This window comes from Mycobacterium sp. OTB74 (genome assembly GCF_029892685.1).
Classification (GTDB): domain Bacteria; phylum Actinomycetota; class Actinomycetes; order Mycobacteriales; family Mycobacteriaceae; genus Mycobacterium.
Map to the genome: position 1 here is coordinate 1 of NZ_JARXVD010000004.1, position 113,919 is coordinate 113,919.

Here is a 113,919-nt window from a genome sequence, read left to right on the forward strand (position 1 = left end):
CGTCGTCGGTCAACACAATCGGAACTGCCGCAGGACCACGAGTCGCCATGGCCCACCATAACAAACGAGACCGAATTAACGACTCAGGACACTAGTGTCAACCCACCGTATTTGAGCTCGCGGTTTTCGTCCGGTGCTGAATGGTGGGTCGGCTATGAACGTCAGTCCTGGATCATCAACTCCCGATGCGGACGGGGATGCCACGGATCGGCCGGGTGATTCGCAGGTGTTGTCCAGGTTTCATTCGCCTAATTTACATCTGATACGTCCAAGATCTGGGCCGTGACGCTGTCGGGGAGCTTGATACGGGCTGATCTTCCCGGTTATGCGAAAAATAACCCGCTATATAGCGGGCCTTGGCTCGTCAGCGGATGGCTGCCGGTCACTATTCAGATCGTGGCGGCGATTGTGCTGTTTGCGGGCATCGGTCGCCGATCAGTCGGCTGGTTCACGGTCTGGTTGCCCAGCGCGGCTGCCATTGGCGCAGCAGGGGGATGGGGGGTTTATTGGTACGTCACATCCCAGGGGATGGCAGACAATCCGCCGCCACTGATGCTGTGGGTTTGGACCGGGCTGGCGGCGGCCGCGCTTGTCGTGGCGATAGGCGGCTGGGCCAGTACCGGTTGGGGACGACGGGCGATCACGGTGCTGGCGGTCCCAATGTGTCTGCTCGCGGCCGCTGTGGTACTCAATCAATGGATCGACTACTACGACACGGTGAAGCTTGCATGGGCGGCGCTAACCGCCGGCCCCTTGCCTGACGAAACCGATATGGCCACTGTGCAGGCATTGAAAGGCAAGGGCGTCACCCAAACTGGACGGGTTGTGCCCATTGACATTTCCTCGGATATTTCCGGCTTTCATCACCGAACCGAGTATGTGTATCTGCCGCCGGTGTGGTTTTCCGCTCCGTCACCGCCCGGGCTTCCGGTGGTGGTGATGATCTCGGGGGCGTGGTCGACACCCGCCGACTGGGTGCGTCTGGGTAACGTCGCCGTCAAGATGGACAGCTTCGCGGCTGCCCACGGCGGGGCCGCACCGATCCTGCTCTTCCCCGACACGGGCGGAAGGTTCAACAACGACACCGAATGCGTCAACGGGCCGCGGGGGAATGTCGCTGATCACATAACGAAAGAGCTGGTGCCTTACGTCGTTTCGCAGTTCGGCGCGAGTTCGCATCCGGATAACTGGGGAGTGGTCGGGTGGTCGATGGGCGGGACCTGCGCTGTGAATCTCACGGTCACGCACCCGGAACTCTTCCATACGTTCGTTGACATCGCGGGTGACCTCACCCCGAATGCAGGCACGAAAGAGCAGACGGTGCAACGTCTCTACGGCGGTAACGAACAGCAATGGGCGACGTTCGACACTCTGACCTCGATGCACACGCATGCCCCGTATCACGACGCCGCCGGATGGTTCGACGTCTCGTCTACGGCAAAAATCAGGCCGGGGCAGAGTCAGCTGACGGGTCCGTTGGCGGCCAAGCAGTTGTGCACGGTTGGTACGTCAGTGGGGATCACGTGCGCTGTGGTGACACGAACCGGCAATCACGACTGGGCGTATGCACAGACCGCGTTTGCCCAGGCGTTCCCGTGGATTGCTGGGCAACTAGGCACGCCCGGTATTCCCCGAACGTCGTTGCCCGGCCAATCGCTGCCTGCGAATGCGTCACCACCGCATAACTAACGTATCTCGGTTCGTGGGGCTACATTCGATCCGTCGTATCTTTGTCTTTGCTCATGCGGTCGTTCACGGGGATCGAGGCCAAAATTTCGTGATGGTTGCAGTTGAGCAAAGGTACAGCAGCTTACCCGCGGCGCGAGGACCGATGTCGCCCGTTTGGCCTTAGTGTTGCCAGCTATGGCCGGACTGAGCATTTGGGTGAAGCGCTGGCGCACAGCGCTTCACGCAACCATGTCGGCATTAGTGGTTGCTACGCCTGCACTCGCAATTACCCCGGTGACTCATGCGGCTGCGGCTGCGGCAACGTTGTCGGTGTCGCATGCGTGGCAGACGGGTTTCATCGCCCACTTCACCATCGTCAATTCGAGCGCAGTGCCGATGACCGATTGGCGGCTTGATTTCGACTTGCCTGCGGGGGAATCCGTCTCGCACACGTGGAATAGCACCCTTACCCAATCCGGCACGCACTACGTTCTCACCCCCGCGAATTGGAATCGCACCATCGCGCCTGGTGGTTCAGCCACAGGTGGTCTGCGAGGCGTACTGTCCGGTTCTGGTTCCTACTTACCACCGTCAAACTGTGTGCTGAACGGTCAATATCTTTGCACCTAGCGGCGACTGCGTAGTGAAGCAGGACTGCTCCGAGTTCAGCCAAACACCAGCGGTATAGCGACTGGACCGCAAACCGGGTCTATGACACACGAATCTGCCTATGGCACAACGTGATACGGCGTGCCGCTCAACGTGTGCGGGCGGCGATAGCCTCAGCGCGGCGAGTCCATCGCAGGGTCGGGCTCTGGAACGGCTTGGGTGGCAGCCAAACACGAGGGGCATCACCGGTCGCACGTGCGAGCAAGAGTGGTCATGGCTGTCCCTCGTAGTACCAGGATCAATAGGGCGTGCCAGCTGGGTTCCAAGCTGGAATTCATATTGGCGGCAAAGCGCTTCAGTACTGCGAATCCGTTGGGCAACAGCGCACAGCGGCCTGACCCTCCGACGGAGAGGACTTGATATGCGCGCCATCCAAATTGAACGATTCGGTGACCCACAGGTGCTTCATGTCGTCGACATCGAGGAGCCGCCGCCGCCGGGCCCACATGAGGTGCTGGTGAGCGTTGAGTTCTCGCCGTTGAACAAACACGATCTACTGGTTGTCGGCGGCATGCTGGGACAACCCGCTCTGCCTCACATACCCGGCGCAGAGGGCGTCGCCCGCGTGCTGGCTACTGGTGCCGAGGTCGACGGGCTTGAGGTCGGCGACCTGGTCGTGCTTCCGCTGTATTCCGGTGCGTGGCGTGAGCGGCTCGTCGTGCCCGCCGACAGCCTGTTCGCACTCCCCGCCGGCGACATCGAGCAGTACTCGATGCTGGGCAGCAACCCCCCGACAGCAGGGTTGATGCTCAGTGAATACGCCTCCCTGCAGCCCGGTGACTGGGTGGTTCAGAACGCGGCGAACTCCGGCGTCGGGCGGTCACTGATCGCGCTAGCCAAACTTCGTGGGCTGAAGACCATCAACCTGGCCCGCGACGAAACCACGTTCGCCGAGCTCACCGCAGCTGGGGGCGACGTGGTCCATGCCGATGACCCCAATGCGGTGGGCGACATTCGAGGAATGATCGGCGACGCGCGAGTGACGCTGGCAGTGGACAGCGTCGGTGGTCCAGCGGCGGCGAGGCTGGTCGAATTGCTTTCCGACCGTGGACAGTTGGTCAGCTATTCCTGGGCCAGTGGCGAGCCTATGTGGATCGACACCGCGGCACTGGTCGGCAGACACCTCACGGTCCACGGATTCTTTGTCGGCGACTTCGACTACCGCGACAAGGTGGTGCCTGTCATTCGTGAGGCGGCACCGCTGGTGGCCGACGGCTCCCTCGTTGTCCCGGTGGCCGGCGTGTACCCCCTCGAAGATATCCAGGAAGCGGTGTCGCATCAGCTCCGTGGCGGCAAGATCCTGCTGAAAGTGGCGGGGCGATGAAGGCAGCCGAAGCGATCACTCAGGGTTGATGCGTTCGTGGGCCGGGACTTCGGCGAGTGCACAATGAAAATGGCTGCTTGCGGGCGCCGCGGTCGGTGTGCGGGCGAGCAGGTCATTGGAGATCGACACGAATGCGAGCAATCCTCCGGCGATGGCGAGACCGGCCGAGATCAGCATCGCGGTGTGAAAGCCGGCGGTTAGCGCCGAGGGGGATTGGAAGGCGTCGCCCGTCAGCCCCGCAATCGGCGGCAATAGTGCGACGGCCAAGAGGCCGCCGGTACGCGCCACTGCGTTGTTGACAGCCGAGGCCACGCCGGCGTGGCGTTCGTCCGCGGCTGCCAAGGTGGCTGCGGTGACGGGCGCGACCGTTGCAGCCAACCCGAGGCCGAAGACGACCACGGCGGGGAACACGGTGGTGGCGTAGTCCGCGCCCGGTCCGATTCGCGTCATCAGAACCATGCCGGCCGCCACGAGCAGCGGTCCAACCGTCAGCGGCAGGCGGGGGCCGATGCGCTGCGCGAGCGCGCCCGACGCAGACGAGAGTGCCAGCATGATGGCCGTTACCGGCAGAGAAGCTGCGCCGGCGGCGACGGGGGAGTAGCCCAGGGCGTTTTGCAGGACGACCGCCAGCAGGAAAAACACCCCGCCGAGTGCTGTGTAGACGACAAAGGTCACCACGTTGGCGCTGGTGAACTGCCGCGAGGAGAAAATATCGAGTGGCAACATCGGGTGCGCGGTGCGCTTTTCGATGAGCACAAATGCGACGATCGCAATCCCGCCCAGCACCGCGGCTGCCAAGACCACCGCTGAGTTCCAACCTCGGTTTGGCCCTTCCACGATGGCGTAGGTCGCACCAGCGAGACCCACCGTGGCTGACGTTGCTCCGGCGTAGTCGAGTCGGCCGGAGGCCGACAGGTCGCGGCTCTCGGGCACGTGGCGCACTGCGAGCCAGGCGACCAGGCAGCCGAGCGGCACGTTGATGAGGAAAATCGCGCGCCAACTGACCGCTTGCACAAGGTATCCGCCGAACAGCGGTCCGATTGCTGCGGCGACTCCGCCGAGCGCCGACCATGCGCCGATCGCCTTTCCTCGGTCGGTGGGCATGAAGGTGGCCTGGATGATGGCGAGGCTGCCCGGTGTCAACAGCGCCCCGCCGATACCTTGCAAAGCCCGTGCGGCGACTAGTATTTCGACGCTGGGGGCCGCCGCACACATGGCCGACGCCACCGAGAACCAGACGACGCCGACGACGAATACGCGCCTGTGGCCCACCCGGTCGCCCAGACTGCCCGACAGCAGTATCAACGCCGCGAGCGTCACCGAATAGGCACTGACAACCAGTTGCAGCCCACCCGCCTGAGTATTCAGATCTCGACCGATTGTCGGCAGCGCTACGTTGACCACCGTCGCATCGAGTTGTGCTATCCCGGAGCCCAGTACCGTTGCGGCGAGGACCCAGCGCCCGGCGGCGCTGCCGAAGCGAACGCCGGAGGGTGCGGACTCCCCGCCGCTCATGTACGACGCAACGATTGATTCGCGAACATTTGTGCTCCCCATCGAATCGCTGCCGTGCTTTGAATGACCGCCCAGAGGCGTTCCAAGCCTAGTGCGCGACGTTACGCGCTTTCGCCGAAGCCACATCGTTTCCGGGCTTCCGGGCAAAGGGATTGCGCTATTGCGACGTTCGCCGATTTGTTCATCACGTGGGAGCGCACGGGACACGACTCGTGCTTACTCGTCGATCAGCCCAGGACGCATATCCTGGTTCATAGGACCACAAGTCCTGCCCAGATGGCCGTCGCAATGACACCCAAAGCGACGGCCAGCCATGAACGACGCCGCTCTGTGCGACGCCCGGACATCCGGGAGGCAGCGATGTTCGAAGAAGCGCAGCTCTATGCGCCCGTGACGCGCTCGGCAGATGGTGTCACCGTTCACCTGGCTGCCGATCACCCGGGCGCGGTGGACCCGGAATACCGAGCCCGCCGCAACGCGATAGCTGCGCTCGCCATGGATTGGCAACCCGGCACACCACCACCCATCGCGACCTACACCGACGCCGAGCAAGAGGTTTGGCGCATCGCTTGCGCCGAGCTTCACAAATTGCACCAGCGCCTGGCCTGCGCCACGTACCTGGAGGGCCGGGAGCGACTCCAACTTCGCGAGGACCAGATTCCACAACTCGTCGAGGTCAACGAGATGCTCAGACCGCTCACCGGCTTTCAGTACGTTCCGGCGGCCGGACTGGTACCGCTGCGCGAGTTCTACGGACTTCTGGCATACGGAATCTTCCACTCCACGCAGTACATCCGGCACCACTCCGTGCCGCTCTACACGCCAGAGCCCGATCTGATCCACGAGGTGGTCGGCCACGGCAATTGTCTGGCGCACGATCGTTTCGCGACTCTGTACCGGTTGGCCGGACAGGCTGCTCGGCGGGTGAAAACGACTGAGGCGCTTGAATTCGTGTCGAAGGTGTTCTGGTTCTCCTTGGAATTCGGTGTGGTCCGTGAGCATGGGGAAGTGCGCACCTACGGTGCAGGCCTGCTTTCGTCGTACGGCGAGATCCAACAGATTGAACATGCCGACCTGCGGCCGCTGGACATTGCGAGAATGGGTGTTCAAACCTACGACATCACGCACTACCAGCCAGTACTATTCTGCGCCAAGGGATTTGACGAGATCGAAGACGTTATTGGCACGTTCTTCGCCGACGTTGACGACGACATGGTGGAGCGCCTGACGCATGACGCTTCGGCACGAGCGTAAGGAAGCCCGTAATCGCTACTAGCCAGATGACGGGTAGGTGATCGCTGGTTGTACGACGGCAACGCACTGGCCGAATCCGATGGTCGCTGCACCCGGGTGATGGGCCTTGGCAGTCAGGATGACTTCGTCACCGTCTTCGAGAAACGTACGGGTTTCGCCGTTGGGCAGTGTGATTGGGACCTTGCCGCCATGGCTGAGCTCCATCAGGCTGGCTTCGGAGCCCGCGGTGGGGCCGGAGATGGTGCCGGTGCCGAGCAAGTCGCCGGGTTGGAGGTCGCATCCGTTGCTGGTGTGGTGCGTGATCATTTGCGCCACACTCCAGTACAAGTGGCGGCTGGACGAGCACGAGATCAGGTGCGGCGTCTCGCCGTCGTTGCGCATCTGCGCCGTGCTGATAAGCACGTGCAGTTCAACGTCGAGTCCACCGTGGGCGCGGTGCAGGGGACTGTCGAGGTACGGCAGGGGATCGGGGTCTTCCTCGGGCCGATCAACCGGAATCCGAAACGGCGCCAAAGCTTCTGGAGTGATCACCCAGGGGGAGATCGTGGTGCCGAAGCTCTTGGCCAGGAAGGGACCCAGAGGCTGGTATTCCCAGGCTTGCACGTCGCGGGCAGACCAGTCGTTGAGCAGGCAGTAACCGGCGATGTGGGATTCGGCCTGATCGAGACTCAACGGCTCGCCGAGACGATTCTCCGGGCCGATCCACACGCCGAGCTCCAGCTCGAAATCCATTCGCCGGGTTGGTGCCAGTACAGGTGCCAGCGCATCGCCGGCCTTCAGTTGGCCGTGCGGGCGGGTGACCGGGGTACCGCTGACACGCACGCTGGAGGCACGTCCGTGATAGCCGATCGGAATCCATTTGTAGTTGGGCAGCAGGGGGTCGTTCGGCCGGAACAGTGCGCCGATATTGCGGGCATGGTGGATGCCGACATAGAAGTCGGTGTAGTCACCGATCCGGGCGGGCAGCAGAACGTCGACCTCCGACAGTTGGGTGAGAAGGCCGGCAACGGTCTGATGGTGCTGTGCCCCCTCGACGAGCAGCGAATGCAGTGTCCTGCGAAGAGCGACTCGCGGACCAGATCCCAAGGAGAACAACGAATTAAGCGTTCCGTGCGCGGCCGCTTCGGCCGCCGCTTGCGCGTCGCCGGTGAGTAACCCGGATGCGGCGAGCCCTCGCAGGTCCAGGACCGCGTCACCGATACGGACGACGCCGTGCGGTTCGCCGGCGACACCGGCTACCACACCAAACGGCAGATTTTGCAAGGGAAAGTCGCCGGCATCGGCAGAGGTAACCCAACTGCGTAGGCGGGGATCATGCGTGAAATCCAGGGCAGCCGTTGGCAAGGTCACGGCTTGTCCGGGTGGAAGCGCTTGGTCAGACCGCTCCAGCAGTCTGCGTAGTCCTGCTGCCGCTGTGGAAGATTCGCAGCGTAGGCGCTGACTTTTTGCGGGAACCGGGTTTCGAACATGAAGGCCAGGGTGTTTTCCTGTTTCACCGGTTTCAGTTCTTCGGCGCTTGCCGCTTGGAATGCGTTGGCGTCGGGGCCGTGTGGGGTCATGGAGTTGTGCAGGCTGAAGCCGCCGGGAACGAAGCCATCTGGTTTGGCGTCGTAGACACCGTGCACAAGTCCCATGAATTCGCTCATGACGTTCATGTGGTACCACGGTGGCCTGAAGGTGTCTTCGGCGACCATCCACCGTTCGGGGAAGCACACAAAGTCGACGTTGGCGGTTCCCGGTGTCTCGCTGGGCGAGGTGAGCACGGTGAAGATGGACGGGTCGGCATGATCGAAGAGCACTGGGCCCACGGGGGAGAAGCGCCGCATGTCGTACTTGTACGGTGCGTAATTTCCGTGCCAGGCAACAACATCCAGGGGTGAATGGCCCAGTTCGGCCTGCCACAGCGTACCACCCCACTTCACGTACATCGTGGACGGGACTTCGCGATCTTCGTAATTCGCGACCGGGGTAAGGAAGTCACGCGAATTGGCCAGGCAGTTGGCGCCGATCGGGCCGCGCTCGGGGAGAGCGAAAGAGCCGCCGTAGTTTTCGCACAGGTAGCCACGGGCCGGACCGTCGGGTACTTCGACGCGCAGTTTCACTCCACGCGGGATGACGACAATCTCGCTGGGTTCGGCGTCGATGATCCCGAACTCGGTCCAGAACCGAACGTTGCCCTGCTCCAGCACAAACAGCATCTCGGCGTCGCCGTTGTAGAAGTAGGCGTCCACCATCGACGACGTGATGCAATAGATGCTGCAGGCAAATCCGGTGCGGGTCGCGACGTCGCCTCCGGTTGTGATGGTGCGCACGCCGGTGATGAATGTGGTTTCTTCAACTGTGGGATTCGGCATCGGCAAGGGGTTCCAACGCATTTGGGCGATCGGGACTGGCGGTGCGTCGTCGGGGGCAGAGCGCCAGTACGCGACCTCGTCGGCGTGGACGGGTGTGAAGCGGCCCCAATGAGCCACGCTCGGCCGAATCCGGTACAGCCACGACCGTTTATTGCTGGCGCGAGGAGCGGTGAACGGCGAACCGCTGAGCTGCTCGGCGTAGAGGCCGTAGGCGCACTGTTGCGGGGAGTTGCGACCCACGGGCAATCCGCCGGGCAGCGCCTCGCTTTCGAAGCCGTTGCCAAAGCCGGACTGGTAATCGGTCATCACAGGTTCCCGCGCTTTTCCTGCTCGCGCTCGATCGACTCGAACAGGGCCTTGAAGTTCCCCTTACCGAAACCCAGCGAGCCATGACGCTCGATGAGCTCGAAGAAAACCGTCGGCCGATCACCCAACGGCTTGGTGAAGATCTGCAGCAGATAGCCGTCCTCGTCACGGTCGACCAGGATGCCGCGCTGTTGCAGTTCCTCCACAGGTACGCGCACCTCGCCGATACGGGCACGCAGCTCCGGGTCCTCGTAGTAGGCATCGGGGGTGTCGAGGAATTGCACGCCCGCCCTGCGTAATTCGTCGACGCTACTCAGGATGTCGTTGGTTGCCAGCGCCAGATGCTGAACGCCGGGCCCGCGGTAGAACTCCAGGTACTCATCGATCTGAGACTTGCGTTTGGCGACCGCCGGTTCGTTGAGCGGAAACTTCACCCGGTGGTTGCCGTTGGCGACAACCTTCGACATCAGCGCTGAGTAGTCGGTGGCAATGTCATCGCCGATGAACTCGGCCAGGTTCACAAACCCCATGACGCGGTTGTAGAAACCGACCCACTCGTCCATCTTGCCGAGCTCGACATTTCCGACGACGTGATCCAAAGCCTGGAACAGACGCGGGGGAGCACCATCACGTTTGACGTGGCCGCTCGTCGCCGGCTCGTAGCCTGGCAGGTAGGGACCACCGTACCGGGTACCCGCGACCTCCCGCTGCACCAACGTATGCCGCGTTTGCCCGTAGGTCGCGATGGCCGCTACCCGCACGGTGCCGTGCTCATCAGACACGTTGTGCGGTGCTTCAAGGACCGTGGCGCCGGCTCGCTTGGCCTGCGCGATGCACTTGTCGACGTCGGGCACCTCCAACGAGATGTCGAGAACGCCGTCACCGTGGTTGGCGTGGTGAGTCACCAGCGGGCTGTCGGGGCTCACCGCGCCCTTGAGGACGAACCGTACGGAGCCCGAGCGCAGCACGAACGCCTTGTGGTCGCGATTGCCGTTCTCCGGTCCGCAGTATGCGATTAGTTCCATGCCCCAAGTGGATTGGAAGTAACTGGCCGCCTCGGTGGCATTGCCGACCACGAAAACAATGGAATCCCAGCCGGTTACGGGGAAGGGGTCGCTACTCGGGTCGTAATCCACCAGGCCCACCAGCTGCTTGAGCTGGTTGACATCGAGCCGGGCCTGCATCTCCTGGTCGGTCAGGGCGCTCGGATTCGTCATGTAGACATTCTTCTCCGTTTCGCGTTATGCCGACATCACGATTACGCGGCGACTTCGTCATGAGCGAGCACACCGCGATTCACGCCGATCTGACATTCGCAGTAACCGCTTCACGCTTTGGCTGGCTGCGGAGCGCCGCGCGAGAGCAGATTCGCTGCCTGGCACACCATCTCGGCCAAGCGTGGGTGGCTGTCGACTGGCATGCGTTCGGTCGGCCCGCTGATCGCCACCACGCCGATCGGGCGACCGTCGACTTCGAACACCGGCGCAGCGATTGTCATGGACGGAGCGTTCACTTCGCTGCTCGCGGCATAACCGCGGGCACGGCACGCATCGAGGAGCGCCAGGAACTCGGCGTCAGGCTGCCCGCCGAGTAGTTCGGTCTGCCGTTCAATGCTCAAGAAGGGCAACAGTATTCGGCCGGTGGCGCTTTCGCGCGCGGGGACAGTCGTACCGATGCGCGGCGCCATCCGCAGTGCCTGCCGACTCTCTGCCACCTGCGACACCACCAGTTGTCGGCCGTCTGACTCGTTGAAGATCGCGGTCTCTCCGGTCTGTACTGCGAGTTGCTCGAGCGTCAGCTGGATGGTGTGGCGCAGATCCGATTTGGCGCGCGAACTGTGGGCGATGTTCAAAATGCGCGTGGTGGTTTCCCATCGCGTCATCTGCTCCACGCGCGCCTGGATCCAGCCCTGCTCCGAGAGCGTCACCAGCGCGCGCTGCACGGCGCTCTTATCGATATCCAGCATCCGAGACAGTTCCGCGACGCCGACAGGCTCGTTGGCGGCCACCGCTTCGAACACCGTCAGCACCCGCGCAGCCGTGGAACTGCTCTTGACGGCCATCCGCTCACCTCGCTAATGTTGAATAGTGATCTACTATATCAAATAGTGACACATAGTCAACCGATCGACTATCGGTCGGGAAGGAAACGGGCCATGTCATCCATCCACGTCAAACCGCTGCGCGACGACCTGTCGTTCGGTGCGCGGGTTACCGGTGTCACCCTTGCCACGCTTGAGCAGCGGGAAGTTCGTGACCGCCTCCGGCGGGTCTTTCAGGAACGCGGGATGATCCTGTTCGAAGGGGTCGAACCAGACGGCCAGCTGCAGGTGGAGATCAGCAAGGTGTTCGGACCACTGAAGGACCACCCGGTCCCGACCGTGCCGCGGGTGGGGGGAGTGCTGCATCCGGGCGTCATCGAAATCGGTCAGCCGCCGCGCGAGGGCAACATTGTGGAGATCGACGGCAAGGAAGTAACTTCTTGGCTGCCTTGGCATTTCGACCATTGCTACAACAACGAGTTGAATCTGGCGGGCGTGCTGCGCTGCGTGACCGGTGTCAGCGAGGGCGGCGAGACCGGATTCGCCGACGGTATCGGCCTCTACAAAATGCTCTCGCCGGAGTTACTGCGCCAGATCGAGGACCGCAACATCGTGTACAGCCTGAACCTGCGATTCGCTGAGATGCGCTTCGGCCTGGCCGATGGATTCCGTGAGATCCAGCCGCACGCGGGCCTGCAGCGGACAATCGATTACGGCAAGAAGCTACCGCGGGCTGTTCATCCCGCAGTGTGGACCCGCGATACCGGCGAGAAGGTCTTGCACATTTCGCCATGGATGGCCGAGGGGATCGAGGGCGACGAGACGCCCGAGGGTGACGAGTTGCTCGAAGCGGTGTGCAAGGAGATGCTCGCCCACATCACGCCGTACTTCCACAAATGGCGTCCCACAGACATGGTGATCTGGGACAACCTGAGGATGCTGCACGCCGTCAGTGGGCACGACCCGGACGAGCCGCGCATCATGCACCGCACCACGATTCGGGGCGACTACGGCCTGGGCTATTTCGAGGGGAATGTACAAGGCGAGAAGATCCTCGAGATGACGGTCTGAGCACAGCAACCACCGAGCGTCATGTCGGAATGCTGTTCAGGGTGTTGTGCGCCAAGCTCTGCTGCCAACTTCGTAAGGCGTCGTACGTTTGATCGGAGCTACAAAGACCGCGATCACGCGCGCCACTCATGTGGTTCGGTTATAGTCCCGGCCGGGGAGGGGGTCAGCCGCGACTTCACCTTCACCGCAGAAGACGCGAGAGGAAACCTCATGAGGACGATCGCATACCGCCACCCGGCAGTCGTCGGCCTGGCCGCCGTCGCGCTGATCATTGTGGGCTGCAGCAATGACAAGAGCGTTGACGCGTCGGCGCCGCCTCAGGTCGGTTTGATCGCCACGTCCACGCCTGTTACTCCGGCGTCGCCCGCCGACATGAAGCTCGTCGGGGACAGAGACGTCGAGGTGACGCTGACCGGCCCGATCGCTGCCAAGTACGCGTCGGCAACCCAGACTCAGAAGGACGCGCTCGGTAGGCCACTGACGGGTGACCACAACGCCGGAACCCGGGATAGCGGTGTCGTGTTCCAGCAGTTCCAGGGCGGCGTGATCGTCGCCAAGAACGGCGATGCGGGCACGTCGGCGTATATCACGTCGGGCAAGATCCGGGAGGCGTGGAATGTCCAACGCGACCCGGACGGTGTGCCTGCGGTCACCGGCAATAACGGTTCGGCAGGTCCGCTGGGCGTCCCCACCAGCGACGAGAACACGGTCGGCGATCAGCTCGTGTCGACCTTCGAGCACGGCAAGATCGCGTACAACGCGCAGACCGACCAGGTCGAGGTGACGGTCAATGGCAAGGTCGTGCCGTCCGGGCTGTAGACGGCGATGACCCGATTCGTGCCGAGGATGTGCGGCATTGCCTTCCGATGTTCGGAATTTCTGAGGGTCAGCGCCGAAGACAATTGTCGTAGCAGACTTGGTAATTGCCACGGTGATGCGCGCAGATTGCCCGGCATTCACCGATCGGGTTTGCACTCGCCACGGACGCGAAGGCGAGCCACGCGGCAATGAACAGCAGTACAACGCGCGTTGTGCGGATCATCTTCAAACCTCGTGAAGTCGGCCGGATTACGGTGTGGATGCTACGCAAGGCCGCTGAAGAAGCTGTAAACATTGGCTGGAAATCTCCCGACCTACCTGTGCGAATCGCGCGGACACCGACGCCAGAGGGGTGGTGTGGGCATCCGAAATCGATTGGCCCCCATAAGGTTTACGGGTAAGCGCGCCGTTGTCGATTCCGTCGTATTCGTCCTTCCCAACGCGATGGAAGATCTGCGAGGGGCAATTGTCAATACCTGTGGATCAGATCTTTTGAAGCAGCCTCCTGGGCGGTCGTGTCATCGGGGCGCTCGATTTGGTTGTCGTTCTCGAATTGGGCGCCGGCGCGATGAGCGCGACAAGGTGTGGCGCGTTAACGGTGCGCCAGCGGGCCTCGGCAACCTCGATCAGGTTGAATGCCATGTCGATTCCCGCACTTGTAAGCCGGCCTGACGCTACCTAGTCGGCGGCGGGCCCGGAGAGGGTTCGCGTACGTACTACTAGAAGCCGTAACGGACCACTACCGTGCCGACCATCCGCGACACGGTCGCGCTCGGTGCAGCGAGTCGGGCGGTCATCCGGATGAACAGCGGCAGCTCTGCGACCTCGGGGGCACGGGTGAGCAAGATCTCTTCGATGAGCTTGAGGCCACCCACGCAGCGTTCGGGTTCGCGAGGATCGTTGAAGCCGGGATTGACGACGCCGTCGGCAATGACGCGCAGACTGCGGGTGTGCTTGAGTGCCCAGATGGCGTAGGTGGTGTAGAGGTTGAATGCCAGCTCCCCGCTGGGAAAGTGGCCGCTGAGTCGGTTCAGCAAGGATATGAAGCCTTCCTCGGTGAGAAACGCGTTGAGGCCGTCGGCGACAATCACGGCCGGCCGGTCGGTGGGGATTTCGTCGAGCCAGTTCTGATCGGTGAGATCCGCGCCGATGCTGTGGGCGTTGGCGACACGTGGCAGCAGTTGTCGCCGTAGCGTGTCGACCACGGGGAAGTCGACGTCGTACCATCCGACCGTGGGAGGGGGGTCGACGCGGAACATTCTGCTGTCTAGGCCGGCGCCTAGATCCAGCACGATCGCATCCGGGTGCCGAACGACGAACCGGTGCACCACCGCGTCAAGTCTCTTGGCCCGCACGGCGATGTCGAAGACCTTGGACTTGGCGTCGAGGAGCTTTGTGTTCAGTGACGGGAACCTAGCGAGGTCGTAGCCGACGGTACTAAGGACCTCGTCGGCCATGGTGTCGCCGAGGAATGGGCGCGCCAGACGGCTGTCCAGCGCCCTGCCACCGAGTGTGAGAAATAGGCTCTCCTGCGCTGGCGTGAGCGCCGGGAGTGTGATGCTCATCGTGTTATTCCTCTTTCTGTTGTGGCTGATGCGCAGGACCTGGGTGTCATGGGTCGTCTGCGGGAGCGCGTTGTCGTATTCCTTCCTAGGGCTCACCGGTGTCGCTGTTGTCGCTTTGGTCGCAGGCGAGTCGAAATCTGCCAAACCGGGGGACCTTTCGGTGTCGACCGACTTATCCCAGGATCGCCCGCGCTGCGCGCTCTGCGATCAGCAGGACTGGCGCGTTGGTGTTTCCGGACGCGGCGATCAGGGTTTGCGCCGAGCCGATTGGCGAGCAGGCAGCCCGCACTGCCTGCTCCCACGATGATGAAGTCGAATTCAGCGACTGGACTCATTCCCGCATCGGTCCTCCAGGCGTCGGATGCGTGTCTTAGTGTGCGCGATGACCGCCCGGTTCGTGCACATTCCCGCACGTGCTGTCGCGGTTCACCGTGTCGTCGGCGGCTGTTTGGTCAACTGCTTACCGGGCCTGTCCGATGGTGCGGATCAGGTGCTGGCGACCAGAGCGGATCTTGGTCCGCTCACCGGACCACACGCTTGCGAGAAACTGGCCGATCGATGTGGACTAGGACGTCTCGCGCCAAGAATTATCAAATTGCAGGACCAACGGTGCAGGCTCAGAACGGAGAACCGAAAGGCTTTCGCGGGCAATGACGCAACCTACGCACGCATCCGCATATAAGTGGCCACGAAAGAATGTTGCGGAAGTTCATCTTGCTAAGGAGCAACCTTGCCCCACGAGGGTCACTTCAATCGCGATCGCGACGTAGCTCAAACGTTTTAACTGACGTCTTTTCAGGAAGTGGTTTCATGCCCGATAAAGCTGCAGGCGAGACTGCTGCCCCGCAGGTTTCACCCGATAATCCCTGCCCGTTCCTGCGCGCGCTGGTCGCCAACAACTATGTCGGCGGCCATACCGTGCCGCTACCCGAACTGAGCGAGACGATCGACCGCGCAACCGGCAAGACCGGACTGCCGGCGTTCGTTACGCGCGTGCAGATCTTCATGGTTGCATCGATCGCGAACGGGCTCGGTCCGTTCAGTCAGCTGCGCAGCCTGACGGAGGGGGCCATCCTCGACCATTTGCGCAACGGCCCGCTCGACAAGCACGGCGCCGGCTCGCGCATCCTCGACCAGGATGGCGTGGTGCATGAGGACGAGATCGACCGTCTGGCGACCTTCGGCAAGGACTGTGCGAGCCCCGACGGTGGCACCGAGCGCGGGCTGACCGAGTCCGAGGTCAAGACCTTCATGGCCGCTAACTTTCAGCGCGCGGAGGATGACCACGCCTGGTTCTACCGGATCCGGCGCTGGTATTACCCACGGCTGATGCGCGGCGAGTGGCCGGTGCTGCTCGAGGTCATGGGCAAGGGCGAAGGCGAGGACCGCTATCTCAGCGTCACCGAGGTCAAGACGCTGTTCGTCGAGCGGCGGTTTCCGGACCGGATCGTTGCGCTCCTGAAGCGCTGAGCGGTCGGCGCTACGCGGCGGCGCGCTTCGGCAAAATGCGCCGTCCGCGACTGGTTCAGTCAAGACCGCCAGGTCGACGTGTCGCGCGCATGGCCAGGCAAGTAGCCGTAGTCGTCGACGCCGCGAGAGTGTCCCGCAGGGGCTGCGGGTGGAAAGGCTTGGGCGCCAGGCGAAAACGAAGGGAGCAGCGGTGGGCGTTACAGGCAGGGAAGGTGATTCAGCTGATGAACACGGCGGGTTTTGACTGGTAAACCGCCGTATTCGATTCCGCCGTATTCCTGCCCATGCGATCGCTGTGGAAACGTGGGCACTGGGCGAAGTCGATGCGCTGGAATCGCTTGTTTGGCCGGGTCTGAACTAGGGAGCGACGCGTCGCTGGAGGGCCTCTCCGGCGGGCAGCCCGTTGATGAAGTTCCCCAGGACAGCTCGGCACGCCTCAAGATCGGTCGAGTCGACCGTCGTCTCGATTGCCGTGTGCAGTTGGTCTTCGATCTCGCGAACCCTGGGGAGCAGGGCTCGAGCGGCGGGGGTGAGTTTGATCCAGCGGGCGCGATCATCATCGGGTGATGGCTCGGTGGTTAGCAGACCGGCCGACACCATCCGGTTGACCAGGCGGCTGGGATGCTCGCCCTCGCACACCAATAGCAGTCCCAGCTCCCGGATGGTCAATGGTTCGCGTTCGTCGAGCACGCTGATCGTTTCGGCCCATGCCGGCGTGAGCCCGAGCGGCTTGAGCGCCGCGGCGAACATTCGATTGCCCTCCCGCTGAGCGGCCAGGACTAGGTACCGCAGATGTTCGCCAGCTCTCACCGGCGTAGCTTATCGACCGCCGTCGCCGCTACGCGCCAACGGCGTGGCCTTGATTGCGTCCTCGATGAACTCGGCGATGGTGCGCCCATACAGGTCGGGGTGGGTGAAACGGAACATGTGGCCCGTGTTCGGCAGGACCACCTCACGGGATCCGGGAATGCCGGCGAGCATGTCTTTGGCGGCGTCTTCACCCACGAGCTTGTCGTCTTGCGGTGTGACGAGCAGAGTCGGGACGTTGACCCGGTCCAGCCGGTCACGGATGTCGAAGTTGACGACGGAGGTGACCCGCGCGGTGTAGCTGCGCCGGGGGGTGTTCTCGATGAACAGCCGCCGATAGTCGTTCTGGGCGAGAGGGATTTCGCCGGAGGCATCGAACTTCGAGGCCAGCTGGAAGGCGTGGAACCGCAGCGTGCCCTGACGGTAGAGCGGGCCGCCTGCAAAATGTGAAGCCCGGGAGGCGATTCCCTTCCAACGGGGCAGCGGATTAGCCGCAAAGCCGCCGGACAACACCAACGCAACCAGGCCCGCGGGCCGGCGGGTGGCAAGCGTCAGGGCGATCACTGCGCCGAAGGAATCTCCCACCAGCACATAGGAGTCAAGGTCGGCGACCTGCGCGGCGACGAAGTCGGCGTAGGCCTCAACATCGTTGAGCCCTTCGGGCAACCGCATGGTCAGGACCTTGTGCCCGGCGAACGGCTTGAGTTGGCGACCGTCCCACGGTGCTCCTGAGAAGCAGGGAATGGTCACAATGGTGGGTTCGGTGGTGGTCATAGTCGTTTCCTTGCCTGTCGGTCGGACACTTTTGTAGATGTATGCTACAACATATATGTTGTGGCATACATCGTCAACGGGTGTTGCGCGTATACCGCCGGAACGCCCGGGCTATGGCGCTACCGGGTTGTATTGGGCGTTCCCTGGTGGCCGAGTTGGTCATGGCTCATCGATTCATTCGATGCGTTATTCGTGCCGTATGGCCGGCGTGAGGCACCGTCGAAATACTTTGGCGCGCAACTGGTTATGCTTGACGCGGTGCGGCTACCCGCGTTGCTGTTGTGAATCGGCTTGCGCTGCAATGCCATTCGAAATGCTACGTACTGGCAGCAGGTGTTTCCGACTACCCGGGGTGCTCGGGCCCATTCACGGACGGTGGGTGGTGCGTAGAACCATCGCTGTTCGTCGCCCGGCCCTGCTGGTGCGTCCGCGACAGTTTCGGGCGCGATAGCGGTGCCGCCCGGGATGTCCTGAGCTGAGCGTCTCTGTCGCGTTCGGCACGCACAACAACGTGGTCTTTTGGCAAACTGGCAGCCAGTCGTCGATGACGCGTGCACAAGGTGCCGCTCGTCGATCCTGTACGGCGGTTTTGCCAGATTCCGGATGTTCCAATACAGTGCACGGCTAATTACTACTACCCAGTAGTGCCAGGCTAAGTGATACGCATCACATCGCGGCAAATCGGGTGGTGGTTGCGCCGAAGTGAAGTGTCGGCGTCGGGTTAAGTCTGGCGTCGCCGAAGCTGTGACGCACCTAGCAAATTTTTTGCTGGCGCGCAGCTGGTCCGGTCGGTGTTTGGTCGACGCATAGCGGCCAGTGCGCAGTCCAACCCTGTTTGTGGGCGCCGAGAGGCGGGGTTGGACGGGATCCGTGTGCGACCGACGGATCCACAAGTTCAAATCCATAGAAGAGAGCACCACCATGCCGAAAGTCGATCGACTGATCGAGACGTTCGGAAAACAGAAACAAGTAAAGAAGATCATCACCACCTTTCTCGTTGTTACCGGCCTGGGTGGTGTCACTGTGATTTCTCCACCGATGCACCGGCATGCAGCGGTCGCAGTCGAGCAACGGCCGGGTGACCCGGTAACCAACGCGGCCGCAGGTGGGCAACGATCGGTGGACAACGCTGTAACCAACGCGGCGGCCGTAGTCACCGTCCGCCCACCAGTGACTGTGACCAAGGACTCCAGCCCGCAGGACATCGTCAAAGCCATCGTGAGCCAGGGTCAGGCCGCCAGGCTGAGCGAAGATCAGATCAAGACCGTCATCGCCACTGCGAAAATCGAGTCCACATTCCGCCCGACCGTCTCCGGTGGTGTGCAAGCCTATGGGAGCTCGGGGGCCGCGGCTGATGAGGTCATCGGCCTGTTTCAGGAGAAAGCTAGTTTCGGCACGGTCGCTGACCGTCAGGACCCGAACAAGTCGATCGCCCGGTTCATCGCCCGGTTCAGTGAGGCGTTCAAGAAGTACGGCATCGGCAGCGACAGTGTGCTGGCGGCCACGCTGGCGCAGAACCCGCAACTGTTCAGGTACCGCGGCGGCGGGGTCGGAACTGACTACTACAACACAGTCAAGGCAGCAATGAGCGCGGCCGCGGACTTGTACAGCCAGGCCGCCAGCGCCACACTGCCGTCACCCGCCTAACCGCTGGACTTTAGGGCCGGCTCACTCGGAGCCAGGATCACTCGAGTTTTCGACCGCAGCCGACACTCAAATGCGCTTAGTGAGCGGCGGAAGGCGGGGTCTTCGATGCGGGATATGTGGTCGTCGGCACCGCGGCACGCGCGGTATCTACATATCTTGCAGATAACCCATTAACTACTGGTAACCCGCCGTAGTCGTCCTCAAGGAGGCGCGGACGAGCGGTCGCGCGACGCGGGGGAGCGGCTTCTGTGCCGCCGCCGGCCGCGTAAGCACATCGATGTCTCGGTGTTAAGCGCCTTATCCCAGGATCGCCCGCGCTGCGCGCTCCGCGATGAGCATGACCGGCGCGTTGGTGTTGCCGGAAGTAATCGTGGGCATAGCCGAAGCATCAACCACTCGAAGGCCGGCGACGCGATACACGCGGCAGTCGGTATCGAGCACTGTGGCGGCTGACCGCGGAACACCTTGTGTGTCAAAGGCTCCCATCGCGCACGTGCCCACCGGGTGGAAGATAGTTGTGCCCAGTTCACGTGCCGCCTGCTGCAGGTCTTCGTCGCTCACCAGGTGCGGACCGGGAAGCAACTCTTCCGGGCCGTAGCGGGCCAGGGACGGCGCCGCCATGATCTGCCGGGTCATCCGGAGGCCGGTCACGGCGGTCTGTCGATCAGCGTCAGTCGACAGGTAATTGCAGGAAATCTTCGGGTTGGTCAGTGGATCTGAATCGGCCATGCGCACGTGGCCACGCGAGCTGGGCCGCAAATTGCAGACCGAGGGAGTGACCGCTCCGAAGGGGTGCAGGGGATCGCCGAACTTCGGCAACGACAAGGGCTGCACATGCCATTCCAAATCGGGACTGCCTACCGCGGGGTCGCTCTTGGCGAAAGCCCCCATGGTGGAAGGCGGCATGGTCATGGGCCCCGATCGCATCAGCAGGTACTGAAGTCCCATGCCCGCACGGGTGATCCAATTCCGGTACAGCGTATTGACCGTCGGGGCGCCCTCGATGCGGTAGACCGTTCGAAGCTGCAAGTGGTCCTGGAGGTTTTCACCCACTCCTGGCAGATCGACGGCCACCGGCACTTGATGCTGGGTGAGGAGCCCGGCTGGTCCCAGACCCGAGACCTGCATGAGATGCGGCGAACCAATCGAGCCGGCGCTCAGGATCAACTCTCGGCGGGCACGGACGTCGACGGTTTGGCCGTCTTTGAGCAGCCGCAGGCCCGTGGCGCGTTGCTGCGCCGTGGTCCAGGCACCGCGACGCTGATCCTCGCGGATCTGATCGTCCATCAGAATTCGTAAGGCCTGCGTCTGTGTGTAGACGGTGAGATTGGGTCGGTGGGCGACGGGATGCAAGAAAGCATCAGCCATCGACCAGCGACGGCCACGCCGTTGGTTGACGTGGAAGTACGCACTGCCGGCGTTGTCGCCTCGATTGAACTCATCGATCGGGGCAATGCCCACCTCGGCAGCGGCGGCCTGCCAGGCGTCCAAGATCTTCCAGCGCACGCGTGGTCGCTCGACGCGGATCTCACCTCCGGCACCGTGCCAGTCGTCGGCTCCGCCGAAGTAGTCTTCCAGCTCTTTGTAGATCGCCAGGGTCTCGCCTGGGCTGTCCAAGCCACCCCAAAGCCAGCGGCCGTCACCGGTGGCTTGCGCCCATTGGTCGTAGTCGCTGACCTGACCGCGCATGTGGATCATGGCGTTGATCGATGAGCAGCCGCCGATCACGCGGCCGCGAGCGTAGTGAATGCTGCGGCCAGCCAGGCCTGGGTCGGCCTCGGTTGTGAAGCACCAGTCGGTGCGGGGGTTGGCAATGGTGTACAGATACCCCACCGGCACCTTGATCCAGAACCAGTTGTCCTCGCCGCCAGCCTCAATCAAGAGCACACGGTAGTCAGGGTTTGCGCTGAGCCGATTGGCGAGCAGACAGCCCGCACTGCCTGCTCCCACGATGATGAAGTCGAATTCAGCGACAGGGCTCATTCCGCATCGGTCCTCCAGGCGTCGGATGCGTGTCTTAGTGTGCGCGATGACCGCCCGGTTCGTTGCACATTCCCGCACGTGCTATCGCGGTTCACCGTGTCGTCTGTGGCCATTCGGTCAACTGCTCACCGGCCTGTCCGATGGCGCTGAACCGACGATCGCACGTGCACGATAACTTGGTCGGGGGAGACTAAACCCTCGTGGTGTGTAGTGGTCGCGAACTGGACGCGAGGATGCCCGTATCGCGTCGTGAAAGTCGTTGGGGCACATGACGCTCATCCGGCGAAACGCAGCGTGCAGCCCGGCGATCGGTTGGTTTCTTTCTCAATTGCGGACCGACTTACCTGCCCGTGCCCACCAGACTAATATTCTTCGCAACTCCGTGAGTAGCGGGGCCATTGAGTTACCTGACACAACCCCAGCAGCGAAGGTTGCTGCACCGCAGCCTATTTGAGTCCGAGGAGGTCCACATGCCCACCGAATTGGTACTTCTTGGCACCGCGGGAGCGCCAATGCCCGTCGCTGGCCGCGCGGGTATCTCCTCAGCGCTCGTCGTCGACGAGCGAATCTTCGTCCTCGACTGCGGTCGCGGGTCACCATCGGCCTTCGTCGATGCCGGACTTGATTTCACCCGCTTGGAAGCGGTGCTCATCACCCACCTGCACGCCGACCACATTGGTGATTTGGCTGGGATGTTGCTATACCCATGGGGTATTCGCAAGGGCGACAACGGTCCGCTCCCGCCGATTCGCGTCTTCGGGCCGTCGCGACCCACCATGCTGCCAACAGGCGACGCTGCCTTCCATCGTGAGACGACCATCCACCCCGACCTACCGGTGCCCGGAACAATTGATCTGGTCGAGTACATCCTCGCCGGATACGCGTACCACCTGAACGTGATGCCGCTCGACGCCCGCATGCCGGACGCAGGCTCCCTTGTCGAAGCGATCGATCTCGTGGTCCCGCCGCCGAGCGCGGGCATCACCCAGGTACCTACTGTCGTCTTCGAGGACGCTGCCGTTCGTATCACGACTGTGGCTGTCACGCATGGCCATGCGGTTCCCGCGCTGGCTTATCGTTTCGATACCGCAGCAGGGTCCGTCGTATTCTCCGGCGATACCACGGTCAACGACGATCTGATTGCCCTTGCGCGCGGCGCCGATATTCTGGTGCATCAGGTCGTCGACCTCAACTACCTTGAGCAGCAAGGCTTTACCGGCGAGGCTCTTGAACGGATGGCCGGGCTGCACACTGATGTCAATGAGGTCGGCGGCGTCGCCGAACGCGCAGGAGTCAAGGAACTCATTCTCAACCACTACTTACCAGCCGAACCGGACGCAATCACCGACGCGCAATGGGCACAACGCGCAGGGGAGGGCTTCCATGGAGTAACCACCGCCGGTCGTGACGGGATGCGCAGACAGCTCACTGCGGCCACCCACTAGCTCTCACGAGGGACCTGTTGCAGCGCAGCAGAATAGAGAATACGGAGACCCTTACTGGTAACCCTCCATAGTCGGTTTCTGCCGTATTCGCCACACGCCGCACTATAAGTCCGTCGTCGAGGAGCAGCGGGTCCTAGCCGGCCTGAGTGGTTCTAGCCCGGTTCGCGTTGGCAAGGCGTCAAGAGACGCGAAAGACAGGGTAGTTCTCGACAATCGGCTCGAAGTCGCTCAACGGCGCGTCGGGACCGATCGGAAAGAACGGGCGGGCACCGGGCGCGAGTTCAAGGTATCTACGCAGGATCGCTGCACGAGTATTGGTGAAGTCCTCGATCAAAGACACGGGCTCTCGTCTCTTACGGTGCACCAACACTGCCTCACGGTCGGCACGCAGGTTGCGCACCCAGTTGGACTGCTGGCCGAGCATGGCCACCAGGTATCGCTCGCCGCCGTAGTCCGCCACCACCACGGGGAAGGAGACGATTCGGCCGGACTTCCGGCCTCGAACTTCGAGTGTGGCCGCGTAGCTGGGTCCGACACCGGCCGCTATGGCGGTGGCGCCCAACCGGTTTGCGATGCGGGCTGACCATCCGGGACGGCCACCGCGATACTGCCACCTCTGAAACGCGCCAACCGCGGAACGCAGCATGCGATCAGCGTAGCGAAGTCCGATGCCGCACAGTAGGTCTGAGGAGGAAAGAACCCAACTCCCGTTCTCTCTGATGAACACGGCGGCTTTACTGGTAACCCTCCGTATCCGATTCCGCCATGTTCCTCCACCGGCGAAGCCCAAAAAGGATCTGGGCGCAGCACGGGCGAGAACCGAGAGGTCCTATTTGTATGATGAATTTCGGTTCACGAGGCCGACGAGCAAAAGTCTGCCGGGGTCGACCAAGGAGCCCTTTTACCTACGTCGGGCGCGGTGCCCGCCGTGTCGCCGGCATCAGCATGAGCCCAGCTCCCAGCCACGAGAAGGCTGGCAGCCAGGGCAAGACCAGCACCAGACTGGGGACCTTGTCGAAGCCTCCCGCGACCAGTGCAATGCGCGCCATCGCTGCTACTGCCATGAGGGAGAACATGGCCCCGACTGCCTTCCCCTCAGCACCACCGTGGCCGATCGCGAGGGCAGCCGCAACTGCGCTCATCGTCACGCAGCCCCAGGCGCCGCCCGATATGAGTTGCGCGACGCCGAGCGAGACGACGTCGGGTGCCTTTGCCGCCGCCAACGCCGAAACGGCGGCGACCAGTGTTCCCAGCACCATGACTGGGATGCCGCCGAAATGCCTTGTGAGGAAAGACGCCGGCAGCATCAGCAGGCAGTAGCCGATCCAGAACAACGAAAGCAGGTGTGGAAGGTCAGTCGGCGGTGCGAATTTGAGGAAGAGTGGCTGCGCATTAATGAAGGAATGCGCCTGGAACCCGATCGCCAGCAGCAGAATCGCCACGAGGAACAAGGGGAAGGTGGCGGACCGGATTTCCCCACCGGCAGGTCTGGCAGTCGCGAAGGAGCGGGCAAGTGTCTTTTCCGCCCAGATGATCGAGAACGTAACCACGACAACTGATACGGCGGAGGCGGCAAACGTGATGCGCGGGTCGCAGGCCGTGATCCGCCCGGCGAGAAATGGCGCCAGCACGCTGGCGATACCGATGCCGAGCAAGAACAGCGATCCTATCCAGGGCTGCTGATCGAGCGGCGTGTAACGCCCGATCAGTTTCAGTGGCGGCGCGCGCAAGGCCGAGGAGGTAATCGACCAAATGATGATCAGAGTGACAAATGCTGGAGCGCCAAACGCCGTCGAGAACGGCAGGAGCAGGAACGCCAGGGTTGACACCGCCGTCACGGCCGCGACAATCTTGCCGGACCGACCCAGGATTTTGGCGACGTGGTCAGCGGCGAGGCCGGCCGCCAAGTCGCACAGCGCGAAGATCACTTGGTCGAGTACCAAAATCCATGGGACCACGCCGCGGCCGATCCCTGCTTGGGCAGCGAGTTGGGGCAAATACAGCACATAGATGACCCAGCTCAGTGTGAAGAAAAGTTGGATCAAGCCGAAAGAAAGCCCGACTCTGGTCGAAACCGCCCCCGGCATCGGGTATTTCTCCTCACGACTCTCTCCAGGCGAGGGCGCCACCGCAAAATCATATCGTGGGATCCCGGCATGGTTGAGGCTGTCTGATTTTTGCTGTTGGCAAAGCCAGGCGGCCTCCGTCGGCGCCGAGATGCGGGTCGGGTGCCGTCGACCAGCGATGGGTTCGCGGACTCCGGACAGAACCCTGTGGACGACGCTTACGATTCCGTGCAGGTCCTGTAGCTCGGTCTGTTGTTCGAACTGTTCGCGGCGCAGCACACTGACAACACGAGGATGGCGGACCGAAAGGTATCTGCCACAACGGAACTCGAAGCATTGAGCGGGGACCGGGAGCTGCTCGGGCGATGCTTCATCTAATCAAGGTGCAATATTGTTAACTGACATAATGTCACTTATCGGCGTTAGTCTGAACTCGGTAGACAGGCTCAGGCTGCGGGCGTAACGTTCCCGTCTTCGCGCTACGGCGGAGTCATTGTTTGGAGCGCCGATGCCCAACCATCATCCATCGCGCTCTTGGCGCGGGTGTGCCATGTGCAAGCCGCACAAGCGTCGTGGCGCTGGCCGGGCCGCCAAGGATCCGTTTGCAGCTCGCCGTCGTCTCGGACGTGTGCGCCGGTATTCGCGCCACTCTTTTGACCGCGATGACCTCTCTTGATGGTCCGCCGCTTCCTTGCAATACGTCACAGTGACGTATTGGCTGCAGCTAGCCCTGACGTCTGAATGTGGTTGCAACGAACGCCATTCCGCACTCAGCAGCCGACTGTGCGATTGGGTCCCCGATAGCACTCGTAGCTGAAGTCGACCAGTGGGTCCACCCCTTCTTTTGGCGCGCTCCCCCAATAACGCATCGCTCCTTCATTATTCGTCACTGTGACGAATAATGAAGGAGCGAGTGTGGGTTAGCTGCTCGCCAGCGCCCGTCTGTCTTTTCTGGACGAAACCGCTCGTGCACCTTCAGATGATTGGCTGGCCGGTGTGGTAGTCATGTCGCCACTCCCGATCCAAATTTAGGTACGCGGGCGTAGGTGGCGCCGTACGCGCGTGTTGCGGCCCGTCGCGGGTTTGATGCAAATGCGGATCAAGCAGTGGCCCGCTAAGCCCTGCCGCCTTTGGCCATGGTTTGCAGCATGGGTTCAAAAAGGGAAAGCACGAAGCTCGCTTTACCGCTCATCGGAATGAACTGGTATTTTTCGTGAACGCCGGTCAGCGGAACTGAATCGGGGCCAGTGTGAGAGGTCACAATGGCCTCAGTCGCAAACGTTTCGTTATCGCCGACTGCGGTCAGTGTGATGGCCGGAATCAGGACGCTGAAGGACGTCGAACCTGTGTCGATCGTCAGTTGCGTGGTTACGCTGACCAATGTGCCAATCTCCGTATTCAGGGTGCGGATCTGCGAACCCGCGAAGTGCCTGATGGGGTGTCCTGGTGGCTGGGTGAGATTGAGTGTTGGCCGGCCGATAAAGCCGGAAGTCTCATAATCCACCTTCGTCTTTCCGTCGCTGCTTTGCAGGACGAACCGATTCGGTTGAATGTTTGACATAATGTTTCCCTCCTGGTTTGGTTCAGTCGCCACGTTCGCAGCCATTGCACGCCGATCGCCATAGTTCTCACAACCGTGCGGTCCGTTGAGCGGACCGCCGCCGGCAAACATGGCTTTGCCCAACAGGTTTGATCAAGGAGGTTGAAGCGATGAAGTTCCGGCGCATTCTGTCCGGTGACACCCTGCAGTATCAGGTGCTCAACGAGACGGGCGATTGGCAAGCCACCGATGTCGCGCCCTTGCCGTCGCCGTTCACGCCGGAGTTTGAGGTCGGACTCGCCCAAGCTCACGTCGCGGCAGGTGGTGGCTGTCTTCCGTTTCAGCCGCTGTCGTTCCGTGACTTCATGGCGTCGCGGCAGCACGTCATCGATGCTTCGCGCGGGCTCTGACCCGGTTTCACCCGCGTGAGGCCGCGGTGACTCGTGCAGTCGAGTCCTTGACCCACAAGCCGTTTCCGAAGTTCGCACCGCACGTGCTGTTCGATCGTCAGCCGATCTACTACATGTCCAATCACCTCACGTTCGTGCCCAGCGGCACACCGGTTGAAGCCCCGGCGTACAGCAAAGCCCTCGACTACGAACTCGAGCTCGGCTTCGTCCTGCGCACCGGTCTGCGCGACGCCACTCCCGAACAGGCCACCGACGCCATCGGTGCGTTCGTGGTACTGAACGACTTCAGTGCCCGCGACGTCCAGCGCGCTGAGATGGCGACCGGCCTGGGTCCGCAGAAGTCCAAGCACTTCGCCAGCTCCATGTCGCAGGTTGCGGTGACCGCCGCCGACATACTTCCTCAACTGGAGAAAGTGTCCGGGTCAGTCAGAATCAACGGTCGTGTGGTCAGCCAGGTCGATACCAGCGACCAGCGCTGGACCGTCGGCGAGATGCTCGCGCATGCCTCCAAGTCCGAAACCTTGTTGCCTGGTGAGCTTTTCGCCACCGGGACGCTGGCCGGCGGCAGCGGCATGGAAACCGGCAACTGGCTGCGCGACGGTGACGTACTGACCTTGGAGCTGCAAGGGATCGGAACCATCGAGCACACCATCACCCAGCGCGACTGAACGCCTCGCGGGTTACTGCGCCTTCGCGCGTAGCCATTGTTGTTGTAGCCGAACGAAATAGGCATCCACAACTGCTCCGTGACCCGGGACCAGAAGCGCGTCCAGCCCGGCCGCGGCGAGCAACACGTCCAACGTTGCCGGCCATGCCGGGACGTCCGAGTCCGCATCGATCGCCGGATCGCCGGATTCCTCGACGAGGTCCCCGCAGAAGACCACAGTGCGTCGACCGGGAACCACCACGATGAGGTCATGGTTGGTGTGTCCGGGTCCGGGGTGAATGACCGTCACCGTACGGCGGCCAAGATGCACTGTCGTGCCCCGGGTCTCGTGGATTGACGGCCGCAGAGCGAGGATCGTCCGGTCTACCTCCTCTCGGTCGGCGCCATACCCGATCGCTTCGGTACGGAGGCCGGCTTTCCCGGTTGCGAAGGTTTCAGCCACCTCCGGCGCGCAATGAATCTGCGCGCTAGTGAAGTGGGCACTGCCGAGTACATGGTCGAAATGATGGTGAGTCAACACGATGTGTCGGACTGGCTGACCGGTTAGGGCGTGAACGTCCTCGTCGATGGCGCGAGCCTCGGCCAACGTCGTCCCAGCGTCCACCAGGAGTCCACCCGTATCCCCTGCCACCAGGCCGACCGTCACATCGAGAAATGGCAACCGGACCCGCCACACACCCAGTGCCAGCGGCTCCCAGTCAAAGTTCACTCAACTAAGATCGCACAGCGATACGACTGGGTGTTGGCGCAGCGCATTTATGCCCCAAGAACGGTCTCCTGCGCGGTGGGCAGCTGCGATCGTGAGCGATCCAGGAATATTCGGTGCGCCACGATCGTCGGGTCGTCCAAAGCGCGGCGCGGCGTGAAAGTGGTTTGTCCTAAACCGGCCGCCAGAAGCTGCGGCGTAATGGCCGCGACGGTCGCGGTTGCCGTCGCAGGGTTGAGCACGAGCCGCTGGAACTCGGTCAGGTTCGACAGGGGCAGAAAGATATTGCCGTTGCTGAGAACGAGATTGGACACTTCGAACGGCGTCTGCCCGGTGCTGCACCGGTACGCAAAGGACAATGCGACGCTGTCGCCGCGGTCGTGTGCAACGACATCGCCCTTGTGGGCGCCGAGGATCTCCACGAGGTAGTAACCGAGCAACTCGCTGTCGCGGTGCAAGGGGTCTGGCCGTGCAGTCGGCAATCGCCCACTCCCCCTAAACCCCGTGCCGCTCGTAATTTGCAACCGTGACGAATTATCTTGTAGCGCAACCGGATACGGCGCTGGCCGTTGTTGGATCCGTAACCCCCGAGCCCGGGGTGTTGCCACGCCCGCGCTGGCCGCGGCCGGAAGCCGACCTCTAGCGGCTCAGTCGACGCACCGGCGCGTGCGGCGATGCTTTTTCGGTCGACCAGAGATAACCGCATCCCGAGCACTGCAGGTGAACCAGTGCCCCCTTGTTGCTCAGCAGGTACTGCCAGTGCGTATCGCAGTTTCGCCTGTCCCCGCAATCATCACATTTGGCGCCGTGATCGCAGCACGGGCAGGGCAGCCATGCGCGGCGGCTGCGGTCGGCGGTCGGATCAATCGGTAACATCAGCTGTCCGTGAGGGCAGGACGCCGGCGCGCACCAGCTCGTCGTAGAGCCGCTGCTGCTCCGCGTCGAGATTCGAGTACAGCAAGTCGTAGGCCGCCTCTTCCTCGGCGAGCACGGCGACAGGGTCCCAATCGTCACCTATCGCTTCGAGCACGGCGCTGCGTCGCCGCGCCTCGTCGAGGGTCAGGTCATAGGCAAAGTCAAAGTTGGCCATCGTACTCCCAGCCATTAGCTACAAAACAAGCGGCTAGGATGACCTAATTGATGGTGATCAGGCTATGACGCACGTCACATTTGCTGATTGAATTTCGTCACATTGGGTCTGCTGCACGCATAGGTGAGGGTCTTGCTGCGCGGTTTCGGCAGCGTGATCAGCGAGTGCGCGGCGGGGTCACCGCCGCGATGCTCGCGCGCGTGGGGATCGAACCATTCTGCTGGATTGCGAGGACGCGGTCATTTCGCATCGCAGCTTGGTGCGGTTGCGCATCCATGAAGTTGGAGGTCCCTGACCTCGGGTTGCGGATCGATGAGCACTAGGGCTGAGAGCGCAGCTACGCGCCGGCGAGGACCTCTTTTGCGGTGGGCAGCTGCGATCGTGACCGATCCAGGAATATCGGCGCGCCAGGTTTCGACGGACAGTGCGCCTGGAGCCTCAGGCGAACTGTTAGACAGCGCGGCCCTGAGAACTTGGACGAACTCTCGCGGCTGGTCGTTCTGCAGGTAGTGGTCGGCTCGCGGCATCAGCCAGAATTCGTTGTCGCCCGGTTTGGTCGACAGGTAGTTGTTCCACACGTGCGACGCGACCCGCAGTGGCGAGACCTCATCGTAAAGGCCCCACACCACAATGGTTTTGACGGTCATGGCCGCGAGCGCCTCTAGCCATTCCTGCTCATGCTCGGCGCGTTCCACCAGATACTGGATGGTGTCGTGGATGACCGCCAAGCCATCGTTCTGTGCGAATGTGTCTGCTAGTGCCACGATCGTCGGGTCGTCCAAAGCGCGGCGCGGCGTGAAAGTGGTTTGTCCTAAACCGGCCGCCAGAAGCTGCGGCGTAATGGCCGCGACGGTCGCGGTTGCCGTCGCAGGGTTGAGCACGAGCCGCTGGAACTCGGTCAGGTTCGACAGGGGCAGAAAGATATTGCCGTTGCTGAGAACGAGATTGGACACTTCGAACGGCGTCTGCCCGGTGCTGCACCGGTACGCAAAGGACAATGCGACGCTGTCGCCGCGGTCGTGTGCAACGACATCGCCCTTGTGGGCGCCGAGGATCTCCACGAGGTAGTAACCGAGCAACTCGCTGTCGCGGTGCAAGGTATAGCCCGCTCCCTTGGGCTTGTCCGAGAAGCCAAAGCCGGGTAGGTCCAGGACGCACACCCGGTGGGTGTCGCTGAGCTCCCCCGCCACGTCCTGCCAGTCGATGCTGCTGGTGGGAAACCCGTGGACCATCAGCAGGAGCGGAGCCTCAGGATCACCGAACTCGGCGTGGAAGATGTTCATCGTGGTGGCATGGGGCTCCGAGGGGGACCACTCGAAATAGCTGCCCGACGCTAACCAGTCCCGAGCGCGTTGTTTCATGATGAGACCTCCTTTGGTGTCAGCCACATCGGTCGCACTTCGCTGGTGGCGACTACGGGACTGTTCATTAATGGAACGTGCATCAGCATCTGCGATACCGCACTTGTCCTGGTCGGGAACGACGTTCCTGAAGTTATACCTGAGCTGAATCGTCAGCCACTGCAGTCGCGGTTGATCGGGAAACCGCACTGACATCACGCGGGCTCACGACGCGGAAACCGTCGGCTGTCGCTTTGGCCGGATAAGAACTTCCTGGGCGGTGCTGGCCACATGGCCCCCGCCGGCATCAACGATGGTTCCCTGCACCAGCGCTCGGTGACCGCCGATGGCGACGGTCCGCTGGGTGTAGAGATGCCACTGGTCGAACTGCACAGGGCGATGCAGCCAGACGCTGTGATCGAGGGTCACGGTGGTGTGCTCGAAGTAGTCGAGGCGTTGTGGGTGGGCGCGAAAGACCATGTCCAGCAATAGGTAATCGCTCGCGTAGGCCATTAGGACAGCGTGCGTTCCCGGCCCGCTGTCAACGGTGCGTGGTAGGCGCATCCAATGGGCACGCGGCCCCGGAGCTTGTGTCCCGCCCAAGAAGGCGGGTGCCTCGGCAATGCGCATTTCCAGTGGCGGCGGGGTGTGGATCCAGGTGTTCGCCGAGCGGGTCAGCTTTGCCGGGGCCCGCTGCGCCCAGTGCTGAAGCAGTGGCATGGACTCCGGCGCGATGGTCGGGGCCGTTGCGCTGTTCAAGGCGGTGGATTCGGGATTGCTGTCGAAGGACACGGTCGCCGTCAGGAGCGTGCGCCCTTCCTGCGCAACGGTGACCTGCCGAATGGACATCGACCGTCCGTCCCGGGTTCGGTCGACAGTGATGTCCAGCGGAGTGCTGGAGGCGCCCGGGTGCAGGAACGACGCGTGGATCGAATGCGGGGTGAGCTCGGTGACGGTGGCCACCGCAGCCGACATTGCCTGACCAACGAGCTGACCGCCGAAGAGTCGGCCGAACCTGCCGGCTTCATTGCTCGCGCGGTACCGGTCGACGCCGATCGGCTCCAGTTCCAATGCCTGCTGCAGCTGGTCGAGTGCGCCGAGCGTGGCGATTTCCAGCGGGATTCCCGAGTCCCGAAACGAACCGGTGAAATCACAATGGGCGGTGGCCTCAGGAATCGACATCGTTACAGCATCCTCCTTCGCCCCTATTGTGAAGTTGCTATCGCGAAGCGTCCTCGCCGGCCCGGCGGCCGTCATCCCGACGGCGCCGGTCAACCGATCCGACCGAGCTGGTTCGCCTGCTCGGTTCGGACCGGGTGATCTTCGGATCGGACTATCCTCACCTGGACGGCCTGGCCGAACCGCTGCCCTGGATGGACAGCGTGAGCGGTCTGGCCGACGACGAACTGCGGCTGGCGATGGGCGGAAAAAAAATGTTGAATCTGTTGGATATCGTCTCGTGAGCACCGACGTCGATCTGCCCGTCATCCCGGCACCGCGGGCCGTGCAGTGTCCGCTGCATCCCCCGCCAGAATTCGCCAGGTGGCGCGACGAGCCAGGCCTGCGGAAGGTCCTGTATCACGGCGTGCCCACCTGGCTGGTGAGCCGCTATCACGACATCAGGGCCGCGCTCGTGGATCCGAGGCTGTCGGCCGAGACGTTTCCCGACGCTCTGAAGCCGGAAAGTACCGACGACACGACCCCGATCATGTTCGCGCGATCTGACGATCCGGAGCACAACCGGATCCGACGGATGATGACCAGCGACTTCACCTTCCGACGCTGCGAAGCGATGCGTCCGCATATCCAGGCCATCGTCGATCGGTTCATCGGCGACATGATCGCCAAGGGGTCGCCGGCAGACCTGGTGCACGACTTCGGCTTACCCGTCCCGTCGTTGGTGATCGCGCTGCTGTTGGGTGTCCCCGAACAGGACCTCGGGCCGTTCCAGCAGTACACGTCCGCGGGTCTGGTGGCGCATGCGACCGACGAGCAGAAGGCACAAGCCTTCGGCTCGATGTACGCCTACATCGAACAGTTGGTGGATATCAAGGCGCGCGAGCCCGGCGATGACCTGATCAGTCGTCTGGTGGTCGAACAGATGAACACCGGCCAGATCAACCGTGCCACGGTGGTGTTGTCGGGCATCACCATGCTCGTCGCCGGCCACGAGACCACCGCCAACATGATTTCGCTGGGAACGGTTGCGCTGCTGGAGAATCCGGCAGTATTCGCGCGGCTCGGAGAAACCGAGGACGCTGCGGAGATCGCTCAGATCGTCGAAGAGATGATGCGATACCTGTCCATCGTGCACTGCCAGGTCGATCGTGTCGCCACCGAAGACCTCGAGTTGGGCGGGCAGCAGATCCGCGCCGGGGACCATCTCCTGATGAACATCCCCGCCGGTAACTGGGATGCCGGATTCACCGAGAACCCCGAGGTTTTCGACGTCAACCGCAACACCCGCGGGCACGTGGGATTCGGCTACGGCGCGCACAACTGCATCGGGGCGAATTTAGCGCGCGTCGAAATGCAGGTCGCCTTCGCCACGCTCGCGCGACGGCTGCCCAGCTTGAGGCTGGCGGGGCCGACGGACAAACTGAAATTCAAAGGCACATCGGACATTTACGGCATGGAAGAACTGCCGGTCGCCTGGTGAGGACGCTCGGAGGCGAGATGGCAGATGAGATGAGACTCGACGCCCAGGTCGCAGCGGTCAGTCGATGACCGCTGCGACGGCTTCGATCTCGACCAACTGGTGGTCGTAGCCCAGCACTGTCACTCCCATCAGGTGCTCGGTGCGTCATGCTCGCCGAATGCCGCTCGGACGGTCTTCCACACCGCGACCAGATCAGTCCGCGCGGATGACGCGACCAGAATTCGTGTGCTGATCACATCGGTGAGCGTCGCGCCCGCAGCCGCCAGCGCCCGAGTCATCGTCTGCACGCACGCGGCCGCCTGCCCGGCGTAGTCGCCAACCGCGACCGTGGACCCGTCCTTGTCCAAGGGACACGCCCCTGCCAGGAAGATGAGCCTGGCATCCGTCGGCGCCGTCGCCGCGTACGCATACTCGACAACAGAGCAGAGATCAGAGGCACGGATCAACTGCACTGAACTCGGCATGACCCCAGCTTTGCAGAGCTACGTCGCTGGTTGCTTCTGAGCAGTTCTCTTTGTGCGAGAACTTCTGGTCCGCACCGGTGAATGACCCCGATCGTTGGCCGCGCCGGCTGGGGCGTGGCCACTGGGAGGCGGGGGCGGATTCTGTGGAGCGTCTGATCCTGGAAGGTCGTCCTGCCCCAAATAGGCAAGGTGCAAAGACCGCAGGAATTCCTTGTCCTCATAGATCGGCATCAAGTCGGTGGTGCCGTCGAAAACCGTTGTCAGCCATGCTGAGTCGTCAGACGCACCGGAGAGCTTCCATGCGGCGGCCCAGATTGCGCCAAGGGTCACGGCTCCTGCCGCAATGACCGCGATAGTCTGGTCTCCGCACTTCTCCCAGAGCGCGTCGAGAACCGCGGGGGCCTTGGTGGCGCTCTTGCCCCCTCCTGGGCGGGCATCGTTGTAAGTCTGGCAAATCGTCTCGGGCGGCAGCGTCTGCTGGGCGAAGATCATCAAATCCATGGTCGCCTTGGCGGCGTCGCGCGGACTCTCAATCGCGCGAGGCGTGAAGTTCAGGTTCGTAATTGCGTCGCCGATCCCGTTCGCGATGTCGTCGGCGTGGGCGTCGACCATGTTGTCCTCGTACGTCGAGTGCACACCGGTCGACGCTCCGTTCAACCCGTCGGAGTGTTGAGAGGAGTGCAAAGGCTGGCAGGCGTCGCCGACGTAGTGCGCCAGGCAGCCGGCCGCCGTGAGAAAGCTGGCGCCGTCTCCCCTCTTCGCGAACTCGACAATCTGGGCGAAGATCTGCCAGACGCGGAATGGTAGCGCCCCTTGGTTATTGGACCTCAATGTCGACTCGCTGGGAACCGGTGCGTCCTGGTAGAAGTTCAGCCAGTTGCTGTGATTCAGTGTGTTCTCGTCGGCTTCATAGTTGGCGATCAGTGTTTGGCCGTCGCCTCCGGGCAGATCGATATCGGCGTAGTGGTTCCAGTTCTCCATCGCCCGTGTCACTTCCGGCTTGACCCGGTTGATATTCGTCTTCCACACCACGTCCGGCACATCGCTGAGCGGGACGAACTCCTTGGCCTGCAGATGAGTCGCCAATTCGAGTTGCTGGTCGCTGCTGAAGCTGAGGTTGTTGATATTTGAAGTGAAGAACTTTTCCAATGCCTGGTTTCCGACCAGGAAGCAAGCCTGTTGGCCAATTTTGAAGTGCCCCACGGGTCCCCAGTACTGAAGGCGTTCAGCTGTCGGTCCGGAGAGCAGGTCGAGATTAAGTTCCCGCAGGATCACTGCCATTGATGTCGCCAGCGAGAACTGCATGAATTGGCCGGCGGCCGGGCCGCTGCTTATCCGCTGGCCGCCCCACTCCAGGCCGAACGGCGAACGCGTGCCTTGCTTCAAGACTCCGTCCAGGCACCATAGTGACCCGGAATCGCCCGGTTGCGTGACCAGCGGGCCTGCATCATCCGATCGCGCCCCGATCACGAAATCGGCGACGTAATCGCGCCCGCCAATCGACTTATACCGATAGAAAAGGGCTTTGATCTCTCCCCGCATCTCTCCGCTGGCAGCGCCATGTCCGGCTACCGGCTGCCCGATCCAGGCGAGCGAGGCCGTACTCGCGCTGAAATCCGCCACGTCCCCGATCGACTGCGTGAGCGCTTCCTCGTCCCAAATATTGGCATCTTCCAGCCGGAAGATGGCGGCATCGATGTTCACGACAGCATCCCTGCCGGGCAGGCTTGGATACATATCCGAAAAAGTACGCTCCGTCAGGTTGGGCGCTCCCAGAGTGCTCCCGACCGTTACGGGCACACCACGGAGCAAAGCTCTCACGGGCCGGCCCACGGTGCCGGCCAGATGCGTGTTGGTCATCGCATAGAAGTCACTGCCATCCGAAACCATGCAGGCAATCGTGCCCATACGGCGCATTCCCTGAGCATCGACATAGATGGGCGAACCGACGCCGAGCGAGTCGGCCGCAAGGTGACTCGGGTCGAGCGGGCGGGTCGGGAGATGCGCGGATTCCGCGAGGACGACGCACACCGGAACGATGCGCCCATCAGGCATATAGACGAACGGGGGCACCACATTCTCGGGATGTTCGACCAGATCGTCGAGGGTCTGCCACTGCTTGACAAACACCAGAATGCACGGCCACGACCATCTCTTTACCTTGGAATTCAGCAGAGTGCGCGGTTCAGATTTGGGATTGCGATCGCCGACCTGACCAGCGTCCGCTTCGCGCGCGTCAGGGTCGCTGTCCCGCACGAGGTAGAGACCAATCGCGGTGGAGAATACGTTCGGTTTGTGTGCGAGGTGCACGTGGAACTGGTCACGGGCATCCAGCAGATCGCGGATTCCCAGCGAGTGAAAGTCGTTGGCGCCCAGTTGTTTGTGGTTTTGCGACTGCATGGTGTCACGCATCGGACTCCCCCTGAAGTTGACGGCCATGATGCTGGCGTCGATGCTGACACCTCGTAACGCTCTGGGCAATCGGCCGGTCCGCCCAGTGAACCGAGGACCGAGGTTTACCAATAATCTCGTCGCCGCTCGAGCGCAGCCGGCACAAATCGGGTAGCCGACTACTCGTGGCACCGCGCCGCCCCGGCCGTTTAATCGTTTGGGACAGACACCGGATCAACAACCGCAATGAATAGGGGTCAGCCATGACGATGAACATGGACATGCCTGGAATGTCCAATATGCATATGAGTCACGACAATGGGGCTGCAGAGCAGCCACCGTCCCACCACATGGTGGTTTTCGGCACGGACGCGATCTACATGTCCCACCTGCCGATGTTTTCGGCACCCGAGCACTCGTACCAGGTCATCCTCGAGGTCGAGTTGACCGGCGCGAATGACGATCCGACGCAGACGTTTCGCCAGGACTGGCACAGCCATCCCGGTGTGCGGTTCTACACCTTCGAACCGGAGCCCTTCGTATTGTCGGATCTTCTTCCCACCGAAGATGAGCCTGCCAAGCTCACGACTTTCACCGGCGATCTGTGGCGAAATCACCTCGAGCAGCCCTCGACCCATCCGGTCAAAATCGCGTCGGGAGTCACAGTCAGCGTGAAGGAAGTCATCCATGGCCGTCGGTTTGACACCGCCGCTGCAGCGCTACCGCAACTTGAGTACATTCTGTTCGGTCGTGGCGATGACACCTACCTTGCCCATTTACTCACCCGCCCACCTGATTTCGATCAGCTGATACATGTCACGGTCACGCCGCGCATCGCAGACGGCGACCTGGGCCGCGGTGACATCGTCACCATCGCTGATCGCCAGAACACCGAAGCGCAGCGCCTCCAGTCGTCGGATCAAGCGCCCATCGCCGGAACGGTAACCGTTCAAAGTACATCGGTCTCAGTACAGATCGCGGTCGGGTCAAAGGTCTACTTCAATGACGACGCCGACATGCAGGCGGTCGACGCCGACGTGCAGGCGTGAAATAGTCTGATCCAATGTTCGGCGTTTGCGGGCAAAGATATTGGCGATCGCCGAGCGACCCGCCGATGCTACCCGTGGAATACTTTGTGGTTTGCACTATGTCTTAATGACTTTCGTGGTAGCAGCTGTCCGTTCTCGCTCTAGTAGGCCAGTTTCGCATGAACGTGGGAAGAACTGTGGCGGCTTGGTGGGCGCCCACTTAATGCAAGTGTCGAAGTAGTTGGGGCAGCCGTGCAATGATCACCGGGTGCATCTGGGGTTGCATGCGCTGGGAATCGCGGCCGGCTCCGACCGACGGGTCATCGAGGCCGTCTCAAAGGCTGCCGAACACCACGGGTTCGCGACGCTGTGGGCCGGCGAGCACGTCGCCATGGTGGACCAGTCGGCATCCCGCTACCCGTACGCCGACGACGGTCAGATCGCTGTCCCGTCTGATGCGGACTGGCTCGACCCATGGATCGGGCTGAGCTTTGCCGCCGCGGCGACCACAACGATCGGTGTCGCCACCGGCGTGCTGCTGTTGCCCGAACACAACCCGGTAATCGTGGCCAAACAGGCCGCATCGTTGGACAAGCTGAGCGGCGGCCGGTTCACGCTGGGCATCGGAACTGGTTGGTCCCGAGAAGAATTCGAGGCGCTCGGCGTTCCGTTCGAGCGCCGGGCCGCACGCACGGCCGAATATGTCGACGCGATGCGCACAATCTGGCATGACGACGTCGCCTCCTTTGACGGCGAGTTCGTCAACTTCACATCGATCCGAGTCAACCCCAAACCGGTGCGGGACCGCCACATCCCAATCGTGCTGGGCGGCAACAGCGACGCCGCGCTGCGCCGGGTCGCGGCATGGGGCGACGGCTGGTATGGGTTCAACCTGTCCGATACCGATGAGGTGGCCCGGTGCACAGCACTGATCCGCGGCATGTGCCGGGATGCCGGCCGAGACCCGGATCGCCTGCGGTTGGCGGTCGCGCTGCGTGACCCGCGACCCCGCGACGTGCGACCACTGGCCGAGCTGGGTGTCGACGAGCTCGTACTCGTCGCGAGCCCGCCGCCGGATCCGGCCGATGCCCCCGGTTTTATCGCCGATCTCGCGGCAGAGTGGATGCCGGTGTTGGATTAAAGCCCACCATTCGCACCTGGGCCCGGCAACCCGAGTAATCACTAAAAAAGTAACTCCACAGGCGCACTCTGTTCATCAGCAAAATCTCGCATGAGATTGATACCCCGTGCTGCGTCGCCAATACGGCGAGTGTCCGGTGCAGCGGTCCTTACGGAGGAATACTGCGGGATCGAGTATGGAAGATTGCCAGGAGACTACTTCCACCAATTCGCCGATAGGCGCGCAAAATGTCGCTTAATATATCGATGCAGAATACCGCGAGTCGTCAGTGTCATGGAATCCGAATACCCGTAGCAAATGGAGAATCATGAACCGGTTAATGAGTTTGGCAGCTGAGATGGCAGTTGCGGCCGCAATGGTTGGACTGGCCGCGCCCGCATACGCCGGTGGTCCGCCGGGCGGTGGCGATGGCGGTAGTGGCGCCCCCGCGCCCGCCCCCGCCGCTGCAGCTGCGCCAGGCCAATGTGCCGACGCTGACCTTGCGGTCGCCGCTGGGCCGTTGGAGTCGGCTGACACAATGCGTCGAGTGGTCGTGTCCTTCACGAACACCTCGTCACACCCGTGCGAGCTCGTCGGATACCCCGATGCAAACCTGGTGACTGCCGCAGGTGGTGTGCTGGTTCATGTCGAGCCTCGGCCTGCCTTGGCAGCGCACGTACTCCACCTCGCCCCAGGTGACGTTGCCAACGCAGACGTACAGGCCTACGCGGTCGAGACGGGTACCGGGAACCCTTGCCCGCGCGAAGGCACACTAGTCGTCACTCCCCCTAAAGGCTCCGTATCGCACGAGTTGCCCGTCGCGCTGCCCATTTGCAGTGCGACCATCAGCTCAGTGGATTGAGATCTCCTTCCCTACAGGTGTGGGCGCCCGATCCCGTTTGGTGAAGACGGGGTCGGATGGCGTATGCCGTCCCGCGGACGCGCGAGATCGAAATCGATTGAGCTATAGAAGTGTTTAGGCCTGAATGCGTCACGTGACGTTAGGGCGTGAGCGCGGGTAGATGGCCTCGGGGTGCGAATTGCGATCTCTTGCAAGAGTTTTGGGTATCTGATGGTATGGCGACGAGCTTCAGAACGATGCCCCGTCGAGATTCCGACCTGACAACCACGTTTCGCTCATCCGCCTACATTTCGTGGGACCGCTTATCCCCCGCACACATCAGCGCGGCTCGTGACGTCCTCAGATCCACGTAGTGGCAACATCTGAGCGACGAGCGATTGTCGCCACGGCGTGAACGTGTAGCCCCATCACTGTTTGCAATGAGCTGACGGGGACAAGGACGATCCACTGTCGATCAAATAAATTGATTGATTTACTGCCGGATGTGTTGTTCACTGAGGTCTGTGACTCCAGCCACTCCACATATTGTCGCTTGGATAGGTGACCGCGCCGGGTCCGCAGGCGCCGCGAAGGATCCCCTCCTTGTTCGCGGGGGCCGTGACGTGCAGTCCGGCGGATTTTCACGAATGCGCCTGCAGTTCAAGGTGTTTTCCGATGTCTGAAAGCTCGATCAACGCTGCGGCCGGAGAGATGGCGGATATGCCGGAGTTCCCGATGGCGCGTGCGGAGGGGCGACCGTTCGCACCGCCGCCGGAGTCAATGCGAATCAATGAGACCGCGCAGATGGGTCGGGTCCGGATCTGGGATGGCAGTACGCCGTGGTTGATCACCGGGTATGACGCGATTCGTAGCCTGTTCGCTGACGGCCGGGCCAGCGTCGATGATCGCAAGCCCGGTTACCCGCACTGGAACGAGGGCATGAAGTCGACAGTGCATAAGCGTCCACGTTCGGTGTTCACCTCCGATGCCGAGGAGCACACCTTCTACCGCAGGATGTTGTCCAAGCCGTTCACCTTCCGGCGGGTTGAGGCGCTGCGGACCGCGGTGCAGAAGATCACCGACGACCACATCGCTGCGATTCTGGCCGGCCCGAAACCAGCTGATCTGGTTGCCGAGCTGGCATTGCCGATTCCGTCGTTGGTGATCAGCCATCTGCTCGGTGTGCCCTACGAAGACGCTGAGTTTTTCCAGGAGCAGTCCGCCCGGGGCATGAGCCGCTACGCCACGGCGGAAGATGCGGCGAAAGGCGCTGGCGCGCTGGCGAAGTACCTCATCGGCTTGCTTCAGAAGAAGATGGACGAACCCGCTGAAGACCTGGTCTCCGATCTCGCCGAACGAGTGAAGGATGAGGAGATCTCGCTGCGTGAGGCGGCTCAGCTGGCCACCGGAGTATTGATCGCCGGTCACGAGACCACCGCTGGTCAAATCGCACTCAGCATTGCGGCGCTGCTCGAGAACCCGGAACAGCTAGCCGCACTGCGCCACGCGGAAGATCCGAAGGTGATCGCGATTGCTGTGGAGGAATTGCTGCGTTACTGCAGCATCATTCAGACCGGACAACGGCGTATCGCGACAGTGGACATCGAAGTGGGTGGCGAAACCATCCGGGCCGGCGAAGGCATCATCCTTGACGTCGCGCCGGCCAACTGGGATCCCCGTCAGTTCCCCCGGCCCGACCAGCTCAAGCTGGATCGCGAGGACGGTCCAAACGTGGCATTTGGTTACGGGCGCCATTCGTGCGTCGGCCAGCAGCTCGCTCGGATGGAGCTCCAAATCGTTTTGCCCACCCTGTTCCGAAGCATTCCTACCTTGCAGTTGGCAATACCCAGCGATCAGGTCGCATTCAAACATGACGCCTTGTCCTACGGACTACACGAATTGCCGGTTACATGGTGAACCGCCCAAGTCTGACGCTCACGATTCCAGACCTGTCGGGCACAAATGTCGTTGTGACCGGAGCTAACAGTGGTTTGGGGTTTGGTGCAGCCAAGCAACTGGCATCCGCCGGGGCCGACGTCGTGCTGGCGGTCCGCAACCCCAGTAAAGGAGAAGCCGCAGCCGCAGAGATACGCCGAGAGGTTCCGGGCGCGAACCTCAGTGTCGAGGTGATCGACCTGGCCTCACTTGCCAGTGTCGAGGCTTTCACCGACAGGTTGATCGACGAAGGCCGGCCGATCGACGTGCTGATCAACAACGCGGGCGTGATGACGCCGCCGCATCGCCAGCTGACCAGCGACGGCTTCGAATTGCAGTTCGGCGCAAACCATCTGGGGCACTTCGCATTGACTGGTCGGCTACTGCCGCTGCTCCGTAGTGGCCGCGTGGTTACCGTTAGCAGTCTGGCCGCCGGGCAACGCCACATTCGGTTCGATGATGTCAACGCCGAACACGAATACAAGCCGATGTACTCCTACGGAATCGCCAAGCTCAGTCAGCTGATGTTTGCGTTCGAACTCGATCGGCGGAGTCGCGACGGCCAATGGGGTGTCAGGTCCAACGCCGCGCACCCCGGGCTCAGCAAAACAAATCTGCTCAGTGGTTCATCCTATGGTCTGGAGAAACCCACGCTGATGAACCGGTTCACTCAGTCGACTTGGCGGCTATTACCCTTTATGTGGCTTGAGGTGGACGAGGGAATCAAACCGACTCTCTACGCTGCGGTCTCGCCGGACGCGGCGGGCGCGACCTACTACGGCCCCCGCGGACTTTACGAAACCGCTGGCGGTGGCGTCACATTCGCCAAACTGCCCCGCTTTGCCCTCGATGTTGAGGAATGCGGCCAACTTTGGCGGCTGTCTGAAACCCTGACCGGCGTCACCTATCCCGCTGTCGAGCCCGCATGATCGCTCCCGATTCGATGCCGAAAGACCGCGCCTCAGAGGTGTTCTGCGAACTGCAAGCAAGTGCGTTCAACAATCGCGCCAACCGAGTCGACGTCGATTTACTGTCTGCCTCTGTCCGGAGCCGATGATGGGCAACGAGTTCGACGGTCGAACTGCTGTTGTGACCGGAGGAGCCTGCGGTATCGGGCTCGCGACTGTCCGCATGCTCCACAAGATGGGTGCCTCGGTCGTCATCGCCGACACTAATGCCGATCAGGGTGAGGCACTCGCGAATTCACTCGGTGGTCGGGTGGCGTTCTCGAAGGTCGACGTGTCAGAACCCAAGCAGGTAGCCGGACTGATCGACCTCGCCGTCGAGACATTCGGCGGTGTCGATGTCATGGTCAACAACGCCGCGGTGTCTAGCCCGCTATGCCGGTTGCTCGACGACGATTTCACAGACTTCGACCGCATCATGCGCGTCAACGTTCTCGGCGTGATGGCGGGTACGAAATGCGCGGCGCGCCATATGGCTGACCGAGGCGTCGCCGGGGCGATTATCAATCTGACGTCGATCGGCGGCATCCAGGCCGGCAGCGGTGTGATGGTGTACCGGGCTTCGAAAGCAGCGGTCATCCAGTTCACAAAGTCAGCTGCCATTGAACTCGCCTGCCACGAGATCCGCGTCAATGCGATAGCACCCGGCAATATTCCGACGTCACTGGTGGCTTCCTCTGCTCGAATGAACTCTGAGGAAGAACTGGAAGCCTACGAGCGAGCGATACGTGACCAGATGCGTGCCAGTCGGCCATTGAAGCGAGAAGGAACCCCTGACGACGTCGCGGAGGCGGTGGTCTACCTGGCCAGCGACCGAGCGCGCTATGTGACCGGCGTGGTTCTACCTGTGGACGGGGGCACCGTCGCCGGGAACCTAACGCGCAAGTCGTCTCACTATGAACAACCCTGGAATGAAAGAGGATTCAGGCGCCCATGACTGGTCGTGTTGAAGGAAAAGTCGCGTTCATCACCGGTGCTGCTCGCGGACAGGGCCGTAGCCACGCGGTGCGGTTGGCCCAGGAGGGCGCCGATATCATCGCCATTGACATCTGCAAGGCGATCGAAAATGTGCCCTACCCGGCGTCGACACCTGCTGATCTCGCCGAGACGGCCGAGCTGGTGCAGGTCTGCGGCCGGCGTATCGTCACTGCTGAGGTTGATGTCCGCGACTACGACTCGCTGAAGAACGCTGTGGACGACGGGGTCGCCGAGCTGGGGCGCCTGGACATCATTGTCGCGAATGCGGGTATCGGAAATGGCGGCGACCGGCTGGACAAGATCTCTGGCGACATTTGGCAGGAGATGATTGACATCAACCTGACCGGCGTCTGGCACACCACGAAAGCCGCTACCCCCCATCTGATTTCCGGCGGGCGGGGTGGTTCGATCGTGTTGACCAGTTCGGTCGGTGGGTATAAGGCCTATCCGCACACGGGCCATTACATCGCCGCCAAGCACGGTGTGATCGGGCTGATGCGCACTCTGGCCCTGGAGCTCGGTGAGTACATGATCCGGGTCAACTCAGTCATGCCGACACAGGTCAATACGCCGATGGTGATGAACGAGCAAACCTTCCGGTTGTTCGCCCCGCACAAAGAGCATCCAGGTCCGGAGGATTTCGCACCGATCTCGCAGATGATGCACACTCTCCCGATACCGTGGGTGGAACCGGTCGATGTCAGCAACGCTGTTTTGTACCTCGCCTCAGACGAATCTCGTTATGTCACAGGCGTATCGCTGCCCGTCGACGCGGGCAGCTTGCTCAAATAACCACCCTCAAGACTGGAGCGAAAGCACGATGAATCATGACTACGAAGAGATGAAGAAGGAAGCCGAGCCCTTCATCAAGTTCGAGAAGGATATCGAGAACCGAATCGCGTACATTACCTTCGACCGCCCCCAAGAGTTGAACTCCACCACGATGGGCATGCGGCAGAATTTCGCCGACATGATCCACAAGTGCAATGTCGACGACGACGTCAAGGTCGTGGTGATCCGTGGCGAGGGAAACGACTTTGGCTCCGGTGGCGACCTTCCCGAGCAGCGCGAAATGCTGGAGAACCCGGGAGTTCCTCTGCTGCATGAACTGTCGATCAACGACGACAGCGTGAAGTACCCGCCCGGTGATTCTTACCGCTACCTCTACACGCTGACCGATCACTACGCCAAGGCCCGCGCCGGCAACCGCCCACTGCAGGAGTGCAAGAAGGTCACCATTGTCGAGGCCAAGGGCTACTGCTACGGCTGGCATTTCTACCAAGCGGGCGACGCCGACTTGGTGATCTCCAGCGACGACGCGCTCTTCGGTCACCCGGCGTTCCGCTACGTGGGCTGGGGACCGCGGCTGTGGTGGTGGGCCGAGACCATGGGCCTGCGCAAGTTCTCCGAAATGCTTTTCACCGGAAGGCCGTTCACCGCAGAAGAGATGTACGACTGCGGGTTCATCAACAGTGTTGTGCCACGAGAAGACTTGGAGGCCGAGACCCTCAAGTATGCAATGGCCTGCTCGAAGTCACGCCCCACCGACACCGTCGTGGTGCAGAAGACATTCCTCGAGCTCTACAAGCAGCACAAGGGTGAGTACTTCGGCAGCCTGCTGACCGGCGTGGTCGAGGGCATGCTGCCGATGATGACCAACGATCGCCCCAACTACCCCGACCTCACCGAGGGCACCTTCGAGAAGGGTCTCAACAATGTCGTCAAGGACAACGATCTCAACTTCCCGCCGGAGTGGCGACTGAGCCATTCCGGACGTAAGAAGCCCTGACCGGAGGTAGCTCACGTGTCGGCGCTGACCGGAGTCCGGATCATCGAACTGGCCGAAGGCGTGGCCGGCGAGTACTGCGGCAAGCTGCTCGCCGACCTCGGCGCCGACGTCATCAAGGTGGAGCGGCCCGGGCGGGGTAGTCCCACGCGGGCCATGGCTCCCCTGCTCGACATCGGGTCCGATCCCGAACGCAGCGGACTGTTCGCCTACCTGAACACCAACAAGCGCTCGATCACTCTTGACATGAGCAGCGATACGGCCACTGTTCACGATCTGATAGGGAGCGCCGACGCTGTCATCGACGACCATGATCCCGCAGCGGCCGAGCTACTCGGACTGGCCGAACCGCAGTTGCGCGCCGACCATCGCGGACTGGTGTTCTGCTCCATCACCCCGTTCGGTGCCAGCGCTCCCCTGGAGTTGCAGAACAGCAAGAGCATCAACGTCTTTCATGCCAGCGGCTGGGGCTATCACACGCCCAGCCATGCCGATCCCACCAAGCCACCGCTGAAGGGACCCGGCCGCTACTCGCCCGACTACGAGGCCGGGCTGGACGCCGCCTTGTGTGTCATGTCGGCCCTCTTCCGTCAAATGCACACCGGTGAAGGCGAGTTCATCGACATCTCGCAGCACGCAGTGCTGGTGGCCCGTTCGGATTGCATACTGGGCCGCTTCATCACCGGTGAGGTCTCACCTGAGAACACCCGCGAGGACTACGACCAGCAGGGGCCGGCGTCGATGTTCGCCTGCGCGGACGGATTCGTTTACCTTTACATGACCAGCCGCAGCCACTGGCTGGCACTCGAAGAACTGCTCGAACACGCCGACTGGCTCGATGCCTTCGATGACGACTGGCTGGAATTCTCGGTCACCAAGGAGAAGGTGACGACATTCAAACAGCGCTTCGCCGAATGGATTTCGGACCGGCCACGCGTAGCCACCGCGGAAGCGGCACAGCACCTCGGGCTTGCATTGGTGCCCGTCAACGGGCCCGAGGATCTGCTGGGCTCGCCGCAGTACCGGCACCGCCGGTACTTCACCGAGGTCACCCATCCCGTGCTCGGTACCGCCCGCTATCCAGGACCACCCTACCTGCTGACCGCTACTCCGGCCCAGATCGCCACAGCTGCACCAACTCTCGGTGAACACACAGCAGAGATACTCGGGGCGGCGCCGTTGCCGCGGGAACGTCGTGCGGTGTGGGCCTCGCAACTCAAGCCACCCGCGCGGCCCCGTGGCGGCCCACTGGCCGGCGTGCGCGTCGTCGAACTGACCAAGGTCTGGGCCGGCCCATACACCGGAAAGTTGTTGGCATTGTTAGGCGCTGAGGTGATCAAGGTGGAATGCTCTGCCCTCCCCGAGGAGATGCGGGCGTACGGCGGAACCGATATCAACCAAGCGCCGTATTTTTTGAGCATCAATCCCGAGATCCTCAGCGTCGACCTGGATATCAAGACCGAGGCCGGGATGCAGACGCTCCGCGCCCTGGTAGCCGACGCCGATATCGTGCTGAACAATCTGCGGCCGGGTGCCATGGAACGTCAGGCGCTGGGTTATGCCGATCTGGCGGCGATCAAACCCGACATCATCGCCGTGTCGATCAAGATGTGGGGCAACGACGGTCCGCTGGGCTATCAGACAGGGTATGCGCCGTCGTTCTCGTCGCTCGCCGGTCTGGCGGCACTCGTGGGATACGAGGGTGGCCCGCCGCTGGGCGCCAATATGCGTTACGGCGATTCCACCGTCGGTGCCGCTGCCGCGGTCGGGGCGATCGCCGCACTCCTGCACCGGGAAAAAACCGGGCAGGGCCAGCTCGTCGACGTCTCGGCGGTCGAGGTGCTCTCCTCGATGGTCGGCGACCGACTGGCCGAACACACCATGACCGGTACCGAGCTGCTGCCGGACGGCAATCGGCATCCTGATTACTCACCGCATGGCTGTTATCCCTGCCGCGACCGTCAGTGGATCAGCATCGCGGTGGCCACCGATGACGAATGGTGCTGCCTGTGTCAGGTACTCGGCGCGACCGACCTATACGCTGACCCGCATTACGCCACCGCCGACGGGCGGCAGGGCAACGCTGAGTCCCTCGACGCCCAGATCGCCAAGCGCACCATGGCCTACGAGGCGGCCGATCTAGCGCGCCGATTTCGGGCTGCCGGGGTGCCAGCCACAAAGAGCGCGACCGCCGTCGAGGTCATCGAGGACGCGATCCTGTGGGAACGTGGAACCTACCGTTTCGTCGCAGACCATCGCGAAGGCCAGCGCCCGATTCTCGCGGCGTCCTGGCGACTTTCGCGGGCACCGGTCACCATCGAGCGCGGGGCACCCGACCTCGGCGAGGACAATGACTATGTGCTCGGAGAGATCCTGGGTGGCGATCACCGATCGGCGCCGACGATATGACCGCAACTTTGGCGGGAACCGTCGCGCTGGTGACGGGCGCCAGCAGTGGCATCGGTGCGGCGACGGCCCGCGCGCTGGCCGCCGACGGCGCGAAGGTCGCCCTGTTGGCTCGCCGTGCTGATCGGCTCAACGACCTGAAGTCCGATATCGAGTTCGCCGGTGGTCAGGCCGTCGCGCTCGCCGCTGATGTCACCGTCGCCGAGCAGGTGCAGCGAGCCATCGAGGCCACCGTGTCCAAATGGGGTCGGCTCGACACCCTGGTCAACAACGCCGGCCTGATGCGCATGGGTGCAGCCGTCGACACGCCCCTGGCGGATTGGGACGACCTGGTGTCGGTCAACATCCAGGGTGTTCTGTACACCACCCGCGCCGCGCTGCCGCATCTCGTGGCTGCAGCCGCCGATTCGGCACGTGGTGTCGCCGATGTCGTCACGATCAGCTCGACGGCCGGCTGGGTGGCCCGCCCCGGTACCGCCGTCTATTCGCTGACGAAGTTCGGCGTCAACGCGTTCAGTGAGGGTCTCCGCCAGGAGTTGATCGACAAACGAGTACGGGTCGGGGTGGTCGGCCCCGGCACCGTCGACACCGAGATCGGTGACCACTTGCCACCGGCGGCCAAGGCGGCCATGGACGAACGAACGGCAGGCATGACGAAGCTTCAGTCCGAAGACATCGCCGATGCGGTGCGTTACATGGTGACCCGTGACCGCCGGGTCGCGGTGAACCAGATCCTCGTCCGAGCGGCAGAGCAGACGTGGTAGCCGGTATGCGAATAGCCGGCGACGACACCGCCATCGCGCTGCCGAGCCATCTCGCGGCGCTGGTTGAGGCGGGTAGTGACTTCCTGACCTCGGCATTCCACACCTACGGAACGCTCTCGCCCGACAACGCTGTCACTCACATCACCGAATGCGCAGAGGTCAGCGGCGGCAGCACCGGCCGAAAGGCACTGCTTTCGGTCGAGTACGCCCGGCCCGAATCAAGCTTGCCCACTGAGCTTTTCGTCAAATTCTCCCGCGACCTAGACGATCCCCTCCGCGACATCGGCCGCACCCAGATGCAGCCCGAGGTGCGTTTCGCCGAGCTAGCCCGACAACCCGGATTTCCCATCACGGTGCCGGCCACACTGTTCGGCGACTACCACGTCGACACGGGCACCGGCATCCTGATCACCGAACGGATCCCGTTCGGTGTGGATGGCGTCGAGCCACAACATCACAAGTGCCTGGACTACGAGATGCCCAGTCCCGACGAGCATTACCGGACTCTGGTGACATCACTGGCCCAGCTAGCGGGCTGGCATCGCAGCGGCGCAGCGGCGGACGTCAGCGACCGCTTTCCGGTCGACCTTCAGGCAGCCACCGTCGGTGAGCGGCCGCCGCTGCGGGGAGACAAGTTGTCCCGGCAGCTAAGCCGACTCACTGAGTTCGCGGATACCCACCCCGGCCTGCTGCCGGCCAATGTTCGCGCGCCCGAATTCCTTTCCGACCTTGCCGGCCAGATTCCGGTCATCCTCGCAGGCGAGCAGGCGCTATGGTCGCACCTGGCCACGAGTGCCGACCACATCGCCCTGTGCCATTGGAATGCCAACGTCGACAATGCGTGGTTTTGGCGCGACAACACTGGCAAAGTGCAATGCGGCCTACTGGACTGGGGTTGCGTCAGCCAGCTGAACATCGCGATGGCGCTATGGGGTGCGCTCTCGGCAGCCGAAATCGGCCTGTGGGATGAACATTTCGATGATCTGGTCTTCCTGTTCGCCAAGGAGTACCACGCAGCGGGTGGACCGCCGATCGACCCTCGCGCGCTGACTGCTCAAGTGTTGCAGTACGCGGCGATCATGGGCGCCACATGGCTGTTCGATGTTCCCGGCCTGATCCGCGCCCGACTCGGCGAGTCCGCCAGATCGATGACCCGCTTCGATCCGGCGATCAAGCACGACGAGGCAATCCGCGCTCCGCTGCAGATGTTCACCAACGTGCTGAATCTATGGCAAACCCGCGATGTCGGTGCGCTATTGGCCGACCTGCAATGAGGCCAGCAGTACGGGGCCGTCGTCGGTGACGTGCAGGGCGTCGCGGGTGAACACCGCCCCGAGGCCCTCCTGCCACACATACCCGGTAACCGCGAGGACCATGCCGGGCTCCAGCCTGGTGTCGGCGACAGACCGGGGCAGTTCGGCGGATACGACCGGCGGATCGAAACCCATGCCGAGTCCGTGCGCGACCGGCATCGGCGGCAACGGTTCTCCGGCGTCTTGGTAGACGTCGAGCAGACCAGCAGCAGGCGCTCCAGGGCGGCAGGCGGCAAACAGCTTCTCGGTCAACGACTTCGAGCGCCCGTACAGCGCCGCGGCACCGGCTGGTTCGTCACCGGCGACCGCGGTCCGGCCGATCTCACCAACGTAGCCGCCGGCGAGCGCTCCGGCGGCGAAGGCCACCAGATCCCCGGACTGGATGCGCCCGTCTTCGCGGGCGCGGCGCCACGGGTGCTCACGCGAGGTCACCCACGCCCCGTTCTGGGTGGCCGGTGTGCTCACCCCGATCATGGTCATCGCTTCCATCAGCGCACCGACCAGCGACTGCTCGCGGCTGCCGGGCGCGAGCTCACCGAGGGCCGCCGACAACGCGGTCCCGGCGACATCAAGTGCCTGGCGCAGTGCGGCGATCTCCTCGTCGGTCTTGATCCTCCGGGCCGCCCGCATTGCCGGTTCGCCATCGACGACTTCGGCGTTCGGGAACGCCTGCGGCAGCAGCTGAGCGAATGTCGGTGACAGCGCATCGGTTCCGACCCGTCGGGCTTTGGGTGACGCCTCGAGGCCCTTGAGCACATCGGTCAGGGTGAACGGGCTCCAGGACAAGCCGTAGAGCCGGTCCCGGCCGATCTCGTCGGGCACCCCTTCGTCCCACGTGCTGTTGAGGTGGATCTCACCGGTGGCGCGTTCGAGCACGCAGATCGGGCCGAACGGTCGGGTGCCGGCAACCCACAACTGTGGTGTACCACTGACATACCGAACATTGGCCTGTCTGCCGAGCACCAGCAGGTCCAGGTCGTGGATCGCCATCTGGGCCAGCACGTGCTCGCGCCGGCCGAGTCGTAGTGCCCGGTCGTCGGGCAGAGTCTCAGTCGCCATAGGGGGTGTAGGGGTAGTCGGTCAACGACTGGTAGCCGTCCTCGGTGATGATCACGATCTCCTCGCTGCGATAGCCACCGGTACCGTCGGAGTAGACCACCGGTTCAAGCACTAAAACCATTCCCTCGGGGAAGACGAAGTTGTCGTCGAACTCCTCGCCGAGATCCGTTCCGATCATGGGTGTTTCGGCCGGGTAGGTGCCGATGCCATGCCCGAGATAGAAGTGTGGCAGCCACGGCTTGCTACCTCCGTTGGCCGCGATGGCCGCGCGGGCCAGATCGCCCGACGTCGCCCCGGCCTTGGTCACTGACAACACCGCGTCCAAGATGTGCCGCCACTGCCGGTACTGGTCCTGCTGTTGCGCCGTGGGCAGGTCTCCGACGATCCAGGTACGGCCGAAGTCCGAACAATAGCCGCCGTAGGTGATGCTTACGTCCGTCCACAGCACGTCACCCCGCTCCAGGGCTCGTTCGGTTGGCAACAGTGGTAGGGCGAGGTCACCGTGAGTGGTCCACACGCCCTCGGCACGGGTCATCGGCATTACCTGCCAGATGGCCTCGAGCATGTTGGACGTCGCACCCAGTTCGAAAGCGCGGCGGACGAATTCAGCCGACAGATCGAGCTGGCGCACACCCGGTGCCAGCGCCTTCTGCACGTCGACCACCGCTTCTTCGGTGATCCGGCACGCCCTTCGGATGCACGCCATCTCGTCGGGAGTCTTCACCAGTTGCGCGGCGGCCAGCACCGCGGCGGCATCGATCGAGGTGTTGGCGAACAGCCGGCTGCCGGATTGCCGCATCGCCCCGGTGAGCTCGTCGACAGCGACGACCGCGCCGGGCCCGACGAGTGTTTCGGCTTGTTTGACGAATCCTTCGACACCGTCGTCGAATTCGACATAGACGGCTCGATGCCGGTGATCGGTGGGCACCTGGAATTCGGCGGCAGCGCCCTCACGGAATGGCAGGAACACGTGCGGATGCTCATCGTCGGCCAGGACGATCGCCACCGGCCGTTCGATGTGAGATAGGCCGGCGTCCAGCAGCGGCCAGCTGGCCCCGGTAGCGTAACTGACGTGTCCATTCATCAGTAGGATCAGCGCGTCAACACCGTTGTCCGCCATGGCTGTACGGATCCGGGCGCCAACCTCGCGGTACATCCGACCGCGGTCGGGCTCTTCCGGGATCGAGAACGCTGTCACGACACACCCAGAAATTTCTTGATGTTGCCACTGACCACTTTGGCGGCATTCTCCGGCCCTAGCGCGGCCACCACCGCCGACAGCGACTGTTCGGAATACCCGAAGGTGCTTTCGTTGTGCGGGTAGTCACTGGACCACATCACCTTGTCGACGCCGATCTCATCGATCAGCCTGAGCCCGAGCGGATCGACCATGAACGACGCAGACATGTGGGTGTCCCAGTAGTAGCGGATGTCATGATGTGGCGGGTGGTCCAGCATGTGCCGGTAGGAGGCCAGCACGTGCTCGCCATCCTGGATCGCCGTGGGCACCCACGCGATCCCCCCTTCGAACCAGCCGACCTTCAGGCCCGGATGACGATCCAGGATGCCGGAGAAGATGTAACGCGCGAACATGTCCCGGAAAGAGTCGATGTTGATCATCATCGCCACCGCGACACTGCCGAACTCACACGGGCTCTTCGGCGGGGTCTCACCGATGTGGTGAGTGACCGGCAGCCCGGCCTCCTCGATCACATCCCACACCGGCATCATGGCGGTGGAGCCGTAGTCGATCACCACGCCGTCGTCGTCGAACCCTGGATACAACGGCATCAGGAATGTCTTGAGCCCCAAAGATTTAAGCTCGTCCAGTGTGCGCTTGGCGCCGGCCGGGTCCCACCAGTTGATCAGCCCGACACCGTAGAAGTGCCCGTTCGAGCGTTCCTGGATGTCGGCGACGTACTCGTTGTAGATCCGGAATATCCGCTCGCGCAGCACTTTGTCCGGGTAATGAAAAAGGGCGAGCACAGCGTTCGGAAACGCCAGTTCCTTGTCGACACCGTCTTCGGCGAGTTCCTGGATCCGGGTTTCGATGGCGTCGGCTCCAGTCGCAGCGCCAGGCAGGTCGTCGTACTGCATCAACACCGCGCTGAAGTCGCCGACGACGAATGACTGGCCTTTGACACCCACCATGTAGGCGCCGTCCTCGTACCAGATCCGCGGCGCCTCGTCCTTCAGGTCGTCCGGAAACTTGTCGTAGAAGATGTCCGCCGCCACCGAGAGGTGATTGTCGGCAGAGAAGATCTCGGTGCCCGCGGGCAGCCCGATCGCTTCGCGGCTGCCGCGGGCGTGGCCGCGACGGTTCTTCGGCGCCCCGAATCCATCCGGGGGGTAATGCGGCTTCGTTGGTAGTGACATCGTTGTCCCTTCACCGGGTGGGCTTAAGTGTGGCCTAGAGCATGCCGAGTAATCGCATATCGGCGACATATTTGGCGATGAGTTCGCATGAGATGCTGGGGATCTCGTGGCCCGCGGATTCGACCGCGGCGCGGAATCGTTCGGCGGGTACCGGCGAGCCGGGCATGGCTGGCACGGGATGACGGTACACGTCGAGCACCGTCAGCACGGATTGCTGCTTGGCGCGTTCAGGTAATGCCTGCATAGCCGTCTCGAAGCGGTGCAGCCACTCGCCGTAGTCGTCGATGCGGCGCACCGGAAGCCCGCTCTCGGCGAGCCAGTCGACGAAGGTGTCCAACGACACGCCGTCATCGTGCGGATTGGTGGTGTTGTATGTCTCGAAGGCGTCGCCGCCGCGCAAACCCACCTCTGCGATTGCCCCGGCCAGGAAGTCGACCGGCAGTCCCTCGTAGTGGGCGCGGGCGGGCGTAGCTGGGCGGGAGCCGGACCCAGCCCCGTCACCGCCGCCGAGGTAGAACGAACTCGGCGCGACGCCGGTGGCGATGACGCTGAACAGCAGGCGGGTGAAGATGTCCGGCACATTGAGCTGACCGTCGTACCGGCTGTCGGCGAGGATCATGCCTGGCCGGAATACGGCGATCGGCAGGTTGCACAGGTCGTGCGCTTCCCTGAGCAGTACCTCACTGGCCCACTTGCTGACGCCGTAGCCGTTTGCGTAGCCGTCTGACAGTGACACCGTTGGGACATCGAGGCGGATATCGCGATCCTCGCCGACGATGTGGTCGGTGACCGCGGTAACGCCCATCGTCGAGATGTAGTGGATGGTCTTGAGTTTCGTGGTCAACGCAAGTCTGATCAGCTCGGCCGTCCCGGCCACATTGGCGGCGAACAACTGGTCATAGGGCAGCACGTGGTTGACATGCGCTGCAGGGTGCACGATTAGATCGACCGATTCCGCCAACCGCGCCCAGGTGGCCTCGTCGAGCCCCCATCCTGACTCGCCGATGTCGGCGGCGATGATCTCCAGGTGACGGTCTGCCAGATCGCGGAAGCGTCGGAGCAATCCCGGATCGGATTCCAGTGCGGCTTCGATACGGGCTCGGGCGCCGGCCGTGTCCGCACCTCTGGCCAGGTAGATCACCCTGCCACCGGCGTCGGCCATCCGCTGTAGCCATTCCAGGCCCAGGAAGCGTCCGAGGAATCCTGTCACTCCCGTCACCAGCACCGAACGGACCTCCTCAGGCGGCCGCGGCAATGTGGTTGCTGTCTGGAGGATTTCGGGGTCGATGAATTTGTCGAGCGTCAAATCAGCTGCTCGGATCTCGCGAGCACCCGCGCCGTGCACCGAGCCGAAGGTCATCTTCGAATCGGAGTTGCGTTGGCGCTCAATGAACGTCCCCAGGGATGCGAGGCTGCCGGTGGGATCGGTCACCACTCCGACCGGTACCTCGGCGCCGACGATGTCGGCCAACAGTCGCGAGATGGTCAGCGCCGACAGCGAGTCGCCGCCGAGATCGATGAACCGGGCATACGGGTCGATGTCGTCGGGAGACAGCCCAAGGGTGGCCTGGACCGCCCGCGCCACCACCTCGGAAATCGGTAGGGCGGAGCCTTCGGACCGCAATGCCCGCAACTGCCGGGCCTGGTTTTCGGCCAGCTCCGCATAGCGCTGCTCCAGCCGCTGCCCGTAGCGCTCTTTGAGCTTGGGCCGCAGGAACTTTCCGACTCCTGAGAGCAGTCCGTTCTCCAGGCTGAACGGCTCTGTCTCGATGAGGAAGTCGCGTGGGATCTCATAGCTGTTCAGCTGGTTCTCGTGCGCCACCTCCAGTAGCGACTCGGCGATCGCCGACGTCGACGATGTTGGGTCGGTGGGCACCACAATGCCCAGCAGGTATGCCCGCTCGCTGGAGCCGTAGAGATAGATCTGCCGGACCAGTGGGCTTTTCGTGTACAGCGCCTCGAGTCGGGCCACGGCTACGAACTCACCTTGGGACAGTTTGATGACGTTGTTGCGGCGGTCCACAAAACGCAGCCGGTCGGGCGCCACCTCGGCCATGATGTCGCCGGTCCGGTAGTAGCCCTCGGCATCATACATCGTGGCGGTCAGGTCGGGCCGTTTGTAGTAGCCGGCCATGAACCGCCCCGACTTCACCAGCAGCTCGCCTCGCGGATAAGGCTTGTCGGTGTTGAAGTATCCGAGTTCAGGTACGTCGTCGAGCTTGTAGTCGATGACCGGCGGGCGCAGCACGTGCTCGTCGGCCAGCAGCATGCCGCCGGCAATCTCGGTCGAGGAGTAGCCGATCATCAGGTGCTGGTCGAGCACCGACACCATGAAATCCTTGATCTCCGGCGACAATGCGGCCGAGCCGCAACCACACGCCAACACGCGTCCGCCGAGCACGCGCTCGCGCAGGTCCTCGCGCAGTCGCTCGCCCGCCTCGTCTGGGTCGGCACCGGCGATCGTCGCCTTGTCGAGCTCGCCGAGGTAGTGGTGGTAGAACATCTCGCACACCCGTGGCACCAGGCTCAGCGTGGTCGGCCGGGCCGCCGCAAGGTCGTCGAACAGGGTCGACAGGTCGCTGCTCGCGGCGAAGTAGCTCGTGCCGCCGTTGGCCAACGTCATCAGCACGTACCCGTAGCCGATGAGATGGCTCATCGGCATGTAGCTCAAAGTGATGACCGGCTGATCTGACTGCGCCAACCACGAACCGATGCACAGGCTTTCGGTGAGCATCGCCCCCTTGGGAGTACCAGTTGTTCCCGAGGTGTAGAACACCCACGCCAGCGGATCCTCGCCGTCGGCAGCCACATGCAGCGGAGCAGCGGGCAGGGTTGCGGCGGCATCGACGATGCTGTCGAGCACCTCGATGACCAGATCACTGCCTGCGTCGGCCAACCGTTGGGCGGCGGCGTCGAATCGGGCGCGATGGGTGTCGTCGCGAGATTCGTAGTCGAACACGATCAGCCGCTGAGGAGGGCCGCCCAGCAGGAGGGCCTCCACCGCGGTGTCCAGGGATTCGATGCTGGCCAACAGAATCCGCGGCTGCGTCTCGTTCAGGATTGGCGCATGTTGAGTCGCCGGTGCGCTCGTCTGCAACGGCACCACCACGACACCCAAATGGATGCAGGCCAGTTCGATGACCGCGTAGTCGACGCTGGCGAACCCGAGGACGCAGACGAAATCACCTGTCAGCATTGGGTGTTCGCGGTGGTGGTGCCAGTCGGCGGCGACCGCGCGGACGCGGTCCCAGAGCTGCCGGTAGCTGGTGGTGACGAACTCGGGCAGGAAACGCACGGTGGTCTGACCCGTCGCCGGGTCGGTGGACAGCTCCCGGGCACGCGCACCGAGCGCCGGCCGGTCGGCGTAGCCCTCCATGACGGTCGCCATCACCTGCGCGATCCGCAGACCGGGCTGCCGCGCGGCGGCGGCAACTGCTTCGTCAGGTTTGGCGGCGCCGAATTGCGCATCCTCGGCGTAGAGGCGTTCGCGGCGACGGGCTAGGCGATCCCACTGCTGTTGCTCAGCCCCAGGATCTTTGACATCGCTACGTCCTACGAAAGCCATGGTTTCACACCCTCATTGGTTCGACACCGAGGCAGATCAATGGTCAGGCGGTAATCGAGCAGGCCACATCGCGGTCCGGCCGCGTCAAGGCTGCGCTTCCGAGCCGGACTGGCACCGCCTCCCACAAACCCGTGAGTGCCGCGATCAACTCCTCGGCGACCACCGACCAGTTCGAACTCACCGATGGCCGAGCGACGGCGAGCTCGCCCTCGATCTCGGCACAGGTGTGCATCAGCAGATTCGTCGCCATCATCCAGCGTCCCAGGCGCACCTGCTTCGGACGTTCTGGGAGGCACCGGCTAATCCCCCGTACGGTCTTACGCATGAGCTGAGACGTCAGGGCGTCGGCGACCACCAAATCTCGATAAGTAGGGTCAGCCATGGCCTGCGCAGCGAACCGCGCATAAGACGTGGGCGTTCCCAGCTGTTCCAGATGTTCCGTCAGCGGATAGACCAGTACCCCGATCCAATCGCGCAACTGTGCGTCGCCATCGATCTCTCCCAATTTTCGTATGCGAATGTCATCGATAGCCAACCGATGCTTTGCCTCAATGGCCCGCAGCAGTTCGGCTCGTGAACCGAAGTGGTAACAGGCCGCGGCGTTGTTGCGCTGCCCAGCAGCTTCACTGATCTGCCGGTTGGACACCGCATGCATGCCAAACTCGACGAACAGTCGTTCAGCAGCAGCCAAGATCGCATCGCGCGTGCTCGACGATCTGTCGGTACGCGCGTCTTTGGCTCGGCTCACACCGCCAGTGAACACGACTCGACAAAGTAAATCAAGGAATTTATTTAGATCGGCCACACTATGGGCCCCTGGCTGTGTCACCATCTAGGGAAATGGCCAATTCACCCCATGTCGGTCAAGCCGGTGAGCAATCTGTCACGATCCGGGGAGGCGTTCTCACATACGAAATCCTCGGCACTGCAGGTGATTTCATCGTCTTGACGCCCGGCGGCCGGTTTTCTAAGGACATCCCGGGACTGCGCCCGCTTGCCGAGGCCCTCGCGGCAGGCGGCTACCGGGTGCTGCTGTGGGACCGACCGAACTGCGGCAAATCTGATGTGCAGCTTTTCGGCGAATCCGAATCTCACATGCGGGCAACTGTTCTGAGCGATCTCATCAATACGCTGGGCATCGGGCCGTGCATTCTGGCCGGTGGTTCAGGAGGCGCCCGAGATTCCATCCTGACCGCACTGCTCTACCCAGATCAGGTAACCAAGTTAGTGCTCTGGAACATTGTTGGCGGAATCTTCGGCACCTACATCCTCGGACACGTCTACATCGTGCCCAGCATCCTTGCCGTGCGTGGCCGAGGGATGCCTGGCGTCCTCGAAGTCCGCGACTGGCGCGAGTGCATCGAGACCAATCCGGCCAACAAGGAACGTCTTATGGCCTTCTCGGCCGAGGACTTTCTCAAGATCATGTTGCGCTGGCTCAATGCCTTCATCACCAAGCCCGGTCAAACCATTCCCGGTGTCGACGATCACCTATTCGACGATCTGAGGATTCCAACGTTGATCATCCGCGGTGGCGAAAATGACCTGAACCATCCCAAGAGGACCTCGCTGGAGGTGCACTCGCTGATCAAAGGATCTCAGCTGATCGATCCGCCGTGGCCGGAGGACGCCTGGGAGCGCGCCTCGGAGGCGTCGGCGCAAGGAAAGGTCAAGCGGTTCAACCTGTTCGATACCTGGGTACAGGCGGCGCCCGAAATTCTGCAGTTTCTCAGCCGCTGAGCAACGTCACCTGCGCAGCGTTCACGTCCGCAAAGTCGCCGCCGTACTTGCCGGATCGATCGCCGACTACCCTCCTATGCCACAGAATTGGCACATAAAAACACTGAAATCAGTTGTGGTTCAGAGTGTTTAGGTCACTCCGTTACCGCCACGAAGCTCGATGCACTGCTCTCCTGGTCGCAGATGTGAAGTTCCACCAGTCACGATGCCGATCGCGACGCATATCACCGTATGGCGAGCCACGCGACCGAAATAAATTCCTTGATTTAGTTCGAACTGCGGTGTTCACTGAGTCGGTGAGCATCGCCAAGGATGCAGAACCAGCAGACCGAAGGGCTGACGCATCCCAGAATCTCCGTCTGTAAGTCGCGGGAAGCGTGCCGTTCGTGCGGGCGAATGGGCACCCCAACGAATTGCTAAACGAAAGGCAGGAGGACAGTGCGTAACGCCAATGACGTCGTTGCCGCGGTCGACAAACCCGGCTCAGGAATAATTCCGGTCTTCAACCCCTCCAACGAGGAGCAGATAACCGAGGTTGTCGATTCCGACGGGGCCGCCGTAGACGCGGCAGTGGCGCGGGCTCGCGAGACGTTCGAGTCCGGCATCTGGCGCAAGCTGCCGGCCGCCCGACGCGCGGAGGTACTCTTCCGCGCTGCAGAGATCATCAAGCAGCGCACCGACGAGCTCGCGAGGCTCGAAAGCCAAGACAACGGACTGAACTTCAAAGCAGCGCGCCACATCATTGAGGTGTCGCGAGACATGCTGGTGTACTACGCCGGGTGGATCGGCAAGATCCATGGCGAGTCCAGCAATGTCGTCTCCGACGGCCTACTCGGACATTACGAGAACTATCACAACTTCACCCAACTCGAGCCGGTCGGCGTTGTCGGTCTCATCATCCCGTGGAACGGGCCGTTTTTCGTCGCGATGCTCAAGGTCGCGCCGGCGCTGGCGGCCGGCTGTAGCTGCGTGCTCAAACCGGCCGAGGAGACACCACTCACCGCGCTGAAGCTCGAAGAGATCTTCCGTGAGGCCGGATTGCCCGACGGCGTACTCAATGTCATCACCGGTTACGGCGAGACGACGGGCGCCGCGCTCACCGCCCATCCCGACGTCGACAAGATTTCGTTCACCGGTTCCACCGAGGTCGGCCGGTTGATCGTCACCGCGGCGGCAGGCAACCTCAAGCGCCTGACTCTGGAACTCGGCGGCAAGTCGCCGCTGATCATGTTCGACGACGCGAATCTGAAGAAGGCGATCCCCCGAGTCGGGATGGGCTTTTTGGCCGGCTCCGGGCAGAACTGCTCGTGCACGTCGCGCATCTATGTGCAGCGCGGTGTCTACGACCAGGTTGTCGACGGCTTGGCCGCCTTCGCCAAGAAGCTGCCGATGGGCGGAAGCGAGGAACCTAACTCGCTCCTCGGACCGCTGATCAGCGAGAAACAACGCCAACGCGTCGCAGGTATGGTCGATGCGGGCGTAGCCGCGGGTGCGCAGGTCATCACCGGCGGCAAGTACATGGACCGTGTTGGCTACTTCTATGAAGCCACGGTCGTCACCAACACCACACCCGGCATGCGGCTTATCCGCGAGGAGATCTTCGGGCCGGTCGGCTGCGTGATTCCGTTCGACGACGAAGACGAGGTGATTACCGCAGCCAACGACACGGAGTACGGGCTCGCCAGTGCCGTCTGGACCGAGAACATCGGGCGCGCCCATCGCGTCGCGAATGCGCTTCGCGCCGGCCAGGTTTGGGTTAACTCGACACTTGCGGCAGATCCCGCCATGCCGATTTGTGGTCATAAGCAATCGGGTTGGGGCGGAGAACGAGGGCGTAAGGGCATCGACGAGTACTTCAACACCAAAGCGGTTTACATCAGCCATTAATCGCGACGCCGCCATCGTCAGATGAAGTTTCGCCGCAGTTGATTCAAGGGAGCAGAGCGATGACCAGTCAATGGACACAGTTGGATTCAGTACCAAAGGAGCCGCGATGACTACCGCCAACGAGCAGTTGGTTCTGGACTTCATTCACGCTGCGTATGGCCAGAAGATGGACGTCGAGGCCATGACGGCGATGATGGCCGAAGACTTTGTGTGGCAACTCAACGTGCCACGCTCAAAGGTCGTCAAGGGTCGGGCCGCAGCCCGCGCTGAACTCATACAGCACAGCGAACTGTCCACAGGCATGATCGAAGGCAGCGAAATCCAGACGGTCGTGTCCAGTGGGAACACGGTCGTGGTCGAACGAATCGATGTCAACGACGTCGGCGCCAAGGTTCTCAGGTTCAACGTTGTTGCCATCTTCGACGTGCGTGACGGCAAGCTCACCGGTTGGCGGGAGTACTGGGATACGGGACACATAGCCCAGCAGCTCGGCATCGACGCTGCGCATATGTTCGACGCACTGGAACCGTAATCGAAGCAGCGTGTTCGGCGAACCGCCGGCACTATCTGATCGCGTTTCCGAGAAATCAAATGGCGTCATGGTGATTGCAATGCCGTTGTCGTTCAACAGAATCCACGATGGGACGTGACACCATCGGCATCACTATGACGATGGTCAAGGGACACAATAGTTCTGTGGACGGAGGCAGCCGCAAGAATTAAATTCCTTGATTTGTTTTGCCTGGTCGTGTTCGCTGATACGCGTGAGCCTTGCCAAGGACGTGCGAACCGACCGTTCCTCCACCACGCGGGAAGTACTGCTGGATGCTGCCGAGCGACTGTTCGCGGAATCTGGAATGTACGGGGTTTCCAACCGGCAGATCAGTGAAGCTGCCGGCCAAGGAAATAACGCCGCCGCCAGCTATCACTTCGGAACCCGGACTGATCTGCTGCGGGCAATCGAGGCTCGACGCCGAGTTGCGATCGACGACTTGCGGCTCAACAAGCTGGCTCAACTAGACGCCGGTGCCACACTGCGCGACTGGGTCGGTGTGTTGGTGTACCCGATGACCGAATATCTTGAAGCACTGGGCAATCCCACGTTTTACGCGCGCTTTGCCGCGCAGGCTATGGCCGATCCAACCTACCGCGATCTTGTTGCCTCCGACGCCCTGTCATCCCCATTGCTGCTCAAGACCGTCCGTGGGATCAATCGGTGCCTACCCCGACGTCCTAAACCGGTCCGGCTGGGCCGCTGGATGATGGCGAACAACCTATTGATGCACACCCTCGCCGAGATCGAGGGGGATCTCGCAGCCGGCGGGTCCACAGTGGGACCAGGTTGGCCGAGTGTCGGCGAGGAATTGGTAAGCGCGCTCGTTGGTCTGTGGGAGGCGCCTGTGGCGCGGCTCGCAGGCTCGATCGACTGAAGTATTGCGGGTGTCCACCGACTGTCTCGATAGCGACTGAATCTGGCGCCTCACCAATGAATTGATATATCGATGGCTTCACGAGAATGCCTGTAGCCGAGTGGAATTGCAGGCCGTATGGGGCTGCCCGTAATCACCGCGATCTTGCCGTCAGCCTTGCGCGCGATCACTCCATCGGGCGATTACCTGGCCGGCGAAGTCAAGCATCTGATCAAGGCTGGCGAACATCGCGAAGGGATCCACGATTGCCTCATCGGTACCGGACTCGGCCAAGCGCTTGAGCCTGTCAGCGACCGAATCAACAGACGTACCTGGTTCGAGGTTGATCCGCATGGCCGTCTTCAGCGTGTCGGGATCGCGGCCTGCGTCCTGCGCCGCACGACGCGCAATCCACCACAAGTGGTCGGTGACCTCGTCCTGCAGGCCCTCGACCCCGAGCCAGCCGGTGCCGCTGCGGCCCACCCGGCGCATCGCGGCCTCGCTGGCACCGCCGATCCAGATGGGCGGACCGCCCGCCTGGACCGGGCGCAGGTCTGCATGCACCGGCGGCAGCGAAAAGAACTCGCTGTCCCAGGACACCGGTGTGGTCGTCCACCACTCGTGCAGGAACGCCAACAGGTCATCGAGCATCCGCCCGCGCCGACTCCAGTCCGCGCCCCGGGCGATGTCGTGTTCGTCCTTCATCCACCCGACTCCCACGCCAACATCGAGGCGGCCTTCGCTGAGCACGTCGAGCGTGGTCAGCAGCCGGGCCAGGTGCACCGGCTCGTAGTAGAACGTGCTCAGCGTGCTGGAGTTCAGCCGCACCCGGTTGGTCGCGGTCGCGGCGACCGTCCACAGCAGCACCGGATCGAGGTAACGAGTCATCTGCGGCGGGTACGGCTGCTCTTTGCCCGGATAGGTGCTGTGCATATCGACCGGCGTGACCAGGCGATCGCCGACCCACAGCGTGTCGTAGCCAAGGTCCTCGAGACCGCGGCAGAACGCGCTCAGGCCAACGGCGCTGCTAATCGCGGGCCCGACTATCGGAATTGCGAAACCAAGCCTCATCGGGGGAATCCTCTCCGGGCAGACGATCGTCGGCCGACACCGAGATCTGGCATATCGAATGTTTTTGATGATTCATCAACGATTATTCGGACGCACGGCGCGCCTGTTCTTTCACGGCTTAGACTGGCGGTCTACTCAGCCGGAAATGGTTGCGCCGAGGGCGAAGTTGAAGTTCCCCACCCCGTGGCGGGCGAGTCCCATCACGACCAGACCCGTTCCTTCCAGCCAGTGCGCCATGCTCAAGCCGCCCACATCCAGCGGGCGCAGCCCAAGGCTCTCGATGAACTCCGCCACGCTCGCCTTGGCGCGCGCGTCGTCGCCGGCGATGAAGACGTCGAGCGGCCGACCCTGGGCCAGGACAACACCGAAGATGGTGTTGAATGCCTTCACCACGCTGGCGCTGGCCGGTGCCGCTTTGGCAACTTCCTGCGCAATCGAGCTGTCATCGGGGATGGCCAGCCCGTCGGCCGCGGAATTGAAGGGGTTGCTGATGTCGACGATGACCTTGCCCGCGAGGGCATTTCCGTACTGGGTGACGACCGGAACGACATTGGCGTACAACAAGGCCACGATGACGATGTCCCCGGTCGGGACTGCGCCGAACTCCCCCGTCGTTGCGCTGCCGCCGAGAGCCTTGGCCAGGTCAGCGGCCTTGGCCTGATCGCGGCCAATAACCTCGACGGTGTTTCCGCCCGCTACCGCCAGCGAGCCGATGGCGCGGGCCATGTTCCCGGTACCGATGACGCTGATGCTGCCCATGAGATGTCCTAACTTGAGTGACGATCGAAAAGGTTGACTACTCAACATTAGTTCTGGTTTGTTGATGCGTCAACAAACCAGGTAGCATGGGGTTGATGGAACCGAACTGGCTGAGTCCTCGCGAAGACCGCGCGTGGCGGGCCTTCATGCACGCGCACCATCAGCTCGTCGTGCACCTGAACCGGGGCCTGCAGGAGTCGGGTCTGTCCGGCGCCGATTACGAGATATTGGCGGTGCTCTCGAGCCACGACGGGGACCGCATGCCCGCCCACAAGCTGTGTGCCACCTTGGACTGGGAGAAAAGCCGGGTCTCCCACCAGGTGCGGCGCATGCAGAAGGACGGGCTGATCTGCCGCGAGCCCAACCCCGACGATGCCCGCAGCACCATGATCTGCCTGCTGCCGGCCGGCCGCGCCGCCATCGAAAAGGCGGCACCCGAGCACGTCGAGGACGTGCGCCGGAACTTCATCGACCTACTGTCGCCGGCCGAGCTCGACATGCTCGCCGCCCTCAACGAACGAATCTTGCACCACCTGGCAGGCGACGACTCCCCCGCCGAAGACGAGTGACACCTCTCCCCCGGTCTGGAAACGGGAAAGTACTTGGCGCGTCCTCAGTCCGCCGGTGCCAGCACCACCGCCGAGTTCTGCCCGCCCATACCCAGCGAGGTCTTCAGGGTCAGCCCGCCGCCGATCGAGGTCGGCCCGTCAAGCAGGCGATGGTGGCCGGCGGCAACCATCGGCGGCGCCGGAATCACGCCGCGTCGGTATCCCATAGCGGCCGCGGCGACCTCGACCGCGGCTGCAGCGCCCTGGCAGTGCCCGGCCAGCGGTTTAACCGAGTAAAGCGCGGGTCGGCCGCCGAACACCTCGTCCACCAGCGCACCCTCGGCGGCATCGCACTGCGCGGTGCCGGGCCCGTGCGCGTTCACGTACGCGATGTCCCCGACCTTGACGTTCGCGGAGTCCAGCGCGGTGTGCACGCACTCGTCGATGTGCACGCGGGCCGGGTCGACGGAGGTGACATGGTGGGCGTCGTGGGTCATCGCTCCGCCCAGCACCGACGCGTACGCTCGGGCGCGCCGGTTGGTCAGCACAAACGCCACCGCCGCCTCCCCTACCGAGAAGCCACGGCTGCCTTCCTGGAACGGCCGGCACGCGTCCAACGGCTCGGTATCGACCACGGCGACTCCGAGTTTGACGAAATGCTCGACGTTCTCCGGGGTCAGCGACAGGTCGGTGGCCAGGAACACAACGTCGTCAACCATCCCGGCGTCGAGCCACATCTTGGCGGTGATCAATCCGGCGTTGCCCGATGCGCACATCGCCGAGATGTTCATCGCCGGCCCGTGGAAACCGTGCTCCTGCATCAGCATCGAGACCGGCGTCGATGGCATCAGCGCCAGATAGTCACGCACCCTGCGACTGCCGCCGTCGACCAGGTAGAACTCCCGCCAGCTTTCGATCTCAGGCAGGACCAGGGCGTGCAGGAGCCCGACCCGCCGCCCCGGCACCCAGCCACGCTCGCCGGCGTCCTCGATCGCCTCCCGGGTCACAGCGCGCATCGCCCGCGCCGAGCGGGTCGGCCCGTCCTCGACGGACCCACAGTCCGGCACCCGAGCCAGCCACGCCGAGTCCTGACCATCCGGCCCGTAGCCGGGGTACAGCGCCGCGGCCGGTTTGCCGCTGAGCAGCCCGGCCCACAGCCGTTTGCGGCCCCACCCGTATCCGGTCGCCGCGCCGATGCCCGCGATGTTCATCGCGTTTGCCATATGTCTTGTCCCCTCACTCGGTGCTGCGCTGAGCAGCACGTTGACGCCTATGCTGATATCGTCCTACCGAATTCGCCGGATAGCACTAACCAATAGATTTGGTAGCTGCCGATCCGGTGGCCGGAAAAGTCCCCGTTGCCAACGGCACCCGGTTGGGGGGATGGTAAAGGCATCTGGTAAAGACGCCGAGGTGAACGCCGGGGGGATAGTGACACATAGCGCGCCGACGACAGGATTGGTCGACAACGGCTCGGGTGACCAGCGATTCCGGGTGCTGATCGATCACAGCCCGGACGCGATCTGTGTGCACGAGGCCGGCCGCGTCGTCTATGTGAACCCGGCAGGTGTGCGGTGGATGGCGGCCGAGTCGGCTGACGAGATGGTGGGGCATCTCATCACCGAATTCGTCCATGCGGATTCGGTGCCGGGGATGCTGGCTCGACTGGCGACCCTGTGCGAACAGGGCGATGCGTCCGACCCTGCGGAGGCCGTGCTGCTGCGCTTCGACGGCGGGACGCTCGACGTCGAGGTGGTATCGATCCTCACCACGTGGGAAGGCCGGCCAGCCCATCAGGTGGTATTCCGGGATATCACCGCGCAGAAGGCAGCGCAGGCGACCATGCGCTACCAGGCCGCGCTGGTCGAGCATGTGTCCGATGCGATCATCGGTACCTCGCCAGACGGGGTCGTCACCGCCTGGAATCCGGCTGCGGAGACCATCTACCAGCGGCCAGCGGGGCAGACCCGCGGGTTGCCGATCCACGCCGCAGTCGGCGCCTCCTTGGACCCCGCGGAGATCGTGGCCGCCGGCGGAGTGCAGCACAGCACCCACTACACGCCCGACGGGCGGGCCCTGGCGATCCGGGTGTCCGCAGCGGCCATGGATTCCGGCTACGTGTTGGTCTGTTCCGACCAGACGGCGCTACGTCGCGCCGAGCAGCATTTCCAGACCGTCGTCAATTCCCTGAACCGCGGGGTATTGGTAATCGACCCAGACGACCGCATCACTTCGGTCAACCCGGCGGCACTGCGCATCCTCGGCCTGGCCGAACGTACCCCCACGACCGCCGCGGAACTGGCCGCGACGTTCTTGTCGTACGGGTTCGACGGGAAGATCGAATTCGACGGTAAGAGTCAGGTACCGGCCGAGCACCCCGTCGAGATCACCCGAAGCACCGGCCGACCGGTGCGCGACGTGCTGATCGGTGTCGACGTCTTCGGCGGACGCCGTCTATGGCTGTCGGTCAGCACCTGTCGTCTGGCTCCCTCCGACCGTAGCGACTCCGGGGTGCTTGTCACGTTTGCTGATGTGACGGCCGAGCACCTGGCCGCTGAGCGACTGCGGTACGACGCCACCCACGACACCCTCACTGCCCTGCCCAACCGGGCCTGCGTCACTGACCAGATCACCCGAGCCCTGGCCGGGATCGGCGCTGCGCCGCTGGCGGCGGTGATCTTCGTCGACCTCGACCAACTCAAATCGGTCAATGACACCTTCGGCCATCACGCCGGCGATTCAGTGATCCGGATCTGCGCCGAGCGGTTCACTGAAGTGTTGCGAGCCGGGGACACTGTCGCGCGCATCGGCGGCGATGAGTTCGTCCTCCTCATTGGCGCGCCAGCGACCGTTGACGATCTTGAGCACATCGCCCGGCGTCTCCATGCCGCTCTGGCCGTGCCGATCCGTATCGATGACCGCACCGTCGTCGGCAGCGCCAGCGCCAGCATCGGCATCGCGGTGACCCTTCCCGGAGAGACTCGAGCTGCGACCGAGATCCTCAAGCATGCCGATATCGCGATGTACGAGGCGAAAACCAGTGGCCGCGGCCAGACCCGATTCTCGGCGCACGAGGACTTGGCGGTTTGACCGCCGCACAGCGCCATCGACGCCCACCGCATCGGCCTTTCGATTCCGTCACTGTGACGCATCGCTGCCTGATTGCCCCACGGTAAGACCTCAGTCCGGCAATTGAACTCGGCTGGGTGGATAGGACCCTAATCCCTAAGGGAAAAAGTCACCATCGTAATGCAAGGTATGGCAGCCCAAGCTGGTGACGGTGCCGACCGCGGCGAACTCGCAAAGGTCGCCACACTGGCGCTCGGCGCCCTCCCCTGGACCCAGGTCTAGCTGGATACCGGCGAGCGGCGGGGATGAAATAAGTAGCCGCAGAACATCATTGCGCGATCCTGCGATCGCGCTCACGAAGACAGCGATCATTCAGAATGTGTTGCAGGTGTTGGCGACCTGTGTCAGCTCTTGGGCTTGGGGCGACCCGAGCCGATCGGCGATCAAGCCCTGCGCCTTGGGATTAACAGCCAACTGTTGGTCGACACGCTGCTGGCGCTGATCCACCGTTAGCGCCAAGAATTGCTGCAACCTGGCCTGCGCCTGGGGCCGGCTGCTCAGTAAGGAAGCCAGGTCGGGCGCTTCGGCTGCCAGCGCGGCAGTGATCTGGTTGTAAGTGCACGTGGTGGTGACCAGCGGAGCCAGCGCCGAGGTCACGTCAGCCGTCGCCGTCGCCGGCTGGATACAGAACGCTGCTGCCGTGATTGTGCTGCCGATCAACAGATTTCGGAGTCGAGATGCTGATTTCGTCATTGTGAGCCTTCCCTTGGGCGGATGCGGTGCGAGCGCTGCATGAGGACAGGCAGTGATGGCACCGTCACCAAATGCCTTGGTGCCATCACTGCCGCCGCTCTCTTTCCGCGGGACCGGGTCAGTGCCGCGGCGTGGGTGTTCGCGGCTACGGGGTCAGCGCACGAATGGGATGGGTGACCGCCCAGATCGGGTGCTCAACGTCGCCCACGTAATGCCGTACCGGATGTTCGGGACCTGACCACCAGGGACGCCATGGGTCTGCTGCGGCGACCCCCGGAACGGCCAGAGCGCCGAGCATCGACACCCCGAGTGCCCCCAGTAGTACCGCCAACCGCCTCCGTGTTCTTTTGGGCATGATGCCTCCTAAATCTGTGTAGATGCTTCTGCGATGAAATGACCTCGAACTCGTCGCCACTGGCCCGAGTTCCCCACAACTGCACCAGCTACGCCGTTTGACTGCCGTTAGGGCAGCGCCGAATTCTCAGCGGCGTGTGCGCCGCGGCCGCGGACTTGTGGCAGGCAGGTCCCGGTGTCCATACCTCACACCCGTCTAACAGGGGTTCACGGCACCATTATTCTGTGCGAGTACTTGTGGTCGAGGACGAACGCCTCCTAGCCGACACAGTCGCGTCGGGGTTACGCCGCCACGGCATGGCGGTCGATGTCACCTACGACGGCGACACGGCATTGCAAAACTGCGCCGTCAACGACTACGACGTCGTGGTGCTGGATCGCGATCTGCCAGTGACGTCCGGTGACGACGTCTGCCGGCAGCTGGTACAGGAGCAACGAACTACCAGGATCCTGATGCTCACCGCCGCGACCGAGGTCGCCGACCGGGTCGAGGGTCTCGGGCTGGGCGCCGACGATTATCTGAATAAGCCGTTCGCTTTCGCTGAACTGGTGGCCCGCGTCCAGGCCCTGGCTCGCCGATCCCGACCGGCGAGCCAGCCGGTGCTGACTAGGGGCGACATCAGCCTGGATCTGCATCGCCACACCGTCACGCGCGATGGCGCCCTCATTGACCTGTCACGCAAAGAATTCGCAGTGCTAGCCGAACTGTTGTTGGCACAGGGTGGCGTCGTGTCCGCCGAGCATCTGTTGGAGAAAGCCTGGGATGAGAATGCCGACCCATTCACTGGTGTCGTGCGCTACACCATCATGATGGTGCGCAGAAAACTCGGCGATCCAGCAGTTGTCGAAACACTTCCCGGTGCGGGGTACCGCATCTCATGATCCGCTGGCCCCAATCGACTATCCGAACCCGACTCACCGTGCTGTACGCGGGCACGTTCTTCGCTGCCGGTGCCCTACTGGTGGCCCTGATGTATTTCTACCTTCGCCAGGAGTTGGCCAACAGCCCAGGTAGCAGTGCTCTGGCTGCGGCGCACGACTTCCTGGCTACGCACCGAATACGCAACCATCCGTTCGTCGATGACGTCGTTGAGGTGCTGTCGGTGCAGGCTGAAGAGCGACGACGAGAGCTGCTCGATTCGGTGCTCGCGTGGTCGCTCGGCTTTCTGGTTGTCATCGGTATCGTCTCGGCCGGCTGCGGTTGGCTCCTTGCCGGCCGCGCGCTGCGACCGCTGCAGGAGGTCACCGCCGCCGCGCGGCGGGTTGCCGACCGCAACTTGCACGAGCGCATCTCGTTGGACGGGCCGGCCGACGAAATCAAAGAACTGGCCGACACGTTCAACGCCATGCTCGAACGGTTGGATCGCGCATTCGATAGCCAACACCGATTCGTGGCCAATGCATCACACGAATTGCGCACCCCGCTGGCCATCAATCGGACCCTGATCGAGGTTGCCCTCGAAGATCCGGACGTGCCGGATGCGACGCGGCACCTGGGCGCGACGCTCCTTCAAGTGAACCGCCGGCACGAGCGCCTCATCGGCGGACTGCTGATGCTGGCCACCAGCGAACAAGGAGTTTCCCGACCCACCCCGGTGGACTTCGCCGAATGCGGGCGCCGAGCCGCGGACACCGCCGCAGACATGGCCCAGCGTCACGGCGTGCAGATCACCAGCGAATTTCAACCAGCGCACGTGATGGGCGACCAGGAGCTGCTGGATCGGCTGGCCCAGAACCTCGTCGACAACGCCATCCGTTACAGCCCTCCAGAAGGAGGATGGGCCCGGATCGCGGTGTGGGCCACCGACCGTACCGCGACGCTGGTGATCGAAAACAACGGAGCGATAATCCCCGCGGAAGCGGTTGATGCGCTCTTCGAGCCGTTTCGCCGGTTGACCCCGCATGAGCGCATGGCCGATCCGGGAGGCGGATCCGGGCTGGGGCTGTCGATCGTGCGCGCCATCACCGCCGCCCACGGCGGCACCGCGAGTGCAGCGGCGCGAGCCGGTGGTGGCCTCATGGTCACCGTCAGGATTCCCACGTGCGAACCAACGGATTGACGATTTCTGCTTCAGGCGTGCTGTTCGGCGGCGGCCCGTATCCCGTTGTCCGCCATCATGCGCCGCCTACTCTTGCTCCAGCCGACAGAGGCGGTAGCGTCTGAGTGGTACGTGGCAAGGAGTCGGCACGATGTCCATGACGACGCATTCGGCCGGGCGGCGGCCCGCGGCATGGTTTGTGTCGATCAGCGCGCTGCTGTTGATGACTGTCGGCTGCGATGCAGAATCGAATCAGCAGACCGCCGCGGATGATTCGGTGACAATGTTGCCGGTTCCAGGAAACATTCCGCCATTCCCGTTGCCCAGCGACATTCCGCCGGTACCGTTGCCGAGTGCCGTCCCTAGCGTGCACATGCCGAGCGACATTCCGAAGGTTGAACTTCCAGCTGACGTTCCGCACGTTGAACTGCCCGCCGACATTCCGCAGATTCCACTACCATCCGATATTCCGCCGATCCCCTTTCCGTAATCTCCACGGCTGCAATATAATCCGTCGCCGTGACGAATTATTCTGCGGCTAAGGGTGTTTGAGTAACGGTAGGCATTGAGCAACCTCATGCCCGCCGCATGGCGTCCAGCAGTTCTCGCAATCCGTTCACGGAGTGGGCCGCGAGTAGCTGATCGCAGAACGGCAGTGCTGCCGCCATCGCACCGGCCAGCGGTTCAAACCCTGGCCTGGCGGCGCGTGGGTTGACCCACACCACCATCGCCGCACGGCGTCGCAGTCGCGCCATCGCGTGAGACAGCACCGCAGGTGGATCAGCGTCCCACCCGTCAGAAGCGATAACCACCACCGCACCCCGCAGCGCGTTGCCGTGCTGGGCGCTCAGCATCTCCGCGATCGACCGGCCGATGTGAGTGCCGCCGTATCGGTCGACCACCTTCTCGTTGGCCCGCGCCAGCGCCATCTCGGCCGAGCGGTGCGACAACGCCGGCGTCAACCGGGTCAGGCTGGTGGCGAACGCGAACACCTCCGGGCGTATCCCCTTGCGCCGCAAAGCAGCTGCGCGCATCAGGTGTAAGTACACCGACGCATAGGGCTGCATGGAACCACTCACGTCGCACAGCAGCACCACCCGGCGGGGACGACTGCGCAGTCGCGTGCGAGTCAGCCGAATCGGTTCCCAACCAGTGGTCCTGGACATACGCAAGGTCTGCCGCAGGTCAATCCGCCGCCCGGTGTGATGAGATTCGCGGCGCAGCGTGCGCCGTCTCGGCCAGTATGTCTGCGACCTCTCCAACCACACTCCGATGCGGTGCAGATCCTCGGCGTCGAACCGGTCGAACGGCTCATCGGCACGCACGGCCAACCGGCTGGGCAAGAGATCCGGCAGCAAAGTGCCCGCGGACGGATCGTCGGAAGCGATGAGTGAGGCGGGTCTGGTGGTCCAGGGCAGGCCTTCTCCCTCGGCTGCGCTGCCTTCTACAGACGATGAGGCGCGTGCCGGCTCGACAGCGTTGATGTGTTGTCGTTTCAGCCCGGGCGGATCGAATCCCAGTACGGCATGGGCGAAGACTGCATCGAATACGGTGTCGAAGGCGGGCAGGTCGTCGGCGTTGCTCACCAGCGTTAGCCGCGCCGCCCAGTACAGGGGGCCGCGTTCAGTGGGCGCCAGCACACGCATTGCCTGCACCAACGCTGCCGAAGCAACAGGCGGCACCGTCACTCCCACTGAGCGCAGCCTGTCGACCAGAGCGACCGCGAACGCCGCTAGGTCGACTCCACGCAGCAGCAGTGGACCTGTCATCGCGACGCGCGCAACGCCTTTCGGGCCCTGCGGCGCCGGCTCGCCGTGACCAGCAGCACTGCCACCAGCAACGCGATAGCAACCACCGGCCCATATTTCTTGAGTGCGCCGCCGCCTGCCAGCTCCAACAGATTTATCGGCGGCGGTTCGGGAGCAGGACGCAGCGGCGCACCGGAAACCACTGGCTCAGATGCCGGCCGTGACCCATCTCCGTCGACGGTATGCAGCGCTGGGGCCGGCTCGTTGCCGGCGGCGAGTTTCGCCTCCAGCGACTCCACAAACTGCCCGAGCAGCTTCTCCGAAACCTGTTGCAACATACCGCTGCCGAACTGGGCCAGCTTGCCCACAATCTTCAGATCGGTGTCGACGGTGACCCGGGTTGCCTCGCCACCATCATGCAATTGCGCAGTGACGGTGGCTGCTGCGTTGCCGGTGCCCCGACTCTCCTTGCCCTTGGCGTCGATGACGGCGCGGTGCTGGTCGCGGTCCTGCTCGACGAAGTGCACCTTGCCGTTGAACTCGCTGGTCACCGGGCCGACCTTGACCTTCACCTTGCCCAGCACATCGTCGCCGTCGTGGCCGGTCATCTGCGCCCCCGGCATCAGCGGGATGATCTGCTCGAAATCAGTGAGCAGATTCCAGGCCTCCTCGATCGGCGCACTGACGGTGAATTCGTTGGCAATCTTCATGTGGGGGTTCCTCTCATTTCCATCAGTGCGTCGTGCAGCAGTCCGAGATCATCGGGAGTCTTGGCCAGTGCGCCCAAGCCGGCCAGAGCGGCAGGATCGACCAGATCGCCCGCACCGAGCGCGACCAGAGCGGCCACCCAGTCGATCGTCTCGGCGATCCCAGGCGGCTTGTCCAGATCCAAATCGCGGACGGTACCGACGAATTGGGCGGCCCGCTCGATCAAAGCATCGGTGGCCCCAGGCACTGTACGGCGCACGATCGCCACAGCTCGCTCGCGGTGCGGGTACTCGATCCAGTGGTACAGACACCGCCGACGCAACGCATCGTGCAGGTCGCGACTACGGTTGGACGTCAGCACCACGATCGGTGGTTGCTGTGCGACGAACGTACCGAGTTCAGGCACGGTGACTGCAGCCTCGCCGAGGAATTCCAGCAGCAGCGCCTCGAATTCGTCGTCAGCACGGTCGATTTCGTCGACCAGCAGCACTGGTGCAGAATCGCCGCGGTACCGCACACAATGCAGGATCGGGCGATCGATCAGATACGTCTCGGTGTACAGGTCCGCCTCATTGATATCGCCGCCGCGAGCCTCGGCCAGCCGAATGGACAACAGCTGTCGCTGATAATTCCAGTCGTACAGAGCCTCGGAGGCAGTGAGCCCTTCATAGCATTGAAGCCGCACAAGTTGTGTATTCAAAACGGCAGCAAGGGTTTTCGCGGCTGTCGTTTTGCCGACGCCGGGTTCGCCCTCCAGTAGCAGTGGACGGCCCAGGGTGACGGCCAGATAGACCGCAGTTGCGGTGCCTTCGTCCAGCAGGTAATCGTGCGCGTCGAAGCGCCGCACCACATCATCGACGCCGGTGAACCCGGTCACGATGTCGCCGCCAGCAGGCGTTGGTAGTCGTCCCAGGTGTCGACGTCCGGCGGAACGGTGCCCGACAGGGCGACCTCAACCACGGGGTGGCGCCCTGATTCGATCAGCTTCCACACTCCTTTGTCGCCATGCAATGCCCGCACGTCGTCGAAGACGTTGCGGCCCAACCAGAACGGGTGCCCGACCCCGTCGATGTAGCAGCCCACGGCGATCGCTGTACTGGAGCTCGAACTCAGCAGCTGCTGCACTGCGCTCGGTTGCACACCGGGTTGATCGCCCAGCAGTAGCACTATGCCTGCTGCGCCGGAGCGCACCGCGCCCAATGCCGCACGGAGCGACGTCGAACAACCGGTAGCTGCCGCATCAGCGACCACAACGTCGGTACCAGTCAGGTCGACCTCGGCGCGGATAGCGTCAGCCGCACCGCCAAGTGTGACGATCAGCTGGTCGAATCCGCACTGCCGGGCGACATCCAGTGTCGCGCCCAGCAGCGTGCCGTCGCGGTACGGCAGCAGTTGTTTCGGGGTGCCCAGGCGTCTCGATGAGCCGGCCGCGAGCACCACCCCGACCAGAGGGTCAGCAGTCATGTGCTGCGCAGTGATGTTCGGCGGCGGTGACCGGTACTGGCGCGGTGCCGCCCTTCGGCACTGCGAGGCCACCGATCCTGATGCCCTGGATGACCTCGGACACAATGGAAACCGCTATCTCGGCAGGTGTTCGGGCGCCAATCTCCAGCCCGACTGGGGTGTGCACGCGGAGGCGTTCGGCATCGGTCAAGCCCATGCCGTCTAGGACGGACGCACCTCGTACGCGGCTGGCCACCAGTCCGATATAGCCCACGCCGGCGTCCAAGGCGGCCCGGATGGCCTCCGCCTCGGGGCCACCCAGGTTGGCGATCACCACCGCAGTGGTATCGGACAGGTCAGCGTCACCGGGCGCCTCCAGCCGACGGACGTCGTACCCCAGCATCCCGCACATATCGACCAGCGCATCGGCAATCGGTGTTGCACCGCAGATTTGCACAAGGGGCGCGGGCACCTGCGGCGCCAAAAAGATCTCCAGCGCACCACCGGACAGGCACGGATTGACCACTACACAAGCGCCCGGCGCCTCCGGGAAATGCACGTCGCCGTCGGGCAGGACGCGTAGCAGCACACTCTCGCCGGCCTGCAGTGCACCTAGCGCCGCTTTACGGACGGAATTCTGCGCGCATTCTCCCCCGACGAACCCCTCAATGGTGCCGTCGGACAACAAGATCGCCTGATCACCGGGGTGCGCCGATGTGGGCTGCTGGGCCCGGACCACCGTGGCGTGCACGAACGGAGTCCGGGCGAGCCGCAGCTGCCTTGCGCGTTCGTCCATGGTCATTGCCGGCACATGCTCCTCGCTCAGATCGGTGGGGTCGCGCGGCCCTGCATGGCCTCCCATACCCGCGACGGTGTGAGCGGCATGTCCGCATGTCGAACTCCGAAGGGCGCCAAGGCATCCACGACGGCGTTCACGACGGCCGGCGGCGACCCCACGGTGGCGGACTCCCCCACCCCCTTCGCGCCGATCGGGTGATGCGGCGAGGGCGTGACGGTGTGTCCGGTCTCAAAGTGCGGCACTTCCATCGCGGTGGGGATCAGGTAGTCCATCAGCGAACCGCCGAGGCAGTTGCCCTCTTCGTCGAATCCGATGAACTCCATTAGCGCCATCCCGATGCCGTCGGTGACGCCACCGTGCACCTGGCCCTCGATGATCATCGGGTTGATCCGGGTGCCGCAGTCGTCGACAGCCAGGAAGCGCCGTACCTTGACCACGGCGGTGCCCGGATCGATATCGACCACGCAGAAATAGGCACCGTATGGGTAGGTGAGATTCTCTGGGTTGTAACAGATTTGGGCGTCCAGCCCGCCTTCCAGCCCCTCGGGCAAATCTCCGGCACCGTGGGCCCGCATCGCGATGTCCTGGATGGTTACCGAGGCGGTCGGGTCACCCTTGACGTGGAAACTGCCCTTGTCCCACTCCAAGTCTGCGACCGATGCCTCCAGCATGCCCGAGGCGATGATCTTGGCTTTGTCGCGAACCTTGCGAGCGACAAGCGCGGCGGCCGCGCCTGAAACCGGCGTGGAGCGGCTGCCGTAGGTGCCGAGCCCGAACGGTGTTTGGTCGGTGTCTCCGTGCACCACGTCGATATCGTCGGGCGGGATTCCCAGTTCCTCGGCGACGATCTGCGCGAACGTCGTCTCGTGGCCCTGGCCCTGGGTCTGAACACTCAAGCGCACCACGGCTTTTCCGGTCGGGTGCACGCGCAGTTCACAGCCATCGGCCATGCCCAGCCCGAGGATGTCCATATCCTTGCGCGGCCCTGCGCCCACTGCTTCGGTGAAGAACGACATACCGATGCCCATGAGTTCGCCGCGTGCGCGCTTCTCCTGCTGTTCGGCCCGCAACGCGTCGTAGCCGATCATATCCATGGCGAGCCGCATGGTGGTCTCATAGTCACCCGAGTCGTACACCCACCCGGTCTTCGACTTATACGGGAATTGCTCTGGCTTCAACAGGTTTCGCAGCCGTAGCTGGGCGGGATCCATCTTCAGCTCGAATGCCAGGCAGTCCACCAGGCGCTCCACGAAGTACACCGCTTCGGTGATTCGGAACGAACAGGCGTAAGCAACCCCTCCGGGTGCTTTGTTGGTGTAGACCGCTGTCATGTGGCAGTAGGCAGCCTCGATGTCGTAGCTGCCGGTGAATACGCCGAAGAATCCGGCGGGGTATTTCACCGGGGCTGCAGTGCCGTTGAATGCACCGTGGTCCGCGAGCACGTGGGAGCGGATCGCCAGGATCTTTCCGTCCTTGGTCGCGGCGATCTCACCGACCATGATGTAGTCGCGAGCAAAGCCGGTACTGGTCAAGTTCTCGCTGCGGTCCTCCATCCACTTGACCGGCTTGCCCAGCAGCAATGATCCGACGATGGCGCATACATAGCCCGGGTAGATCGGCACCTTGTTGCCGAACCCGCCGCCGATATCCGGTGAGATGACCCTGATCTTGTGTTCGGGCAGACCTGCGACCAATGCGTAAAGGGTTCGGTGTGCGTGTGGGGCCTGACTCGTCGACCACAACGTGAGCTTGCCGCTGACTGGATCCAGATCGGCGACCGCGCCACACGTCTCCATCGGTGCGGGATGCACTCGGGGATAGACGATTTCCTGTTTGACGATCACATCGGCCTTGGTGAATGCGGCCTCGGTTGCCGCGGCGTCGCCGGTCTCCCAGTCGAAGCAGTGGTTGTCGGTCTTGCCGTCAAGATCGGTGCGGATCACCGGAGCGTCGGCGTCCAGAGCGTGACGGACGTCGACTACGGGGTCGACGGGCTCATAGTCCACGTCGATGAGTTCGAGGGCGTCGCGGGCAGAGTAGCGGTCCTCGGCGACGACGAACGCCACCTCCTGGCCCTGGAATCGCACCTTGTCGGTGGCCAGCACAGCCTGCACATCATTGGACAGCGTCGGCATCCAGGCCAGGCCCTTTTCGGCGAGATCCGCGCCGGTGACGACCGCCTTCACCTTCGGATGTGCCTGTGCCGCAGAGATATCGATTCCTTTGATCACCGCGTGCGCGTACGGCGAGCGCAGGATCGCCAGGTGCAGCATGCCGGGCAGTTTCACGTCGTCGACGTAGTTACCCCGACCGCGGATGAACCGAGGATCCTCCTTGCGCAGCATGCGGCCATGTCCACATGGCTTCTTGTCGTTATCGGCTACATCTTCCGGTGCCGGCGTCCGCGCGTCGGTGGCGGTCATGCGGTCACCTCCTCAGGCTGCGCAGCCTGGGCGCGAGCGGCCCACTGCACCGACCGGACGATGGTGGTGTAGCCGGTACAACGACAGATCTGGCCTGAAATGGCCTCGCGGATCTCGGCTTCAGTGGGGTCGGGGTTGCGGTTGAGCAGCGCTCTGGCAGTAATCATCATTCCTGGAGTGCAGAACCCACATTGCAGACCGTGGCACTGCATGAATCCCTCCTGCACGGGATCCAGCTTGCCGTCGACCTCCAGGCCCTCGACGGTGCGGATCGCATGGCCAGAGGCCATTGCCGCCAGCATGGTGCAGGATTTCACCGGCTCACCGTCGACCTCCACGACGCAAGTCCCGCAATTGGATGTGTCACAGCCCCAGTGGGTTCCAGTGAGCCCGAGCTGGTCGCGCAGGAAGTGCACCAGCAACATACGGGGCTCGATCTCGGCGGAGACCGGTTCACCGTTGACGGTCATGGTTACCTGCATGGTCAGTTCCCCTGTGGTGCCGGTGCGGTGCGTACCCGGTCGGCCGAGGTGCGCAGTGTGCGAATGGTCAATTCGGCCGCGAGATGCCTTTTGTAGTCGGCTGTTCCGCGGATGTCGGTGACTGGTTCGCAGGCCTGCGCAGCCAGCCGTCCCGCCTCGGTGAAGGTCTCCTCGGAGGCGGGCTTGCCGATCATGGCGTTAGCCAGCGCGGCGAGCGCCTCGTTGTCGGCATTCACTGCCGTCAAGCCGACTCTGCCCGCGGCGATCAGTTCTCCGTCCAGGGTGAGCTGTGTGCCGGCCGCAGTAACTGCCCAATCGCCGACTCGCCGCTCCACCTTGGCGTATGCACTGGACGTGTTGTGCCGCACAGGGATCCGCACCTCGGTCAGAATCTCGTTGTGCGCCAGAGATGTTTCATAGGGGCCCTGCAGGAAATTATCGATGGCGATAGTCCGGTCACCGGAGGGCCCGCGGGCCACGCACTCCGCCGACAGCACGGTGCACACAGTGGTGAGGTCCTCGGCCGGGTCGGCTTGACACAGCGACCCGCCGAGCGTGCCCCGGTTGCGCACCACCGGGTCGGCGATCACCCGTTCCGCGTCGGCGAAAATCGGGCACACCCCCAGCAATGCGGTGGATTCGAGCACCTCGCGGTGGCGAGCCATCGCGCCGATTCGAACCAATGTCGGCTCGACGATTAGGTACCCGAGGGTGTCGTGCAGGTCGTTGATATCGATCAGATATTCGGGATTGGCGATGCGCAGTTTCATCATCGGCAGCAGGCTGTGACCGCCGGCGACTATCCTGGCATCTTCCCCCAAACGGTCCAGCAGGCCGACCACGTGGTCGACACTGGTGGCGCGCTCATATTCGAACGGTCCCGGAACTTGCATGTGACTGACCTCACAAATTGGGGCTGAAGCACCAATCGTCGGCCGGGTTGACTGCGGCGTCAATGCCGAGTTAAGGAATCACTTAAGTCACTCTGTTTGTCCTGGTCATGGTGGATGCGACCGCCGACGTCGGCCAGCGGACGACCCCCGCCGCCCCAGCGCCGCGCAATGATCTCTGCCGCGATCGACACCGCAGTCTCAGCCGGCGTACGAGCACCCAGGTCCAGCCCGATGGGGCTGGCCAACCGGCTCAACTCGGTATCAGTGAGCCCGCACTCGCGGAGTCGTTGCAGCCGATCGGCATGGGTGCGGCGCGAGCCCATCGCACCGACATAGGCCAGCTGAGGCAGCCGAAGCGCCACGTCGAGCAGCGGCACATCGAACTTCGGATCGTGAGTCAGAACGCACACGACAGTTCGTTCATCGAGTGCGCCGGCTTCGGCCTGTGCAGCGAGATATCGGTGTGGCCAGTCCACCACCACCTCGTCGGCGCTGGCGAAACGCGCTCGAGTTGCGAAGGTCGACCGGGCGTCACAGACCGTGACGTGGTAGCCGAGGAAAGAGCCCTGAGCGGCGACCGCGGCCGCGAAATCGATGGCGCCGAACACCAGCATGCGTGGCCGAGGCGCATGGCTCGCGATAAACACCTCGAGTCCTTCACCGCGGCGCTGGCCGTCCGGTCCGTAGGTAAGCACAGCGCTGCGCCCCGACTCCAGCATGCCAAGGCCGTCATCGAACACCGCGGCATCGATGCGATCCGAGCCGAGCGAGCCGGTATATCCGCCGGGCCGCAGAATCAGCCTGCGTCCCACCCGGTCCGGGTCGAGATGGGCGATCACGGTCGCGGTGGCGACCGGTCGCTGCCCCACGATGTCTTCGGCGACCGCCTCCAGCTCGGGAAAAGTGTTGCGCGACATCGGCTCTACGAAGATATCGATAGTGCCGCCACAGGTCAGGCCTACCGAGAAGGCATCGTCGTCGCTCACCCCGTAACGCTCCAGGACTGGGATGCCGGAAGCGATAACTTCAGTGGCGAGCTCGTAGACCGCTCCCTCCACACAACCGCCGGACACCGAGCCGCTCACCACACCATCGGGCGCAACGACCATCGTCGCACCGGGCTGGCGCGGTGCGGAGGCGAACGTGCGCACGACTGTCGCGACACCCGCGGTTTGGCCGGATCGCCAAATCGCGATGGTGTCGCCGAGCACATCCCGCATAAATCCCAAAGTAGGCTGATTTTCGTGACTCCGGCACAACTTCGGGCCTACTCTGCGGTTGTCCGGCTGGGTTCGGTACATTCCGCGGCCGGTGAACTCGGCATGTCCGATGCCGGGGTTTCGATGCATATCGCCCAGCTGCGCAAAGAGCTCGATGATCCGCTTTTCACCCGGACCGCTGCCGGGTTGGCGTTTACTCCAGGCGGTTTGCGGCTGGCCAGCCGGGCGGTGGAGATCCTGGGCTTACAACAGCAGACCGCCATTGAAGTGACTGAGGCCGCGCGTGGCCGGCGGCTGCTGCGGATCGCCGCGTCCAGTGCATTCGCCGAGCATGCCGCCCCGGGATTGATCGAGCTGTTCTCCTCGCGCGCCGACGATCTTTCAGTCGAGTTGAGCGTGCACCCCGCAAGTAGATTCGCCTATCTGATCGAATCGCGTGCTGTCGACATTGCATTGGGGCCCACGCTGGACCATCCCGACGGCGCGATCGTGGTGCGACCCTTCCTGAAATACCAGATCATCGCGGTGACGACACCCGACAGCCCACTCGGGTCGGGGACTGCGAACCCGGCCGCGCTGCGGGAACACCAGTGGATGCTGGGTCCGTCGGCGGGGAGTGTCGACGGCGAGATCGGCACCATGCTGCGCAATCTGGCCATACCGGAGTCCCAGCAGCGGATCTTCCAGAGCGATGCAGCGGCGCTCGAGGAAGTGCAACGGGTCAACGGAGTCACTTTGACCATCGGGTTCGCGGTCGCCAAGGATCTTTCCTCCGGGCGGCTGGTCCAGATCAAGGGACCGGGTCTACAAGTTCCGGGCGAATGGTCGGCATCAACATTGCCGCCGGCAGCTCGGCAACCGGCGGTGTCGGAACTGGTTCGATTCATCACCACGCCCCGGTGCACTCAGGCGATGATCCGGGGCACCGGCGTCGAGGTCACCCGCTTCCGGCCGAAAGTCCATGTGACGCTGTGGAGTTAGTGCGGTCGATCAGCGCGGCCACCCGTCTACCTGCATCTATTGACGAAGCGTAAATGGTAGAGTCGCACGCTGTGGCCAAAAGCGTGCGAACGCCCTCCCGGCGTTGGATAGATCTGGCGGAGCTGCAGCGTAATGCAGTGACCACAGCAGCTGTGGAACTTGTTGCGGCGGGGGTTATTCCGCTCAAGGTTGCCGACCTGGCCGACCGTGCCGGGATCACGCGGCCCACCTTCTACAAATACTTCCCCACCTTGGGTTCGGCTGTATTGCTCACGGCGCGGAACCTTTTGGCGGACCTCGATGCCTATGTAGAGCCGCGCATGCCCAAGAACACCAACGGCAGAGAAAAGCTTCTTACCCGCTTTGAACTCAGCTTCCAGTACGCGCGATCCCACCCGGAGATGACCAGATTCTTCAGCTACTACGACTTCTCATTCCGCGAGCAAGGACTGTCCGGCGATGAGGATGCCGAACGGGGCGCGATCTCCCATGGGGCCGGCGATCCGTTCCTGGCACTGTTCAAGGACGGGCAGAATGATGGTTCGATCGATCCGTCGTTACCCACCGACGTGACGTATCTGGCGCTGGTCACCTCCATGACGGGTACGGGCCAACGACTCCTCATCGAGACCAGTTGGACCACCGGTTCTGATCGACGGGCAGCCGGCGTTCACCGGGCGATGATCGATGTCTGGCGAAAGGCGCTGTCCCCAGCGCAGGCCTGAGCCCGCACCTGCAGTTCAGCGCTATGTGGTTGCGGCTAAAGGTGTTTAGGAATGCCCGTCGCCTTGGAGAAGATCGCATCGGTGATCGCCGAGGGAAGAATTCGGGTGTAGGCGTGTGCCTTTGAGCCCTTGCCGACCAGGTAGCGCGCCCGTGGTCGCTTGTCGGTCAGTGCGCGCTCGATCGCCACTGTGATCTCTTCCGGCGATGAGATCACGCCATCCATGAGGTCGATCGCCTTATGCATGCCGGCGGTGTGCTTGGCATAGAGCACCTGGTGTTCGGGTGTCATCTTCGCGACGTTCTCGTCGTGCTGCTGGTGGGAATCCTTGCTCATATCGGTATCGATCTGGCCCGGCTCAATGAGGCTGACCCTGATACCCCAGGGGCGCAGTTCATTTCGCAGAGAGTCGCCGATCGCTTCGAGTGCGAATTTGGATGCACCGTAGGCACCGAGCGACGGCGTCGCAACCCGCCCGCTGGTGGACGAGATGAAAACTATGCGGCCCTTGGCCTTTCGGATCGGCGGAAGAACTGTCTGCGTGACGGCCGTGCCACCGATGACGTTGACCTCCAGCTGCCATCGCAGATCGTCGATCGCCAGCGTCTCGATAGGCCCACCGACCGCCACGCCCGCGTTGTTGACCAGTGCGTCGAGCCGGTCCGGCAACTGCGTTGTGAGCTTGGCCAGGTGCTCGCTGTTCGTGATGTCCAGGATGACGGGCGTGATTCCGGCGTGCGCGGCCATCTGCTGGGCGTCGGCGTCCGTGCGCACGCAGGCATAGACATGCCAGCCGGTGGATGCCAGCTTCAGGGCGGCGGTCTTGCCGAGGCCCCTGCCGGCTCCGGTGATCAGAACCGTGGGGCTGCCGTGGACGGTGGTCGAGCGTGAACGGGCCATGCCTGAATCCAATCCTATCCATTAACACTATGTCAATGGTAACGTCGGCACCGGCGGCGTGGAATCGCCTTCGCGGCAACGAATCCGGAGTAGTCGACATGAATCAGCATCACCCCGAGCTGGGCTTCTACCTGCTTGGTGGGCAGCCCACCAGCGCCCGGGTTGCTCTCACCGAGGTGCGGGAAGCCGAAGAGATGGGCCTTGGCACCGCGTTCATCTCCGAGCGGTACAACCTCAAAGAAGTGGGTGCGTTGTCCGGTGCCACCGGTGCGGTAACCGAGAAAATCCGCATCCACGTAGCGGCCACCAACCACAACACGCGCCATCCGATGGTTACCGCCGGCATGGCTCGAACACTGCAGAGCGTCACCGACGGCCGTTTCGTTCTAGGTTTGGCTCGCGGGGTCACGCTGATGCAGGACGTGTACGGCATGGCTCACATCACTACCGCGCAGATGGAGGATTTCGTCGGCATCATGCGGCGGATGTTCCACGGCGAAACCATCCTCGGCCACGACGGTCCGGCCGGTTCCTGGCCTGTGCTCCAACTCGACACGACGCTTGACGAACATCTTCCGATGAGCCTGGTTGCCCTAGGCCCTAACTCGCTCAAACTCGGTGGCAGATGTTTCGACGAAGTCATCCTGCATACTTATTTCAGCGATGCAGCCACCGAGCGCTGTGTGCGCATCGTGAAAGAGTCCGCCGAGAAAGCCGGCCGGAACCCAGACACTGTGCGCGTCTGGTCCTGCTTCGCGACCATTGGTGACCACATCCCCGAACCGCTCCGAATCAAGAAGTCGATCGGCCGGCTGGCCACCTACCTCCAGGGGTACGGGGACCTGATGGTCAGCATCAACCAGTGGGATCCAGCAGTACTGGCCCGCTTTCGATCAGATCCTGTAGTGCAGAACATCCCGGGATCGATCGACGGCATCGGCACGCCAGAACAACTCGAGCACATAGCCACGTTGTTGCCCGACGAATGGCTCGAGGCCAGCGCAACCGGTACACCCGAACAATGCGCCGCCGCCATACGCCATCAGCTTGAACTCGGCTGTGACGGTGTCATCATGCACGGGACCACACCCACCGAATTCGCACCGATTGTGAAGGCGTACGCCCGATGAGCGACAGCACCGATACTCCCCCGGTTTTCGACAACAGCAGGCTCGCGGACTGGCTGATTGCCACCGTCAACCCTTCGATTGCCGATCTCACCGTCGGACGGATGGGCGGCGGAAACTCAAGTGGTGCCTGGAAACTCGACTTCCGCACAGCTGACGGGCCCGCAAACCTGGTGCTGAAAACAACCACGGAGTCAGGCCTGGTCTTCGATTGCGACGCATCTCGCGAAGGCAGAATCATCAAAGCTGCCAAGCAAGTCGGTGCTCCACTTCCCAGTATCGTTGCCATCGACGACACCGGCGCAGTCCTGGGCCAACCGTGTTTCGTCATGGAACTTGTTGACGGGCGCACAGTACCCGAGAGCACCCCGGCAAGCTTCCACGGCGACGGCTGGTTCCGTGACGCCAGCGCCGAAGTTCAACAGGCTGTGTGGTGGTCTTTCATCGACCGGCTGGCGCAGTTGCATTCAGTGGACACAGATTCCGTTCCTGCGCACTACGTGGAATCCGGAGTCGTCGACATGCTCAACTACTGGCGCCGGTCCCTGCTCGATGCCGCGCCCACAGAACTCGTGCCACGCCAGCTCGCCGTCATCGACTGGTTGGCGACCCACATACCTGACGACGCCAATGACAAACCGGCCTTGTGCATGGGTGATGCCCGCCTTGGCAATGCGCTGCTCAACGGGAACGAAGCCACCACGCTGGTGGACTTTGAGGTTGCCTACATCGGCAATCCGGCCGCCGATATCGGCTATTGCCTGATGCAGGAGTCTTTTACGCGGCTGCTCACCGATCGGCCGGCAACAGGACTTCCCTCACCTGAACAGACCTGGGACCGATGGGAGCAGCTGACCCGCCGTACAACCCGCGACCGCGAATATTGGACGGCGTTCGGTGCCACCATCCTGTGCGTCACGGGTACCCGCGCGATGCTCAAGTGGGGTGTACCTGTAGAGGCAGTCGAGAGCGCGAATATCGTTGTACAGGAATGGGAAGCGCTCATAGAACGCGCTGCGCACTGACGTCTCCTGGCTTTAAGGCTCCTGGGTCATAGCCTCTTGAGTCCTCGGATGACCTTGTTGAAGGTTGGGATCGTCATCATCGCGTTGCGGGCGCTCGGCTGCATCGGGCCGAAGTTGACCACCACGATGTGTCGTACTCCGTGGTCGCGCCATACTGCGGCTTGGTCGAGTACATCGTTGACGTTGCCGTGCAGCATCATGCCCTTGACCACATCCAGTGGTACCTGGGCCGTCTTTTGCAGGATGCTCTGTTCATCGAGCGTGAACGCGGAGAGGTCTTGCATTCCCGAGAAGTCGTCGCCCATAGGATGCGCCGCGCCGTAGTGCGCGAAGAACTCTGCCGGTGCCACGAAAGCCCACGCTTTGGCGATGATCGAATCCATTGCGGCTTCGGCATCTTCGCGTTTGGGTGCCGCCACGACGGGAATCCAGAATGCCGGCGTGATGGACATCGGGTCACGTCCCGCATCCGACGCGGTGTTACGAATAATCTCCAGTCGCGCTGCGTAGTCTTCCGGCCGGTGGGCGAATCCGGGGAACCATGCGTCGCCGTACCTGCCGGTTGCTCTCAGCATGCGCGGGCCATGCGCCGCGATCCAGATCTCGGGCCACTTACCCTTGTAAGGCGGTAGGTCGAACAGTGCATCGCGCAGCGGGAAAAACGCCGAATCACGGTTTACCAGTTGGCCATTGGAATACCAGAGGGCACGGATCGTTGCTAGTGCCTCCTCGAAGCGCGCCACCGGCTTTGACCAGTCGACGCCGTATGGCTCGTTGCCTACACGTTCACCTGGCCCGATACCCAGTATTGTTCGCCCACGAGTCATCAGATTGAGGGTGGCTGCCGCCTGCGCAGTCACCGCGGGATGCCGTTTGCCGGTGTCGGTGACCCCGATGCCCAACCGAATACGGTTGAAACGGCGACGGGCGGCAATGCTGCCGAGCAGCGTCCACGCCTCAAGCGCGGCATCCGGAGACTTCAGCAGCCGCGCGGCTGAGGTGTATTTCGGGTCCCAAAGGGGCCGAGGCGTCTGACCGTTGATGTGGTCCGGTATCCAATACGTATCAATACGATTGGCCACCGCGCTGAGGTAACTTGCTCGGCTGAACGCATCCGCGCGTCCCCGCGCGGCCATCACCGAGTCCATCAATCCGACGTGCATGTCTACCCGTCCAGACGGCTGTTTGGGATCGTCCGGTCAGTCATCTGCACTCCGTAGCGGGTCAAGCGACGTCTCCACGCGCGTCTCGTAGGCCTGGCGGGCGCCGCGATCCACAGTGAGGAAAGCGTGGTCGGAGCCGACTCGCGCGTTGAGCCACCGCCGACTCTTCGGACCCATCATCGACATCAGTGGAGCGATGAATCTCATCGAATACGGCACCACCACATGGGTTTTCGGGTGTTCGAGCACTTTCACGACTGCCCGGGCGATCTCATCCGGGGAGACCACCTTGCTACCGGAGGGAGTCTTGGTTCCGGCGATGAGCTCGGTAGCGGTGAACGGCGGCATGACCACGCTGACTTGCACTCCCTGCGGAGCGAATTCATCTGCCAGCGCTGTAGATAGTCCGACGACGGCTGCCTTGGTGCCCGCATAAACGACCTGGCCGGGGACCGGCACGGCGCCGGCCAGCGACGCGATGTTGATGATGTGGCCACCGTGCTGTGCCAGCATGTGCGGCAGCACCAGACGGCAACCGGTTAGCACGCCGCAAAAATTAACTTCGACTGCAGCACGGATCGATTGCTCGGACTGCTCCAGGTAAGGGCCGATCGGCATCACCCCTGCGTTGTTGATCAACACATCAACCCGCCCACCCGCATCGGCGACGGTCTGCTCAATAAAGTTCGAAAAAGATTGCGGATCAGCAACATCCAATGGGTGTGCGGTTACTCTGCCGGGGCGGGCCAGTTCGGCCGTGGCAGAGTCCAACGCAGCAATATCCCGGTCACCGATGACCACCGTCGCGCCTCGGTCGAGAAGAGCCCGTGCGATGGCCAGCCCGATTCCTCTCGCTGCGCCGGTGATGGCTACGGTCTTGCCGTCAATCGCGTTCATTGTTGAATCCTGCCCGTGTCGACGCGTACAAGTGCCTGCAGACGGGACGCCGCGACGAACAGCTCGCCAGGGCTGCGGCCCAGGCAGACGTTGGTGGGTAGCGCACCGTCCGGCAGCGCCACGCTGTCGACGCGCTCCCCCGTCGTGCTGATGAGGTCGAGACGGTGCCCGCCGGTCAGCGCGACCCATGACCCGCCGTCGGCGCAGACAGCCATGCCGTCGGGCCAGCCATTCTCGAAAGTGTGGAGCACAGAACCGGTTCCCAGGCTGCCGTCGCTGCCGACCGGGTACTGCCAGAGTTGCGCACCGCAGGTGGTCGTCACCATCAGGTTGTGAAAGTCGGGGCTGAAGCCCAGGCCATTGATGAAGATGGGGCCATCAGCCAGTACCAACTCCTTTGCACCGCTGACGGTGTCGACAGCCCACACCCAGCCCTTGTGGTCCGGGTTGGGATTGAAGAAGTCGATCTCGGCCCGGGTGTCGGTGACCCAGAGTCGCCCATCGGGACCGAATACCAGGTCATTGGGCGCATCCATGCCCGCAGTCAGATACTCCACCCTGCCGTCCCGGATCACCTGCACGCCGGGCTCGGCAGCGCCGCTAGCTCCGAAGATCCCACCGTTCTGGGCGATGTACATGGTGCCGTCCGGGGAGACGACGAGGCCATTGGCGCCGCCGCCGGTGACAATCTTCTCCGTCGCACCGCCGCCGAGGTCCACGACGTACACGCACCCATGGCTGATCGAGGTCACTGCGATCCGACCGTCCGGTAGCAAAGCGGGCCCTTCGGTGAATCCCAGTCCGTCGGCGAGCACATCGGTCATCGCTGAACCTTCTTCTGTTGTGCAGGTGAATAATTCGGCTTGCTCAGAATGAACAATGGAGTGCTGTGATACTGCAGTCTCACACCACACGGCGGTGCGGCTTGGGGGTTTTCGCCCGCGAACCCTCTGATCGCGACGATGAGGCCGCTTCCTGACGTACTCCGGCCAGAATCCACTGGACGGACATCGGGAAGTTCTTCTCGATCAGGGCTGATTCGGCCGTTGATTCGCGAGAGGGCTTCAGCTGGTGCGCGCCGCGCACCTCGACAATCGAATGATTGATCGTCAGGTTGACCAGAGCGCGGCAACATTCGACAGCCAATTTCTCCGGAATCCCTTCGCGCAGTGTGGCTTCGACGAGCTCGTTGACATAATCCATGATCGCGCCGCGGTCGTCGACGGTCATCAGTTCGGTGAGATACGGATGCGCGTACAGCGCATCGCGTAGCGACAGACACCATTGCAGCGCGGTCGCCTCCCATTGCTCGCGCTCGTGGAAATCCAACCGCAGTTGTGAGAAATGCTGGGCTACCAATGCCCGGATCAGTTCGTCGCGGGAACCGACCTGCTGATACAGCGTGCGGGTGGAGATCTTCAGGTCCGCCGCCAGTCGGCGGGTCGTCAGAGCGGCCGAACCCTCTGCGTCCAGCAGTTCCAGGGCGCGGGTGTAGATCACTTCGACCGGGATCAGTGGCTTTGCCATCGTTGGATGGTACGTCCGCGCGCCGGCTCAGCCGCTGATCAGATCGGGTGCTTTCCACAGCGGGAACACCCGCTCCGGATCGCACACTTCTTCGACGATCCATTTGCACATCCGCCGCACCGGCTCCATGGCGTCCTGTGGGATGGTGAAGTTGACGCTCGCCGCAAACCCCAAGGAAGTGAGCCGCTGCGCACCGAATAGTGGAAGCCTATCCCGCAGTTGCAGTTTCAGAGATTCCGGGTAGATACCGATGGTTTGGGTGTAGGCATTGACGGCGTCGGTCACCTTCTCGATGGAGCCCACCGGAACGATATTGGCGACCCGGCCCGACAAGAGTGTCGAGTACGGCACGGCTTCGTCGAGCTGCGAGACGACGATGGCACCCTCGGCCTGCTCGCCGCCGTAGACCCGGTACCAGTCATCGGTGAGCCGGGAACCCTCGATGTGCTCGAGCAGGGTGCGGTTGACCACCTTGGGTTTGGTGCTGATGAATTCCGGCAGTGACACCATGGCCTGGTACATCAACTCGCCCAGCTTGTTTGCCTTCTCCAAGCCCGCGTCGTCGGTTCCGCTGAGCACGTAGATCACTCGCGCGTTGACGCAGCCCTCCTGATTTCCTGCACCCACGTCGCAGGCGGCTCGCTGGGCCACCTCCTTCAGAGTGTCCTCGTCATCGAAGGCTTCCGGACCAATGATGGTGGCACTGCGCTTGGGATCGAGGGCTATCAATTCCAGACCCGGCTGAATGTATTTGGTGACGTGCTTGACCGACGCCAGACCACCCCAGGCGACGATCTTCTCGACGTATTCGGGCTTGTAGAGCTGTGCTTCGACGGCTTCGTCGCCGCCTTTCCAGTAGGCGACCGCCAGGTGTTTGGTGACCGGGTGATCCGGAGCGATGTCGGCCAGGGTGCGGGCGATGGCCAACGCGGTCAGCGGATCGTTGGAGGGGGCCTTGATGATGGCGTCACTGCGGGTAATCGCGTTGCGCAGCACCGTGATACCGGCGACCAGCCCGCCGTTTCCCGCAGGCACGTGCAGGGTACGGGCGCCGAACGCACGAATCCGGATCTCCCGGCCGTCCAGAAGCTGTTGGGGCACCCAGCCTTCCAAGTAGTCGACCCCAACTTGCCTGTCCGCCAGCTCGCGCATCGAATTCCGGGTGAACATCGCCGGCAGCGCCACATATCCGGTACGCAGGATGGATTCGGCCATCGGGTTGGAGACCAGGCACGCCTGGAAGGCTTCCTGCATGTAGCCGTTGTGCTCGAACGCCAGCGCCTGCCCGAGTTCAGTCAGCACGTCGAGGATCTCGTCGAGAGACACCATGTACAGATCGGACATGTCCAACGGGTCAGCCAGCGGTAGCCGATGGGCGTGTTTCACCGGATCCGGCGCAGCGAAGCTGTGGTCGAGCCGAGTCGCGAACGGAACCAGATCGTCGGTGATCAACTCACCGCGCACAAACATCGGGACGGTGAACGTGCTCATGCTGTACCTCTTCCGTTGATCCGCTCCGCAAGCTTCGCGGATGCTAAGAAGTCGATGGCCTCGTTCTGCACCTCATGCGTTGCCGCACAAGAGATCTTGTCGTCGTCACCGTCCTTCTTCTCGGAGAACCGCATGATCGAATGCTCCAGCGCGACAGTGGAGCGTCCACACGGGCACGGCGTCGCCCAGTTGATGGTGACCTCGTCGCCGGTAATCACCCCGCCCCAATGGCTCTGATTGATGACGTCGTAGACCGCGAACCGTCCGGTCTGCGTTCCGGTGCGTGGCATCGGCTCCGAGGTCTCCGGATCGAGGATGTACGGGATCACCCACGGCTGGATGTGATATCGGCCCTCCTCGCAGGCGAAGTGGACGCCATTGTGTTCGGAGAACGAGTAGCCCTCCTGGATGCGCACGCCGCCATAGAACTCGCGGATGACGTCCATGTATCCCTCGGGCAGCACCTGCCCCTTGGCGCCGCCTCCGGTCAGGATGGCGGAGTTCGGTGTGAAGTCCGCGCGGCCGCCCTCGGCCAGTCCGGCAGCGGCGAGGTTGTACATCAGGTTGTAGGTGTTGGTCATGAACACCCGCTTGCCGCGCAGTTCATTGGTCAGCCGCGCGATGAACTCCGGGACCTCGGTCATCTGGCGCATCTGCAAGGCCACGAACTCGTCCTTGCGGGCGGCCAGCTTCGGCGGCAGTTGCAGCCGGTCCAGCTCACCGCGAGAGGCGGCCAGGCGCATCTTGTTGGCCAGGAACATCAGGTCGGTGTCCATGGCACCGGAATACAGTGCGTGGAAACGGCCTTCGTCGCCGCCGGTGAACTCCCGCTTGATCCACGGCACCATCCGGGTCATCCCGAACCGGCCCTCGCTGAAGTTCGGCCAGATCACATCGACCACCGGGTTCAGTTCGTCTTCGGTCGGTTCGGTGCCGAAGTGCTGGAAGACCATCATCTTCCAGATTCGCATGCCCTGCACCGTGATCGGCTCGTCCTTCGGGATGAAAGAGAACGTGCCAGTGGTCCCCGAAGATGTCACCAGCTGCAGCGGCGTCTGCGCTTCGAGGCGCTCCAGCCACTCGTCAATCGACTCGCACCCCTGCGTGTCCACCCCGGACAGGTCGTAGGCGGTGAGCTTGCCCAGCCACTTGGTCATCAGGTCCCAGCGGTTGTTGTCAATCAACGCCGCCGGATAGGACTTGTACGCGGTGTGCGAGAACATCAGCGGCACCATGTCCTCGAACTTGTCAACGGACGTCACTCCGAGCCGGTCGGCGAGCTTGCGCACCATCTCGATCTGCTCACGATGCTCCCCGAAGCGCTCGATCATGGCCTGGCGCTGCATCTCCTCAAGTTCCTCACGGGGGACGCTGTGCATCTTCGTCACGGATTCTTCGAAGTAGTCCAGCGGCCGGTCCATGAAGGTCCGAAGTGCTGTGTCTGCCATGCGTCATCTCCCTCGTCTGTTACTGATGATGCAGATAAGAAACCATCGGTGTTTTAACCGTAGCGTGAATGTGACGCCAAGCACAAGGGGGTGATCAGGTGCCGGCTTCCAAAGCGGCTCTTGTGGCGCGGGCCACGTGCTGCTAAGAAAATCATTGTGGTTTTAACGCATAAAGCTGGGCCACGGGAAGATTCGGGCGCCACGCACCACATAGAAACGGGAGTTCGGCCATGACCGCCAACATCATCGACGCGACAGCGGCCGACGGCCCGGGGATCCTCGCCGATCCGACTGCCTACACCGATCCGCGCCGGCTCAAGACCGCTCTCGCCAGGCTGCGCGCGACCACGCCGGTGGCGCTGGTCGAGGCCCCCGACTACCGCCCGTTCTGGGCGATCACCAAACACGCCGACGTGCTCGAGGTCGAGCGAGCCAACGACGTATTCATCAACGGACCGCGGCCGGTACTGATGCGCGCAGAGCAGGAAGAGATGCAGGCTGCGGCGGGCGTCGCCACGCTGATCCACATGGACGACCCGCGGCACCGGGACATCCGCGCTATCGGGGCCAACTGGTTCCGGCCCAAGGCCATGCGTAAATTGGCTGATCGGGCCGCGGAATTGGCCAAGCGGTTCGTCGACGTCATGCTCGCCGAAGGACCCGAATGCGACTTCGTGCAGCAGGTAGCGGTGAACTACCCGCTGTACATGATCATGTCCCTGCTGGGCATCCCCGAATCCGACTTCAGCTTCATGCTGCGGCTCACCCAAGAGCTCGTCGGATCGGAGGATTCCGAATTCCAGCGCAGCGCCACAGACGAAGAACAGATGACGGCGCTGCTGGAGATGTTCCAGTACTTCACCGCGTTGACGGCATCGCGCCGGGATAACCCAACCGAAGATCTGGCCTCGGCGATCGCGAACGCGACCATTGACGGCGAACCGATGTCCGACCTGGACACGGTGTCGTACTACCTCATTGTCGCCACAGCCGGTCACGACACCACAAGCGCTGTCATCTCCGGGGGCATGCAGGCACTCATGGAACACCCTCAGCAACGGCTCCGACTGAAGGCGGACATGGGCCTGATGCCCACGGCTGTCGAGGAGATGATTCGGTGGGTCACCCCGGTCACCGGGATGATGCGCACCGCGACCACCGACACCACTGTGCGCGGCGTGCCGATTGCCGCAGGAGAATCCGTTCTGCTGTCATATGTTTCGGCCAACCACGACGAAGAGGTGTTCACCGCACCGGACACCTTCGACGTTGGCCGCGACCCGAACAAACACCTCTCATTCGGCCACGGCGTGCACTTCTGCCTCGGTGCAGCGCTGGCCCGGCTGGAGATCACCAGCTTCTTCTCCGAGTTGGTCCCGCGGCTGGAATCGATCGAAGCGATGGGCTCGCCCGAGCTCACCGCGACCACGTTCGTCGGCGGCCTCAAACATCTGCCTATTCGTTACTCCTTGAAATGAGCACGCCGATGACGGAGTGCCTGCGGGTCGAACAACACGGCGCGGTGCGGGTAGTGACCATCGACCGGCCAGAAGCCAAGAACGCCATGCACGGCCCATTGCGCAGCGCACTGCGTGTCGCGATGGCGGAAGCCGACCGCGACGACGCAGTAAAGGCGGTCGTATTGACCGGGACCGACCCCGTGTTCAGCGCCGGGGTGGATTTCAAACAACTCGAACGGGGACCCGGCGAGACAGGCAGCCCGCTGGACCTCACCCCGGCCGGTGCGATACGGGCCGTGCGCAAACCCGTCATCGCTGCTGTCAACGGCGCCTGCGTATCTGGGGCACTGGAAGTCGCGTTGAGTAGCTCGTTCATCGTCGCTTCCGAACGCGCGCGCTTTGCCGATACCCATGCCCTTCTTGGGGTTGTTCCGACCTGGGGGCTGACCGCGCTGCTGCCCCGGGCGGTGGGAGTACGCAAAGCGCGGGAGATGTCAGTCACCGGCGCCTTTGTCGATGCGGCCGAAGCGCTGCGCATCGGTCTGGTCAACCACGTTGTGGACCATGACGAATTGCTGCCGTTCACCATTTCGCTTGCTCAACGGATACCGGCCAACAGCGCGGTCACCGAGACGCTCAGCCTCTACGACCGCGGACAGGATCTGACGTTGGCAGCGGCTCTATCGCTCGAAACCACCAGCAGTATCGGACGAAAGTACGACCTGGCGGCATTCACCGCGGCAGGAAGCAAGACGGCGGCCAGCCAGCGGGAAACCAAGACACCGGAGGAGAATTCGTGACAACAGGACGCTTCGCCGGACGCCGAGCCGTGGTCACCGGCGCCAGTCGCGGGATCGGCGCCGGCATCGCTCAGCGCTTGGCTGCCGAGGGCGCCGACGTCGTGCTTGTGGCCCGCACGCTGGAGGCCACCGACGGTGTGACCGGCAGCCTTCGTGAAACCCAGGCGGTCTGCGACAAGTACGGAACCACAGTCGGGTCGGTGGTCGCCGACATCGCCGACGATGCCGAACGCGCCCAGGTGATCCGGCAAGCTGTCGAGATTCTCGGCGGTCCGATAGACATCCTCGTCAACAACGCCGCCGCCTCGGCGTCCTACCCCATCACCGAAATTACCGCGGCCCAACAGCGACTTGCCTACGCGTGCAACGTCATCGCGCCGCTGTGCCTGGCACACGATGTCATTCCAGGAATGCGCGAAGCGGGTGCCGGCTGGATCGTCAACCTGACCAGTGTCGGCGCCACCTTCATCGAAGGACCGCCGTTCTACCTGGGGCCGCAGGGCTCGCGGATGGAGGTCTATGGCGCTACCAAGGCCGCACTGAACCGCACCACCGCTGGACTGGCAGGCGATGTCTACGGTAGCGGTATTCGCGTCAATGCGGTCGGCCCGCGCATCGCGGTCATGAGCGAGGGCTTCGCCGAGCTCATGGGCGACTCGCTGCCCGCCGAGTTCTTCGAATCTGTGGAAGAAATCGTGGAAGCCGTTGTTGCGCTGTGTGATTGCGACACTGAAACCACCGGAAAGATGCTGTACAGCCTGGACCTCATCGAAAAATGGGGACTGGAAGTCCGCCGCCTGGACGGAACCACCCGCGAGTCATAAATACCCCAATCGACAGGAGCTCGCATGAACCTTCGCCGCCAGCTGTGCTTCGGCGTCGACGCACCAGAACAGGCGGCGTGGCCGCAATGGCATATCTCCGCATGGCTGACCATCCCCACCGAACTGCGACGAAACGAACTCCAGATCCTGGTTCACGGGGCGGGCTCTGATCACCGGTATTGGGACTGGCCGCTGGAAGCCGAGCGCTACTCGTACGTCGAATGGGCCGCGCAACGCGGCATCGCCACGCTCAACATCGACCGGATCGGCTGCGGACACAGTTCCTATCCTCCCGGCGCCGAGATCGACGTCGCAGCGCACGTCCACACCCTCAGTCAGATCGTGCGGGATATCCGAGCCGGCCGATCTGGCATTCCGTCCATTGAACGTGTTGTCCTCGTTGGACATTCGATGGGATCGGTGGTCTGCGGAGCTACCGCCGCGGTGTGTGCCGACGTGGACGCGGTGGTGCTCACCGGCTACCTTCCGGTCGACGGAACGCCGGCAATGGGCGATGACTTGTTCGACTATGCCTTTGTGTCGGCTCTGGAGGGACTACCTCAGTTGCAGGGCATCGTGGATGACGAATACCTTGTTCCCCGAGCAGATCTCGGAGTGGAACAGTTGCGGTACTGGGCAGCCCAGACCGATCCCGCTATGCCGGCATTCGATTCGTTGATCAAGGGAGCCGCCACCAAAGCCGAGCTTTCCGATGCGGCAGTGGCCGGTCCGGGTATTCGCGCCATAGCCACGCCTGCACTGGGCCTGATCGGCCAGCACGACGCGTTACTGATCGACCAGTCACTCGGCGAAACCGATACTCACGACACTGTCCGCCGCGTGGCACAAGGCATCGGACCAAACTTCGATTTCGCGGTGATTCCCGACGCCGGCCACATGCTCAATCTCCAACGCAATGCGCAAGATTGCTTCGTCGCGATGGATGACTGGCTGTCCCGATAATCGCAGCCGCGACGGCCAGTTGCTAGCGCATCGTGTGCGCGAACTGTCGATGGGGATGCACGCCGAAAAGCTCACGGTAAGAAGGCGGTTGGCGTCCCTCCTCGTCGACGATGTTGTACTGGCGGGCCATTTCGGCGCCAATCAGTGTCTGACCGCTGAGAGCCATTAGTTCAGGATCGTGGTACAGCGCCCAGATCACATGACCAGTCAATTCAGGGGTTTCCGCAGTGTCGAGGATGTGCCCGAACTTCTGTGGATTCGACGCGACAATGGACCGGACGCGGTCGGTCAGCAGAGATCCCATCCAGATCGATAATGCGGCGATGCCGAATTCTTTGAAGTCGTATGCCATGTCGGCGGCCATCTTGTCGACCGCGGCCTTCGGTACACCGTAGGCGGGGCCGAACGCGTAGTGCACCGCGCCTGAGGATGAAGTGAAAACCACCAATCCATTTCTCTGTGGGAGCATCAGCGGTGCAGCCAGCACGGTGGCGACGTAGCTGCTGCGAACTCCGACGTCGAGGGTGTCCATGACGTTGAGGGGCTCTTCCCAGAATTTAGTGCGGCCCATCATCTCGTCGCGGATCACGGCCGCGTTGTTGACCAGGATATCGATGTGGCCCTGCTCTTTTCGGATCTGGTCGAACAACGCGCAGACCTGATCGTCATCGCTGTGATCGACGCGCACCGCGATGCCTCGGCCACCGGCGGCGGTGACCCGTTCGGCGGTCTCGTAGATGGTTCCGGGCAGCGCCGAGTCGCCAGGCTTCTCACTGCGCCCAGTCACGTAGACGCTGGCGCCGTGGCTACCCAGAGCGTGCGCTATCCCGGCCCCTGCTCCCCTACTGGCCCCCGTGACCACCGCCACCAGAGGGATATTGGTCGCGCTCATCAGAACAGCTCGTCGTATCGGTCCATCAGGCCGGCGATGTCATCGTCAATGGTCAGTTGCAACGAGCCGAACATTCGTGCCAGTGCGTCATAGCCGCACACCGTGAAGATCAGGTCGAGCATCTGCTGGTTGTCCAGCTCTGTCGCCAGCGTCTGCCAGGTCGCCTCGGAGATCGCGCCCGGATCGATAAGCTCGTCGGTGGCGCGTAACATGGCGGCCTCCAATGGGTTCCAGAATGGTGCATCCGGACCGTAAGCGATCCGCCCGATCTCCTCGTCGGTCAATCCCGCGTCGCGCGCGACGAACAGATGTTGAGCCCACTCGTAGCCGCACTTGCGCACAGCTGCCACCCGCATGACTAGCAGTTCGCGGTGTCTCTCAGTGAGCGTCGTGCCGAGCAGCAGGTGGCCATTGAATGTGAAGTACGCCCGGGCCAACTCCGGATGGTGAGCCATGGCGCCCAGCACGTGCAGCGCTTTGGGTCGGTCGGTGGTGGGCAGCGGTTCGTGGCGGGGGTTGGGAGGACGCAGAGCAGACAGCGCCTCGCGCATCTCCGGTGGGAAATCGCGGGGTTTGAGAGGTTCGATGCGTGCCATGTCAGCCGATGGTCCTTCCGCCGTTGACGCCGATGATTTGTCCGGTGATGTAGCCCGCTTCATCGCGGACCAGGTACGCGCACGCGGCGGCGATGTCCTCGGGTCGGCCTACCCGCCGCACCGGTGTGGTCGCCGCCGTCGCCTCGACACCAGGGCCGAGCAGTCCCCGTTCCTCGGTGCGGCGCAGCATCGGGGTGTCGATGAAGCCCGGAGGGATTGTATTGACCGTGATTCCGCGCGGGCCGAGTTCTTGAGCGAGCGCTTTGGTGAATCCGACGACTCCGGCCTTGGCCGCCGAATAGTGGGTCATTCGCGGGTTACCGGTCTGTGCGCTAGAAGACGAAATGTTGACGATGCGGCCCCAATTGGCGTCGATCATGTGGGGCACGACCGCCTGACAGCAGTCGAAAGTTCCAGTCAGGTTGACGGCCAGGATCTTTCGCCAGCTTTCGGCGCTGATGTGGAGGAACTTCTCGAAGCCGTCCAGCCCTGCGCTGTTGACCAAGATCGTTGGTGGTCCAAGGGTCTCAACCACGTCGGCCACGGCGCTGTCGATACGGGCGCGGTCAGTGACGTCGACTGGTAGGCCGAGTGCGCGCCCACCGTCGGCCTTGATCGCGTCTGCAGCGACCGCGGCAGCCTTCCCGTCGAGATCGAAGATCGCCACCGCCGCGCCTTCGGCCGAAAGTCGTTGCGCGATGGCCAATCCGATACCGGATGCTCCGCCGGTCACGATGGCTGTAGGTGCAACCGGCCATGCCGGTAGTGCGCTCACGCGATGGCTTCCTCTCCGACCAAAGTGGTGCGGTGCATCAGCCGGCGGGAAGTCGGTTCGTACGGGATGGCGCGGTGCAGCATTCCGGTGTTGTCCCACACCACAAGATCGCCAACAGCCCAATGGTGATGGAGTACGAATTGCGGTTGGGTGGACCAGTCAAGGATCTCATCGAGGAAGGCTCGACTCTGCTCGTGGTCCATCCCGACGATATCGCCGGCGGTCGCTCCAATCAGTAGCGATTTGCGCCCATCGCGGTGCTTCCACACCAGCGGGTGCTCACGGGACGGTGCGCGGTCCCATTTTTCGCGCTGCTCGGCCGTCGGATCAGGGTTCAGCAGCAACTGTGATGCCGCCACGCTATGCACCACTCGGTACTTCTCGTATGCGGTCTTCTTGTCGGCGGGCAGCGCGTCGAATGCGGCGTAAGTGTTGGCGAATTCGGTGTCTCCGCCATCGTCGGCAACCTCGCGTGCTGTCAGCAGGGTGGCCTTCTGGGGGACCTCGTCGATGAGTCCGTCGGTGTGCCAGAAGATGGTGCTGCGCCGCAATCCAGCAAGTGCACTCTTGGACGGGTCCATGCTGACCGGTGAGATCTCCGGATAGTCGGGATGCCCACCAGCAGAGGCGATTACGACCTCGCCGAGCAACCGGCTGAAGGTGACCAGGTCGGCGTCTCCGATGTGCGCCTCACGGTAGACGACGACACCGTGATCTGCCAGCAGCCGCTTGCACTGCTCGGCGGTGTCCGCGGTGGTGAAGTCGGCACTGTTCAGCCCGTTGACTTGCACACCGATCGAGGTGGAGATGGGAGTGATGGTGGCGCTCATGATGTGTTCCTTCGGGACGACTCGGGGCGCTTGGACATGGTGATTCCCGCACAGGCCGTGAGGATTTCAATGCTCACGCTGGCGTGAACTCCAGGTGCAGGTCGGACAGACCACGGATGATGTAGGTCGGGTCATACCGGTATTTTCGGGCTCCGGCCGGGCCGTGGTGTTCCGAGGAGATTGTCAGGGTGCTGGTGCGGGTCAGGAAGCGTTCGATGGTGACCCGGCCTTCGGCCCGGGCCAGTGGGCCGCCCGGGCAGGAATGCACGCCTCGTCCGAAAGCGATGTGCTCGCGCACATTTTCCCGGTCCAGGCGGAAGGTGTCCGGTTCCGGGAATCGCTGCGGGTCACGGTTGGATGCACCTGGGTGCAGCATGATGGTGGTGCCCGCTGCGATGTCGACCCCGCCGACCCGAGTGCTCTTCTGCGTCATCCGGAAGTCACTCATCGTCGGGCTTTCCATGCGCAGCACCTCTTCAATGAAGTCGGGCACGCGGCGCATGTCGGCACGAAGCTCGTTCTGTACCAACTGGTTATCGGCGAGGATGCGCAGTGAAGATCCCATCAGCCGTGCCGAGGTGTCCTGGCCGGCGCCGAACAAGAACGTCGCAAGTCGCACGACCGCCTCGACATCCGGAAGTGACCCGTCAGGGTACGTGGAGGTGGCCAGAGCCGTGAGCACATCATCACGAGGTTCACGGCGGCGGTCCTCGATGTAGCCACTGAACGTCTCGTACATGTACTCAAGTGGATTGTCGGGCAGTGGGGACTCCGACCCGACCGCCGCGACGTGCTGACCGGTGAAAATCTTCCGGAAGTGTTCGCGATCAGCGGCCGGGATACCGAGCAGATCCGCAATCACCATGGTGGTGAACGGTTTTCCGTAATCGGCAACCAGCTCGCAGCGCCCGCCATCCAGGAAGGAATCCAAGCAGGCGTCGGCCAGCCCAACCATCTCGGCCTCGTTCTCCTTGAGCCGCTTGGGCGTCAGCAACCGCCTCAACAGGCTGCGCTCGTCCTGGTGCGCAGAGCCGTCCTTGGTAACCATGAATTCGTTGAAAACCCAGTGTTCACGGTTGCTCTGCACCAGTTCGGTGATGTCGTCGGCGCCCGCCTCGACCGGAAACGGTGGGAAAGGTCCGCCCATCGCGTTGCACGACGAAAACGCTGCGTCGTTGCGGTACACCTCAACAGCCTCGTCATAGCCGGTGACGGCGAGCACGCCCGGCTGAGTTATCCGATGGATCGGGCACTTCGCACGCAACGCATCGAAGTACGCGTACGGGTCGCTGATCACAGATTCGTCGGTGAAGATGTCGGATTCCTCGATCCGACTGGTGTCCGTCTGCTCAGTCACTGCGGTGCCTTTCATCCTCGGTGGTCGAGGGGCGATCTTGAATATTTACTTAGGCGATCGCCTAGTAGAATGTAGGCTTATGCCTAGCACCCGGGCGCCATCAACGTCAAGGGTGGAGGCGCGGGTAACCAGCGAGCGTAGGACGGACCACACCATGGCCACACCGAATCAGGCCGGCAAACGCGATACCGGTATGCGCGAGAAGATTCTCGACGCGTGTGCCGAGGTCATGCTTACTGAGGGATATGCCGCGGCGACCTCGCGGCGCATCGCGGAAAAGGCAGGTGTTCAGAGGGCGTTGGTCTACTACTACTTCCCCGCCATGGACGATCTGTACCTGGCGGTGCTACGGCGAGGCACCGATGCCAGCCTGAAAACTCAGCGCAACGCATTGACCTCCGACAAGCCATTGCATGCGTTGTGGGACTTGACTGTTGACCCTCGTGGCGCCGGCCTGTTGATGGAATTCATGGCCTTGGGAAACCATCGCAAGGACATCCGTGCCGAGCTTGCTGGGGGCGCGGAGAAGTTCCGGGAAGCCCAGGTCGCTGCGCTGACCTTCATTCTTCGCGACCACGATGGCACCGCATTGCCGGCCGAGGTGGTTTCCGTCCTCATCGCGGCTGTCGGACGGCTCATTGTCTTGGAGGCGGCCATGGGCATCACCACTGGCCACGACAAGACACTGGAGTTGGTCAGCAACTACCTCGACGATTACGAAATGCCAGACTCGCGCGTTGAAGCCGGCGAGTAGTGGGCATCATCGTCAGCTTATCTAGGCGTGTGCATAGGATCGAAACTTGCCGTCGCTGGGCTGCTATCGGGTTCAGCACGGCGTATCCGGCGGATCAGGACATAGTTGACAACCGGAACGAGCAACTCCACTGCAATCATCAGGATGTAGAACCAGTTTGGCGGGCCGGTAACCGCCCAGGAGAGTAAACGAACGAGGCCGCCAGCGAAGAAGATCGCGCCGAGAAGATTCGCGACCCGCCCCCGCTGCGTGATACTCGCTGCGCACCAGACGAACATGAGTCCGTAGCAGGTGAACAACAAGGCGTAGAACCGCAAATCGGAATCGACAGTGGCGTTGACCGGTCCGCCCCCGATGATGGTTGCGGACCCAAACAGAAGATGCGCCAATCCAATTCCGGCACAGATGAGCCCGAACGCGGTCAGCCAAATTTCGGTGGTTCGCTTCATCTGGACCGCTATTAGACTTCATCTAATAAGTCGAGATTACTCGGCGCGGGAGTGGGAAGTCAACCATCACGAGTATCTACCATGAAGCCATGTCCAGCCGTCGGCGCCTCAGCCCTGAGCAACGCCGGGACGAGTTGATGGACATAGGTGCCACCTTGTTTACCAAGCGTGCCTACGAAGACGTCACCATGGAGGACGTTGCTCGACAGGCGAATACCTCGCGCGCGCTGGTGTATCACTACTTCCCGAGTAAACCTGAGTTTTTCGCGGCGATTTGGAAGCGGGCACACGACCGCCTGTTGTCCGCTGTGAATTTCGAAGGTGCTAGTTCGGTGCGCGACAGTGTGGCCATTGCACTTGAGGCCTACCTCAGCTTCTATGAGGCTCATGTAGCGCTGGTCGTGATCGCGAATCGGAGCTCGATCGCAACCGACCCCGTGTTACGCATACCGATCGCCGAGAGCATGCGCGCACTGTGCGAGCGCTTGCTCGAGGCCAGCGGTATCGCCGGCCATGCCCGCAACATCGCGGCAGTGGCACTGGCGGGTTGGATCGCCTTCGTCAGGGAAGTGACCGTTGAATGGCTTCTGGATCAACGGATATCGAGGGTTGAAACATTGGATTTGTGCCTGGCCGTGCTAGACGTAACGCTCGGCTCTTACATTTTATCTGGGGTTGGAATCACATGTGCATCGTTGTTCCCGATCAGGTGATTCGGTATGACTTTGCCTTAGAGGGAACGGTGTAAGTTCTGGGTGTTTCCGCTAAGGGGTTGGTTCGCATGGCCGCACTGGCTCGGGTGGTCTGTTTCGTTGGCGGGCTGGCGTCCAACGCGTACCGGCGCTGCGGGTTAGGTCGTTTCGGTTTTGTGGGCGGTGAGGCGTTCGACAAGGCCGAGTTTGAAGCGTTGTGCCTGTTCGATGTCGAGGCCGACGGTGCGGATCTGGTTGAGAGGTCGGCGCCGGAAGTGTTCCCCGCCCAGTGGCACGGTGAACACTTCCAGGAGGCGTTGGATGAGTCGTATTGGTGCCGAGCTGCTTTCGATGTGATCGACCAGGATGAGGCGTCCTCCGGGGCGCAACACTCGGGTCATTTCCCGCAGGGCCTGCTTGTGGTCGGGTATGGCGCAGAGCCCGAAGGTGCACACGACGGTGTCGAACGAGTCGTCAGCGAAGGGCAGGTGGTGGGCGTCGGCTTGTTGCAGGGTGGCTGCACGGTTGAGTTCGGCGGCGCGGCCCCGGGCGATATCGAGCATCGCCTCGCTCCAGTCGATGCCGGTCAGCGTGACGTCATCGGGGTAGGCGTCCAGGTTGAGTCCGGTGCCGACGGCCACCTCTAGTGCGGAGCCGGTGGCTTGTCCGCAGGCCCATTGGCGGGAGTCGCCGAATAGGTGTCGGTCGAAGAAGCCCATTTCTTTGTCGTAGGTGCGGGATTTCTTGTCCCAGTATCGGTTCCAGCGTGCCGCATGGTCGGCGGAACGGGCCATGACGGATCCTTTCTGCAGGGAGTCAGTCGCAGCATGTGTCGCTGCAGCTGGCGGGATTCTTTTCGGTGGTGGTTGGGGGTGCGGGGCAGCAGGTGTGGCCGCGCCAAGCTTGGCGACCTTCGTAGGCGGCCACGAGTGCGAGGACGAGGGCGGCGAGCGGATCGGCCCAGCTCCAGCCGAACAGGCTGTTGAGGACCAAGCCGGCCAGAACCACCGCCGACAGGTAGGTGCACAGCAGGGTCTGCTTCGAGTCGGCGACCGCGGAGCGGGAGCCGAGTTCACGGCCCGCGCGGCGCTGCGCCCAGGACAGCACCGGCATGATGACCAGACTTGCCGCGGTCAGTGCGATCCCGACCGCCGAATGCCGGGCCTCTGCAGCCCCGGCCAGTGACCTGATCGATTCGATCGTCACGTACCCGGCTAGTGCGAAGAACGACAACGCAATGACCCGAAGTGCGGCTCGTTCTCTGGCTTCAGGGTTGGAGCCAGAGAACTGCCAGGCCACTGCGGCGGCGGAGGAGACTTCGATCACCGAGTCCAGACCGAATCCGATCAATGCTGTCGAACCCGCCCTGACGCCGGCGCTGATCGCGACGATCGCCTCGATCACGTTGTAGGTGATGGTCGCTGCCACAAACCAGCGGATCTGTCGGTGTAGCGCCGCGCGGCGCGCGGGTGTCAGGACGGTGCTGCTGATCTCGGCGGCCATCAGCAGCACCCCTCGTTCACGGCGTCTGGGCACAGCCCGGATTCGGTGGCCAGCACCACAGTCAGGAGGTCGTCGAGTGCGTGTGCCAGTTTCGGGTCGGCAAGCTCGTAGCGGGTACGCCGACCTTCCGGCACCGCTACCACCAGGCCGCATCCCCGTAGGCACGCTAGATGGTTGGACATGCGCTGACGGGATACCCCAGCCGCCTCGGCCAGATCGGCCGGGTATCCGGGGCTGTCTTTGAGTGCCAACAGGATTCGCGATCGAGTCTGATCAGACAGGGCATGACCGAAGCGGGCCAGCACCTCAACATGGCGTAGTGTCTGCATTCCCAAACAGTACATCGATATCTGTATTCACAAAATGATGAACTAATCCCCAACGCCGCATCCTGGTACAAAGGAATCTACGTAATACGTACGTAGATAGTTGATGAGAGGACATGCACATGAGGATGATGGGACAGTTGCTGGTGGCGGGCGCTGCGCTGGCGGGCCTGGCAGCCGTGGGGGCGCCAATGGCCGCGGCGGCAGTGCAGGAGTGTCCGCACCAACTGGGTTCGCATCAGCGCTTGTCTGATGCCGGCGGAGCAGTGGTGCAGGACTGGACGCTGACCGGGCTGCATCCGAGCGCTGACCAGGCTCCTGGCTATCCCGTCGCGGGCCGTCTGTGGGAGGCGACGGTGACGGTGCGGGCGGCCTCGGGGGCGGTGACACCGATCATCCCGAAATTCGCAGCGATGGGTAGCGATCGCCACAACTATCCGGTCTTGTGGCAGGTCGCCAGCCCGGCGGGTGTGTCGGCGGCAACTCTGGCCGAAGGTCAAACGGCTACGGGCAAAGTGTATTTCGATGTGACCGGAGCCGATCCGGCCATGGTGACCTATTCCGCGGGCGGGGCCAAACCGGCGATGATGTGGTGCGACATGGCGACGATGTCTACGCCGATGACTGACTGCCCCGACCGCGCCACCCCCTGACCGTGCGGCGGCAAACGCTGAGTGCCCGATGGGCGCAAACACGTTGAGACACAATGCGGATCACGAAGCAGCGGTTCGGTCGTAAACGGCGCAGATCAGCCGTCTCAGTGGGCTTCCGCGTGACCCCGCTGAGACGGCGCGACCGATCGACACGGTGAAGCCCCCGCCGGATTCCTCAGTGCCCCAATGAGTATCCGGACTGAGGTCGCTCGGGCTGTTCGGAATCCTGAGTGGACCCGGTCGTCGTGTCCACCAGCATGGTTCAGCTGAGCATCAGTGCGCAGGTCCCGAGCCCGGCCAGCCACGGGGGTGCTGCGAGCAGTGCGCCGGCCGAGGCGGCCAGGGCGATGCGGCTGCGCCAGCATTGGACGGCGGTGCCGGGCTGATTCAGGCGGGTGATGCGGTCCGCGAGCCCGATTCCGTTGGCGCCCAGCGCTCCGAGTGGCAGCGGCCCGGCCCCGGCGAGAGCGAGCATGGCCTGCAATAGCACCGGGGTGCCGTGGCGGTGGGCGGCGGTGTCGTCGGCGCACATCTCTACAAGCTGGGCGATTTGGGCGTGTGCCACGGTGACCAGCGCGGTTCTGGGCATCGCCGCCGACAGGGCCCGGGTCGCGGTGAGTAGTGCGTGATGGCCACCGTCGACGTGGGCCCGTTCGTGGGCCAGCACGGCGAGCAGCTCGGGGCGGGTGAGTGCGTCCAGGGCGGCGCTGGTTACTACGGTCACGCCGGTCTGGCCGCCCACGCAGTACACTATTTTGTCGGGGGCGTCGATGCGGACACTGTCGATGTCGGCGAGGTGGTGGCCCACCATGCGCGCCGTGGCGGCGTGACGGCGGCCCTGGGTGCGAGCGCCACGCATCAGGCGGGCGACCCGCGTCACCACCACTCCGACCAGGGTCAGTGCGGTAGCCGCAAGGGTGGCTTCGATGATCAGGCCGGTGTGCGCGGTGGTCGACAGAACCCGCGCCAGGCACGCTGACAGGCCCATCGGCTCGGGCCGGCCCCAGTGCTCGGCGGCATCCACCGCCAGTCCGATGCCGCCGGCGGTCCAGGCCGCCGCGACGCTCGCCAGCACCAGCAGCCACGCGGCGATGGCGGCGCGTGGTGCGCGGCCCGCCCGGGTTAGGTACGGCAGCAGTAGCGGCGCCGTGGTGGCCACGAGCACCGCATACAGCAGCAGACAGAGGGCGACACTCACGGCGTGGCCTTGCGGGTGCGTAAGCGCTGCAGCACTTTCCGTAGTTGCGCGGATTCGTCATCGGTGATGTGGTCCAGAAAATGCGTGAGCACCAGTTCGGAGCTGCCGCCGGCATTGAGCGCTTCGCGCATCAACTGGGCGCTGTACTGCTCGCGGGTCATCGCCGGGGTGTACAGGTAGGCCTTGCCGTGGCGTTGGCGGGTCAGCCAACCTTTGGTGTGCAGGTTGTCCATGGTGGACATCACCGTGGTGTAGGCGATCTCCCGGTCAGTCAGTAGTTCCTCGAACACCTCCCGCACCGAGGTGGGGCCGGTGCGGGTCCACAGGCGATCCATCACGACCTTCTCCAGGTCGCCGAATCCGCGTGCCACGTTGTCTCCCTTACCGTTTCGTTGAGGTGAGCGATCGACTGTCGTCTCTGGGTGGTGGGTTAGATGCAGCCCATCATCGCCCCACCCGGCAGCAGCGCTGCGACGGCCACCAGGACCAGCAGCAGCGCCGCCACGCTCGCCGTCGCCCAGGACAGCCACGGATGTGTCGGCGCGGCCGGTGCGTCGGCGGCCGGTGGGAGGTCGGTGGTCAAGGCGGCCAGCTCGGCGAGGGTGCGAGCCCGGTACACCGCCGCCGCACGCTCGGAGAACTCGTCCAGGGTCAGCCGGCCGGCCGCGGTGTGCTGGTGCAGCTGCGCCAGGACGCGCTCGCGGTCGGTGTCGGCGGCCCGCACCTGGATGTCCTGCATCACATCACCTTTTCCTCGGGTAGCGCCAACGCCCCACATCTACGTAGCTCCATAGTAGACACGGTTGGCGCGTTGATGCTCACGGCAGCAGTCACACTGACGGCGCCGCTGTTGCGGCTGGGTTGCTTTCCAGGATCCAGCACACCTCGGCCTCCTCGCGTGGGGTCGCCTGACGCGCGTAGTCCAGCAACGCCGACAGATGCTGCTCCAGACCCTGCAGTTCGGTGATGCGGGCTTGCACTTGGTCGAGCCGCTCGGCCAGTACCTGCACGACGTGACCGCAGGGCTGTTCACCGCGGTCGGCGATGGCCAGTACCTGACGGACTTCGCGCAGCGACAGCCCGGCCGCCTGGGCCCGGGCGATGAAGTTCAGCCGGTCGACGGTCTGGGGGTCGTAGTCGCGGTAACCCGACGCGGTGCGCGCCGGCTCCGGGAGCAGGCCCTCCTGCTCGTAGAACCGGATGGTTTTGGCTGTGGTGGCCCCGAGCTGGGCCAGTTCGCCGATCTTCACCCGGTCACCGTCCCCTTCATCCCCTCGCCTTGACATTCCACCGTACTGGAATGTTTAGCGTGGGGTCCATCACGACGACGACACCAAAAAAAGGGGGGGCATGCCATGGCGGTCGCACGCCACGCACCCGGCGCCATGTCGGCGCTGGTGCGGGTGCCGGCGTTTGTGGCGGTGCTGGTGGTGTTGCTGGCCGGCGGCTGGCTGATGGGTCGGGCGCTCGCCCCATCAGCGGCCGCAGCAGGTCGCGGCGCGGTGTCACCGGTGCTGTCGATCGCGTCGCCGTCCACACCGTCGCCGTCGCTGGCCCCGGTGTCGGTGACGGAGCAGGCGGCCGCCACACCGGTGGTCTCTTCGACCGCCCCGGCGGTGGCTCCTTCCGACCCGCCGCTGCCCGCTACGGCCGCCGCCCCGCTCACCGACACCTTCCGCGCGACCCGCCGCGTCCCACCGCCGACCAGCGCGGGGCCGACCGCGGCGCCGCGGCCCACGGTGACGCCGATCCAGCTGCCGCAGCCGATGCACCACAGCCCGCGCGCCACCGGGCCCACACCATCGGGCTCCGGTGCCGCTGCCGGTGCCCCGCCCAGCCCCACCGCGGGCACCGCGCCGCCGGCGCTCGCTCACCACGACGACCCGGCCAGCACCGGCCACGACACCAAGGAGCCCCGATGAGCACCCCACAATCGCGTGACACCGCCGCCCCCACTCGGCAGGTCGAGTTGATCATCGGTGGGATGACCTGCGGGTCGTGCGCGGCCCGGATCGAACGCAAACTCAACAAGCTCGACGGGGTCAGCGCCGCGGTCAACTACGCCACCGAAACCGCCCACGTCGACTGCACGCCCGAAGTGTCGACCGCCGACCTGGTCAGTGTTATCGAAGACACCGGCTACACCGCCACGCTGCCGAAAAGTGCCGCCGCCACCGATGATTCGAGCACCGGCGCCGATGGGGACGGTGACGGATACGACGAGCACACTCGGTCGTTGCGGCAGCGGATGCTGGTCTCGGTCGCGTTGAGTGTGCCGGTGATCGCCCTGTCGATGATCCCGGTGCTGCAGTTCACCTTCTGGCAGTGGGCTGAGCTCACGCTGGCCGCGCCCGTGGCGGCGTGGGGTGCTTGGCCGTTCCACAAAGCGGCGTGGACGAACCTGCGCCACGGCGCCGCCACCATGGACACCCTGGTCTCCATGGGTGTGCTGGCCGCATTCACCTGGTCGGTGTACGCGCTGTTTCTCGGCGGCGCCGGCCACGAGGGCCTGCACCACACCTTCAGCCTCACCGTGCAACGCGGGATGGCCGGGGAAAACATCTACCTGGAGGTGGCCTGCGGGCTCACCTCCGCGATCTTGGCCGGACGGTTCTTCGAGGCCCGCGCCAAACGCCGCGCCGGCTCCGCACTACGCGCGCTGTTGCAGATGGGCGCCAAAGACGTCGCCGTCCTGCGCGGCGACAGCGAAATCCGCATCCCGATCGAACAGCTGAGCGTCGGCGACCGCTTCGTGGTGCGACCCGGCGAGAAGATCGCCACCGACGGAATCATCGAGGACGGATCGTCGGCGGTCGATGCCAGCATGATCACCGGAGAATCCGTACCTGTCGAGGTCGGCCCGGGTGACCCAGTCATCGGCGCGACCGTCAATGCCGGCGGCCGAATCATCGTGCGCGCCACCAGGGTCGGCGCCGACACCCAGCTGGCGCAGATGGCGAAAATGGTCGCCGACGCCCAGAACGGCAAAGCCGAAATTCAACGCCTCGCCGACCGGGTCTCCGCGGTATTCGTGCCCGTGGTCATCGCCGCTGCGGTGCTCACCCTCGGGGTGTGGCTGGGCCTGGGCGCCGGGGCGGCCAGCGCGTTCTCCACCGCGGTGGCGGTGCTGATCATTGCCTGCCCCTGCGGACTCGGTCTGGCGACCCCGACCGCGCTGCTCGTTGGCACCGGCCGCGGAGCTCAACTCGGCATCCTGATCAAAGGTCCCGAAGTCCTTGAATCGACCCGCCGGGTGGACACCATCGTGCTCGACAAAACCGGCACCGTCACCACCGGCGCGATGAGCGTGGCCGCCGTACACACCACCGCCGGCACCACCGAAGAACAGGCCCTGCACATCGCCGGGGCACTCGAACACGCCTCCGAACACCCCATCGCCGCCGCAATCGCCCGCACCGCCCGGGAGCGCCTCGGCACGCTGGCCACCGTCCGCGACTTCACCAACCACGAAGGTCTCGGAGTGTCCGGCACGGTCGACGGCCACCAAGCGATCATCGGCCGCCCTGCCCTGCTCGAACGCCACGGCATGACCCTGCCCGCTGATCTCGATGCCGCGCGCCGCGCCGCCGAATCGGCTGGGCGCACCGCGGTGGCCGCGGCCTGGGACGGCGCCGCGCACGCTGTGCTGGTGGTCGCCGACACGATCAAACCCACTGCCGCCCAAGCGATCGCTGGGATGCGGGCCCTCAAGCTGCGTCCCATCCTGCTCACCGGCGACAACACCGCCGCCGCCCGGGCAGTGGCCGCCGAAGTCGGCATCGATGAGGTCATCGCCGAAGTGCTGCCCGGCGACAAACTCGCGGCCATCACCGGCCTGCAACGCGATGGCGCGGTGGTGGCCATGGTCGGCGACGGCGTCAACGACGCCGCCGCCCTGGCCGCGGCCGACCTGGGCCTGGCCATGGGTACCGGCACCGACGTCGCGATCGAAGCCTCCGACCTGACCCTGGTCGGTGGGGACCTGCGCAGCGCGGTCGATGCGATCCGCCTGGCCCGGCGCACCCTGCGCACCATCAAAGCCAACCTGTTCTGGGCTTTCGCATACAATCTCGCCGCGCTGCCGCTGGCCGCGCTCGGCCTGCTCAACCCGCTGATCGCCGGCACCGCGATGGCCCTATCGAGTGTGTTCGTGGTGTCCAACAGCCTGCGGCTGCGCCGCTTCCGCGCCACCTGGCCCCCGGTCGATCAGCCCCCTGCCCGCGCCACCAGCACGACGCCCGAGGCCACGACCCCGGCGCCAACACCTGTGCCCACCCCGGCGTCACCGGTGGCCGAAACCAACCAGGGGTTGGACCAGTTGGCGGCCATTGCCGCCCGGCTGGAATCCGCGGTCAACACCCTGGCCGCACTACACCAACAACAACAACAGCAACAGCAACAACAGCAACAGCAACAGCAATCGTCGTTGTCGCCAACACCGTTGTCCACCAACGGAAATGGCCACGCAGCCCGGCCGATTCCGGGTCCGTCTGAATAGCGCGCATCGCAGGCTTGTGGCCCAGCCGAAGGGGCATTCGCCGCCGGTTGTTTGCGCGTATCCCCATCGATCCGTAGCCTCGCCTGTAACCCATCTACTATCCAACTACGTAGATAACTGCTGTCGGCCGCGCCCGCGCAGCACCGAACATTTCCTTGCCGAAAGGGACACTCGTGAACCTGGTCGCCGTGTTGATCACCGGCCTGTTCGCCGGGGGCATCTCGTGTGCCGCCGTGCAGGGCGGACTGCTCACCGCACTCATCACCCGCCAGCACCAAGCCCGCGGCACCGGGGATGACACACCGGCCGCCGCCGCCGCGTCACGGTCGGCGTCGGTGGCTGCCCGCCTCGGCGACGATCTCGCGCCGGTCGGGGGGTTCCTGGCCGGAAAACTGTTCGCGCACACCGTTCTTGGTGCTGTACTCGGCGCTCTCGGCAGCGTCGTGCAGCTCTCGATCGGGGCCCGCACCGGCCTGCAGATCGCTGCCGGGTTGCTGGTCATTACCTTCGGCCTGGCCCAACTCGGGGTGCCCGGTTTCCGCCGGATCGTCATCACTCCACCGGCCTCGTGGACCCGGATCGTGCGTGGCCGCGCCCGGTCACAGTCCGCATTCGCCCCGGCCCTGCTCGGCCTGGCCACCATCCTGCTGCCCTGCGGGGTCACCCTGTCGGTGGAGGCCCTGGCATTGGCGTCCGGTTCGCCGTGGCGCGGCGCGGCCATCATGGCCGTCTTCATCATCGGCACCAGCCCGCTGTTCGCCGCCCTGGGCTACCTGGCCCGCAAAACGGCCACCGTGTGGCAGGGCCGCCTGGTCGCCGCCACCGGCGTCGCTGTCATCGCGATGGGCTTGTACACCCTCAACGGCGGCCTGGAACTGGCCGGATCACCCCTGGCCGCCAGCCGGATCGCGCAATCGCTGTCCAGTACCGCGACCGCCACCCCCGCCGACGCCTCACGCACCACCGTCACCGGCGGCCATCAGCAGGTGGTCATCAACGCCACCGAAAACGGCTACAGCCCCCGCATCACCAAAATCACCGCGGGCCTGCCCACCACCCTGATCGTGCACTCCACCGGGGCCTCGGGGTGCGTGCGGGCCTTCATCATCAACGACACCCAAACCGTACTGCCGGTCTCCGGCGACACCCCCATCGAACTGGGCACACCGGCCCGCGGGGACCTGCACTACGCCTGCGGCATGGGCATGTTCACCGGCACCATCACCGCCGCCTAAACCGACAACCGACGACATCACCGATCGGAAGGTTCCTCACATGACCGAAACATATGTTTTCGATGTCACCGGGATGCACTGCGCCAGTTGCTCGTTGCTGATCGACGACACACTCGAAGACCTACCCGGCGTCAGCAGCACCCACACAGTCGTCAAAACCGGTGAGTGCACCGTGCAGCTGGACGCCACCCTCACCGGACCACAAACGATCATCGACGCCATCACCGACCTCGGCTACACCGTGACCGGACAGCACTGAAAAGCGCTGCACGACAGCGAAAGTCAGTGTGGCCCCATCATCGGGCCGTCCATCATTCCGCCGCCCATCATGCCCCGCATCATCGCCGGCATACCGTCCCGCACGAAACCACTCACTTCCCGGGCATGCGCGCGGATCGCCGCCACCAGCGCCGGATCATCAGCAGTCTCCTCGGCGACCACCCCGGCCGCGGTGAACGTGAGCTGGCGGCGGTAGCCGTCGGCGTGGCGGAACAACGTGGGCAGGCTATCGCTCATACACATCACCTCACCGCCCTGGCGCAGATGGTCGTACATGCTGGCCACGTGCGCCTGAAGCTGGGCGACCAGTTCCGGGGCGCCCGACTCGGTGGTGGTGCGCACCCCACCGGGAATCTCTTCCACGGTCCGGGTGATCTCGTTGTGCCGGTTGAACATCTCCATGTACCGGCCCATATCCTCGCGCCCGACACCCATCATCCCGCCATCGGTCAACCGAATCGCCGGCGCAGATGTCTCCCGCACCCCCCGCAGCGAATACGCCAGCCCCAGCACAGCACCCGCGCCGAGAGCCACCACCGCGGCACGGCGGGTCAGTGGACGAGAAGAACCCATGAAGCACACCACCTTTCAAGCCAGCGGCCGCCACCGCTCGACGCCGCCCGGACGCGATCACCGCAGCAGAACCCACGGCATGAACAAGCTTGGCGCGGTAGGCTACCTACGTAGCACAATAGTAGACGCGTTCGACTGAAGTCGCTACGGAAAGCCACCGCATCGACGCACGGCAGGCGGGACCATCAGCCCTGACGTGCGCCCGTGCGTTGGTAGATCACGCGCTGCGCGATCTCCACGGCATGGTCGGCGAAGCGCTCGTAGTAGCGACTGAGCAGAGTGATATCAACGGCGGCGGTGGTGCCGTGCGACCACCGCGGGTCCATCACAACGGTAAACAGGCGGCGATGGATGTCATCCATCGCCTCGTCATCAGCGTCAAGTTGGGCCGCCCTGTCGGAATCCACTTCGAGGACAACGCTTTTGGTGTCTTCGGCGAGCCTCGCGGCGATAGCGCCCATATCGGCGAAATAGCCAATCACATCAGCCGGGACCGCGGTATCGGGGTGGCGGCGGCGGCTGATCTGGGCGACGTGCGTGGCCAGTGCACCCATGCGGTGCAGGTCGGCGACGTTTCGCGTGGCACTGAGAACGGCGCGCAGGTCGCGGGCTACGGGGGCTTGGCGGGCCAGGATGACGAAGGCATCCGCTTCGCGGGCGGCGCAGGCATGGTCGATGTCATCGCGGCGGTCGATGACATGTTCGGCGGCGTCAATGTCGGCGTGCAGCAACGCGTCGGTGGCCAGCGTAATCATGGCTCCAACGTCCTGGCGGAGCACGGCGGTTCCTTTGTTGAGAGCGTCGAGTTGCTCGTGAAAGGCAGTGCGCATGGATATTGAGCATACGAGTTCGACGGAATATTGCGCGGCGTGCAGGTGAATGTCGGCTAACGTTGCCGCAGCTGTGGCAGGGGCTCCGCGATCGTGGTCGTCGGACTTGGGAACCGCACATCACCAGATCGAGCCACCGCCGCCGGCGAATCGTAGTGGCCAGCAGTCCATCCAATCGCTGCGGCCCATCCGTCGCTACGAGATGGCGATGGCACCCAGGGCAGCCAGTGCCTCGACGATCTCCTCAGCGCTGGGCGTTTGGTCTGGGTCGGCGATCCACTGAATCATCAAGCCGTCGATAACGGCGAGAACCACGGAAGTGATCACGGAGAGGTTCGGGAGTCCGGCGCCCTGATGTTGCGAAAGTGCTTGTCGGGTCAGCTCTTCGGCGCGGTGGCGCACTCGGGCGTAGCCGCCGGCAAGGGCTGCGCGCAGGGTTTCGGATCGCATAGCGGGCGCCCAGGATTCGATACACGAAATGATCGACGGACGGCTGTCGGCGAAACTGTCGACGGTGGTACGGAAGATGCCGACCAGCTGATCTCGCATACTGGCTCGCTCGCCACTGGCGGCGAGGGCTGCTTCGAGTCGTTCGGTCCAGCCGTCGAAGCAGCTGGTCAGGGCCTGCTCGAGAAGCTGGTCTTTGCCGCCGAAGTGGTAATTGATGGAGGCGACGTTGGCACCGGCCGCGCGGGCGATGTCACGCGAGGACGTAGCCCCGTACCCGAGGGTGCGGATGCATTCGAGCGCACCGCAGAGAAGCTTGTCCCGATTGCCTGCCACTTGCACGTTCCGACCCTAACAGGTAAACATACGTTTGTTTACATAAACAAACGTTTACCTCAGGGGTTGATGATGGCAGTGGTTCGCGAACTGATCGGCGTCTACAACGGCGACGGCGGAATCCGGGGCGAATTGGCTTACGTCCTCGGCAAGCTGCGCGGCACCACCGAATGCGCGTTGTGTGACATCACCCATCGCGGAATCCGTTCCAATCCGCAGTGGAAGGACGTGGTGTGCGAGCTCGCCGTACCGTTCGACCTCGTGCACCGCAACGAACGCACGGCCGAGGTTGCACAGCTGACCGGCGATGACACACCCGCCGTTGTAGCGGTCACCGACGAGGGGCTCCGGCTCGTCATGCGCGCGGCCGATTTCGCCGGCGCGGGAACGGATGCGGCCGCATTCGTCCAGGTGCTGCGCGAGCGGGTCGCCGAGGAGGGGCTGAGGTGGGCGTGACCGGAAGCGGTCGCGCCGGCCACTCGCTACCGCTGGGCCCAAGGTTGCCGAAGTACGTCCAGAGCATGCTGTACCTGAGGTATCGGGAGTGGTTCCTTCCGTTGTTGCGGAAGCGATTTGGCGATGTGTTCAGCCTGCACGTACCGCCCTATGCCGACGACCTGGTTGTCTTCGCCGCACCCGAGGCGATCGGAGAGATCTTCCGCGCCGATCCGCACGTGCTGCACGCCGGGGAGGGCAATCAGATCCTCGGTGCGGTCCTGGGCGAGCATTCGGTGCTGCTCGTCGACGAGGACGCCCATCGCCGAGTACGTGGACTGCTGATGCCCGCGTTCAACGGGGCCGCACTGCGCCAATACCGCGCGATGATCACCGATCAGGCGC

General features: G+C 63.3%; 110 protein-coding genes (1 of these 110 only partly in view). 49 read left to right on the top strand and 61 right to left on the bottom strand.

The window, feature by feature from the left end; translation table 11 throughout:
• The first annotated feature begins 528 nt into the window (after positions 1 to 528).
• From M2432_RS07690 to M2432_RS07700, 3 genes are all read left to right on the top strand, one after another.
• Positions 529 to 1,689 (top strand): alpha/beta hydrolase-fold protein, encoded by a 1,161-nt coding sequence (locus M2432_RS07690; RefSeq protein ID WP_280826198.1) that lies wholly within the window; start codon positions 529 to 531, stop codon positions 1,687 to 1,689.
• Between the two features lie 174 nt (positions 1,690 to 1,863).
• Positions 1,864 to 2,298 carry a cellulose-binding domain-containing protein gene (locus M2432_RS07695; RefSeq protein WP_280826199.1) on the top strand — a complete coding sequence of 145 codons (435 nt, stop codon included), beginning with the start codon at positions 1,864 to 1,866 and terminating at the stop codon, positions 2,296 to 2,298.
• A gap of 400 nt (positions 2,299 to 2,698) precedes the next feature.
• Positions 2,699 to 3,661, top strand: a complete 963-nt coding sequence (locus M2432_RS07700) for a zinc-dependent alcohol dehydrogenase family protein (RefSeq protein WP_280826200.1) — start codon at positions 2,699 to 2,701, stop codon at positions 3,659 to 3,661.
• A 15-nt stretch (positions 3,662 to 3,676) separates the two neighbouring features.
• On the opposite strand, the gene M2432_RS07705 is transcribed toward M2432_RS07700, so the two are convergent.
• Entirely contained in the window at positions 3,677 to 5,176 is a 1,500-nt protein-coding gene (locus tag M2432_RS07705; protein WP_280826201.1) for a DHA2 family efflux MFS transporter permease subunit, read from the bottom strand.
• 360 nt (positions 5,177 to 5,536) lie between these two features.
• Between M2432_RS07705 and M2432_RS07710 the strand changes: the two genes are divergently transcribed.
• On the top strand, positions 5,537 to 6,430 hold the full coding sequence (locus tag M2432_RS07710) for a phenylalanine 4-monooxygenase (RefSeq protein WP_280826499.1): 894 nt from the start codon (positions 5,537 to 5,539) through the stop codon (positions 6,428 to 6,430).
• 18 nt (positions 6,431 to 6,448) lie between these two features.
• Here the strand turns inward: M2432_RS07710 and fahA are convergent, their stop codons facing one another.
• The 4 genes from fahA to M2432_RS07730 form a co-directional block, all read right to left on the bottom strand.
• Positions 6,449 to 7,780: a fumarylacetoacetase gene (fahA, locus tag M2432_RS07715; protein WP_280826202.1), complete on the bottom strand. Its 1,332-nt coding sequence runs from the start codon at positions 7,778 to 7,780 to the stop codon at positions 6,449 to 6,451.
• Positions 7,777 to 9,090: a homogentisate 1,2-dioxygenase gene (gene hmgA, locus M2432_RS07720; protein WP_280826203.1), complete on the bottom strand. Its 1,314-nt coding sequence runs from the start codon at positions 9,088 to 9,090 to the stop codon at positions 7,777 to 7,779. The genes fahA and hmgA overlap by 4 nt, the downstream gene beginning before the upstream one ends.
• Positions 9,090 to 10,307: a 4-hydroxyphenylpyruvate dioxygenase gene (gene hppD, locus M2432_RS07725; RefSeq protein ID WP_280826204.1), complete on the bottom strand. Its 1,218-nt coding sequence runs from the start codon at positions 10,305 to 10,307 to the stop codon at positions 9,090 to 9,092. Before hppD ends, hmgA begins: the two co-directional genes overlap by 1 nt.
• 110 nt (positions 10,308 to 10,417) lie before the next feature.
• Entirely contained in the window at positions 10,418 to 11,152 is a 735-nt protein-coding gene (locus M2432_RS07730) for an IclR family transcriptional regulator (protein ID WP_280826205.1), read from the bottom strand.
• 93 nt (positions 11,153 to 11,245) lie between these two features.
• On the opposite strand from M2432_RS07730, the gene M2432_RS07735 reads away from it, so the two are divergent.
• Positions 11,246 to 12,202, top strand: a complete 957-nt coding sequence (locus tag M2432_RS07735; protein WP_280826206.1) for a TauD/TfdA family dioxygenase — start codon at positions 11,246 to 11,248, stop codon at positions 12,200 to 12,202.
• Positions 12,203 to 12,412: 210 nt separating this feature from the next.
• Positions 12,413 to 13,021, top strand: a complete 609-nt coding sequence (locus M2432_RS07740; RefSeq protein ID WP_280826207.1) for a hypothetical protein — start codon at positions 12,413 to 12,415, stop codon at positions 13,019 to 13,021.
• Positions 13,022 to 13,740: 719 nt separating this feature from the next.
• On the opposite strand, the gene M2432_RS07745 is transcribed toward M2432_RS07740, so the two are convergent.
• Positions 13,741 to 14,586 carry a class I SAM-dependent methyltransferase gene (locus M2432_RS07745; RefSeq protein WP_280826208.1) on the bottom strand — a complete coding sequence of 282 codons (846 nt, stop codon included), beginning with the start codon at positions 14,584 to 14,586 and terminating at the stop codon, positions 13,741 to 13,743.
• Between the two features lie 810 nt (positions 14,587 to 15,396).
• On the opposite strand from M2432_RS07745, the gene M2432_RS07750 reads away from it, so the two are divergent.
• Positions 15,397 to 16,056 (top strand): hypothetical protein, encoded by a 660-nt coding sequence (locus tag M2432_RS07750; protein ID WP_280826209.1) that lies wholly within the window; start codon positions 15,397 to 15,399, stop codon positions 16,054 to 16,056.
• 357 nt (positions 16,057 to 16,413) lie between these two features.
• Here M2432_RS07750 and M2432_RS07755 read toward each other — a convergent pair whose 3' ends face one another.
• Positions 16,414 to 16,806: a MarR family transcriptional regulator gene (locus M2432_RS07755; protein ID WP_348536302.1), complete on the bottom strand. Its 393-nt coding sequence runs from the start codon at positions 16,804 to 16,806 to the stop codon at positions 16,414 to 16,416.
• Positions 16,807 to 16,875: 69 nt separating this feature from the next.
• Entirely contained in the window at positions 16,876 to 17,637 is a 762-nt protein-coding gene (locus tag M2432_RS07760; RefSeq protein ID WP_280826211.1) for an alpha/beta hydrolase, read from the bottom strand.
• Between the two features lie 921 nt (positions 17,638 to 18,558).
• On the opposite strand from M2432_RS07760, the gene M2432_RS07765 reads away from it, so the two are divergent.
• Positions 18,559 to 19,284, top strand: a complete 726-nt coding sequence (locus M2432_RS07765) for a hypothetical protein (protein ID WP_280826212.1) — start codon at positions 18,559 to 18,561, stop codon at positions 19,282 to 19,284.
• Between the two features lie 297 nt (positions 19,285 to 19,581).
• Here M2432_RS07765 and M2432_RS07770 read toward each other — a convergent pair whose 3' ends face one another.
• Positions 19,582 to 21,267, bottom strand: a complete 1,686-nt coding sequence (locus M2432_RS07770; RefSeq protein WP_280826213.1) for a GMC family oxidoreductase N-terminal domain-containing protein — start codon at positions 21,265 to 21,267, stop codon at positions 19,582 to 19,584.
• A 470-nt stretch (positions 21,268 to 21,737) separates the two neighbouring features.
• Here M2432_RS07770 and M2432_RS07775 point away from each other — a divergent pair, with 470 nt between their 5' ends.
• A complete protein-coding gene (locus M2432_RS07775) occupies positions 21,738 to 22,712 on the top strand; it encodes an MBL fold metallo-hydrolase (protein WP_280826214.1) in 975 nt (324 codons plus the stop codon).
• A 178-nt stretch (positions 22,713 to 22,890) separates the two neighbouring features.
• On the opposite strand, the gene M2432_RS07780 is transcribed toward M2432_RS07775, so the two are convergent.
• The 3 genes from M2432_RS07780 to M2432_RS07790 all read right to left on the bottom strand — a co-directional run bounded on the left by M2432_RS07780 (position 22,891) and on the right by M2432_RS07790 (position 26,462).
• Positions 22,891 to 23,358: a nitroreductase/quinone reductase family protein gene (locus tag M2432_RS07780; RefSeq protein WP_280826215.1), complete on the bottom strand. Its 468-nt coding sequence runs from the start codon at positions 23,356 to 23,358 to the stop codon at positions 22,891 to 22,893.
• A gap of 259 nt (positions 23,359 to 23,617) precedes the next feature.
• A complete protein-coding gene (locus M2432_RS07785; RefSeq protein ID WP_280826216.1) occupies positions 23,618 to 25,057 on the bottom strand; it encodes an MFS transporter in 1,440 nt (479 codons plus the stop codon).
• 835 nt (positions 25,058 to 25,892) lie between these two features.
• On the bottom strand, positions 25,893 to 26,462 hold the full coding sequence (locus M2432_RS07790; protein WP_280826217.1) for a hypothetical protein: 570 nt from the start codon (positions 26,460 to 26,462) through the stop codon (positions 25,893 to 25,895).
• 26 nt (positions 26,463 to 26,488) lie between these two features.
• Between M2432_RS07790 and M2432_RS27955 the strand changes: the two genes are divergently transcribed.
• The gene (locus M2432_RS27955) at positions 26,489 to 26,728 is read left to right on the top strand and encodes a hypothetical protein (protein ID WP_348536298.1); all 240 of its coding nucleotides are present in this window, start codon (positions 26,489 to 26,491) and stop codon (positions 26,726 to 26,728) included.
• A gap of 26 nt (positions 26,729 to 26,754) precedes the next feature.
• Positions 26,755 to 27,396 (top strand): fumarylacetoacetate hydrolase family protein, encoded by a 642-nt coding sequence (locus M2432_RS07795; protein ID WP_348536299.1) that lies wholly within the window; start codon positions 26,755 to 26,757, stop codon positions 27,394 to 27,396.
• Positions 27,397 to 27,408: 12 nt separating this feature from the next.
• Here the strand turns inward: M2432_RS07795 and M2432_RS07800 are convergent, their stop codons facing one another.
• The 5 genes from M2432_RS07800 to M2432_RS07820 form a co-directional block, all read right to left on the bottom strand.
• Complete coding sequence (locus M2432_RS07800; protein WP_280826218.1) at positions 27,409 to 28,104, bottom strand: MBL fold metallo-hydrolase; 696 nt, start codon at positions 28,102 to 28,104, stop codon at positions 27,409 to 27,411.
• Between the two features lie 47 nt (positions 28,105 to 28,151).
• Positions 28,152 to 28,559 carry a hypothetical protein gene (locus M2432_RS07805; protein ID WP_280826219.1) on the bottom strand — a complete coding sequence of 136 codons (408 nt, stop codon included), beginning with the start codon at positions 28,557 to 28,559 and terminating at the stop codon, positions 28,152 to 28,154.
• Positions 28,560 to 28,963: 404 nt separating this feature from the next.
• On the bottom strand, positions 28,964 to 29,191 hold the full coding sequence (locus tag M2432_RS07810) for a DUF6400 family protein (RefSeq protein WP_280826220.1): 228 nt from the start codon (positions 29,189 to 29,191) through the stop codon (positions 28,964 to 28,966).
• Between the two features lie 239 nt (positions 29,192 to 29,430).
• Positions 29,431 to 30,741: an alpha/beta hydrolase gene (locus M2432_RS07815; protein WP_280826221.1), complete on the bottom strand. Its 1,311-nt coding sequence runs from the start codon at positions 30,739 to 30,741 to the stop codon at positions 29,431 to 29,433.
• Positions 30,742 to 30,756: 15 nt separating this feature from the next.
• Entirely contained in the window at positions 30,757 to 31,713 is a 957-nt protein-coding gene (locus M2432_RS07820) for an acyl-CoA thioesterase domain-containing protein (protein WP_280826222.1), read from the bottom strand.
• A gap of 134 nt (positions 31,714 to 31,847) precedes the next feature.
• Here M2432_RS07820 and M2432_RS07825 point away from each other — a divergent pair, with 134 nt between their 5' ends.
• Positions 31,848 to 31,994: a hypothetical protein gene (locus M2432_RS07825; RefSeq protein ID WP_280826223.1), complete on the top strand. Its 147-nt coding sequence runs from the start codon at positions 31,848 to 31,850 to the stop codon at positions 31,992 to 31,994.
• 53 nt (positions 31,995 to 32,047) lie between these two features.
• Positions 32,048 to 33,190, top strand: coding sequence for a cytochrome P450 (locus tag M2432_RS07830; RefSeq protein WP_280826500.1), 1,143 nt, complete (start codon positions 32,048 to 32,050; stop codon positions 33,188 to 33,190).
• Between the two features lie 128 nt (positions 33,191 to 33,318).
• On the opposite strand, the gene M2432_RS07835 is transcribed toward M2432_RS07830, so the two are convergent.
• The gene (locus M2432_RS07835; protein WP_280826224.1) at positions 33,319 to 33,654 is read right to left on the bottom strand and encodes a Rid family hydrolase; all 336 of its coding nucleotides are present in this window, start codon (positions 33,652 to 33,654) and stop codon (positions 33,319 to 33,321) included.
• Positions 33,655 to 33,672: 18 nt separating this feature from the next.
• Positions 33,673 to 36,066 (bottom strand): hypothetical protein, encoded by a 2,394-nt coding sequence (locus tag M2432_RS07840; RefSeq protein ID WP_280826225.1) that lies wholly within the window; start codon positions 36,064 to 36,066, stop codon positions 33,673 to 33,675.
• A 242-nt stretch (positions 36,067 to 36,308) separates the two neighbouring features.
• Between M2432_RS07840 and M2432_RS07845 the strand changes: the two genes are divergently transcribed.
• The 10 genes from M2432_RS07845 to M2432_RS07890 all read left to right on the top strand — a co-directional run bounded on the left by M2432_RS07845 (position 36,309) and on the right by M2432_RS07890 (position 49,142).
• A complete protein-coding gene (locus tag M2432_RS07845) occupies positions 36,309 to 37,094 on the top strand; it encodes a hypothetical protein (RefSeq protein ID WP_280826226.1) in 786 nt (261 codons plus the stop codon).
• 247 nt (positions 37,095 to 37,341) lie between these two features.
• The gene (locus M2432_RS07850; RefSeq protein ID WP_280826227.1) at positions 37,342 to 38,214 is read left to right on the top strand and encodes an LLM class F420-dependent oxidoreductase; all 873 of its coding nucleotides are present in this window, start codon (positions 37,342 to 37,344) and stop codon (positions 38,212 to 38,214) included.
• Positions 38,215 to 39,709: 1,495 nt separating this feature from the next.
• A complete protein-coding gene (locus M2432_RS07855) occupies positions 39,710 to 40,951 on the top strand; it encodes a cytochrome P450 (protein WP_280826228.1) in 1,242 nt (413 codons plus the stop codon).
• Positions 40,948 to 41,898 (top strand): SDR family oxidoreductase, encoded by a 951-nt coding sequence (locus M2432_RS07860; RefSeq protein WP_280826229.1) that lies wholly within the window; start codon positions 40,948 to 40,950, stop codon positions 41,896 to 41,898. The genes M2432_RS07855 and M2432_RS07860 overlap by 4 nt, the downstream gene beginning before the upstream one ends.
• Positions 41,899 to 42,025: 127 nt before the next feature.
• Entirely contained in the window at positions 42,026 to 42,871 is an 846-nt protein-coding gene (locus M2432_RS07865) for a glucose 1-dehydrogenase (RefSeq protein WP_280826230.1), read from the top strand.
• On the top strand, positions 42,868 to 43,704 hold the full coding sequence (locus M2432_RS07870) for a mycofactocin-coupled SDR family oxidoreductase (protein ID WP_280826231.1): 837 nt from the start codon (positions 42,868 to 42,870) through the stop codon (positions 43,702 to 43,704). Before M2432_RS07865 ends, M2432_RS07870 begins: the two co-directional genes overlap by 4 nt.
• 28 nt (positions 43,705 to 43,732) lie before the next feature.
• Positions 43,733 to 44,701, top strand: coding sequence for an enoyl-CoA hydratase/isomerase family protein (locus tag M2432_RS07875; protein WP_280826232.1), 969 nt, complete (start codon positions 43,733 to 43,735; stop codon positions 44,699 to 44,701).
• A gap of 15 nt (positions 44,702 to 44,716) precedes the next feature.
• On the top strand, positions 44,717 to 47,107 hold the full coding sequence (locus M2432_RS07880) for a CoA transferase (protein ID WP_280826233.1): 2,391 nt from the start codon (positions 44,717 to 44,719) through the stop codon (positions 47,105 to 47,107).
• On the top strand, positions 47,104 to 47,868 hold the full coding sequence (locus M2432_RS07885; protein ID WP_280826234.1) for an SDR family NAD(P)-dependent oxidoreductase: 765 nt from the start codon (positions 47,104 to 47,106) through the stop codon (positions 47,866 to 47,868). Before M2432_RS07880 ends, M2432_RS07885 begins: the two co-directional genes overlap by 4 nt.
• 5 nt (positions 47,869 to 47,873) lie before the next feature.
• A complete protein-coding gene (locus tag M2432_RS07890; protein ID WP_280826235.1) occupies positions 47,874 to 49,142 on the top strand; it encodes a hypothetical protein in 1,269 nt (422 codons plus the stop codon).
• Here the strand turns inward: M2432_RS07890 and M2432_RS07895 are convergent.
• The 5 genes from M2432_RS07895 to M2432_RS07915 are packed head-to-tail and all read right to left on the bottom strand — an operon-like array spanning position 49,122 to position 56,944.
• Positions 49,122 to 50,240, bottom strand: a complete 1,119-nt coding sequence (locus M2432_RS07895) for a M24 family metallopeptidase (protein WP_280826236.1) — start codon at positions 50,238 to 50,240, stop codon at positions 49,122 to 49,124. The two genes, M2432_RS07890 and M2432_RS07895, sit on opposite strands and share 21 nt — an antisense overlap.
• Positions 50,230 to 51,396, bottom strand: a complete 1,167-nt coding sequence (locus M2432_RS07900; protein WP_280826501.1) for a Xaa-Pro peptidase family protein — start codon at positions 51,394 to 51,396, stop codon at positions 50,230 to 50,232. Before M2432_RS07900 ends, M2432_RS07895 begins: the two co-directional genes overlap by 11 nt.
• Positions 51,397 to 51,434: 38 nt before the next feature.
• The gene (locus M2432_RS07905; RefSeq protein ID WP_280826237.1) at positions 51,435 to 52,616 is read right to left on the bottom strand and encodes an amidohydrolase family protein; all 1,182 of its coding nucleotides are present in this window, start codon (positions 52,614 to 52,616) and stop codon (positions 51,435 to 51,437) included.
• Between the two features lie 34 nt (positions 52,617 to 52,650).
• The gene (gene car / locus M2432_RS07910; RefSeq protein ID WP_280826238.1) at positions 52,651 to 56,181 is read right to left on the bottom strand and encodes a carboxylic acid reductase; all 3,531 of its coding nucleotides are present in this window, start codon (positions 56,179 to 56,181) and stop codon (positions 52,651 to 52,653) included.
• Positions 56,182 to 56,224: 43 nt separating this feature from the next.
• Positions 56,225 to 56,944 carry a helix-turn-helix domain-containing protein gene (locus M2432_RS07915; protein WP_280826239.1) on the bottom strand — a complete coding sequence of 240 codons (720 nt, stop codon included), beginning with the start codon at positions 56,942 to 56,944 and terminating at the stop codon, positions 56,225 to 56,227.
• A gap of 77 nt (positions 56,945 to 57,021) precedes the next feature.
• On the opposite strand from M2432_RS07915, the gene M2432_RS07920 reads away from it, so the two are divergent.
• The 4 genes from M2432_RS07920 (at position 57,022) to M2432_RS07935 (ending at position 61,238) form a co-directional block, all read left to right on the top strand.
• Complete coding sequence (locus M2432_RS07920; RefSeq protein WP_280826240.1) at positions 57,022 to 57,921, top strand: alpha/beta hydrolase; 900 nt, start codon at positions 57,022 to 57,024, stop codon at positions 57,919 to 57,921.
• 438 nt (positions 57,922 to 58,359) lie between these two features.
• On the top strand, positions 58,360 to 59,808 hold the full coding sequence (locus M2432_RS07925) for an aldehyde dehydrogenase family protein (RefSeq protein ID WP_280826241.1): 1,449 nt from the start codon (positions 58,360 to 58,362) through the stop codon (positions 59,806 to 59,808).
• 106 nt (positions 59,809 to 59,914) lie between these two features.
• Positions 59,915 to 60,340, top strand: a complete 426-nt coding sequence (locus M2432_RS07930) for a nuclear transport factor 2 family protein (RefSeq protein ID WP_280826242.1) — start codon at positions 59,915 to 59,917, stop codon at positions 60,338 to 60,340.
• 232 nt (positions 60,341 to 60,572) lie between these two features.
• Positions 60,573 to 61,238, top strand: coding sequence for a TetR family transcriptional regulator (locus M2432_RS07935; RefSeq protein WP_280826243.1), 666 nt, complete (start codon positions 60,573 to 60,575; stop codon positions 61,236 to 61,238).
• A gap of 150 nt (positions 61,239 to 61,388) precedes the next feature.
• On the opposite strand, the gene M2432_RS07940 is transcribed toward M2432_RS07935, so the two are convergent.
• The gene (locus tag M2432_RS07940) at positions 61,389 to 62,288 is read right to left on the bottom strand and encodes a TIGR03619 family F420-dependent LLM class oxidoreductase (protein ID WP_280826244.1); all 900 of its coding nucleotides are present in this window, start codon (positions 62,286 to 62,288) and stop codon (positions 61,389 to 61,391) included.
• 135 nt (positions 62,289 to 62,423) lie between these two features.
• Positions 62,424 to 63,047, bottom strand: a complete 624-nt coding sequence (locus M2432_RS07945; protein ID WP_280826245.1) for an NAD(P)-binding domain-containing protein — start codon at positions 63,045 to 63,047, stop codon at positions 62,424 to 62,426.
• Positions 63,048 to 63,142: 95 nt separating this feature from the next.
• On the opposite strand from M2432_RS07945, the gene M2432_RS07950 reads away from it, so the two are divergent.
• Positions 63,143 to 63,616 (top strand): MarR family winged helix-turn-helix transcriptional regulator, encoded by a 474-nt coding sequence (locus M2432_RS07950; protein WP_280826246.1) that lies wholly within the window; start codon positions 63,143 to 63,145, stop codon positions 63,614 to 63,616.
• 44 nt (positions 63,617 to 63,660) lie between these two features.
• Here the strand turns inward: M2432_RS07950 and M2432_RS07955 are convergent, their stop codons facing one another.
• A complete protein-coding gene (locus M2432_RS07955; RefSeq protein WP_280826247.1) occupies positions 63,661 to 64,818 on the bottom strand; it encodes a beta-ketoacyl synthase N-terminal-like domain-containing protein in 1,158 nt (385 codons plus the stop codon).
• A 160-nt stretch (positions 64,819 to 64,978) separates the two neighbouring features.
• Between M2432_RS07955 and M2432_RS07960 the strand changes: the two genes are divergently transcribed.
• Positions 64,979 to 66,685: a diguanylate cyclase gene (locus tag M2432_RS07960; protein ID WP_280826248.1), complete on the top strand. Its 1,707-nt coding sequence runs from the start codon at positions 64,979 to 64,981 to the stop codon at positions 66,683 to 66,685.
• 351 nt (positions 66,686 to 67,036) lie between these two features.
• Here M2432_RS07960 and M2432_RS07965 read toward each other — a convergent pair whose 3' ends face one another.
• Positions 67,037 to 67,417: a hemophore-related protein gene (locus M2432_RS07965; protein WP_280826249.1), complete on the bottom strand. Its 381-nt coding sequence runs from the start codon at positions 67,415 to 67,417 to the stop codon at positions 67,037 to 67,039.
• Positions 67,418 to 67,562: 145 nt separating this feature from the next.
• Positions 67,563 to 67,772: a hypothetical protein gene (locus M2432_RS07970; RefSeq protein ID WP_280826251.1), complete on the bottom strand. Its 210-nt coding sequence runs from the start codon at positions 67,770 to 67,772 to the stop codon at positions 67,563 to 67,565.
• Positions 67,773 to 67,996: 224 nt separating this feature from the next.
• On the opposite strand from M2432_RS07970, the gene M2432_RS07975 reads away from it, so the two are divergent.
• The 3 genes from M2432_RS07975 to M2432_RS07985 all read left to right on the top strand — a co-directional run bounded on the left by M2432_RS07975 (position 67,997) and on the right by M2432_RS07985 (position 70,300).
• Positions 67,997 to 68,653: a response regulator transcription factor gene (locus M2432_RS07975; RefSeq protein WP_280826252.1), complete on the top strand. Its 657-nt coding sequence runs from the start codon at positions 67,997 to 67,999 to the stop codon at positions 68,651 to 68,653.
• Positions 68,650 to 69,831 (top strand): ATP-binding protein, encoded by a 1,182-nt coding sequence (locus M2432_RS07980; protein ID WP_280826253.1) that lies wholly within the window; start codon positions 68,650 to 68,652, stop codon positions 69,829 to 69,831. Before M2432_RS07975 ends, M2432_RS07980 begins: the two co-directional genes overlap by 4 nt.
• Before the next feature lie 130 nt (positions 69,832 to 69,961).
• Positions 69,962 to 70,300 carry a hypothetical protein gene (locus M2432_RS07985; RefSeq protein WP_280826254.1) on the top strand — a complete coding sequence of 113 codons (339 nt, stop codon included), beginning with the start codon at positions 69,962 to 69,964 and terminating at the stop codon, positions 70,298 to 70,300.
• A gap of 85 nt (positions 70,301 to 70,385) precedes the next feature.
• Here the strand turns inward: M2432_RS07985 and M2432_RS07990 are convergent, their stop codons facing one another.
• The 9 genes from M2432_RS07990 to M2432_RS08030 are packed head-to-tail and all read right to left on the bottom strand — an operon-like array spanning position 70,386 to position 79,526.
• Positions 70,386 to 71,579: a VWA domain-containing protein gene (locus tag M2432_RS07990; RefSeq protein ID WP_280826255.1), complete on the bottom strand. Its 1,194-nt coding sequence runs from the start codon at positions 71,577 to 71,579 to the stop codon at positions 70,386 to 70,388.
• Positions 71,576 to 72,268: an SRPBCC family protein gene (locus M2432_RS07995; RefSeq protein WP_280826256.1), complete on the bottom strand. Its 693-nt coding sequence runs from the start codon at positions 72,266 to 72,268 to the stop codon at positions 71,576 to 71,578. Before M2432_RS07995 ends, M2432_RS07990 begins: the two co-directional genes overlap by 4 nt.
• Positions 72,265 to 73,143, bottom strand: a complete 879-nt coding sequence (locus tag M2432_RS08000; RefSeq protein ID WP_280826257.1) for a MoxR family ATPase — start codon at positions 73,141 to 73,143, stop codon at positions 72,265 to 72,267. Before M2432_RS08000 ends, M2432_RS07995 begins: the two co-directional genes overlap by 4 nt.
• Positions 73,140 to 73,730 carry a nucleotidyltransferase family protein gene (locus M2432_RS08005; protein ID WP_280826259.1) on the bottom strand — a complete coding sequence of 197 codons (591 nt, stop codon included), beginning with the start codon at positions 73,728 to 73,730 and terminating at the stop codon, positions 73,140 to 73,142. The genes M2432_RS08000 and M2432_RS08005 overlap by 4 nt, the downstream gene beginning before the upstream one ends.
• Positions 73,720 to 74,511: an XdhC family protein gene (locus M2432_RS08010; RefSeq protein WP_280826502.1), complete on the bottom strand. Its 792-nt coding sequence runs from the start codon at positions 74,509 to 74,511 to the stop codon at positions 73,720 to 73,722. The genes M2432_RS08005 and M2432_RS08010 overlap by 11 nt, the downstream gene beginning before the upstream one ends.
• Before the next feature lie 20 nt (positions 74,512 to 74,531).
• Positions 74,532 to 76,931: an aerobic carbon-monoxide dehydrogenase large subunit gene (locus tag M2432_RS08015; protein WP_280826260.1), complete on the bottom strand. Its 2,400-nt coding sequence runs from the start codon at positions 76,929 to 76,931 to the stop codon at positions 74,532 to 74,534.
• Positions 76,928 to 77,413 (bottom strand): 2Fe-2S iron-sulfur cluster-binding protein, encoded by a 486-nt coding sequence (locus M2432_RS08020; RefSeq protein ID WP_280826261.1) that lies wholly within the window; start codon positions 77,411 to 77,413, stop codon positions 76,928 to 76,930. Before M2432_RS08020 ends, M2432_RS08015 begins: the two co-directional genes overlap by 4 nt.
• Positions 77,414 to 77,415: 2 nt before the next feature.
• The gene (locus tag M2432_RS08025; RefSeq protein ID WP_280826262.1) at positions 77,416 to 78,306 is read right to left on the bottom strand and encodes a xanthine dehydrogenase family protein subunit M; all 891 of its coding nucleotides are present in this window, start codon (positions 78,304 to 78,306) and stop codon (positions 77,416 to 77,418) included.
• Positions 78,307 to 78,365: 59 nt separating this feature from the next.
• Positions 78,366 to 79,526 (bottom strand): XdhC family protein, encoded by a 1,161-nt coding sequence (locus tag M2432_RS08030; RefSeq protein ID WP_280826263.1) that lies wholly within the window; start codon positions 79,524 to 79,526, stop codon positions 78,366 to 78,368.
• A gap of 24 nt (positions 79,527 to 79,550) precedes the next feature.
• On the opposite strand from M2432_RS08030, the gene M2432_RS08035 reads away from it, so the two are divergent.
• Together M2432_RS08035 and M2432_RS08040 are read left to right on the top strand one after the other, a co-directional pair.
• The gene (locus tag M2432_RS08035) at positions 79,551 to 80,507 is read left to right on the top strand and encodes a LysR family transcriptional regulator (protein WP_280826264.1); all 957 of its coding nucleotides are present in this window, start codon (positions 79,551 to 79,553) and stop codon (positions 80,505 to 80,507) included.
• Between the two features lie 137 nt (positions 80,508 to 80,644).
• On the top strand, positions 80,645 to 81,232 hold the full coding sequence (locus tag M2432_RS08040) for a TetR/AcrR family transcriptional regulator (RefSeq protein ID WP_280826265.1): 588 nt from the start codon (positions 80,645 to 80,647) through the stop codon (positions 81,230 to 81,232).
• Positions 81,233 to 81,267: 35 nt separating this feature from the next.
• On the opposite strand, the gene M2432_RS08045 is transcribed toward M2432_RS08040, so the two are convergent.
• Positions 81,268 to 82,131: an SDR family oxidoreductase gene (locus M2432_RS08045; RefSeq protein ID WP_280826266.1), complete on the bottom strand. Its 864-nt coding sequence runs from the start codon at positions 82,129 to 82,131 to the stop codon at positions 81,268 to 81,270.
• Between the two features lie 35 nt (positions 82,132 to 82,166).
• On the opposite strand from M2432_RS08045, the gene M2432_RS08050 reads away from it, so the two are divergent.
• Both M2432_RS08050 and M2432_RS08055 read left to right on the top strand, forming a co-directional pair.
• Complete coding sequence (locus tag M2432_RS08050; protein ID WP_280826267.1) at positions 82,167 to 83,261, top strand: TIGR03857 family LLM class F420-dependent oxidoreductase; 1,095 nt, start codon at positions 82,167 to 82,169, stop codon at positions 83,259 to 83,261.
• Positions 83,258 to 84,283: a phosphotransferase family protein gene (locus M2432_RS08055; protein WP_280826268.1), complete on the top strand. Its 1,026-nt coding sequence runs from the start codon at positions 83,258 to 83,260 to the stop codon at positions 84,281 to 84,283. Before M2432_RS08050 ends, M2432_RS08055 begins: the two co-directional genes overlap by 4 nt.
• 26 nt (positions 84,284 to 84,309) lie before the next feature.
• Here M2432_RS08055 and M2432_RS08060 read toward each other — a convergent pair whose 3' ends face one another.
• The 6 genes from M2432_RS08060 to M2432_RS08085 form a co-directional block, all read right to left on the bottom strand.
• On the bottom strand, positions 84,310 to 85,431 hold the full coding sequence (locus M2432_RS08060; protein WP_280826269.1) for an LLM class flavin-dependent oxidoreductase: 1,122 nt from the start codon (positions 85,429 to 85,431) through the stop codon (positions 84,310 to 84,312).
• 51 nt (positions 85,432 to 85,482) lie between these two features.
• A complete protein-coding gene (locus M2432_RS08065; protein WP_280826270.1) occupies positions 85,483 to 86,343 on the bottom strand; it encodes an SDR family oxidoreductase in 861 nt (286 codons plus the stop codon).
• Positions 86,340 to 87,167 carry an SMP-30/gluconolactonase/LRE family protein gene (locus tag M2432_RS08070; RefSeq protein WP_280826271.1) on the bottom strand — a complete coding sequence of 276 codons (828 nt, stop codon included), beginning with the start codon at positions 87,165 to 87,167 and terminating at the stop codon, positions 86,340 to 86,342. The genes M2432_RS08065 and M2432_RS08070 overlap by 4 nt, the downstream gene beginning before the upstream one ends.
• A gap of 79 nt (positions 87,168 to 87,246) precedes the next feature.
• Positions 87,247 to 87,870 carry a helix-turn-helix domain-containing protein gene (locus tag M2432_RS08075; protein ID WP_280826272.1) on the bottom strand — a complete coding sequence of 208 codons (624 nt, stop codon included), beginning with the start codon at positions 87,868 to 87,870 and terminating at the stop codon, positions 87,247 to 87,249.
• 27 nt (positions 87,871 to 87,897) lie between these two features.
• A complete protein-coding gene (locus M2432_RS08080; protein ID WP_280826273.1) occupies positions 87,898 to 89,361 on the bottom strand; it encodes an acyl-CoA reductase in 1,464 nt (487 codons plus the stop codon).
• Positions 89,358 to 90,809, bottom strand: coding sequence for a hypothetical protein (locus tag M2432_RS08085; RefSeq protein ID WP_280826274.1), 1,452 nt, complete (start codon positions 90,807 to 90,809; stop codon positions 89,358 to 89,360). Before M2432_RS08085 ends, M2432_RS08080 begins: the two co-directional genes overlap by 4 nt.
• 230 nt (positions 90,810 to 91,039) lie before the next feature.
• Here M2432_RS08085 and M2432_RS08090 point away from each other — a divergent pair, with 230 nt between their 5' ends.
• Genes M2432_RS08090 through M2432_RS08105 form a run of 4 tightly spaced genes read left to right on the top strand, consistent with a single transcriptional unit; the run spans position 91,040 to position 94,856 of the window.
• Entirely contained in the window at positions 91,040 to 92,287 is a 1,248-nt protein-coding gene (locus tag M2432_RS08090; protein ID WP_280826275.1) for a cytochrome P450, read from the top strand.
• An 8-nt stretch (positions 92,288 to 92,295) separates the two neighbouring features.
• A complete protein-coding gene (locus tag M2432_RS08095; RefSeq protein WP_280826276.1) occupies positions 92,296 to 93,069 on the top strand; it encodes an enoyl-CoA hydratase in 774 nt (257 codons plus the stop codon).
• Complete coding sequence (locus M2432_RS08100; RefSeq protein WP_280826277.1) at positions 93,066 to 93,893, top strand: SDR family oxidoreductase; 828 nt, start codon at positions 93,066 to 93,068, stop codon at positions 93,891 to 93,893. The genes M2432_RS08095 and M2432_RS08100 overlap by 4 nt, the downstream gene beginning before the upstream one ends.
• 24 nt (positions 93,894 to 93,917) lie before the next feature.
• Positions 93,918 to 94,856 carry an alpha/beta fold hydrolase gene (locus tag M2432_RS08105; protein ID WP_280826278.1) on the top strand — a complete coding sequence of 313 codons (939 nt, stop codon included), beginning with the start codon at positions 93,918 to 93,920 and terminating at the stop codon, positions 94,854 to 94,856.
• A 22-nt stretch (positions 94,857 to 94,878) separates the two neighbouring features.
• Here the strand turns inward: M2432_RS08105 and M2432_RS08110 are convergent, their stop codons facing one another.
• From M2432_RS08110 to M2432_RS08130, 5 genes are all read right to left on the bottom strand, one after another.
• Positions 94,879 to 95,748, bottom strand: coding sequence for an SDR family NAD(P)-dependent oxidoreductase (locus tag M2432_RS08110; RefSeq protein WP_280826279.1), 870 nt, complete (start codon positions 95,746 to 95,748; stop codon positions 94,879 to 94,881).
• On the bottom strand, positions 95,748 to 96,344 hold the full coding sequence (locus M2432_RS08115; protein WP_280826280.1) for a carboxymuconolactone decarboxylase family protein: 597 nt from the start codon (positions 96,342 to 96,344) through the stop codon (positions 95,748 to 95,750). The genes M2432_RS08110 and M2432_RS08115 overlap by 1 nt, the downstream gene beginning before the upstream one ends.
• A 1-nt stretch (position 96,345) precedes the next feature.
• The gene (fabG, locus tag M2432_RS08120; protein WP_280826281.1) at positions 96,346 to 97,119 is read right to left on the bottom strand and encodes a 3-oxoacyl-ACP reductase FabG; all 774 of its coding nucleotides are present in this window, start codon (positions 97,117 to 97,119) and stop codon (positions 96,346 to 96,348) included.
• Complete coding sequence (locus M2432_RS08125; RefSeq protein WP_280826282.1) at positions 97,116 to 97,949, bottom strand: TauD/TfdA family dioxygenase; 834 nt, start codon at positions 97,947 to 97,949, stop codon at positions 97,116 to 97,118. The genes fabG and M2432_RS08125 overlap by 4 nt, the downstream gene beginning before the upstream one ends.
• 73 nt (positions 97,950 to 98,022) lie before the next feature.
• Positions 98,023 to 99,306, bottom strand: coding sequence for a cytochrome P450 (locus M2432_RS08130; protein ID WP_280826283.1), 1,284 nt, complete (start codon positions 99,304 to 99,306; stop codon positions 98,023 to 98,025).
• Between the two features lie 154 nt (positions 99,307 to 99,460).
• On the opposite strand from M2432_RS08130, the gene M2432_RS08135 reads away from it, so the two are divergent.
• Positions 99,461 to 100,060: a TetR/AcrR family transcriptional regulator gene (locus M2432_RS08135; RefSeq protein WP_280826284.1), complete on the top strand. Its 600-nt coding sequence runs from the start codon at positions 99,461 to 99,463 to the stop codon at positions 100,058 to 100,060.
• 17 nt (positions 100,061 to 100,077) lie between these two features.
• Here M2432_RS08135 and M2432_RS08140 read toward each other — a convergent pair whose 3' ends face one another.
• Complete coding sequence (locus M2432_RS08140; RefSeq protein ID WP_280826285.1) at positions 100,078 to 100,509, bottom strand: DUF4345 domain-containing protein; 432 nt, start codon at positions 100,507 to 100,509, stop codon at positions 100,078 to 100,080.
• Positions 100,510 to 100,598: 89 nt separating this feature from the next.
• On the opposite strand from M2432_RS08140, the gene M2432_RS08145 reads away from it, so the two are divergent.
• Positions 100,599 to 101,222, top strand: coding sequence for a TetR/AcrR family transcriptional regulator (locus tag M2432_RS08145; protein ID WP_280826286.1), 624 nt, complete (start codon positions 100,599 to 100,601; stop codon positions 101,220 to 101,222).
• 137 nt (positions 101,223 to 101,359) lie between these two features.
• Here M2432_RS08145 and M2432_RS08150 read toward each other — a convergent pair whose 3' ends face one another.
• The 3 genes from M2432_RS08150 to M2432_RS08160 are packed head-to-tail and all read right to left on the bottom strand — an operon-like array spanning position 101,360 to position 103,033.
• Complete coding sequence (locus M2432_RS08150; protein ID WP_280826287.1) at positions 101,360 to 101,995, bottom strand: class I SAM-dependent methyltransferase; 636 nt, start codon at positions 101,993 to 101,995, stop codon at positions 101,360 to 101,362.
• Between the two features lie 22 nt (positions 101,996 to 102,017).
• Positions 102,018 to 102,704, bottom strand: coding sequence for a cation transporter (locus M2432_RS08155; RefSeq protein WP_280826288.1), 687 nt, complete (start codon positions 102,702 to 102,704; stop codon positions 102,018 to 102,020).
• Positions 102,704 to 103,033 (bottom strand): winged helix-turn-helix domain-containing protein, encoded by a 330-nt coding sequence (locus tag M2432_RS08160; RefSeq protein ID WP_280826289.1) that lies wholly within the window; start codon positions 103,031 to 103,033, stop codon positions 102,704 to 102,706. The genes M2432_RS08155 and M2432_RS08160 overlap by 1 nt, the downstream gene beginning before the upstream one ends.
• Before the next feature lie 119 nt (positions 103,034 to 103,152).
• Between M2432_RS08160 and M2432_RS08165 the strand changes: the two genes are divergently transcribed.
• On the top strand, positions 103,153 to 103,683 hold the full coding sequence (locus M2432_RS08165) for a DUF1942 domain-containing protein (protein WP_280826290.1): 531 nt from the start codon (positions 103,153 to 103,155) through the stop codon (positions 103,681 to 103,683).
• A gap of 262 nt (positions 103,684 to 103,945) precedes the next feature.
• Here the strand turns inward: M2432_RS08165 and M2432_RS08170 are convergent, their stop codons facing one another.
• The 4 genes from M2432_RS08170 to M2432_RS08185 form a co-directional block, all read right to left on the bottom strand.
• Positions 103,946 to 104,881 carry a M56 family metallopeptidase gene (locus M2432_RS08170; RefSeq protein ID WP_280826291.1) on the bottom strand — a complete coding sequence of 312 codons (936 nt, stop codon included), beginning with the start codon at positions 104,879 to 104,881 and terminating at the stop codon, positions 103,946 to 103,948.
• Positions 104,878 to 105,252, bottom strand: coding sequence for a BlaI/MecI/CopY family transcriptional regulator (locus M2432_RS08175; RefSeq protein WP_280826292.1), 375 nt, complete (start codon positions 105,250 to 105,252; stop codon positions 104,878 to 104,880). Before M2432_RS08175 ends, M2432_RS08170 begins: the two co-directional genes overlap by 4 nt.
• Before the next feature lie 59 nt (positions 105,253 to 105,311).
• Positions 105,312 to 105,620 carry a DUF1707 domain-containing protein gene (locus M2432_RS08180; protein WP_280826293.1) on the bottom strand — a complete coding sequence of 103 codons (309 nt, stop codon included), beginning with the start codon at positions 105,618 to 105,620 and terminating at the stop codon, positions 105,312 to 105,314.
• A 91-nt stretch (positions 105,621 to 105,711) separates the two neighbouring features.
• Entirely contained in the window at positions 105,712 to 106,131 is a 420-nt protein-coding gene (locus M2432_RS08185; RefSeq protein WP_280826294.1) for a heavy metal-responsive transcriptional regulator, read from the bottom strand.
• Positions 106,132 to 106,236: 105 nt separating this feature from the next.
• Between M2432_RS08185 and M2432_RS08190 the strand changes: the two genes are divergently transcribed.
• The 4 genes from M2432_RS08190 to M2432_RS08205 all read left to right on the top strand — a co-directional run bounded on the left by M2432_RS08190 (position 106,237) and on the right by M2432_RS08205 (position 110,873).
• Positions 106,237 to 106,803, top strand: coding sequence for a hypothetical protein (locus tag M2432_RS08190; RefSeq protein ID WP_280826295.1), 567 nt, complete (start codon positions 106,237 to 106,239; stop codon positions 106,801 to 106,803).
• Positions 106,800 to 109,379, top strand: a complete 2,580-nt coding sequence (locus M2432_RS08195; RefSeq protein ID WP_280826296.1) for a heavy metal translocating P-type ATPase — start codon at positions 106,800 to 106,802, stop codon at positions 109,377 to 109,379. Before M2432_RS08190 ends, M2432_RS08195 begins: the two co-directional genes overlap by 4 nt.
• Positions 109,380 to 109,552: 173 nt before the next feature.
• Entirely contained in the window at positions 109,553 to 110,614 is a 1,062-nt protein-coding gene (locus M2432_RS08200; protein ID WP_280826297.1) for a sulfite exporter TauE/SafE family protein, read from the top strand.
• Between the two features lie 40 nt (positions 110,615 to 110,654).
• Positions 110,655 to 110,873, top strand: a complete 219-nt coding sequence (locus M2432_RS08205) for a heavy metal-associated domain-containing protein (RefSeq protein WP_280826298.1) — start codon at positions 110,655 to 110,657, stop codon at positions 110,871 to 110,873.
• A gap of 23 nt (positions 110,874 to 110,896) precedes the next feature.
• Here M2432_RS08205 and M2432_RS08210 read toward each other — a convergent pair whose 3' ends face one another.
• The 3 genes from M2432_RS08210 to M2432_RS08220 form a co-directional block, all read right to left on the bottom strand.
• Positions 110,897 to 111,466 carry a hypothetical protein gene (locus tag M2432_RS08210; RefSeq protein WP_280826299.1) on the bottom strand — a complete coding sequence of 190 codons (570 nt, stop codon included), beginning with the start codon at positions 111,464 to 111,466 and terminating at the stop codon, positions 110,897 to 110,899.
• A gap of 185 nt (positions 111,467 to 111,651) precedes the next feature.
• Positions 111,652 to 112,296, bottom strand: a complete 645-nt coding sequence (phoU, locus tag M2432_RS08215; RefSeq protein WP_280826300.1) for a phosphate signaling complex protein PhoU — start codon at positions 112,294 to 112,296, stop codon at positions 111,652 to 111,654.
• 195 nt (positions 112,297 to 112,491) lie between these two features.
• On the bottom strand, positions 112,492 to 113,085 hold the full coding sequence (locus M2432_RS08220; RefSeq protein WP_280826301.1) for a TetR family transcriptional regulator: 594 nt from the start codon (positions 113,083 to 113,085) through the stop codon (positions 112,492 to 112,494).
• A gap of 66 nt (positions 113,086 to 113,151) precedes the next feature.
• Here M2432_RS08220 and M2432_RS08225 point away from each other — a divergent pair, with 66 nt between their 5' ends.
• Positions 113,152 to 113,535 (top strand): hypothetical protein, encoded by a 384-nt coding sequence (locus tag M2432_RS08225; protein ID WP_280826302.1) that lies wholly within the window; start codon positions 113,152 to 113,154, stop codon positions 113,533 to 113,535.
• Positions 113,536 to 113,600: 65 nt separating this feature from the next.
• On the top strand, positions 113,601 to 113,919 hold the beginning of the coding sequence (locus M2432_RS08230) for a cytochrome P450 (RefSeq protein ID WP_280826503.1). Its footprint extends 974 nt past the window's final position; 319 of the gene's 1,293 nt are visible here — the first part of the coding sequence; it begins with the start codon at positions 113,601 to 113,603; its stop codon lies beyond the right edge, outside the window.

Bases quoted from the DNA above. Each gene is read 5' to 3' on its own strand.
- M2432_RS08135 (WP_280826284.1), top strand. From the start codon at position 99,461: ATGGCCACACCGAATCAGGCCGGCAAACGCGATACCGGTATGCGCGAG.
- M2432_RS07990 (WP_280826255.1), bottom strand. From the start codon at position 71,579: ATGACAGGTCCACTGCTGCTGCGTGGAGTCGACCTAGCGGCGTTCGCG.
- M2432_RS07965 (WP_280826249.1), bottom strand. From the start codon at position 67,417: ATGACGAAATCAGCATCTCGACTCCGAAATCTGTTGATCGGCAGCACA.
- M2432_RS08155 (WP_280826288.1), bottom strand. From the start codon at position 102,704: ATGGCCGCCGAGATCAGCAGCACCGTCCTGACACCCGCGCGCCGCGCG.
- M2432_RS27955 (WP_348536298.1), top strand. From the start codon at position 26,489: ATGAAGTTCCGGCGCATTCTGTCCGGTGACACCCTGCAGTATCAGGTG.
- M2432_RS07710 (WP_280826499.1), top strand. From the start codon at position 5,537: ATGTTCGAAGAAGCGCAGCTCTATGCGCCCGTGACGCGCTCGGCAGAT.
- M2432_RS08105 (WP_280826278.1), top strand. From the start codon at position 93,918: ATGAACCTTCGCCGCCAGCTGTGCTTCGGCGTCGACGCACCAGAACAG.
- M2432_RS08125 (WP_280826282.1), bottom strand. From the start codon at position 97,949: ATGAGCGCCACCATCACTCCCATCTCCACCTCGATCGGTGTGCAAGTC.
- M2432_RS07980 (WP_280826253.1), top strand. From the start codon at position 68,650: ATGATCCGCTGGCCCCAATCGACTATCCGAACCCGACTCACCGTGCTG.
- M2432_RS08050 (WP_280826267.1), top strand. From the start codon at position 82,167: ATGGTAACGTCGGCACCGGCGGCGTGGAATCGCCTTCGCGGCAACGAA.
- M2432_RS08060 (WP_280826269.1), bottom strand. From the start codon at position 85,431: ATGGACTCGGTGATGGCCGCGCGGGGACGCGCGGATGCGTTCAGCCGA.
- M2432_RS08145 (WP_280826286.1), top strand. From the start codon at position 100,599: ATGTCCAGCCGTCGGCGCCTCAGCCCTGAGCAACGCCGGGACGAGTTG.
- M2432_RS07905 (WP_280826237.1), bottom strand. From the start codon at position 52,616: ATGTCACTACCAACGAAGCCGCATTACCCCCCGGATGGATTCGGGGCG.
- M2432_RS07765 (WP_280826212.1), top strand. From the start codon at position 18,559: ATGCCGAAAGTCGATCGACTGATCGAGACGTTCGGAAAACAGAAACAA.
- M2432_RS07820 (WP_280826222.1), bottom strand. From the start codon at position 31,713: ATGTCGATTCCTGAGGCCACCGCCCATTGTGATTTCACCGGTTCGTTT.
- M2432_RS07705 (WP_280826201.1), bottom strand. From the start codon at position 5,176: ATGAGCGGCGGGGAGTCCGCACCCTCCGGCGTTCGCTTCGGCAGCGCC.
- M2432_RS07780 (WP_280826215.1), bottom strand. From the start codon at position 23,358: ATGCTGCGTTCCGCGGTTGGCGCGTTTCAGAGGTGGCAGTATCGCGGT.
- M2432_RS08020 (WP_280826261.1), bottom strand. From the start codon at position 77,413: ATGCAGGTAACCATGACCGTCAACGGTGAACCGGTCTCCGCCGAGATC.
- M2432_RS07695 (WP_280826199.1), top strand. From the start codon at position 1,864: ATGGCCGGACTGAGCATTTGGGTGAAGCGCTGGCGCACAGCGCTTCAC.
- M2432_RS07760 (WP_280826211.1), bottom strand. From the start codon at position 17,637: ATGACCACCACCGAACCCACCATTGTGACCATTCCCTGCTTCTCAGGA.
- M2432_RS07755 (WP_348536302.1), bottom strand. From the start codon at position 16,806: ATGTTCGCCGCGGCGCTCAAGCCGCTCGGGCTCACGCCGGCATGGGCC.
- phoU (WP_280826300.1), bottom strand. From the start codon at position 112,296: ATGCGCACTGCCTTTCACGAGCAACTCGACGCTCTCAACAAAGGAACC.
- M2432_RS07870 (WP_280826231.1), top strand. From the start codon at position 42,868: ATGACTGGTCGTGTTGAAGGAAAAGTCGCGTTCATCACCGGTGCTGCT.
- M2432_RS08045 (WP_280826266.1), bottom strand. From the start codon at position 82,131: ATGGCCCGTTCACGCTCGACCACCGTCCACGGCAGCCCCACGGTTCTG.
- M2432_RS08110 (WP_280826279.1), bottom strand. From the start codon at position 95,748: ATGAGCGCGACCAATATCCCTCTGGTGGCGGTGGTCACGGGGGCCAGT.
- M2432_RS08015 (WP_280826260.1), bottom strand. From the start codon at position 76,931: ATGACCGCCACCGACGCGCGGACGCCGGCACCGGAAGATGTAGCCGAT.
- M2432_RS08085 (WP_280826274.1), bottom strand. From the start codon at position 90,809: ATGGCAGACACAGCACTTCGGACCTTCATGGACCGGCCGCTGGACTAC.
- M2432_RS08140 (WP_280826285.1), bottom strand. From the start codon at position 100,509: ATGAAGCGAACCACCGAAATTTGGCTGACCGCGTTCGGGCTCATCTGT.
- M2432_RS07735 (WP_280826206.1), top strand. From the start codon at position 11,246: ATGTCATCCATCCACGTCAAACCGCTGCGCGACGACCTGTCGTTCGGT.
- M2432_RS08150 (WP_280826287.1), bottom strand. From the start codon at position 101,995: ATGGCCCGTTCCGCCGACCATGCGGCACGCTGGAACCGATACTGGGAC.
- M2432_RS07985 (WP_280826254.1), top strand. From the start codon at position 69,962: ATGTCCATGACGACGCATTCGGCCGGGCGGCGGCCCGCGGCATGGTTT.
- M2432_RS08195 (WP_280826296.1), top strand. From the start codon at position 106,800: ATGAGCACCCCACAATCGCGTGACACCGCCGCCCCCACTCGGCAGGTC.
- M2432_RS07770 (WP_280826213.1), bottom strand. From the start codon at position 21,267: ATGAGCCCTGTCGCTGAATTCGACTTCATCATCGTGGGAGCAGGCAGT.
- M2432_RS07995 (WP_280826256.1), bottom strand. From the start codon at position 72,268: ATGAAGATTGCCAACGAATTCACCGTCAGTGCGCCGATCGAGGAGGCC.
- M2432_RS08115 (WP_280826280.1), bottom strand. From the start codon at position 96,344: ATGGCACGCATCGAACCTCTCAAACCCCGCGATTTCCCACCGGAGATG.
- M2432_RS08090 (WP_280826275.1), top strand. From the start codon at position 91,040: ATGACCGCCAACATCATCGACGCGACAGCGGCCGACGGCCCGGGGATC.
- car (WP_280826238.1), bottom strand. From the start codon at position 56,181: ATGGCTTTCGTAGGACGTAGCGATGTCAAAGATCCTGGGGCTGAGCAA.
- M2432_RS08095 (WP_280826276.1), top strand. From the start codon at position 92,296: ATGACGGAGTGCCTGCGGGTCGAACAACACGGCGCGGTGCGGGTAGTG.
- M2432_RS07865 (WP_280826230.1), top strand. From the start codon at position 42,026: ATGGGCAACGAGTTCGACGGTCGAACTGCTGTTGTGACCGGAGGAGCC.
- M2432_RS08080 (WP_280826273.1), bottom strand. From the start codon at position 89,361: ATGAGCACGTTCACCGTCCCGATGTTTGTGCGCGGTGAGTTGATCACC.
- M2432_RS07960 (WP_280826248.1), top strand. From the start codon at position 64,979: ATGGTAAAGGCATCTGGTAAAGACGCCGAGGTGAACGCCGGGGGGATA.
- M2432_RS07970 (WP_280826251.1), bottom strand. From the start codon at position 67,772: ATGCCCAAAAGAACACGGAGGCGGTTGGCGGTACTACTGGGGGCACTC.
- M2432_RS08205 (WP_280826298.1), top strand. From the start codon at position 110,655: ATGACCGAAACATATGTTTTCGATGTCACCGGGATGCACTGCGCCAGT.
- M2432_RS08225 (WP_280826302.1), top strand. From the start codon at position 113,152: ATGGCAGTGGTTCGCGAACTGATCGGCGTCTACAACGGCGACGGCGGA.
- M2432_RS08065 (WP_280826270.1), bottom strand. From the start codon at position 86,343: ATGAACGCGATTGACGGCAAGACCGTAGCCATCACCGGCGCAGCGAGA.
- M2432_RS07955 (WP_280826247.1), bottom strand. From the start codon at position 64,818: ATGGCAAACGCGATGAACATCGCGGGCATCGGCGCGGCGACCGGATAC.
- M2432_RS08025 (WP_280826262.1), bottom strand. From the start codon at position 78,306: ATGCAAGTTCCGGGACCGTTCGAATATGAGCGCGCCACCAGTGTCGAC.
- M2432_RS07750 (WP_280826209.1), top strand. From the start codon at position 15,397: ATGCCCGATAAAGCTGCAGGCGAGACTGCTGCCCCGCAGGTTTCACCC.
- M2432_RS07950 (WP_280826246.1), top strand. From the start codon at position 63,143: ATGGAACCGAACTGGCTGAGTCCTCGCGAAGACCGCGCGTGGCGGGCC.
- M2432_RS08160 (WP_280826289.1), bottom strand. From the start codon at position 103,033: ATGCAGACACTACGCCATGTTGAGGTGCTGGCCCGCTTCGGTCATGCC.
- M2432_RS08005 (WP_280826259.1), bottom strand. From the start codon at position 73,730: ATGACTGCTGACCCTCTGGTCGGGGTGGTGCTCGCGGCCGGCTCATCG.
- M2432_RS07855 (WP_280826228.1), top strand. From the start codon at position 39,710: ATGTCTGAAAGCTCGATCAACGCTGCGGCCGGAGAGATGGCGGATATG.
- hppD (WP_280826204.1), bottom strand. From the start codon at position 10,307: ATGACGAATCCGAGCGCCCTGACCGACCAGGAGATGCAGGCCCGGCTC.
- M2432_RS07900 (WP_280826501.1), bottom strand. From the start codon at position 51,396: ATGTACCGCGAGGTTGGCGCCCGGATCCGTACAGCCATGGCGGACAAC.
- M2432_RS07840 (WP_280826225.1), bottom strand. From the start codon at position 36,066: ATGCGTGACACCATGCAGTCGCAAAACCACAAACAACTGGGCGCCAAC.
- M2432_RS08165 (WP_280826290.1), top strand. From the start codon at position 103,153: ATGAGGATGATGGGACAGTTGCTGGTGGCGGGCGCTGCGCTGGCGGGC.
- M2432_RS08180 (WP_280826293.1), bottom strand. From the start codon at position 105,620: ATGCAGGACATCCAGGTGCGGGCCGCCGACACCGACCGCGAGCGCGTC.
- M2432_RS08055 (WP_280826268.1), top strand. From the start codon at position 83,258: ATGAGCGACAGCACCGATACTCCCCCGGTTTTCGACAACAGCAGGCTC.
- M2432_RS07895 (WP_280826236.1), bottom strand. From the start codon at position 50,240: ATGGCGACTGAGACTCTGCCCGACGACCGGGCACTACGACTCGGCCGG.
- M2432_RS07745 (WP_280826208.1), bottom strand. From the start codon at position 14,586: ATGAGCATCACACTCCCGGCGCTCACGCCAGCGCAGGAGAGCCTATTT.
- hmgA (WP_280826203.1), bottom strand. From the start codon at position 9,090: ATGACCGATTACCAGTCCGGCTTTGGCAACGGCTTCGAAAGCGAGGCG.
- M2432_RS08075 (WP_280826272.1), bottom strand. From the start codon at position 87,870: ATGGCAAAGCCACTGATCCCGGTCGAAGTGATCTACACCCGCGCCCTG.
- M2432_RS07920 (WP_280826240.1), top strand. From the start codon at position 57,022: ATGGCCAATTCACCCCATGTCGGTCAAGCCGGTGAGCAATCTGTCACG.
- M2432_RS07730 (WP_280826205.1), bottom strand. From the start codon at position 11,152: ATGGCCGTCAAGAGCAGTTCCACGGCTGCGCGGGTGCTGACGGTGTTC.
- M2432_RS08010 (WP_280826502.1), bottom strand. From the start codon at position 74,511: ATGACCATGGACGAACGCGCAAGGCAGCTGCGGCTCGCCCGGACTCCG.
- M2432_RS07885 (WP_280826234.1), top strand. From the start codon at position 47,104: ATGACCGCAACTTTGGCGGGAACCGTCGCGCTGGTGACGGGCGCCAGC.
- M2432_RS07940 (WP_280826244.1), bottom strand. From the start codon at position 62,288: ATGAGGCTTGGTTTCGCAATTCCGATAGTCGGGCCCGCGATTAGCAGC.
- M2432_RS08030 (WP_280826263.1), bottom strand. From the start codon at position 79,526: ATGCGGGATGTGCTCGGCGACACCATCGCGATTTGGCGATCCGGCCAA.
- M2432_RS07775 (WP_280826214.1), top strand. From the start codon at position 21,738: ATGCCCACCGAATTGGTACTTCTTGGCACCGCGGGAGCGCCAATGCCC.
- M2432_RS07810 (WP_280826220.1), bottom strand. From the start codon at position 29,191: ATGGCCAACTTTGACTTTGCCTATGACCTGACCCTCGACGAGGCGCGG.
- M2432_RS08190 (WP_280826295.1), top strand. From the start codon at position 106,237: ATGGCGGTCGCACGCCACGCACCCGGCGCCATGTCGGCGCTGGTGCGG.
- M2432_RS08210 (WP_280826299.1), bottom strand. From the start codon at position 111,466: ATGGGTTCTTCTCGTCCACTGACCCGCCGTGCCGCGGTGGTGGCTCTC.
- M2432_RS07835 (WP_280826224.1), bottom strand. From the start codon at position 33,654: ATGCCGAGTTCAGTGCAGTTGATCCGTGCCTCTGATCTCTGCTCTGTT.
- M2432_RS08070 (WP_280826271.1), bottom strand. From the start codon at position 87,167: ATGACCGATGTGCTCGCCGACGGACTGGGATTCACCGAAGGGCCCGCT.
- M2432_RS07930 (WP_280826242.1), top strand. From the start codon at position 59,915: ATGACTACCGCCAACGAGCAGTTGGTTCTGGACTTCATTCACGCTGCG.
- M2432_RS07700 (WP_280826200.1), top strand. From the start codon at position 2,699: ATGCGCGCCATCCAAATTGAACGATTCGGTGACCCACAGGTGCTTCAT.
- M2432_RS07875 (WP_280826232.1), top strand. From the start codon at position 43,733: ATGAATCATGACTACGAAGAGATGAAGAAGGAAGCCGAGCCCTTCATC.
- M2432_RS07740 (WP_280826207.1), top strand. From the start codon at position 12,413: ATGAGGACGATCGCATACCGCCACCCGGCAGTCGTCGGCCTGGCCGCC.
- M2432_RS07690 (WP_280826198.1), top strand. From the start codon at position 529: ATGGCAGACAATCCGCCGCCACTGATGCTGTGGGTTTGGACCGGGCTG.
- M2432_RS07945 (WP_280826245.1), bottom strand. From the start codon at position 63,047: ATGGGCAGCATCAGCGTCATCGGTACCGGGAACATGGCCCGCGCCATC.
- M2432_RS07845 (WP_280826226.1), top strand. From the start codon at position 36,309: ATGACGATGAACATGGACATGCCTGGAATGTCCAATATGCATATGAGT.
- M2432_RS07890 (WP_280826235.1), top strand. From the start codon at position 47,874: ATGCGAATAGCCGGCGACGACACCGCCATCGCGCTGCCGAGCCATCTC.